104 protein-coding genes, 1 tRNA gene and 1 riboswitch (1 of these 106 only partly in view) are annotated in these 113250 nt (G+C 68.6%); of the genes, 61 read left to right on the top strand and 44 right to left on the bottom strand.

Annotated elements, in window-relative coordinates:
• The 3 genes from FDA38_RS26615 to FDA38_RS26605 form a co-directional block, all read left to right on the top strand.
• Positions 1 to 735, top strand: partial view of a tRNA (adenine-N1)-methyltransferase gene (locus FDA38_RS26615; RefSeq protein ID WP_137256874.1) — the 3' portion only. 234 nt of this gene lie to the left of the window's left edge; 735 of the gene's 969 nt are visible here — the last part of the coding sequence; the start codon falls outside the window, past its left edge; it ends in the stop codon at positions 733 to 735.
• A gap of 69 nt (positions 736 to 804) precedes the next feature.
• On the top strand, positions 805 to 2550 hold the full coding sequence (gene arc / locus FDA38_RS26610; protein WP_137256873.1) for a proteasome ATPase: 1746 nt from the start codon (positions 805 to 807) through the stop codon (positions 2548 to 2550).
• A gap of 143 nt (positions 2551 to 2693) precedes the next feature.
• A complete protein-coding gene (locus FDA38_RS26605; protein WP_137256872.1) occupies positions 2694 to 3035 on the top strand; it encodes a hypothetical protein in 342 nt (113 codons plus the stop codon).
• Here the strand turns inward: FDA38_RS26605 and FDA38_RS26600 are convergent.
• The 3 genes from FDA38_RS26600 to FDA38_RS42705 are packed head-to-tail and all read right to left on the bottom strand — an operon-like array spanning position 3032 to position 5754.
• Positions 3032 to 3898 carry a hypothetical protein gene (locus FDA38_RS26600; RefSeq protein WP_137256871.1) on the bottom strand — a complete coding sequence of 289 codons (867 nt, stop codon included), beginning with the start codon at positions 3896 to 3898 and terminating at the stop codon, positions 3032 to 3034. The genes FDA38_RS26605 and FDA38_RS26600 overlap by 4 nt on opposite strands.
• The gene (locus FDA38_RS26595; RefSeq protein ID WP_137256870.1) at positions 3895 to 4482 is read right to left on the bottom strand and encodes an RNA polymerase sigma factor; all 588 of its coding nucleotides are present in this window, start codon (positions 4480 to 4482) and stop codon (positions 3895 to 3897) included. The genes FDA38_RS26600 and FDA38_RS26595 overlap by 4 nt, the downstream gene beginning before the upstream one ends.
• A gap of 36 nt (positions 4483 to 4518) precedes the next feature.
• Positions 4519 to 5754: a phosphotransferase gene (locus tag FDA38_RS42705; protein ID WP_202877841.1), complete on the bottom strand. Its 1236-nt coding sequence runs from the start codon at positions 5752 to 5754 to the stop codon at positions 4519 to 4521.
• A gap of 73 nt (positions 5755 to 5827) precedes the next feature.
• On the opposite strand from FDA38_RS42705, the gene dop reads away from it, so the two are divergent.
• The 8 genes from dop (at position 5828) to FDA38_RS26550 (ending at position 13140) form a co-directional block, all read left to right on the top strand.
• Positions 5828 to 7348 carry a depupylase/deamidase Dop gene (gene dop / locus FDA38_RS26585; RefSeq protein ID WP_137256869.1) on the top strand — a complete coding sequence of 507 codons (1521 nt, stop codon included), beginning with the start codon at positions 5828 to 5830 and terminating at the stop codon, positions 7346 to 7348.
• A 59-nt stretch (positions 7349 to 7407) separates the two neighbouring features.
• Positions 7408 to 7617 carry a ubiquitin-like protein Pup gene (locus FDA38_RS26580; protein WP_130448384.1) on the top strand — a complete coding sequence of 70 codons (210 nt, stop codon included), beginning with the start codon at positions 7408 to 7410 and terminating at the stop codon, positions 7615 to 7617.
• Positions 7618 to 7625: 8 nt separating this feature from the next.
• A complete protein-coding gene (gene prcB / locus FDA38_RS26575; RefSeq protein ID WP_137256868.1) occupies positions 7626 to 8468 on the top strand; it encodes a proteasome subunit beta in 843 nt (280 codons plus the stop codon).
• A 37-nt stretch (positions 8469 to 8505) separates the two neighbouring features.
• The gene (gene prcA / locus FDA38_RS26570) at positions 8506 to 9363 is read left to right on the top strand and encodes a proteasome subunit alpha (protein ID WP_137256867.1); all 858 of its coding nucleotides are present in this window, start codon (positions 8506 to 8508) and stop codon (positions 9361 to 9363) included.
• Positions 9360 to 9968: an NUDIX hydrolase gene (locus FDA38_RS26565; RefSeq protein ID WP_137256866.1), complete on the top strand. Its 609-nt coding sequence runs from the start codon at positions 9360 to 9362 to the stop codon at positions 9966 to 9968. Before prcA ends, FDA38_RS26565 begins: the two co-directional genes overlap by 4 nt.
• 21 nt (positions 9969 to 9989) lie before the next feature.
• Complete coding sequence (locus FDA38_RS26560) at positions 9990 to 10412, top strand: nitroreductase family deazaflavin-dependent oxidoreductase (protein ID WP_137256865.1); 423 nt, start codon at positions 9990 to 9992, stop codon at positions 10410 to 10412.
• A 32-nt stretch (positions 10413 to 10444) separates the two neighbouring features.
• Positions 10445 to 12193, top strand: a complete 1749-nt coding sequence (locus FDA38_RS26555) for a beta-N-acetylhexosaminidase family protein (RefSeq protein ID WP_233714953.1) — start codon at positions 10445 to 10447, stop codon at positions 12191 to 12193.
• Positions 12193 to 12277, top strand: a riboswitch (ZMP/ZTP riboswitch). Its footprint overlaps the gene before it by 1 nt.
• A gap of 20 nt (positions 12278 to 12297) precedes the next feature.
• Positions 12298 to 13140, top strand: coding sequence for a bifunctional 5,10-methylenetetrahydrofolate dehydrogenase/5,10-methenyltetrahydrofolate cyclohydrolase (locus FDA38_RS26550; RefSeq protein WP_137256863.1), 843 nt, complete (start codon positions 12298 to 12300; stop codon positions 13138 to 13140).
• A gap of 7 nt (positions 13141 to 13147) precedes the next feature.
• Here FDA38_RS26550 and FDA38_RS26545 read toward each other — a convergent pair whose 3' ends face one another.
• Complete coding sequence (locus tag FDA38_RS26545; protein ID WP_137256862.1) at positions 13148 to 14002, bottom strand: phytanoyl-CoA dioxygenase family protein; 855 nt, start codon at positions 14000 to 14002, stop codon at positions 13148 to 13150.
• Between the two features lie 65 nt (positions 14003 to 14067).
• Between FDA38_RS26545 and FDA38_RS26540 the strand changes: the two genes are divergently transcribed.
• From FDA38_RS26540 to FDA38_RS26510, 7 genes are all read left to right on the top strand, one after another.
• Positions 14068 to 14955, top strand: a complete 888-nt coding sequence (locus FDA38_RS26540; RefSeq protein ID WP_137256861.1) for a helix-turn-helix domain-containing protein — start codon at positions 14068 to 14070, stop codon at positions 14953 to 14955.
• Between the two features lie 85 nt (positions 14956 to 15040).
• Positions 15041 to 15409, top strand: a complete 369-nt coding sequence (aroH, locus tag FDA38_RS26535; RefSeq protein ID WP_134100823.1) for a chorismate mutase — start codon at positions 15041 to 15043, stop codon at positions 15407 to 15409.
• Positions 15406 to 16470: a prephenate dehydrogenase gene (locus tag FDA38_RS26530; RefSeq protein ID WP_137256860.1), complete on the top strand. Its 1065-nt coding sequence runs from the start codon at positions 15406 to 15408 to the stop codon at positions 16468 to 16470. Before aroH ends, FDA38_RS26530 begins: the two co-directional genes overlap by 4 nt.
• 32 nt (positions 16471 to 16502) lie before the next feature.
• A complete protein-coding gene (gene cmk / locus FDA38_RS26525; RefSeq protein ID WP_137256859.1) occupies positions 16503 to 17177 on the top strand; it encodes a (d)CMP kinase in 675 nt (224 codons plus the stop codon).
• Positions 17174 to 17902 carry a lysophospholipid acyltransferase family protein gene (locus tag FDA38_RS26520; protein ID WP_137256858.1) on the top strand — a complete coding sequence of 243 codons (729 nt, stop codon included), beginning with the start codon at positions 17174 to 17176 and terminating at the stop codon, positions 17900 to 17902. The genes cmk and FDA38_RS26520 overlap by 4 nt, the downstream gene beginning before the upstream one ends.
• The gene (der, locus tag FDA38_RS26515) at positions 17895 to 19262 is read left to right on the top strand and encodes a ribosome biogenesis GTPase Der (protein WP_137256857.1); all 1368 of its coding nucleotides are present in this window, start codon (positions 17895 to 17897) and stop codon (positions 19260 to 19262) included. Before FDA38_RS26520 ends, der begins: the two co-directional genes overlap by 8 nt.
• A 68-nt stretch (positions 19263 to 19330) precedes the next feature.
• Positions 19331 to 19404: transfer RNA gene (locus tag FDA38_RS26510), tRNA-Pro, on the top strand.
• Positions 19405 to 19447: 43 nt separating this feature from the next.
• On the opposite strand, the gene FDA38_RS26505 is transcribed toward FDA38_RS26510, so the two are convergent.
• Positions 19448 to 21622: an MMPL family transporter gene (locus FDA38_RS26505; RefSeq protein WP_137256856.1), complete on the bottom strand. Its 2175-nt coding sequence runs from the start codon at positions 21620 to 21622 to the stop codon at positions 19448 to 19450.
• Positions 21623 to 21707: 85 nt separating this feature from the next.
• Complete coding sequence (locus FDA38_RS26500; RefSeq protein WP_137256855.1) at positions 21708 to 22256, bottom strand: TetR/AcrR family transcriptional regulator; 549 nt, start codon at positions 22254 to 22256, stop codon at positions 21708 to 21710.
• A gap of 119 nt (positions 22257 to 22375) precedes the next feature.
• Between FDA38_RS26500 and FDA38_RS26495 the strand changes: the two genes are divergently transcribed.
• Positions 22376 to 23320: a S1C family serine protease gene (locus FDA38_RS26495; RefSeq protein ID WP_137256854.1), complete on the top strand. Its 945-nt coding sequence runs from the start codon at positions 22376 to 22378 to the stop codon at positions 23318 to 23320.
• Here FDA38_RS26495 and FDA38_RS26490 read toward each other — a convergent pair.
• Both FDA38_RS26490 and FDA38_RS26485 read right to left on the bottom strand, forming a co-directional pair.
• The gene (locus FDA38_RS26490; protein ID WP_170989877.1) at positions 23307 to 23843 is read right to left on the bottom strand and encodes a GNAT family N-acetyltransferase; all 537 of its coding nucleotides are present in this window, start codon (positions 23841 to 23843) and stop codon (positions 23307 to 23309) included. The two genes, FDA38_RS26495 and FDA38_RS26490, sit on opposite strands and share 14 nt — an antisense overlap.
• Positions 23840 to 24499, bottom strand: coding sequence for an MBL fold metallo-hydrolase (locus tag FDA38_RS26485; protein ID WP_137256852.1), 660 nt, complete (start codon positions 24497 to 24499; stop codon positions 23840 to 23842). Before FDA38_RS26485 ends, FDA38_RS26490 begins: the two co-directional genes overlap by 4 nt.
• Positions 24500 to 24704: 205 nt before the next feature.
• On the opposite strand from FDA38_RS26485, the gene uvrA reads away from it, so the two are divergent.
• Entirely contained in the window at positions 24705 to 27710 is a 3006-nt protein-coding gene (gene uvrA, locus FDA38_RS26480; RefSeq protein WP_137256851.1) for an excinuclease ABC subunit UvrA, read from the top strand.
• A 4-nt stretch (positions 27711 to 27714) separates the two neighbouring features.
• Here uvrA and FDA38_RS26475 read toward each other — a convergent pair whose 3' ends face one another.
• Positions 27715 to 28611 (bottom strand): hypothetical protein, encoded by an 897-nt coding sequence (locus tag FDA38_RS26475; protein ID WP_137256850.1) that lies wholly within the window; start codon positions 28609 to 28611, stop codon positions 27715 to 27717.
• A 215-nt stretch (positions 28612 to 28826) separates the two neighbouring features.
• Here FDA38_RS26475 and FDA38_RS26470 point away from each other — a divergent pair, with 215 nt between their 5' ends.
• The gene (locus FDA38_RS26470) at positions 28827 to 29399 is read left to right on the top strand and encodes a Rieske (2Fe-2S) protein (protein WP_233714952.1); all 573 of its coding nucleotides are present in this window, start codon (positions 28827 to 28829) and stop codon (positions 29397 to 29399) included.
• A gap of 45 nt (positions 29400 to 29444) precedes the next feature.
• On the opposite strand, the gene FDA38_RS26465 is transcribed toward FDA38_RS26470, so the two are convergent.
• Together FDA38_RS26465 and FDA38_RS26460 are read right to left on the bottom strand one after the other, a co-directional pair.
• Positions 29445 to 30665, bottom strand: coding sequence for a S8 family peptidase (locus FDA38_RS26465; RefSeq protein WP_137256849.1), 1221 nt, complete (start codon positions 30663 to 30665; stop codon positions 29445 to 29447).
• Between the two features lie 149 nt (positions 30666 to 30814).
• Positions 30815 to 31270 (bottom strand): DUF6194 family protein, encoded by a 456-nt coding sequence (locus FDA38_RS26460; RefSeq protein WP_137256848.1) that lies wholly within the window; start codon positions 31268 to 31270, stop codon positions 30815 to 30817.
• 82 nt (positions 31271 to 31352) lie between these two features.
• Here FDA38_RS26460 and uvrC point away from each other — a divergent pair, with 82 nt between their 5' ends.
• Genes uvrC through FDA38_RS26445 form a run of 3 tightly spaced genes read left to right on the top strand, consistent with a single transcriptional unit; the run spans position 31353 to position 35187 of the window.
• Complete coding sequence (gene uvrC, locus FDA38_RS26455; RefSeq protein WP_137256847.1) at positions 31353 to 33383, top strand: excinuclease ABC subunit UvrC; 2031 nt, start codon at positions 31353 to 31355, stop codon at positions 33381 to 33383.
• A complete protein-coding gene (rapZ, locus tag FDA38_RS26450; RefSeq protein ID WP_134115870.1) occupies positions 33383 to 34249 on the top strand; it encodes an RNase adapter RapZ in 867 nt (288 codons plus the stop codon). The genes uvrC and rapZ overlap by 1 nt, the downstream gene beginning before the upstream one ends.
• Positions 34246 to 35187, top strand: coding sequence for a gluconeogenesis factor YvcK family protein (locus FDA38_RS26445; RefSeq protein WP_137256846.1), 942 nt, complete (start codon positions 34246 to 34248; stop codon positions 35185 to 35187). Before rapZ ends, FDA38_RS26445 begins: the two co-directional genes overlap by 4 nt.
• Before the next feature lie 2 nt (positions 35188 to 35189).
• On the opposite strand, the gene FDA38_RS26440 is transcribed toward FDA38_RS26445, so the two are convergent.
• Both FDA38_RS26440 and FDA38_RS26435 read right to left on the bottom strand, forming a co-directional pair.
• Positions 35190 to 36632 carry a putative sodium/potassium/calcium exchanger gene (locus FDA38_RS26440; protein WP_137256845.1) on the bottom strand — a complete coding sequence of 481 codons (1443 nt, stop codon included), beginning with the start codon at positions 36630 to 36632 and terminating at the stop codon, positions 35190 to 35192.
• Entirely contained in the window at positions 36629 to 37138 is a 510-nt protein-coding gene (locus FDA38_RS26435) for a SigE family RNA polymerase sigma factor (protein WP_137256844.1), read from the bottom strand. Before FDA38_RS26435 ends, FDA38_RS26440 begins: the two co-directional genes overlap by 4 nt.
• Before the next feature lie 129 nt (positions 37139 to 37267).
• Here FDA38_RS26435 and whiA point away from each other — a divergent pair, with 129 nt between their 5' ends.
• From whiA to FDA38_RS26395, 8 genes are all read left to right on the top strand, one after another.
• Complete coding sequence (gene whiA, locus FDA38_RS26430) at positions 37268 to 38251, top strand: DNA-binding protein WhiA (RefSeq protein WP_137256843.1); 984 nt, start codon at positions 37268 to 37270, stop codon at positions 38249 to 38251.
• Between the two features lie 210 nt (positions 38252 to 38461).
• Entirely contained in the window at positions 38462 to 39469 is a 1008-nt protein-coding gene (gap, locus tag FDA38_RS26425; RefSeq protein WP_137256842.1) for a type I glyceraldehyde-3-phosphate dehydrogenase, read from the top strand.
• A 94-nt stretch (positions 39470 to 39563) separates the two neighbouring features.
• Positions 39564 to 40757, top strand: a complete 1194-nt coding sequence (locus FDA38_RS26420) for a phosphoglycerate kinase (RefSeq protein ID WP_137256841.1) — start codon at positions 39564 to 39566, stop codon at positions 40755 to 40757.
• 5 nt (positions 40758 to 40762) lie between these two features.
• A complete protein-coding gene (gene tpiA, locus FDA38_RS26415) occupies positions 40763 to 41575 on the top strand; it encodes a triose-phosphate isomerase (RefSeq protein WP_137256840.1) in 813 nt (270 codons plus the stop codon).
• Entirely contained in the window at positions 41572 to 41805 is a 234-nt protein-coding gene (gene secG / locus FDA38_RS26410) for a preprotein translocase subunit SecG (RefSeq protein WP_130448352.1), read from the top strand. Before tpiA ends, secG begins: the two co-directional genes overlap by 4 nt.
• Before the next feature lie 13 nt (positions 41806 to 41818).
• Complete coding sequence (locus FDA38_RS26405) at positions 41819 to 42178, top strand: RNA polymerase-binding protein RbpA (RefSeq protein WP_130385522.1); 360 nt, start codon at positions 41819 to 41821, stop codon at positions 42176 to 42178.
• An 87-nt stretch (positions 42179 to 42265) separates the two neighbouring features.
• On the top strand, positions 42266 to 43237 hold the full coding sequence (locus FDA38_RS26400; RefSeq protein ID WP_137256839.1) for an SMP-30/gluconolactonase/LRE family protein: 972 nt from the start codon (positions 42266 to 42268) through the stop codon (positions 43235 to 43237).
• Positions 43238 to 43247: 10 nt separating this feature from the next.
• The gene (locus tag FDA38_RS26395) at positions 43248 to 44102 is read left to right on the top strand and encodes an LLM class flavin-dependent oxidoreductase (RefSeq protein WP_137256838.1); all 855 of its coding nucleotides are present in this window, start codon (positions 43248 to 43250) and stop codon (positions 44100 to 44102) included.
• Here the strand turns inward: FDA38_RS26395 and FDA38_RS26390 are convergent.
• Together FDA38_RS26390 and FDA38_RS26385 are read right to left on the bottom strand one after the other, a co-directional pair.
• Entirely contained in the window at positions 44083 to 44571 is a 489-nt protein-coding gene (locus tag FDA38_RS26390) for a DUF6328 family protein (protein ID WP_137256837.1), read from the bottom strand. The genes FDA38_RS26395 and FDA38_RS26390 overlap by 20 nt on opposite strands.
• A gap of 88 nt (positions 44572 to 44659) precedes the next feature.
• The gene (locus tag FDA38_RS26385) at positions 44660 to 44863 is read right to left on the bottom strand and encodes a cold-shock protein (protein ID WP_134100749.1); all 204 of its coding nucleotides are present in this window, start codon (positions 44861 to 44863) and stop codon (positions 44660 to 44662) included.
• A gap of 413 nt (positions 44864 to 45276) precedes the next feature.
• Between FDA38_RS26385 and FDA38_RS26380 the strand changes: the two genes are divergently transcribed.
• Positions 45277 to 45552, top strand: coding sequence for a protealysin inhibitor emfourin (locus FDA38_RS26380; protein WP_137256836.1), 276 nt, complete (start codon positions 45277 to 45279; stop codon positions 45550 to 45552).
• Here the strand turns inward: FDA38_RS26380 and FDA38_RS26375 are convergent.
• From FDA38_RS26375 to FDA38_RS26365, 3 genes are read right to left on the bottom strand one after another with little or no spacing between them, the layout of a single operon-like run.
• Positions 45549 to 47003 (bottom strand): beta-N-acetylhexosaminidase, encoded by a 1455-nt coding sequence (locus tag FDA38_RS26375; RefSeq protein WP_137256835.1) that lies wholly within the window; start codon positions 47001 to 47003, stop codon positions 45549 to 45551. The two genes, FDA38_RS26380 and FDA38_RS26375, sit on opposite strands and share 4 nt — an antisense overlap.
• A 42-nt stretch (positions 47004 to 47045) precedes the next feature.
• Entirely contained in the window at positions 47046 to 47786 is a 741-nt protein-coding gene (locus FDA38_RS26370) for a fructosamine kinase family protein (protein ID WP_137256834.1), read from the bottom strand.
• Entirely contained in the window at positions 47755 to 48963 is a 1209-nt protein-coding gene (locus tag FDA38_RS26365; protein ID WP_170989876.1) for an MFS transporter, read from the bottom strand. The genes FDA38_RS26370 and FDA38_RS26365 overlap by 32 nt, the downstream gene beginning before the upstream one ends.
• A gap of 49 nt (positions 48964 to 49012) precedes the next feature.
• Between FDA38_RS26365 and FDA38_RS26360 the strand changes: the two genes are divergently transcribed.
• Positions 49013 to 49687 carry a CGNR zinc finger domain-containing protein gene (locus FDA38_RS26360; protein ID WP_170989875.1) on the top strand — a complete coding sequence of 225 codons (675 nt, stop codon included), beginning with the start codon at positions 49013 to 49015 and terminating at the stop codon, positions 49685 to 49687.
• A 181-nt stretch (positions 49688 to 49868) separates the two neighbouring features.
• Positions 49869 to 50285: a VOC family protein gene (locus FDA38_RS26355; RefSeq protein WP_137256831.1), complete on the top strand. Its 417-nt coding sequence runs from the start codon at positions 49869 to 49871 to the stop codon at positions 50283 to 50285.
• A gap of 40 nt (positions 50286 to 50325) precedes the next feature.
• Here FDA38_RS26355 and FDA38_RS26350 read toward each other — a convergent pair whose 3' ends face one another.
• Positions 50326 to 51072, bottom strand: a complete 747-nt coding sequence (locus tag FDA38_RS26350; RefSeq protein ID WP_137256830.1) for a phytanoyl-CoA dioxygenase family protein — start codon at positions 51070 to 51072, stop codon at positions 50326 to 50328.
• Between the two features lie 70 nt (positions 51073 to 51142).
• On the opposite strand from FDA38_RS26350, the gene FDA38_RS26345 reads away from it, so the two are divergent.
• A complete protein-coding gene (locus tag FDA38_RS26345) occupies positions 51143 to 51961 on the top strand; it encodes a helix-turn-helix transcriptional regulator (RefSeq protein WP_137256829.1) in 819 nt (272 codons plus the stop codon).
• Here the strand turns inward: FDA38_RS26345 and FDA38_RS26340 are convergent.
• Positions 51958 to 52803, bottom strand: a complete 846-nt coding sequence (locus FDA38_RS26340) for a DinB family protein (RefSeq protein WP_137256828.1) — start codon at positions 52801 to 52803, stop codon at positions 51958 to 51960. The genes FDA38_RS26345 and FDA38_RS26340 overlap by 4 nt on opposite strands.
• 63 nt (positions 52804 to 52866) lie before the next feature.
• Here FDA38_RS26340 and FDA38_RS26335 point away from each other — a divergent pair, with 63 nt between their 5' ends.
• Positions 52867 to 53808: a helix-turn-helix transcriptional regulator gene (locus FDA38_RS26335; RefSeq protein ID WP_233714951.1), complete on the top strand. Its 942-nt coding sequence runs from the start codon at positions 52867 to 52869 to the stop codon at positions 53806 to 53808.
• Here the strand turns inward: FDA38_RS26335 and hrpA are convergent.
• The 3 genes from hrpA to FDA38_RS26320 form a co-directional block, all read right to left on the bottom strand.
• Positions 53805 to 57716 (bottom strand): ATP-dependent RNA helicase HrpA, encoded by a 3912-nt coding sequence (gene hrpA / locus FDA38_RS26330; protein WP_137256826.1) that lies wholly within the window; start codon positions 57714 to 57716, stop codon positions 53805 to 53807. The two genes, FDA38_RS26335 and hrpA, sit on opposite strands and share 4 nt — an antisense overlap.
• A gap of 256 nt (positions 57717 to 57972) precedes the next feature.
• Positions 57973 to 58839 carry a TIGR03619 family F420-dependent LLM class oxidoreductase gene (locus tag FDA38_RS26325; RefSeq protein WP_137256825.1) on the bottom strand — a complete coding sequence of 289 codons (867 nt, stop codon included), beginning with the start codon at positions 58837 to 58839 and terminating at the stop codon, positions 57973 to 57975.
• Positions 58840 to 58917: 78 nt separating this feature from the next.
• Complete coding sequence (locus FDA38_RS26320) at positions 58918 to 59322, bottom strand: universal stress protein (protein WP_137256824.1); 405 nt, start codon at positions 59320 to 59322, stop codon at positions 58918 to 58920.
• Positions 59323 to 59380: 58 nt separating this feature from the next.
• Here FDA38_RS26320 and FDA38_RS26315 point away from each other — a divergent pair, with 58 nt between their 5' ends.
• Positions 59381 to 60163 carry an LLM class flavin-dependent oxidoreductase gene (locus FDA38_RS26315; protein WP_137256823.1) on the top strand — a complete coding sequence of 261 codons (783 nt, stop codon included), beginning with the start codon at positions 59381 to 59383 and terminating at the stop codon, positions 60161 to 60163.
• Here the strand turns inward: FDA38_RS26315 and FDA38_RS26310 are convergent.
• From FDA38_RS26310 to FDA38_RS26300, 3 genes are read right to left on the bottom strand one after another with little or no spacing between them, the layout of a single operon-like run.
• Positions 60150 to 61778 (bottom strand): AMP-binding protein, encoded by a 1629-nt coding sequence (locus tag FDA38_RS26310; RefSeq protein ID WP_233714950.1) that lies wholly within the window; start codon positions 61776 to 61778, stop codon positions 60150 to 60152. The genes FDA38_RS26315 and FDA38_RS26310 overlap by 14 nt on opposite strands.
• Complete coding sequence (locus FDA38_RS26305) at positions 61775 to 62650, bottom strand: SDR family NAD(P)-dependent oxidoreductase (protein WP_137256822.1); 876 nt, start codon at positions 62648 to 62650, stop codon at positions 61775 to 61777. The genes FDA38_RS26310 and FDA38_RS26305 overlap by 4 nt, the downstream gene beginning before the upstream one ends.
• A gap of 40 nt (positions 62651 to 62690) precedes the next feature.
• Positions 62691 to 63467: an alpha/beta fold hydrolase gene (locus tag FDA38_RS26300; RefSeq protein WP_137256821.1), complete on the bottom strand. Its 777-nt coding sequence runs from the start codon at positions 63465 to 63467 to the stop codon at positions 62691 to 62693.
• A 45-nt stretch (positions 63468 to 63512) separates the two neighbouring features.
• On the opposite strand from FDA38_RS26300, the gene FDA38_RS26295 reads away from it, so the two are divergent.
• Positions 63513 to 64634, top strand: a complete 1122-nt coding sequence (locus FDA38_RS26295) for a M24 family metallopeptidase (RefSeq protein ID WP_137256820.1) — start codon at positions 63513 to 63515, stop codon at positions 64632 to 64634.
• A gap of 3 nt (positions 64635 to 64637) precedes the next feature.
• On the opposite strand, the gene FDA38_RS26290 is transcribed toward FDA38_RS26295, so the two are convergent.
• On the bottom strand, positions 64638 to 65621 hold the full coding sequence (locus FDA38_RS26290; RefSeq protein ID WP_137256819.1) for a GlxA family transcriptional regulator: 984 nt from the start codon (positions 65619 to 65621) through the stop codon (positions 64638 to 64640).
• A 71-nt stretch (positions 65622 to 65692) separates the two neighbouring features.
• Here FDA38_RS26290 and FDA38_RS26285 point away from each other — a divergent pair, with 71 nt between their 5' ends.
• The 3 genes from FDA38_RS26285 to FDA38_RS26275 all read left to right on the top strand — a co-directional run bounded on the left by FDA38_RS26285 (position 65693) and on the right by FDA38_RS26275 (position 69683).
• Positions 65693 to 66967 (top strand): MFS transporter, encoded by a 1275-nt coding sequence (locus tag FDA38_RS26285; protein ID WP_233714949.1) that lies wholly within the window; start codon positions 65693 to 65695, stop codon positions 66965 to 66967.
• A gap of 46 nt (positions 66968 to 67013) precedes the next feature.
• Positions 67014 to 67493 (top strand): redox-sensitive transcriptional activator SoxR, encoded by a 480-nt coding sequence (gene soxR, locus FDA38_RS26280; protein ID WP_137256818.1) that lies wholly within the window; start codon positions 67014 to 67016, stop codon positions 67491 to 67493.
• Positions 67494 to 67556: 63 nt separating this feature from the next.
• Positions 67557 to 69683: a RecQ family ATP-dependent DNA helicase gene (locus tag FDA38_RS26275; RefSeq protein ID WP_137256817.1), complete on the top strand. Its 2127-nt coding sequence runs from the start codon at positions 67557 to 67559 to the stop codon at positions 69681 to 69683.
• Here FDA38_RS26275 and FDA38_RS26270 read toward each other — a convergent pair whose 3' ends face one another.
• Complete coding sequence (locus tag FDA38_RS26270) at positions 69684 to 70466, bottom strand: ArsR/SmtB family transcription factor (RefSeq protein ID WP_137256816.1); 783 nt, start codon at positions 70464 to 70466, stop codon at positions 69684 to 69686.
• A gap of 107 nt (positions 70467 to 70573) precedes the next feature.
• On the opposite strand from FDA38_RS26270, the gene FDA38_RS26265 reads away from it, so the two are divergent.
• The 3 genes from FDA38_RS26265 to FDA38_RS26255 are packed head-to-tail and all read left to right on the top strand — an operon-like array spanning position 70574 to position 72889.
• A complete protein-coding gene (locus FDA38_RS26265) occupies positions 70574 to 71365 on the top strand; it encodes a GNAT family N-acetyltransferase (RefSeq protein WP_137256815.1) in 792 nt (263 codons plus the stop codon).
• A gap of 48 nt (positions 71366 to 71413) precedes the next feature.
• Positions 71414 to 72157, top strand: a complete 744-nt coding sequence (locus FDA38_RS26260) for an SDR family oxidoreductase (RefSeq protein ID WP_137256814.1) — start codon at positions 71414 to 71416, stop codon at positions 72155 to 72157.
• A 3-nt stretch (positions 72158 to 72160) separates the two neighbouring features.
• On the top strand, positions 72161 to 72889 hold the full coding sequence (locus FDA38_RS26255) for a TioE family transcriptional regulator (RefSeq protein ID WP_137256813.1): 729 nt from the start codon (positions 72161 to 72163) through the stop codon (positions 72887 to 72889).
• Here FDA38_RS26255 and FDA38_RS26250 read toward each other — a convergent pair.
• Positions 72840 to 74396 carry an adenylate/guanylate cyclase domain-containing protein gene (locus FDA38_RS26250; RefSeq protein WP_137256812.1) on the bottom strand — a complete coding sequence of 519 codons (1557 nt, stop codon included), beginning with the start codon at positions 74394 to 74396 and terminating at the stop codon, positions 72840 to 72842. The genes FDA38_RS26255 and FDA38_RS26250 overlap by 50 nt on opposite strands.
• A gap of 153 nt (positions 74397 to 74549) precedes the next feature.
• Here FDA38_RS26250 and FDA38_RS26245 point away from each other — a divergent pair, with 153 nt between their 5' ends.
• The gene (locus FDA38_RS26245) at positions 74550 to 76328 is read left to right on the top strand and encodes a M1 family metallopeptidase (protein WP_137256811.1); all 1779 of its coding nucleotides are present in this window, start codon (positions 74550 to 74552) and stop codon (positions 76326 to 76328) included.
• Here FDA38_RS26245 and FDA38_RS26240 read toward each other — a convergent pair whose 3' ends face one another.
• On the bottom strand, positions 76329 to 77189 hold the full coding sequence (locus FDA38_RS26240) for a GNAT family N-acetyltransferase (protein WP_137256810.1): 861 nt from the start codon (positions 77187 to 77189) through the stop codon (positions 76329 to 76331).
• Positions 77190 to 77296: 107 nt separating this feature from the next.
• On the opposite strand from FDA38_RS26240, the gene FDA38_RS26235 reads away from it, so the two are divergent.
• The gene (locus FDA38_RS26235; protein ID WP_170989873.1) at positions 77297 to 77989 is read left to right on the top strand and encodes a GntR family transcriptional regulator; all 693 of its coding nucleotides are present in this window, start codon (positions 77297 to 77299) and stop codon (positions 77987 to 77989) included.
• Here FDA38_RS26235 and FDA38_RS26230 read toward each other — a convergent pair.
• The 10 genes from FDA38_RS26230 to FDA38_RS26180 form a co-directional block, all read right to left on the bottom strand.
• On the bottom strand, positions 77971 to 79728 hold the full coding sequence (locus FDA38_RS26230; RefSeq protein WP_137256808.1) for a gamma-glutamyltransferase family protein: 1758 nt from the start codon (positions 79726 to 79728) through the stop codon (positions 77971 to 77973). The genes FDA38_RS26235 and FDA38_RS26230 overlap by 19 nt on opposite strands.
• Entirely contained in the window at positions 79725 to 80717 is a 993-nt protein-coding gene (locus tag FDA38_RS26225) for an ABC transporter ATP-binding protein (RefSeq protein WP_137256807.1), read from the bottom strand. The genes FDA38_RS26230 and FDA38_RS26225 overlap by 4 nt, the downstream gene beginning before the upstream one ends.
• On the bottom strand, positions 80717 to 81694 hold the full coding sequence (locus FDA38_RS26220; protein WP_137256806.1) for an ABC transporter ATP-binding protein: 978 nt from the start codon (positions 81692 to 81694) through the stop codon (positions 80717 to 80719). Before FDA38_RS26220 ends, FDA38_RS26225 begins: the two co-directional genes overlap by 1 nt.
• A complete protein-coding gene (locus FDA38_RS26215; protein ID WP_137256805.1) occupies positions 81691 to 82563 on the bottom strand; it encodes an ABC transporter permease in 873 nt (290 codons plus the stop codon). Before FDA38_RS26215 ends, FDA38_RS26220 begins: the two co-directional genes overlap by 4 nt.
• Positions 82563 to 83516: an ABC transporter permease gene (locus tag FDA38_RS26210; protein WP_137256804.1), complete on the bottom strand. Its 954-nt coding sequence runs from the start codon at positions 83514 to 83516 to the stop codon at positions 82563 to 82565. Before FDA38_RS26210 ends, FDA38_RS26215 begins: the two co-directional genes overlap by 1 nt.
• Positions 83513 to 85210 (bottom strand): ABC transporter substrate-binding protein, encoded by a 1698-nt coding sequence (locus tag FDA38_RS26205; RefSeq protein ID WP_137256803.1) that lies wholly within the window; start codon positions 85208 to 85210, stop codon positions 83513 to 83515. The genes FDA38_RS26210 and FDA38_RS26205 overlap by 4 nt, the downstream gene beginning before the upstream one ends.
• Positions 85211 to 85390: 180 nt before the next feature.
• Positions 85391 to 85891, bottom strand: coding sequence for a GNAT family N-acetyltransferase (locus FDA38_RS26200; RefSeq protein ID WP_137256802.1), 501 nt, complete (start codon positions 85889 to 85891; stop codon positions 85391 to 85393).
• A 165-nt stretch (positions 85892 to 86056) separates the two neighbouring features.
• A complete protein-coding gene (locus FDA38_RS43180; protein WP_233714948.1) occupies positions 86057 to 87451 on the bottom strand; it encodes an SWIM zinc finger family protein in 1395 nt (464 codons plus the stop codon).
• A complete protein-coding gene (locus FDA38_RS26185) occupies positions 87448 to 90348 on the bottom strand; it encodes a DEAD/DEAH box helicase (protein WP_137256801.1) in 2901 nt (966 codons plus the stop codon). The genes FDA38_RS43180 and FDA38_RS26185 overlap by 4 nt, the downstream gene beginning before the upstream one ends.
• A 33-nt stretch (positions 90349 to 90381) precedes the next feature.
• Entirely contained in the window at positions 90382 to 92250 is a 1869-nt protein-coding gene (locus FDA38_RS26180) for an ABC transporter ATP-binding protein (RefSeq protein ID WP_202877918.1), read from the bottom strand.
• A gap of 175 nt (positions 92251 to 92425) precedes the next feature.
• Between FDA38_RS26180 and FDA38_RS26175 the strand changes: the two genes are divergently transcribed.
• From FDA38_RS26175 to FDA38_RS26155, 5 genes are all read left to right on the top strand, one after another.
• On the top strand, positions 92426 to 93097 hold the full coding sequence (locus FDA38_RS26175) for a TetR/AcrR family transcriptional regulator (protein ID WP_233714947.1): 672 nt from the start codon (positions 92426 to 92428) through the stop codon (positions 93095 to 93097).
• The gene (locus FDA38_RS26170; protein ID WP_137256799.1) at positions 93097 to 94830 is read left to right on the top strand and encodes an ABC transporter ATP-binding protein; all 1734 of its coding nucleotides are present in this window, start codon (positions 93097 to 93099) and stop codon (positions 94828 to 94830) included. The genes FDA38_RS26175 and FDA38_RS26170 overlap by 1 nt, the downstream gene beginning before the upstream one ends.
• The gene (locus FDA38_RS26165; RefSeq protein ID WP_137256798.1) at positions 94827 to 96908 is read left to right on the top strand and encodes an ABC transporter ATP-binding protein; all 2082 of its coding nucleotides are present in this window, start codon (positions 94827 to 94829) and stop codon (positions 96906 to 96908) included. The genes FDA38_RS26170 and FDA38_RS26165 overlap by 4 nt, the downstream gene beginning before the upstream one ends.
• Positions 96909 to 97008: 100 nt before the next feature.
• Positions 97009 to 98331, top strand: a complete 1323-nt coding sequence (locus FDA38_RS26160; RefSeq protein WP_137256797.1) for an ABC transporter permease — start codon at positions 97009 to 97011, stop codon at positions 98329 to 98331.
• Positions 98264 to 99253 carry a nucleoside hydrolase gene (locus tag FDA38_RS26155; RefSeq protein ID WP_202877840.1) on the top strand — a complete coding sequence of 330 codons (990 nt, stop codon included), beginning with the start codon at positions 98264 to 98266 and terminating at the stop codon, positions 99251 to 99253. Before FDA38_RS26160 ends, FDA38_RS26155 begins: the two co-directional genes overlap by 68 nt.
• Here FDA38_RS26155 and FDA38_RS26150 read toward each other — a convergent pair.
• The 3 genes from FDA38_RS26150 to FDA38_RS26140 are packed head-to-tail and all read right to left on the bottom strand — an operon-like array spanning position 99246 to position 102205.
• On the bottom strand, positions 99246 to 100040 hold the full coding sequence (locus FDA38_RS26150; RefSeq protein WP_137256796.1) for an alpha/beta fold hydrolase: 795 nt from the start codon (positions 100038 to 100040) through the stop codon (positions 99246 to 99248). The two genes, FDA38_RS26155 and FDA38_RS26150, sit on opposite strands and share 8 nt — an antisense overlap.
• Positions 100041 to 100088: 48 nt before the next feature.
• Positions 100089 to 101288, bottom strand: coding sequence for a M20 metallopeptidase family protein (locus tag FDA38_RS26145; protein WP_137256795.1), 1200 nt, complete (start codon positions 101286 to 101288; stop codon positions 100089 to 100091).
• Complete coding sequence (locus FDA38_RS26140; RefSeq protein WP_137257815.1) at positions 101285 to 102205, bottom strand: 5'-3' exonuclease; 921 nt, start codon at positions 102203 to 102205, stop codon at positions 101285 to 101287. The genes FDA38_RS26145 and FDA38_RS26140 overlap by 4 nt, the downstream gene beginning before the upstream one ends.
• 71 nt (positions 102206 to 102276) lie before the next feature.
• On the opposite strand from FDA38_RS26140, the gene FDA38_RS26135 reads away from it, so the two are divergent.
• Both FDA38_RS26135 and FDA38_RS26130 read left to right on the top strand, forming a co-directional pair.
• A complete protein-coding gene (locus tag FDA38_RS26135; RefSeq protein ID WP_137256794.1) occupies positions 102277 to 102717 on the top strand; it encodes an Lrp/AsnC family transcriptional regulator in 441 nt (146 codons plus the stop codon).
• A complete protein-coding gene (locus FDA38_RS26130) occupies positions 102714 to 103379 on the top strand; it encodes an HAD family hydrolase (RefSeq protein ID WP_137256793.1) in 666 nt (221 codons plus the stop codon). Before FDA38_RS26135 ends, FDA38_RS26130 begins: the two co-directional genes overlap by 4 nt.
• 45 nt (positions 103380 to 103424) lie before the next feature.
• Here FDA38_RS26130 and FDA38_RS26125 read toward each other — a convergent pair whose 3' ends face one another.
• Positions 103425 to 104888: a KamA family radical SAM protein gene (locus tag FDA38_RS26125; RefSeq protein WP_137256792.1), complete on the bottom strand. Its 1464-nt coding sequence runs from the start codon at positions 104886 to 104888 to the stop codon at positions 103425 to 103427.
• Between the two features lie 144 nt (positions 104889 to 105032).
• On the opposite strand from FDA38_RS26125, the gene kdd reads away from it, so the two are divergent.
• The 7 genes from kdd to FDA38_RS26090 all read left to right on the top strand — a co-directional run bounded on the left by kdd (position 105033) and on the right by FDA38_RS26090 (position 113031).
• Complete coding sequence (kdd, locus tag FDA38_RS26120; protein WP_137256791.1) at positions 105033 to 106076, top strand: L-erythro-3,5-diaminohexanoate dehydrogenase; 1044 nt, start codon at positions 105033 to 105035, stop codon at positions 106074 to 106076.
• A 3-nt stretch (positions 106077 to 106079) separates the two neighbouring features.
• Positions 106080 to 107666, top strand: a complete 1587-nt coding sequence (locus tag FDA38_RS26115) for an amidohydrolase (RefSeq protein ID WP_137256790.1) — start codon at positions 106080 to 106082, stop codon at positions 107664 to 107666.
• Complete coding sequence (gene kamD, locus FDA38_RS26110) at positions 107651 to 109222, top strand: lysine 5,6-aminomutase subunit alpha (protein ID WP_137256789.1); 1572 nt, start codon at positions 107651 to 107653, stop codon at positions 109220 to 109222. Before FDA38_RS26115 ends, kamD begins: the two co-directional genes overlap by 16 nt.
• A complete protein-coding gene (gene kamE, locus FDA38_RS26105; RefSeq protein WP_137256788.1) occupies positions 109219 to 109971 on the top strand; it encodes a lysine 5,6-aminomutase subunit beta in 753 nt (250 codons plus the stop codon). Before kamD ends, kamE begins: the two co-directional genes overlap by 4 nt.
• Entirely contained in the window at positions 109972 to 110361 is a 390-nt protein-coding gene (gene kal, locus FDA38_RS26100) for a 3-aminobutyryl-CoA ammonia lyase (protein ID WP_137256787.1), read from the top strand. It abuts the gene before it with no gap.
• A 571-nt stretch (positions 110362 to 110932) separates the two neighbouring features.
• A complete protein-coding gene (gene lnt / locus FDA38_RS26095; protein WP_137256786.1) occupies positions 110933 to 112504 on the top strand; it encodes an apolipoprotein N-acyltransferase in 1572 nt (523 codons plus the stop codon).
• A gap of 38 nt (positions 112505 to 112542) precedes the next feature.
• Positions 112543 to 113031, top strand: a complete 489-nt coding sequence (locus tag FDA38_RS26090; protein ID WP_137256785.1) for an FxsA family protein — start codon at positions 112543 to 112545, stop codon at positions 113029 to 113031.
• The last annotated feature ends 219 nt before the right edge of the window (positions 113032 to 113250 follow it).

Raw genomic sequence — 113250 nt, 5'->3', positions numbered from 1 at the left:
CGCCCGCTGATGGCCGACTACTCGGTGTCGATGCCGCGCGGAGCGGCGGTGATCTACCCGAAGGACACCGCGCAGATCGTGACGATGGCCGACATCTTCCCGGGCGCCAAGGTGGTCGAGGCGGGCGCCGGCTCCGGCGCGCTGACCACGGCGCTGCTGCGGGCGGTCGGGATCCACGGCCAGGTGATCTCGTTCGAGCGCCGGGAGGACTTCGCCGAGGTCGCGCGGAAGAACGTCACCGGCTTCTTCGGCGGCGAGCACCCGGCCTGGCGGCTCGAGGTGGGCGACCTGGTCGAGAAGCTGAACGAGCAGAACGTGGACCGCGTCGTGCTCGACATGCTGGCGCCGTGGGAATGCGTTGACGCGGTTGCTGAGGCGCTTTCACCCGGTGGGGTGTTCTGTGCCTATGTGGCCACCACGACGCAGCTGAGCCGCTTTGTGGAGACGCTGAGGGCACACGGCGAGTTCACTGAGCCGCGCGCGTGGGAGTCACTCGTGCGAGACTGGCATGTAGAAGGCCTTGCCGTTCGACCGGGCCACCGGATGCAAGGTCACACCGCCTTCCTGGTCACAGCACGAAGGATGGCGCACGGGGTGCAGGCACCCCGGAAGAAGCGACGCCCCGCGCCTGGCGCGTACGGCGACGATTACCTCGGGCCTCGTCGCGAAGAGGCCCGGGCGGAATCAACCGACGACATGCCGAAGGCAACTGGTTCATCCGCAACCGACACGTGATGGGATTCAGCTTGCCCGGCGAGGTTTTCTGGGTAAGGTCCATAGGGTCGAGCCCCACATGGTGAGGTGATGATCGTGGCTGGAGACGAGAGTCCTACCGCGGCAGAACTGCGTAACCAGGTCCGGTACCTGGAAGCCGAAGTCGCGGCGTTGCGACGGCGGCTGCTCGAGCACCCGGCAGACAGCCGGTCGCTCGAGAGCAGGCTGTCCGAAACACAGGCCTCCTTGGCGAGTGTCACCGCTCAGAACGAGCGGCTGGCCGACACGCTGCGGGAGGCGCGAGAGAAGATCATCGCCCTGAAGGAGGAGGTCGACCGGCTGGCGCAACCGCCGTCCGGATTCGGCACCTTCCTCGGACGCAATGAAGACGACACGCTGGACGTGTTCACCGGTGGCCGGAAACTCCGGGTCGCGGCGAGCCCGTCGGTGGACCTGGACGCGCTCCGGCTCGGCCAGGAACTGATGCTGAACGAAGCACTCAACGTGGTCGAGGCCTGCGAGTTCGAGGTCGTCGGCGACGTGGTGATGCTGAAGGAGCTGCTCGCCGACGGCGAGCGGGCGCTGGTCATCGCGCAGGCGGACGAGGAGCGGGTGGTGCGGCTCGCGTCGCCGCTGCTCGACGTGCCGCTGCGGGCCGGCGACTCGCTGCTGCTCGAGGCGCGCTCCGGGTATGTGTACGAGAAGATCCCGAAGTCCGAGGTCGAGGAGCTGATCCTCGAAGAGGTCCCGGACATCGACTACACCCAGATCGGCGGCCTGACCGGCCAGATCGAGCAGATCCGGGACGCGGTCGAGCTGCCGTACCTGCACAAGGACCTGTTCCTCGAGCACGAGCTCAAGCCGCCGAAGGGCGTGCTGCTCTACGGCCCGCCCGGCTGCGGCAAGACGCTGATCGCCAAGGCGGTGGCGAACTCACTGGCCAAGAAGGTCGCCGAGCGGACCGGGACGGAAGGACAGAAGTCGTTCTTCCTGAACATCAAGGGTCCCGAGCTGCTGAACAAGTACGTCGGTGAGACCGAGCGGCACATCCGCCTGGTCTTCCAGCGGGCCCGGGAGAAGGCCTCCGAGGGTATGCCGGTGATCGTGTTCTTCGACGAGATGGACTCGCTGTTCCGCACCCGCGGATCCGGGGTTTCGTCCGACGTGGAGAACACCATCGTTCCGCAGCTGCTGAGCGAGATCGACGGTGTCGAGGGCCTGGAGAACGTCCTGGTCATCGGTGCCTCCAACCGCGAGGACATGATCGACCCCGCGATCCTGCGGCCCGGCCGGCTGGACGTGAAGATCAAGATCGAGCGCCCCGACGCGGAGGCGGCGCGGGACATCTTCTCGAAGTACCTGACCAGTGGGCTGCCGTTGCACGTCGACGACCTCGGCGAGTTCGGCGGCGACCGGCAGGCGTGCGTGGACGGCATGATCCAGCGCACGGTCGAGCGGATGTACACCGAGGCCGACGAGAACCGTTTCCTCGAGGTCACCTACGCCAACGGTGACAAGGAGGTCCTGTACTTCAAGGACTTCAACTCGGGCGCGATGATCCAGAACATCGTCGACCGGGCGAAGAAGATGGCGATCAAGGCATTCCTCGACGAGAACCAGAAGGGCCTGCGGGTGCAGCACCTGCTGCAGGCCTGCGTGGACGAGTTCAAGGAGAACGAGGACCTGCCGAACACCACCAACCCGGACGACTGGGCCCGCATCTCCGGCAAGAAGGGCGAGCGGATCGTCTACATCCGTACGCTCATCTCCGGCAAGCAGGGCACCGAGCCCGGACGGTCGATCGACACCGCGACCAACACCGGTCAGTACCTGTAAGGCAACCTGTAAGACACCGCGAACCGCCCCTGGACCATGTGTCCAGGGGCGGTTCGTTTGTCGCGGGGGGTAGGCATAACACCCGGTGCGATCGGGGGGTTTCCCTGATTGGTACGGCGGTCTTCCGGCCTTAGCTTGCTGTTATGGCGACGGATGAGGTGCGGAAGGACCTGCGGGCCGCGGTGGCGGCACGGCAGGAACTGGGGCCGGAGTACGAGAACGAGATCATCGACAGCTTCCTGGAGAAGCTCGATGCCCGGGATGTCCAGCGACGCGTCGGTTCGCTGCCCGAGCCGGCCCCGCGACGGCATCCCAGCCGCGAGACCGACCCCGGCGGCCTGGCGCTGGCGATCGTGTCGATCGTCGCGGCCATCCCGATCACCGCGATCGCGGCCGGCATGATCGGGCCTTTCGGCGTACTGATCGCCTGGATCGGACTGGTCAGCATCAACTTCGCCCGGACGATGTCCCGCCGTATGCGCTAGATCGGGAGCTGGTGCCCCTTCGCGTCGAAGGCGCGGACCTCGGTCTTGAGCTTCTGACCGACGGTGAACTTCCCGTTCGCCTGGACCTCGATGTAGGCGAAGCCGTCGCTCACGACACCGCTGGTCCACGGACCGGTCTTCCCGTTCAGTACGTACCGCGCCTCGACCTGGGCGACATCTGGGTGGGCCCGGTAGAGCCGCCACGATTGCAGCGTGGTGAGGTCGTTGGTGAAGTCGCCGTCCGTGGTGCCGAGCGCCACCAATGCGCGCTGCTGGGTGGGTTGGGTTCGCCAGGCTTTGTCGTCGACCCGCCCGACCGCTCCGATCGCGCCGAGCTTGCCGCTCGGCGGCGTCCGCGTCATGCAGTACCGGTACCCGAGCTTCGCGGTGGACGGAGCTCCTCCGCCCCCCGGCTTGCGATGGCCGTTGATCACCGGCGGCTGCGTAGTCGCCTTGTTCGTGTCCAGGGCCACTGCCACCAGCGCGGTGCTGTCTTTGGTGATACCCCGGACATGACGGCTCCAGACGAGCTGGGCCGGACCCGGCTCGTCCGGGAACTGGCAGTCGGCGACGATCTTGGCCACGTCGGCCTGCGGGACCGGGCCGAGATCGACGCCCACCTTTGCCTCGGGCGAGACGGTCGACGTACCGGCCGCTCCTGTGTCGTCGGGTGACTTCTGGGTGACGACCAGCGTTCCGGCCACGACAGCGGCGACGGCTCCGACGGCGACAGCCGGTGCGATCCACCGCCGGCCAGGGCGGTGGTCGCCGGGCCGGGTCCTGTCCATCACCTGATTGCGGAGTCGGGACCGCTCGGCGGCGCTCAACGGCGGAACCCGCGGTGGTTCGAGTTGGGTGTTCATGAGAGCTCCTCGTTGAGGGCGACCCGGGTCAACAGGTCGGGGAAGCGGCGGCGGGTGCGGTGGAGCCGGGCCTTGACGGTCCCGACCGGTACGCCGAGCGCGTCCGCGGCCTCGGCTGTAGTGAGTCCGGACCAGACGACGAGCTCGAGGGTCTCGCGCTCGTGCCGGGGGAGTTCGGCCACCGCGCGACGGATCGCCGACATCTGGCGTTCGTCGTCCAGACGGCGGGCGACGTCGGGTGCATGGTCGTCGTCGGGTGCAGGGTCAGGCAGGCGGGTGAGCACGTTGCGCAGCCTGGCCGCCGTACGAGCCAGCGCCCGGCATTCGTTGCCCGCCACGACGAGCAGCCAGCCGCGGGCGCTCGACGCCGTCAGCGGACCGGGTGGGTTTCGCTGGAAGCGTCTCCAGGTGCTGAGGAACGTCGACTGGACCACATCGTCGGCGGTGCTCCAGGACGCGGTACGCCGGAACGCGAACGCCCGTACGTCGTCCGCGTACCGGTCGAACAGCTCGCCGAGCGCGAAATGGTCCCCGACGCGCAATCGCTCCCACAGCTCCGTGTCGTCAGTCAGGGTGGTCTTCACACCCTCTAATGACCGGACAGCCGGCGGATGGTTGCATCAGAGCCGATTCAGGATGTCCTGCAGACCATTCGTCACGTCGTCCGGCAGGTCGAGGAGCAGGCCGCGGTGGACGCCGTACCAGGGGGAGAGGCGGGCCCAGTCCTCGGCGCGTTCTACCTGGTCAGAGGTGGGTTCGTACACCTCGATCAGACCGGTCCTGAGTGCTTCTGGAGCGCCGTTGAGGGGCCAGCAGAGGTCCAGCGCGGGGTCGCCGATGACGGCGTCCGTCCAGTCGATGATGCCGGTGATCTGACCGTCGGCCATGAGGACGTGGTCCGGACCCAGATCGCAATGGATCAAGGAGGTCCGGACGTTGGCCACGCGGTCGAGCAGGTCCAGGGCGCGGCCGCGCCTTTCAGAAGGCAGCAGCGGCACTACCTGGGTCTTGCACTCCTTCAGGAACACCGCCTTCTCGGCATCGGCCGTGGCCGCGTCCAGCGCACCACGCGCGACCGCTTCGACCGGATCCACAGCGTGCAGGGCCTTGAGGAAGGCGCCCAGCTCGCGGCCCGTCGCCGTACCGCCGTCGGTGAAAGGTGAGCCGGGCAGCATCAGGTGCCGTACGCCGTTGTCCGTCAGCTCAGGCACCGGGACGGGCAGGGGCAGCTGCGGGGCGAGCCAGGGGAGGAGCGTGGCTTCAGCGAGCAGCCTGGGGCGCACCTCGGGCCGCCGTGGGGAGCGGTGGATCCACCGACCGTCGATCCAGGCGTCGCTGTCCCAGCCCTGGTCGATGGTCGCCAGACTCCGGACGAAGTCCCCGAGCAGACCCACCGCGTCCGGCATGAACGACCACGACGGATCGTCGAGCTTGGCGACGAGCTCGGCGGGGGACATCCAGGCGCCCCACTCGACCTCTTCCGGCTGGTGCCGCACCGGGCCGTCCCAGACGCACGTGTACAGGTACGCGTGGTAGTGCGTGTGGTCGTCGGCGTAGTCGCCCTCCGGCAACCGCGTCAGCTCGACGCCCGAGATCCCGAGCTCCTCCTCCAGCTCCCGTACGACGGCGTGGAACGGGTCCTCACCGGCCGCGACGACCCCGCCGGCAGAGAAGTCGTACCGGCTCGGGTACAGGTCCTTGATCGGCGTACGGCGGTGCACGTAGATGTCACCGGCCGTATTCCGGACGACTACTCCGGTGGCGGAATGGCGCAGGTTGTCGCGCCGCATCACCGACCGTGGCGCGGAACCGGTGACATGGTTGTCCTGGTCCAGGATCGCCACCAATTCGTCCACGGGCGCAGTCTCACATGTAACCCTGTGGACACAGCAACCCCTTTAGTCGCCGGTACCGCGTAGGCTCGTTCGCATGAGTGTTCGGCGGATCATGGGTACCGAGACCGAGTTCGGGATCTCGGTGCCGGGCCAGCCCGGGGCCAACCCGATGCTGACCTCGAGCCAGGTGGTGAACGGCTACGCGCAGACGCAGCCGCTCGCGCGCAAGACGCGATGGGACTTCGACGAGGAGCACCCGTTACGCGACGCGCGAGGATTCGACCTCAGCCGGGAGGTGGCGGACTCCAGCCAGCTCACCGACGAGGAGACCGGCCTGGCGAACGTGATCCTCACCAACGGCGCCCGGCTGTACGTCGACCACGCCCACCCGGAGTACTCCGCTCCGGAGACCACCAACCCGCGGGACGCGGTGGTCTGGGACAAGGCCGGCGAGCTGGTGATCATGGAGGGCGCGCGGCAGGCCCGGCTGATCCCCGGCGCCCCGCAGCTGAACCTCTACAAGAACAACACCGACAACAAGGGCGCATCGTACGGCTCGCACGAGAACTACCTGATGCGCCGGTCCACGCCGTTCGCGTCGATCGTGCGGCACCTGACGCCGTTCTTCGTCAGCCGTCAGGTGGTCACCGGCGCCGGCCGGGTCGGCATCGGCCAGGACGGCGCGGCGCACGGGTTCCAGATCAGCCAGCGGGCCGACTACTTCGAGGTCGAGGTCGGCCTGGAAACGACGCTGAAGCGCCCGATCATCAACACCCGCGACGAGCCGCACGCGAATCCGGACCGGTACCGCCGGCTGCACGTGATCATCGGCGACGCGAACCTGTCCGAGATCTCGACGTACCTCAAGGTCGGTACGACGTCGCTCGTGCTCGCGATGATCGAGGACGGCTGGCTGACCGACGACCTCGGCGTCGACCGGCCGGTCTCCGCGCTGCACGAGGTCAGCCACGACCCGTCCTGCACGCATTTGCTGACGCTGAAGGACGGCCGCAAGATCACCGCCGTCCAGCTGCAGGCGGAGTACCTGGAGCAGGCCCGCAAGTACGTCGAGGACAAGTACGGCGACGACGCGGACCGGCAGACCAAGGACATCCTGCACCGCTGGGAGCAGATCCTCGACCAGCTCGCGATCGACCCGATGAAGCTGTCCGACCAGCTCGACTGGGTCGCGAAGTACAAACTGCTCCAGCAGTACCGCGACCGCGACGGTCTCGAGTGGGACGACCCGAAGCTGCACCTGATCGACCTGCAGTACGCCGATCTCCGTCCGGACAAGGGCCTGTATTACAGGTTGGTGAAATCGAACCGGATGCAGCGGATCGTCACCGACGAGGAGATCCGGATGGCGGTGGCGCACCCGCCGACCGACACCCGCGCGTACTTCCGCGGCCGCTGCATGCAGCAGTACGCGCCGCAGGTCGCGGCCGCCTCCTGGGACTCGGTGATCTTCGATCTGCCCGGTAAGGAGTCACTGCAACGGATCCCGACGCTGGACCCGCTGCGGGGTACGAAAGCGCACGTCGGCGCACTTCTTGACCAATGCGACACCGCCAGTGACCTGGTTCGCACCATTACTGGGGGCGCCGCCGGGTAGGGTCGCTATAGGAGGGTCGGTTGGGCGGCCTTCCCAGCGGTTCTAGGAGGTGTTTGGCCATGGCGAAAGACGGCGGGCAGCAGCACAAGCAGCCCAAGCGTTCGTCGACCGAGGAAGAGGTCGAGCAGGTCGAGGCGTCGGAGGACGTCCAGGAGCGCAAAGAGCGACTCGACGAGGATGTCGACTCGATCCTGGACGAGATCGACGAGGTCCTCGAGGAGAACGCCGAGGAGTTCGTCCGCGGATTCGTGCAAAAGGGTGGGGAGTGAACCGCTCGATGACTTCTGATGCCTCCGGCCGGTTGCCGGAAGCCTTCCTGACCCCAGGTGGCTCGTCGTTCATGGACTTCCTGGCCGGGCACGCGCCCGACCTGTTGCCGGGACGACGGGCCCTGGGTTCGGGTGACCTGTCCAGTGAGGTCCCGCACGGTACGACGATCGTCGCGGCCACCTTCCCCGGTGGCGTGATCATGGCCGGCGACCGGCGGGCCACGATGGGCAACATCATCGCCCAGCGTGACATCGAGAAGGTGTTCCCGGCCGACGAGTACTCGGCGGTCGCGTTCGCCGGTTCGGCCGGTTTCGGGATCGAGATGGTCCGGTTGTTCCAGGTCGAGCTGGAGCACTACGAGAAGCTCGAGGGCGCGACGCTCAGCCTCGACGGCAAGGCCAACCGGCTCAGCGCGCTGATCCGGGGCAACCTGCCGATGGCGATGCAGGGCCTGACCGTGGTGCCGCTGTTCGCGGGGTACGACCAGGACATCAAGGGCGGCCGGATCTTCTCCTACGACCCGACCGGCGGGCGGTACGAGGAGACCCACTTCTACAGCGTCGGCTCGGGCTCGTTGTTCGCCCGCGGCGCGCTGAAGAAGCTGTACCGCGAGGACCTGTCCGAGACCGACTGCGTGACGGTGATGATCCAGTCGCTGATCGACGCGGCCGACGACGACTCGGCGACCGGCGGCCCGGACATGCTCCGGCGGATCTTCCCGGTGGTCGGCGTGGTCACCGCGGACGGTTACCGGCGGCTGCCCGAGGACGAGGTGGCGGCGCTCGTCGACGCGGCCTGGAGCCAACGGCACCGGCGTCCTGACGGCCCGGCCGCGACGTCCCTGACCTGACCCCCGCCCTTCGACTGATAAGAGGACGACACCTTCGATGAGCGTTCCGTTCTACGTCTCGCCCGAGCAGCTGATGCGGGACCGGGCCGACTTCGCCCGGAAGGGCATCGCCAAGGGCCGCAGCGCGATCGCGCTGCAATATGCCGACGGCATCCTGTTCGTGGCCGAGAACCGCTCGCCCGCGCTGCACAAGGTGGCCGAGATCTACGACCGGATGGCGTTCGCCGCCGTCGGCCGGTACAACGAGTTCGAGAACCTGCGGATCGCCGGCGTGCGGCTGGCCGACATGCGCGGGTACTCCTACGACCGGCGCGACGTCACCGGCCGGGCGCTGGCCAACGCGTACGCGCAGACACTCGGCGCGATCTTCTCCTCCGGCGGTGAGAAGCCGCTCGAGGTCGAGATCCTGGTCGCCGAGATCGGCGCCGCTCCGTCCGACGACCAGGTCTACCGGCTCACGTACGACGGCTCCATCGCCGACGTGCAGGGGTACGCCGTGATGGGCGGCCCGGCCGACCAGGTCGCGGACTACATCGGCGAGCACTACTCCGAGGGCATCTCGCTCGCGGGCGCGCTCCGGCTCGCGGTCGACGCGCTCGGCCACGACGGCACCGAGGTCCGGCAGCTGACGCCGGACCAGCTCGAGGTCGCGGTCCTGGACCGGACCCGGACCCAGGTGCGCAAGTTCAAGCGGATCTCCGAGGAGACGCTGGCCCGGATCCTGTCCGAGTCGCGTCCTGCGGAGGAGCCCACCGCGCCGGCCGACACCGACGCCGCCGACAAGGACGACAGCGCGGAGACGACTGCGTCGGCCGATGACTCCCCGGTCGCCCCGCCGGCGGATGACGCACCGATCGCTCCGCCGGAAGATCCTGACGACAACCGTCCCCTGTGACGGACCAGCACGAGACCTCAGCCGTCACCGACAACGTGGCGGCTGAGTCGTCTCGGCCCGCCGATCCGGTTCCGTGGGAGCTGCTGGAGGAGGAGCCGGGTTTCCAGCGCTTCCTGACCGTGCGGCTGCGGCGGTACCGGATGCCCGACGGCCGTGAGGTCGAGTGGGACGTCCTCGGCCCCGAGGCCGGGATCGCGTCCGGGATCACCGTGCTGCCACTGACGCCGGAGGGCCGGATCGTGACGATCCGGATGTTCCGCGCCGGCCCCGACTCCGTGGTGACGAACCTGCCGGGCGGCCTGGTGGAGCCCGGCGAAGAGGTGGCCGTCGCCGGCGCGCGGGAGCTCGAGGAGGAGACCGGCTACACCTGCGAGACGCTCGACGTCGTCGGCTGGCAGTGGTCCGGGGCGTCCTCGACCTTCCGCAAGTACGTCGCGATCGCGCGCGGCTGCCGCCCGGACGGCAAACAACAGCTCGACGAGGCCGAGGACTGCGTCCCGGTCGAGCTGACCGTGGACGCGTTCCGTGCCGAGCTGCGCACTCCGGGTGCGATGACCGGAATTGATGCCGCCTATCTCGCGTTGGACCACGCAGGCTTGCTTTAGAAAATCTGCGGAGGAAACGATATGAGCGACTGGAACACGAACGTCATCACCGAGTTCCGGGAGAACGAAGGCAAGGTCGGCGGCAACTTCGAAGGCGCCCCGATGGTGCTTCTGCACCACATCGGCCGCCGGAGCGGACAGGAGTTCATCGCTCCGACGATGTACCTGGCCGACGAGACCGACCCGGCCGTCATCTACGTGTTCGCCAGCAAGGGCGGCGCGCCCACGAACCCGGACTGGTACCGCAACCTGGTCTCCGCCGGTGAGGGCGTCGTCGAGGTCGGCACCGAGACGTACAAGGTGTCCGTCGACGATGTGACCGGCGCGGACCGCGACCGCATCTACGCCGAGCAGGCGCGACGCTACCCAGGCTTCGCCGAGTACGAGGTTCGCACGGCGGGCATTCGTACGATCCCGGTCCTCAAGCTCACCCGGGTGTCTTGACGGGTAGGTCCGCGCGCTGAGTGGATAGGGCTGTGACCCCTGACCCTCAGCAGACCAGCACCCGTCCGGACGGATTCGACCTCGGTAACAGGGTCGGTCTGGTGCACGGACCGACCACCGATCCCGATGCCGAGCGGCTCGTCCGCGACACCCTGACCCGCGCCGGCGTGACCACGATCGTCGACGGCGAGGCCGCAGTGACCGTCCATCTCGGCGGCACCGGCCTCGACGTCGAACCGGCCGCCGGTCTGCCGGCCGAGGGGTACGTCGTTGCCGTCGGTGACCACCAGATCGTCCTCGACGGCGTCGACATCCGAGGCACGTACTACGCGGCCCTGACCCTCGACCAGCTTGTCGAGGGCAACCACGTCGACGGCGTCGAGATCCGCGACTGGCCGACCCTGCCGTACCGCGGCTCGATCGAGGGCTTCTACGGCACCCCGTGGTCGCACGCGGACCGCCTCGACCACCTGGACTACCTCGGCGCGCACAAGCTGAACACTTACCAGTACGCGCCGAAGGACGACGTGTACCACCGCGAGCAGTGGCGTGACCCGTACCCGGCCGACAAGCTGGCCGAGCTCGGCGAGCTGATCGAGCGGGCCCAGCGCAACAAGGTCGACTTCACCTTCGCGCTGTCGCCCGGCCTGTCGATCGCGTACACCTCCGACGACGACTTCCAGGCACTGATCGCGAAGTTCGAGGCGCTGTACGCGCTCGGCGTACGGGTGTTCAACGTGCCGCTCGACGACATCGAGTACGAGAAGTGGCACGCCGACGAGGACGCCTCGAAGTACGGCTCAGGTGGTGGCGCGGCCGGTGCGGCGCAGGCCGATCTGTGCAACCGCGTCCAGCGCGAGTGGATCGCGACCAAGCCGGACGTGGCTCCACTGCAGATGGTCCCGACCGAGTACTACGACGTCGAGGAGACTCCGTACAAGCAGGCCCTGCGCGAGCAGCTCGATCCCGCCGTGATCGTGCACTGGACGGGTACTGCGGTCGTTCCGGAGCAGATCACGAGCGCACAAGCGGCCGCGGCGAAGGCGGTGTTCGGGCACGACATCCTGATCTGGGACAACTACCCGGTCAACGACTACGCGCACGGCCGGATCCTGCTGGCGCCGTACACAGGTCGCGAGCCCGGCCTCGCCGAGCACGTCGTCGGCGTCATCTCGAACCCGATGAACCAGGCCGCGGCCAGCAAGCTCGCGCTGTACTCGTTCGCCGAGTTCGGCTGGAAGCCCGCGACGTACGACGCCGACGCCTCCTGGCACCGCGCGATCGCCGAGCGCGCCGGGGGAGACGCGGCCACGATCGCGGCGCTGGAGGTGTTCGCGGACCTGACGACGTACGACGGGAAGCTGCACCTGACCAATGCGCCGGTGCTGGCGTCGAAGCTCGCGGCCTTCAAGGCGACCTGGGACGGCGGCGACCTGGCCGGGGCGATCGCCGAGCTCGAGCCGTACCTCGAGGCCATCGAGAACGCGTCCGCCCAGATCCGCAGCGGGGTCAGCGACCCGGAGTTCGAGGCCGAGACCGACTCGTGGCTGGACGCGTCGTTCTACTGGGGTGGGGCGCTGCGGCAGGCGCTGCGCGTGTTCGAGGCGCAGGCGGAGGGCAACGAGTCGGACGTGGCGACCGCCCGCGACGAGATCGAGCACCTGATCACGCAGGCCAACGAGATCCGCGACGTCCGCCTTCCGCACAGCAAGGTCCCGCTCAGGATCGGTGACGGGGTGGCCGACGCATTCGTAGCCCAGGCCACGGGGTCGGTATCCTGAGGACGGACCGCGACTGGCGCTGAGGTGGACCACCACCGGGGAACGGTCTGCCATCCGGCTTCGCCGCGCGCCTGGGCACCTTCGACGTCAGAGGAGTGCGCCAGATGACAGCTGAGTTGATGATCGGGACCGACCTCGCCGCCGAGATGGTGGCCAAGGCGGCAGAGCGGGCCGCTGCCGTGCAGGAGAAGTACGGCGTGCAGCCGTGCCTGGCGACTGTGCTCGTAGGCGACGACCCGGCCTCGGCGACGTACGTCCGGATGAAGCAGAACCGGTCGAAGAAGGCCGGGATCGCCTCGCGGAGCGTCGTACTGCCGGCCGAGACCACGACCGAGGAGCTGGTCGCGGAGATCCGGAAGCTGTCCGAGGACCCGGAGGTGCACGGGATCCTGCTCCAGCACCCGGTGCCGGCGCAGATCGACGAGCGGGCCGCGTTCGAGGCGATCGACCCGGGTAAGGACGTCGACGGCGTGACGATGCTGTCGTTCGCGGCGATGGCGTTCGGCGATCCCGGGTTCCGCTCGGCGACGCCCGGCGGGATCATGCGGCTGCTCGCGGAGTACGACGTACCGCTCGAGGGCGCGCACGCCGTGGTGATCGGCCGCAGCCCGATCCTCGGCAAGCCGGCCGGGATGTTGCTGCTGGCATCGAACGCGACGGTGACCTACGCGCACTCGCGGACCCGGGACCTGCCCGAGCTGGTCCGGACCGCGGACGTCGTGATCGCCGCGGTCGGCAAGGCGAACTTCGTCCGCGGCGACTGGCTGAAGCCGGGCGCGGTCGTGGTCGACGCCGGCTACAACGAGGGCAACGTCGGCGACGTGCATTTCGAGGAGGCGGCCGAGGTGGCTCGCCTGATCACCCCGGTCCCGGGCGGCGTCGGGCCGATGACGATCGCGCTGCTGCTCGAGCAGACGGTCGACGCCGCCGAGGCACAGTTGGGTTAGCAGTCGGTTAGCGGTCGCACCCGCCGTCCTTGTCCGGCCGCGAGTGCGGCCGGGCCAGGTCGTCGATGCCCTTGTAGGCGTACGGATCGGTCCCGGCGACCATCACGATGTCGCGATAATCGTGCTTGCCGACATGTATGCCGTCCGGCACGGTCTGCCAGGGGAGCAGCGACTCGGCGCTCATGTAGTGGTTCGCGAGTGCTCGCCGGAGTCCGTGCCGGCCGGTGTTCGGCAGGGACCGGTGCAGCAGGTACCCGTTGAAGATCACTGCCGAGCCCGCCGGTACCTCGACCGGGATCGCGTCGTCGTCGGAGTACGGGAAGTCGAACGCCTCGACCGTGCAGTCGAAGCGGAGGTCGTCCTGCTCGCGATCGGGATAGAGCACGCCGCGCCGGTGCGAGCCCGGCAACACCCACAGGCAGCCGTTCTCGACGGTGGCGTCGTCGAGCGCGATCCAGGCCGCGGTCAGCGAGCGGTCCCTGGTCGGGATGAAGAACTCGTCCTGGTGCCACGCCTGGCCCGGCTTGCCTTCGGGCTTGATGAACAGCATCGACTGCATCGCCTTGACGTTAGGCCCGATGACGGCCGTGAGCGTCTCGACCACCCGCGGCGCGTGCAGCGCCGCACGAGCCGCGTCGGACACCTTGTGCGGGTGGTGGATGCAGAGGAACCGGCGCAGGACATCGTCGGTGGATTCCGGAGCCGGAGCGCCTTCGACGGCGCCGAGCTCGCCCCGGCACAGTTGCTCGGCGGTGAGATGGAGCTCGCTGACTTGTTCGGCGGGCAGGGCCTGGTCGAGTACGACGAAACCGTCTCGCCGGAAGGACTCGACCAACTCGTCGTTGACCTCGGTGAAATGCATCTAGTCACCGTGACAGAGCACGCTGAGCCGGCCAATGTCGTGGGCAAGCGCTTTACTATCTGTTCGTGACATCGCGAGCACCGGCGGTCAGCGTGAACTCCCTGGTGCAGATCGCCGACTACGCACCCGGCGCGACGTACGGACCGCGCCGGCTGCCGAACTTCGAGCTGCTCTGGATCCTCCATGGGTCGGCCATCTGGCGGACCGACGTGTACGACGCCGGCGTCCTGCAGGCGACTGTCGAGCACGAGTTGCGCCCGGGGACGGTCGCGCTTGCGAGGCGTGGGAATCGGGACGCCTATATCTGGGACTGCGATGGCCACTCGCGGCACGCGTACGTGCACTTCCAGATCGACGACTTCGGCGACCTCGGCGATCCGGCGAGGTGGCCTTGGGTGCGGTCCAGGTCCGATCCGGGCCTGCTCGACGAACTGTGCAGCTACTTGCTGGACAGCACGGCTGACCGGGGCCACAGCGATCGGCTGGTGGCGACGATGCTGGAGGTCTTCGTCAGCGCTCCGGTCGGCCGGCAACGTGCGGAGCTGCCGGATGCCGTCCAGCGCCTCGTCGACCATGTCGCCGCGGTATGGGCGACTGGTCCCCGGATCGTCTCCGTCCCGGAGTTGGCCGCCGCGGCGAACCTGTCCGCCGGCCACCTGCACCGGCTGTTCCGGGAGCGCTACGGCTGCGGACCGGCGTACGCCCTAGATCTGATCCGGCTCGCCCGCGCCGCCACCGCTCTCCAGCGCACCAACGCCACCATCGGGGAGATCGCCTCCGACTGCGGCTACAGCAACCCGTACCACTTCTCGCGTCGCTTCGCCCTCGCGTACGGCGACCCGCCGGGAAGCTTCCGCCGCCGTCGCCAGCTGTCCGATCCACTCGCCCCGGTACGCGAGGCGGGGCTGCTGCCGATCGCCCGCCGGCTCCTCGAGGCCGCCCGGAACGGCTGACCCACGTGCACGATCCGAGACGGCTGTCCACTCCTTGATTACTCTGGCCTAGGGTTGGGGAGACAAACACCGAGGAGGCAAGCACGTGGCGGTACGGGCGATCCGGGGTGCCACCCAGCTGGACGTGGACGAGCGCGAGCACTTGCTCGAGCGGTCCGCGGAGCTGGTGAAGGCGGTCCTGGAGGCGAACGATCTGGAGAACGAGGATCTGATCAGCATCCTGTTCACCGTCACGTCGGACCTGCGTTCGGAGTTCCCGGCGGTCGCGGGGCGGCAGATCGGGCTGACCGACGTACCGCTGATGTGCATGCAGGAGATCCCGGTGCCGCACGCGCTGCCGCGGGTGGTCCGGCTGATGGTCCACACCGAGACCTCACGCTCCCGCGACAAGATCCAGCACGTCTACCTCCACGGCGCCGTCGCGCTCCGCCCAGACCTGACCGGCGCCCAGTGACCGAACTACGGGGTCCTGTTCGCATCGTCGGCACCGGATTGATCGGTACGTCGATCGGCCTCGCGCTCGCCCGGCTAGGTGTCGTCGTGGAGCTCGTCGACGGGAACCCGGACAACGCGCTGATGGCCGAGCGGATCGGGGCCGGCTCGCGGCTGGTCCAGATCGAGCCGCAGCTGGTCGTGGTCGCCGTACCGCCTGACCATGTCGGCGCAGTAGTCGCGGAGCAGCTTCAGCAGACCGACGCGGTGGTGACGGACGCGGCCAGCGTGAAGTCCAAGCCGCTCGCCGACGCCCGCAGGCTGACCGGCGACCTCAGTCGGTACGTCGGCAGCCACCCGATGGCCGGCTCCGAGCGCAACGGGCCGCTCGCCGGCCGCGCCGACCTGTTCGACGGCGCCACCTGGGCAATCACGCCGCACGAGACCAGCAACCCCGAAGCAGTCGACCTCGTACGTCGGCTCGCCGAGGCCGCCGGCGCCCGTACCGTCGAGATGTCCGTCGAGGACCACGACCTCGGCGTCGCTCGCGTGTCCCACCTGCCGCACCTGATGTCGGCGCTCGCTGCCGGCACGCTGGCCGACGCACCGTCGTCCCACCTCGAGCTGTCCGGTCAGGGCGTCCGGGACGTCACCCGGATCGCGGCCGGCGACCCGACGCTGTGGACCCAGATCGTGTCCGCGAACTCGGGTGCGCTGACCGGCCTGCTGGAGCAGATCCGCGGCGAGCTCGACCGCCTCCTCGTTGCCCTGGGCAAGGAAGAGGCCGGCGACGAGCTGACCGCGATCCTCGGCCAGGGCGTCTCCGGCGCGGTCCGCGTACCGGGCAAGCACGGTACGCCGCACATCGACCTGGTCACGGTCCTGGTCACGATCCCGGACCGCCCCGGCCAGCTGGCCAAGTTGTTCGCCGATGCGGCCGAGTCCGGCGCCAACGTCGAGGACCTCCGCATCGACCACAGCCCCGGCCGCCCGGTCGGTGAGGTCGAGCTCGCCGTCAAACCGGCCTCCGTCGACCAGCTCGTCGACGTCCTGACCGACCGCGGCTGGGTGGTCCACCGCTAGTTCTGTCCCCGTCCGAAGGTAATCTTCGGGGCATGATCATCGCTGTGGACGGCCCGAGCGGCTCCGGTAAATCGAGCACCGCCCGCGGAGTGGCCACCCGGCTCGGACTGCGGTTCCTCGACACCGGGGCGACGTACCGGGCGGTGACCTGGTCGGCGGTCGAGCACGGGCTGGATCTGGACGACACCGCCGCGGTCGCGCAGCGCGCCCGGGACCTGCGGCTGGAGATCAGCACCGACCCCGGCCACCAGTTCGTCATCGCCGACGGGGCCGACGTCACCACCGCGATCCGGGAGCCGCGGATCAGCGAGGTGGTCTCGAAGATCGCCACCAACCTCGACGTTCGCAAGGAGCTGATCCGGCGGCAGCGGGCGATCATCGACAACGCCCAGCCGAGCGGCGGGATCGTGGTCGAGGGCCGCGACATCGCCACCGTGGTCGCCACCGACGCCGAGCTGAAGGTGCTGCTGACCGCCGACCAGGAGGCCCGGATGGCCCGCCGCGGCGCCGAGGTCAGCTCGTTGACCGCGGAGCAGCTGCGGGACCAGATCATCCGGCGCGACGCCGACGACTCGACCGTGTCGGAGTTCCAGGTCGCCTCGGACGGCGCCGTCACCATCGATTCGACGTACATGACCCTCGAGGAGGTCATCGACGTGATCAGCCGACTGGCAAAGGAGACTGTCCCTCAAGGCCAGGACAGATGACGGCGGAAGTCACCGGGCACAAGGACCTGCCCCGCACCGATGATCTGCCGCCGTTGCCGTACCGCTTGGCGTTGCCGATGCGGAAGATCGCGAAGCCGTACTTCCTGCGCAAGTACAACCTGACCATCCACCACGAGGACCGGTTCCCGCTGACCGGTCCGCTGCTGATGGCGCCGAACCACCTGAGCCTGCTGGACGCGCCGCTGCTCGGAGCCGTCGCGCCGCGGATGCTGCACCAGCTCGGCAAGATCGAGGTCTTCGGCGGTCTCCAGGGCACGTTCCTGCGCCGGATCGGCCAGATCCCGGTCGACAGGTCGTCGTACGACATGCTCGCGGTCCGGAAGTCGATCCAGGTACTGCGGGACGGCCGGGTACTGAACATCTACCCCGAAGGCACCCGCGGACCGGGCGATTTCAGCCGGATCAAGGTCGGCGTGGCCTATCTGGCGATGGTCACCGGCGCCCCGATCCTGCCCGTGGCGCTGATGGGGACGCGGCTGCCGTTGGGTAGCGTGGAGGGTCACCCACCAGCCGGGAGCCGGGTCGACGTCGTGTACGGCGAGCCGTTCACGATTGAGCGCGTACCCTTTCCTAGGAGACATTCCGACGTACAGGCGGTTGCCGACCACATCGGCGACGTGCTGCGCGCCCATGTGAAGGCGGCCGTCGAAGAAACCGGCCACCCTCTTCCGGGCTGGCGAGACGAGAAGGACCCTGATGACTGACCTGCCCACCGAAGTACCGACGCACGACCGTGAGGACACGGGGCCACTCCCGGTGCTTGCGATCGTCGGGCGGCCGAACGTGGGCAAGTCCACGCTGGTCAACCGCATCATCGGCCGCCGCGAGGCGGTCGTCGAGGACACCCCGGGCGTGACCCGGGACCGCGTGTCGTACGACGCCAACTGGGCCGGCCGTGAGTTCACGGTCGTCGACACCGGCGGCTGGGACCCGGACGCGGTCGGCATGGCCGCGCTGGTCGCGGCCCAGGCCGAGGTCGCGATCAACGCGGCCGACGCGGTGCTGTTCGTGGTCGACGCGGTCGTCGGCATCACCGACGCCGACGAGGCAGTCGTCCGGGTACTGCGGAAGTCCGGCAAGCCGGTCGTCCTCGCCGCGAACAAGGTCGACGACCAGCGCGTCGAGTCCGAGGCGATGAACCTGTGGAGCCTGGGCATCGGCGAGCCGTTCCCGGTCTCCGCGATGCACGGCCGTGGCACGGGCGACATGCTGGACGCCGTACTCGCGGCTCTGCCCGAGGCGCCGCCCGAGCGTGACGGCGAGCTGGCCGGGCCGCGACGGGTCGCGATCGTCGGCAAGCCGAACGTCGGCAAGTCCTCCCTGCTGAACAAGGTCGCCAAGGAGGACCGGGTCGTCGTCAGCGACGTCGCCGGGACGACGGTCGACCCGGTGGACGAGCTGATCACGCTCGGCGGCAAGGAGTGGCGGTTCATCGACACCGCCGGCATCCGGCGCAAGGTGAAGAACTCCCAGGGCCACGAGTACTACGCCTCGCTGCGGACCAACGCGGCGATCGAGCGGGCCGAGGTGGTCGTGGTCGTCATCGACGCCTCGCAGTCGATCACCGAGCAGGACCTGCGGATCATGAACGCGGTCGAGGAAGCCGGCAAGGCGCTGGTGATCGCGTACAACAAGTGGGACCTGATGGACGAGGAGCGCCGCTACTACCTGGAGCGCGAGATCGACCGGGACCTGGTGCAGTTCCGCTGGGCGCCGCGGGTGAACATCAGCGCGCTCACCGGCTGGCACATGGAGAAGCTCGTGCCGGCGATCGAGGCCGCGCTCGAGGGCTGGCAGACCCGCGTCCCGACCGGTCAGCTGAACGCGTTCCTGGGCCGGATGGTTGCCGCCCACCCGCACCCGGTCCGCTCCGGGAAGCAGCCGAAGATCCTGTTCGGCACGCAGGCCACGACCATGCCGCCGACGTTCGCGATCTTCACCTCCGGCCAGATCGAGGCGTCCTACCAGCGCTTCATCGAACGCCGCCTGCGCGAGGACTTCGGCTTCGTCGGCAGCCCGGTGCACGTGCAGATCCGGGCCCGCCAGAAGAACAAGAAGCGCTGACCCGCCCTGGTCAGGACCAGGGCGGCGAATGCTGTAAGGTAAAGCCCGCTCACCTCAACGGGGAGTATCGGGCTGTGGCGCAGTTTGGTAGCGCACCGGTCTGGGGGACCGGGGGTCGCAGGTTCAAGTCCTGTCAGCCCGACAGACGAAGAGGGGCACCGACACTGTCGGTGCCCTTCTTGTCGTCAGCGGACCTCTGCGAGTTCCTTCTCCTCGGGCTTGCCGGGGACGTTCAGCGACTCGCCCTCGATGTCGACCCTCGGGGTGATCCGGTCCAGCCACTTCGGGAACCACCAGGCGCGGTCGCCGAGCAGGCTGAGGATCGCGGGGACCAGCGTCATCCGGACCACGAAGGCGTCGATGAGTACGCCGATGGTGAGGCCGAAGCCGATCGCCTTGATGATCGGGTCCTCGACCAGGATGAACCCGGCGAAGACCGAGGCCATGATCAGGGCGGCGGCGGTGACGACCCGGGCGCCGTGGCCGAGGCCCTGGATCGTGGCGTCGTTCGCGTGCCGGCCGTGGACGAACTCCTCCCGGACCCGGGACACGATGAACACCTCGTAGTCCATCGCGAGCCCGAACAGGATGCCCATCATGATGATCGGCAGGAAGCTCACCAGCGGACCGGGGGAGTCGATCCCGACCAGCTTCGCCAGGTGCCCCTGCTGGAACACCGCGACCGTGATCCCGAACGTCGCCCCGATCGTCAGAACGAACCCGAGCGTCGCCTTCAACGGCACCAGGATCGACCGGAACGCCAGCAGCAACAGCAGGAACGACAACCCGATCACCACGAACAGGTACGTCGGCAGCGCGTCGGACAGCTTGTTCGACACGTCGACCCCGACCGCGGTGTTCCCGGTCACGGAGATATCGGCGCCACCGGTGGCGAGCGGCTTGATTGCCGAGCGCAGGTTCTTCACCAGGTCAGCGGTCTGCTCGCTCGCCGGTCCGCTCTTCGGGATCACCTGCAGCAACCGCGTCGTACCGTCCTGACTTGCCGCGGCCGGCTGTGCGGCGACGACGTCCGGAAGGCCCTGGGCTTTGCCCAACACCTGCTGTGCCAGCGCGTTCGAGGTCGCCGGGTCGTTGCTCTGCACAACAACCACCAGCGGCCCGTTCGCGCCCGGACCGAAGGCCGCCGCGGTCATGTCGTACGCGACCCGCTGGTTCGTACCGGCTGCCGCCGACGCGCCGTCCGGCAGCGCGAGCTGCATATCCTTCACCGGGATCGCCAGGAAGCCGAGCCCGATGATGCCGACAGCAACGATCGGCACCCGCAGCCGCGTCACCAGCCGGCCCCAGCGGAAACCGAACCCCTCCTTGTGCGCAGCCGCGGTCGGCGACTTCCGCAGCTTCCGCGGCAGCACCCGGTTCCCGACGAAGCCCAGCAATGCCGGCAGCAAAGTCAACGCGACCAGTACTGCGGTGAGCACCGTCGCCGCAGCGGCAAGACCCATGGCAGTCAGGAACGGCACCCCGACCACCGACAACCCGGCCAGCGCGATCACCACGGTCGCACCGGCGAACAACACCGCCGACCCGGCCGTCGCGGTCGCCCGCGCAACGGACTCCTCCGGATCCATTCCTTCGGCCAGCTGCGACCGGTGCCGCGAGCTGATGAACAGCGAGTAGTCGATCCCCACCGCGAGCCCGAGCATCAACGCCAGGATCGGCGCCGTGGACGACACATCGGTGAACGCCGTCACGATGAACAACCCGGCCATCCCGGCCAGTACGCCGAGCAACGCCGTCACCAGCGTCATACCCGCGGCAACCAGCGACCCGAACGTGACGACGAGTACGACGGCCGCGACCGCGACGCCGATCACCTCGGTCGCACCGATCTCCGGTACCCCGGCCTTGATCTGACCGCCCGGGACGACCTTGAGATCACCCGAGCTCAGTCCGCTCAGTCCGTCGTACCCGTCGACGCTCTCCTTCGACAGCTCGTCGGCCGGCTTGTCGAACTGGACGCTGATCAATCCCGTCGTACCGTCCGGGCTGATCGCCTTGCTGGTGAACGGGTCGACCGCACCGATCACCTCGGGCACCTTGGCGACCTTGGCAACCGTCACGCCGACCGCGGCCTTCACGGTCGGGTCGGCCAGCGTCTTGCCGTCCGGCGCCTTCACCACGACCGTGGACGACGCGCCGCTCGCGGCCGGCAGCTCCTGCTTGAGTGCATCGAGCGCGCGCTGCGACTCGGTGCCCGGGATCGAGAACGTGTTCGCGGTCTTGCCGCCCAGCGTCAGCGCGCCGACACCCAGCAGGACGAGGAACAGCGCCCACACGGCGGCCACGAGCCGCCTGCGCTGGTAGGAGAACCGGCCGAGCCGGTACAGCAGATTGGCCATCGGGAACAGCATCCGTTCGGGTCGGTACGGCGTACGGGCAGGGGTGATGGTCCGCCCGGCGGGCGGAGGGCGGCGGGTTCAGGTCTCAGGCGCGGCGGAGGAGTCTCCGCAGGGCGATGTCGCAGAGTCGTCGGAGGTCGTCGTCGGTGCGCTCGACGGAGTGCCGGCACTCGCCGAGCAGACCGTTGATCGCGAACTTCGCCAGGTCGTGCTCGATCGGGTCGTCGGACCCGGCCATGTACTCGGTCAGCTGCATGCCGTCGGTGACCAGCTGCCCGACCTCGGGCATCTCCTCGATCACCGGGAGGATGTCCTGCAACACGTCGACGACCCCGCGGTGGGTGACGGCGAGATCGATGAAGCTCTGGATGGCGAGTTCCTGGGCGTCGGCCCGGGACAGCTCGGCCGCGGCCTTCACGAGCTCGGCCACATCGGCGGCCGCGGGCTCGAGGACGGCCGCGAGCACAGCCGGCTTGCCGCTGAAGTGGTAGAGCACCGTCGCCTTCGAGCAGCCGGCCGCGGTCGCGATGTCCTGCAACGACGTCGCGTTGTAGCCGCGGGCCTGGAACAGGTGCATCGCCTGCCGGACGATCTCGCGCCTGGTCCGCTCCCGCGCCGGGGTGGTGACTGCCATGTCAGCATCTTGCCTGACCGATCGGCCAGTTTTCAACCGATCGGTCAGGTTTGTGGTCCGGTTCACGCGCTGGTCCGGATTTGATTGCGGTGTAATCCTGTAATCCAGGAGGCGTGACGATGGCTGAAGAGATTGCTGGGGACGATGTCCTGGACGCCTACTCCCGAGTGGTCTCGGGGGTGGCCGAACACCTGATCCCGCGGGTCGCGAGCCTGCGGATCCACAGCCGGCGCGGCGACTCGTCCGGCTCCGGGGTGGTGCTGACCGGCGACGGTCACCTGCTCACGAACGCGCACGTGGTCGGCGACGGCTCGGAGGCTTCCGCGGAGTTCGCCGACGGTACGACGGCACAGGCCCGCGTCGTCGGCGTCGACCGGCTGTCCGACCTCGCCGTACTGCGGGCCGACCGCGAGATCCCCGATCCGCCGGAGTACGGCGACGCGGACCATCTGAAGGTCGGGAACCTGGTGGTTGCCGTGGGCAACCCCCTCGGCCTGGCCGGGAGTGTGACCGCCGGCGTGGTGAGCGCGCTCGGCCGGTCGTTGCCGGTCAGTAGCGGCTCGGCGCAACGGATCATCGAGGACGTCATCCAGACCGATGCTGCCTTGAACCCGGGCAACTCCGGGGGAGCGCTGGCCGACGGCAACGGCCGCGTGATCGGCATCAACACCGCCGTCGCCGGGATCGGCCTCGGCCTCGCCGTCCCGATCAACCCGACGACCCGCCGGATCATCTACTCGCTACTGCACGACGGTCGCGTACGGCGCGCGTACCTCGGCCTGGTGACGACGCCCGCACCGCTTCGCCCGTCATTGGCGGAACGGTTCGACCAGCGGGCGGCGCTCCGGGTCGTCGAGGTCATCCCCGCGAGCCCGGCCGCCGCCGCGGGCCTCCGCCAGGGAGACCTGGTGCTCGCGGTGAACGGCGTACCGCTCCGGGACGCTCAGTCGCTGCAGCGGCAGCTGTTCGAGGACGCGATCGCCCGACGTACGGAGATCACCGCGATCCGCAACAACGCGCTGGTCGACGTGATCGCGTACCCGGCCGAGCTCACTGATCGGTGAGGTCGGCCCGGAGGAGTACGCAGGTGCCGGGTTTCAACGGGGCGCCCGGAAAGATGAAGTCCCGGGTGACCTCGGTGAACCTGAACCTCTTGTTGAGGTCGAGGATCGCGCCGTTCGCCTGATTGACGAACGAGTAGACGGCGTCGGCGCGCTCCGCGGTCCAGCGGATGCGATCCCGCATCAGCAGTTCGCCGATCCCGTGTCGTCGCCAGTCCGGCGAGACGATCAGGCCGATCAGGTAGTACCCGGTCGGAGCGGTCGTCGGCGGGTCGTCGGGCTTGAGCTCATGGCGGATCACCCCGCCGTACCCGACGACCTCGTCACCGACGACCGCGACGGAGATGTACTTGTCCGGGTCGGCGAGGTCGGCCACCAGCCGTTCGCGCCGCTCGGCCGCGGACCCGTGGGTCCGCGACACGATCAGCTCGGCACACGCGTCCAGGTCACGCAGCTCTCCTGGACGGACCTGTACGTCGACGGTCTGCCGGGCGACACCCGGCTGGTACTCGGCGAACCCACTCACCAGCCGCGCTCGCGCCACTCTGCGAGGTGCGGGCGCTCGGTCCCGAGGGTGGTGTCGGAGCCGTGGCCCGGGTAGACCCACGTCTCGTCGGGGAGCTCGTTGAACAGCTTGGTCTCGACGTCGTTGATCAGCGACGTGAACCGCTCCGCATCGCCCTGGGTGTTCCCGACACCTCCGGGGAACAGCGAGTCGCCGGTGAACAGGTGCGGCGCGCCGTCCGGGTCGTCGTACACCAGGGCGATCGAGCCGGGCGTGTGGCCGACGAGGTGGATCACGCGCAGGGTGCACTGGCCGACGGCGATGTGGTCGCCGTCGTCGACGAGCTGGTCGGTCGGGACCGGGATGCCCTCGGCGTCGTACCGGCCGGCGACTGTGGTGGCACCGGTGCGGGCGACGACCTCGGCCAGCGCCTCCCAGTGGTCCTTGTGCTGATGCGTGGTGATCACGCGCGCGAGGCCGCCGTCGCCGATCAGCTGCAGCAGCGTGTCCGCCTCGTTCGCGGCGTCGATCAGGACCTGCTCGTCGGTCTGGCGGCAACGCAGCAGGTAGGCGTTGTTGTCCATCGGCCCGACGGCGACCTTGGTGATCATCAACTGGGCCAGCTCGTGGGTCTGGGCCGGTCCGCCGACCTTGACGTTCCCGTGGTACTCGGGCATGCGACTTCTCCCTGGATGTCGGTGATAGAGCGATCCTTGCACTGTTCGCGGCCGGGTGCGCGAACCACCCTCGGCGATCGAATATACTTTCGAAACGCCCCGCGAACGGAGCACTGCATCCGGCGGCGGAAGTTTTTGTCGGTGGGCCTCGTTAGCATGACGGGGCATGCCCCGGATACCCTCGAGAACGGCTGAGAGTGAGCTTGTGTCTGACCGTCTGATCGTGCGCGGAGCGCGTGAGCACAACCTGAAGGACGTCTCGGTCGACCTGCCGCGGGACGCCATGATCGTCTTCACCGGACTGTCCGGGTCCGGCAAGTCCAGCCTGGCCTTCGACACGATCTTCGCCGAGGGCCAGCGACGCTACGTCGAGTCCCTCTCGGCGTATGCGCGCCAGTTCCTGGGGCAGATGGACAAACCCGACGTCGACTTCATCGAGGGGCTGTCGCCGGCCGTCTCGATCGACCAGAAGTCCACCTCGCGCAACCCGCGCTCGACCGTCGGCACGATCACCGAGGTCTACGACTACCTCCGGCTGCTGTTCGCCCGCGCCGGGCGGCCGCACTGCCCGGAGTGTGGCGAGCCGATCGCGCGGCAGACGCCGCAGCAGATCGTCGACCGGGTGCTCGAGCTCGACGAGGGCACCCGGTTCCAGGTGCTCGCCCCGGTCGTCCGCGGCCGCAAGGGGGAGTACCTCGATCTCTTCCGCCAGCTGAGCGGTCAGGGTCTGTCCCGGGCGCGGGTCGACGGTGAGACGATCCAGCTCACCGATCCGCCGAAGCTCGACAAGCAGAAGAAGCACGACATCGACGTGGTCGTCGACCGGCTCGCGGTGAAGAGGTCGGCCAAGCAGCGTCTCACCGACTCGGTCGAGACCGCGCTCGGGCTGGCCAGCGGCCTGCTGGTGCTCGACTTCGTCGACCTGCCGGAGGACGACCCGCACCGCGAGCGCCGCTTCTCCGAGAAGCTCGCCTGCCCGAACGATCACCCGCTCGCCATCGACGAGCTCGAGCCGCGGTCGTTCTCGTTCAACTCGCCGTACGGCGCCTGCCCGGTCTGCACCGGGCTGGGCACGCGGATGGAGGTCGACCCGGAGCTGCTGGTGCCGGATCCGTCCAAGTCGCTGGACGAGGGCGCGATCCAGCCGTGGGCCGGGCAGAACGTCTCGCAGTACTTCGAGCGGTTGCTCGACGCGCTGGCGAAGGACCTGAAGTTCAAGACCAGCACGCCGTTCGGCGAGCTGCCGGCGAAGGCGAAGAAGGCGCTGCTCACCGGCCACGACAAGCAGGTCCACGTCTCGTACCAGAACCGCTACGGCCGCGAGCGGTCGTACTACACCAGCTTCGAAGGCGTGATCCCGTACGTCGAGCGCCGGCACGCGGAGGCGTCCAGCGACACCGGCCGGGAGCGCTTCGAGGAGTACATGCGCGAGGTGCCGTGCCTGGCCTGCAACGGCGCGCGGCTGAAGCCGATCTCGCTGGCGGTCACCCTCGGCGGGAAGAACATCGCCGAGATCAGCGCGATGTCGATCGACGAGGTGCACGGCTTCCTGGCACAGATGGAGCTGTCGCCGCGGGAGAAGCAGATCGCCGAGCGGGTGGTCAAGGAGATCGGTGAGCGGCTGCGGTTCCTGCTCGACGTCGGCCTGGACTACCTCGCGCTGAGCCGGCCGGCGGGTTCGCTGTCCGGTGGTGAGGCGCAGCGGATCAGGCTCGCGACGCAGATCGGTTCGGGTCTGGTCGGCGTGCTGTACGTGCTCGACGAGCCGTCGATCGGTCTCCATCAGCGGGACAACCGGCGGTTGATCGAGACGCTGGTCCGGCTGAAGGAGCTGGGCAACACACTGATCGTCGTCGAGCACGACGAGGACACCATCGACCACGCCGACTGGGTCGTCGACATCGGCCCGGGCGCCGGTGAGCACGGCGGTCAGGTCGTCGTGTCCGGCACGGTCGAGGACCTGCGCAACCACCCGGACTCGATCACCGGTGCGTACGTGTCCGGTCGGCGGGAGATCCCGATCCCCGCCGTACGGCGACCGCTGACCGAGGGCCGTGAGCTGACGGTGTACGGCGCCCGCCAGAACAACCTGAAGGACATCGACGTCACGATCCCGCTCGGGGTGTTCGTCGCGGTCACGGGTGTGTCGGGGTCGGGCAAGTCGACGCTGGTCAACGACATCCTGTACACGTCGCTGGCGCGGCAGATCTACGGCGCTCGCGCGGTGCCGGGCCGGCACACGAAGATCTCCGGGATGGAGCTGGTCGACAAGGTCATCCACGTCGACCAGTCGCCGATCGGCCGGACGCCGCGGTCCAACCCGGCGACGTACACCGGCGTGTGGGACCACATCCGCAAGCTGTTCGCGGAGACACCGGAGGCGAAGGTCCGCGGGTACCAGCAGGGCCGGTTCTCGTTCAACGTCAAGGGCGGCCGGTGCGAGGCCTGCTCGGGTGACGGCACGCTGAAGATCGAGATGAACTTCCTGCCGGACGTCTACGTCCCGTGCGAGGTGTGCCACGGGGCGCGGTACAACCGCGAGACGCTCGAGGTCCACTACAAGAGCAAGACGGTCGCGGACGTGCTGGACATGCCGATCGAGGAGGCGGCGGAGTTCTTCGCCGCGATCCCGGCGATCTCCCGGCACCTGAAGACGCTGGTCGAGGTCGGCCTCGGGTATGTGCGGCTCGGTCAGCCGGCGCCGACGCTGTCCGGTGGTGAGGCGCAGCGGGTGAAGCTGGCGTCCGAGCTGCAGCGGCGTTCGACCGGCCGGACGGTCTACGTGCTGGACGAGCCGACGACCGGTCTCCACTTCGAGGACATCCGCAAGCTGCTCGGCGTACTGAGCGGCCTGGTCGACAAGGGCAACTCGGTGCTGGTCATCGAGCACAACCTCGACGTGATCAAGACCGCCGACTGGCTGATCGACCTCGGTCCGGACGGCGGTCGCCGCGGCGGCACGCTGATCGCGGAAGGTACGCCGGAGGAGGTCGCGGCGAACCCGGCGTCGTACACCGGGCAGTTCCTGGCCGAGATCCTCGAGGGCCGGGCGGCGAAGCCGAGTGCCCGGAAGCAGCCAGAGAAGACGGTCGCGGTGAAGAAGGCCACCGCGAAGAAGACGGTGGCCAAGAAGGCCGTCGCCAAGAAAGCAGCGGTGAAGAAGGCCGCGCCGGCCAAGAAGACGGCGACGAGGAAGCGGGTTGCCGGCTAACTCGTCAGCGGCGGAAGAGTTGCTGGACGAGGTGGCGAACCCAGGTACGGCGCGGGGACGGCAGTAGCGCCGCCGGCAGCATGACTGTCGGCGGCTCGGCCAGCGTGACCGGCACCTGGACCATCCGGTCGCCCTGCAGCCAGAACACGTCCGGACTGCACTGGTCGGGCGCGTCGCGGTAGGTGTCCGCGACGAACCTCGCCAGCTCGTCCGCCGTCTCCTGGCCGGCATCCGCGGGGCAGAACACGACCGTGCTCAACCGCGGTACGCCGAGCAGTACCCCCAGGCCGAGAGACGACTGCGGCAGCAGATTCTCCCGGTCGACGACTGCCATCGACACGAGCGGATCGTTCTCCCGGCTCAGCACCGAGAACCCGTTGTGCTCGACCGGCCGCAGGTCGGAGATCTGCTCCAGCGTGAGCTGCACCGGCGACGGCACGGCCGGATCACCGAGCCCGAGCATCGATCGCCGTACGACGGTCAGCCGCCGCAGCTCCGTGCCGGTGCCGATGAAGACCACGACCTCGAAGTGGTCCCCGAACGGGATCAGCGCGTCGGCCACCGGGCCCGCCGTACGGGCGGACCACCCGCGCTGGACGAGCAGCGCCCGCTGCCGTTCCGCGACGTCGCCGAAGCGGTGCTCCTCGGTGGCGAGCTCACCCTCGGCGACGACGGCCCGCAGCCAGGCCTCGATCTGCTCGGCCCAGCGGTGCTGGGGCAGCTGATTGCACCGATCGATGATCTCGCTCAGCCCGACCACCGCGGACATCTGTAGGGCACCGCGGCCCCAGCCGACCTCGACCGTGCGCTCGGCGGTGTCGACGACGCAGCCCGGCATCCACATCGGTGCGAGGTCCGCGATCGCCCTCAGCACGGTCGAGTCGTTCGTCGTTCCTGTCATCCCATGGCCTTCCCCACGCCCAAAGTCTGTCAGGCACCCGGTCGACCCGTGCCCGGGCGGGTGGCGGCGCCCATCGGATTGGCAGCTGATTCACAGCAAACCTTCAAACTGCAGTTCAATCCTGGAGGCGTTGAACCGTTCTGCTCATCCGGTCGTTTGACCCGGTATATAGCGTTCAACTACTTCGACCAGCAGGCTCTTGGAGGTCCAGATTCATGAGCGATGACACGATGGCACCAACCACCCCGCAGCAGACCGGACCCGTGCCCAACGCACCGGCGGACGGTCTGCGCGACCGGAGGACGGTGCTCCGCTGCGCGGCGATGGCCGCGCTGGTGGGTGCCAGCGCCCCGATCCTCGCGGCCTGCGGCAGCAGCGACGACACGTCCGGCAGCGGCGCCTCGACGCCGTCGGCCACCGGTTCCAGCTCCGCGCCCGCTCCTAGCTCGAGTGCGCCGTCATCGAGTGCGCCGTCGTCCAGCGCTCCGGCCAGCGGGGGGACGGTCCTTGGCCCGGTCTCCGACGTACCGGTCGGCGGCGGGAAGGTGTTCACCGACGCCAAGGTCGTGGTGACCCAGCCGACCGCGGGTCAGTACAAGGGCTTCTCGGCGGTCTGCACGCACCAGGGCAACATCGTCGGCTCGGTCGAGGGCGGGCAGATCGTCTGCCCGTTCCACAACAGTCACTTCAAGATCACCGACGGCAGCGTGGCCAGCGGGCCGGCGCAGTCGCCGCTGCCCGCGGTGAACGTCGCGGTCGAGGGCAGCAACATCGTTCAGTCCGCCTGACATGCGAAAGGGCCCGGCCGTGCGGCCGGGCCCTTCGTACGAGGGTCAGGACTGGGCCGGGTCGGCCTTCCCGACGTACAGCAGCTTGTTGGGGGAGGCGTCGCCCGGGTCGCCGACCTTGTCCGGCGTCGAGTTGCCGACCAGCGCCGTCGCGACGTCGGCCGGCGTGGCGTCGGGGTGGTCAGCCAGGTAGAGCGCGATTCCACCGGCAACGTGCGGCGTGGCCATCGACGTACCGCTCATCTTCGCGGTCGCGTCCGGGTCGGTGATGCCGACCGAGGTGATGTCGACCCCGGGCGCGAACAGATCCACGCACTTGCCGAAGTTCGAGAACGATGCGCGCTGGTCCTGGTCGTCGGTCGCGCCGACCGTGATCGCCGAGGGCTCCCGGGCCGGCGAGCTCTGGCAGGCGTCCGCGCTGTCGTTGCCGGCAGCAACTGCATAGGTGATACCGGCACCGACCGAGGCCTTCACCGCCGCGTCCAGCGCCTCGTCCGCGCCGCCGCCCAGGCTCATGTTCGCCACCGCGGGCTTCTTGGCGTTCTTGGTTACCCAGTCGATCCCGGCGACCACGGACTCGGTCGAGCCGGACCCCTTGCAGTCGAGAACCCGGACCGCGATCACCTTCGCGCCCTTGGCCAGGCCGTACGTCGTACCGGCGATGGTGCCGGCCACGTGGCTGCCGTGGCCCATGCAGTCGACGCCGTTCTGGCCGTCGCCCACGGTGTCGGTGCCGACCGACGCGCGGTCGCCGAAGTCCTTGTGCTTGGCGTAGATGCCGGTGTCGATCACGTAGACGTTCACGTTGTCGGCGGTGGTCGACGCGTCGTACTTCTTGTCCAGCGGCAGATCACGCTGGTCGGCCCGGTCCAAACCCCACGGCGGATTGTCCTGGCTGACGGTGATTTTCTGGTTCTGCTGGACGAACGCGACCCGCGAGTCACCGGCGAGCTTCTTCGCCTGGTCCTCACTCATACTCGCGGAGAAGCCCTTGATCGAGGCGTCGTACTGGTCCTTGACCTTGACGTCGTAGCTCGTCGCCAGGCTCTGTGTGGTGACCCGGGTCTGGGCCTGCGACCGCTGACCGTTGAGTACGACGATGTAGCTGCCGGGGATGGCACTCGAACTGCCGGCGCCGCGGATGGTCACCGGCGCCTGCTGGGATGCGTTGCTGCCGGCTGCTGTTGCGACGATGCCGGTGACCGCGAGCGCTGAAGCCGCGATCGCGCCGAGGACGGCGCGCGGCCTGCTCAGGGATGGGGACATGGGCGGAACTCCCTCGAGTCAGCGCAAGGCCTTGTTGCCTCACGCAAAGGTCCTGCACATCTACCCTGGGTCACACGCTAGAGACGACGCTCATCCCAACCGGGGGTCAAACCGGCCTTATGGGTGAACCCGCAACACGACCGCAACGTTCACTGCGTTTGCCGCGCCTGATGGTTGGCGTACTTGCGGGCTGCGAACACGTAGGCCTCGTCGAGCAATGGGATCAGGGGTTCGAGGTCGACCGGGTTCACGATCGCCGCCCAATACTGAGAGGCGTAGAACGGGTGCGGCATGAGGGTGTTCCGGGCTGTGTAGTCGTGGCCGGAGTCGAGCACCCAGTCGGCGTCCCGTTCCGTCGGCACGGGTCCGAAGAGCGAGGTGTACGTCGTCTTCGTCAGCCCGATGTTGACCCGCCACGCGCCGGGCTCGTCCAGCCGGGACACCTTCTCGTAGTGGTCGCCGGTGACAATGGTGGCGAAGGGCTGCTGCCGCTCCGGTGGCAGGTCGGCAGCCGGGTCGTAGAGGTAGAACAGATCGTCCTGGGCTTCGAGTACCCGGACACCGTCGTACGCGCGGATCGTCCGATCCAGTTCTTCGATCGTCATACCTTCAAGTCTGTCATTGAAGTCGCAGTAGAGACTTCGCTGGAATTCCGGATTTGTCGGCGTACCGAACTAGGGTGGTTGGGTGGCTGATCCGTCCTCGTACCGTCCCGCTCCGGGATCGATCCCCGACTCACCCGGCGTCTACCGTTTCAGCGACTCCGCCGGGCGGGTCATCTACGTCGGCAAGGCGAAGAACCTGCGGGCCCGGTTGTCGTCGTACTTCCAGGACCTGGTGACCCTGCACCCCCGGACGCAGGCGATGGTGACGACGGCCTCGAAGGTCGAGTGGACCGTGGTCGCCAGCGAGGTCGAATCGCTGCAGCTGGAGTACTCCTGGATCAAGGAGTACGACCCGCGTTTCAACGTGAAGTACCGCGACGACAAGTCGTACCCGTGGCTGGCCATCACCCTCAACGAGGACTACCCGCGGGTGATGGTCGGCCGCGGCCAGAAGAAGAAGGGCGTGAAGTACTTCGGTCCGTACAGCCACGCCTGGGCGATCCGCGAGACCGTCGACCTGCTGCTGCGGGTTTTTCCGATGCGTTCGTGCAGCAAGGGCGTCTTCAACCGGCACCGCCAGATCGGCCGGCCCTGCCTGCTCGGGTACATCGGCAAGTGCTCCGCACCCTGCACCGGTCAGGTGACGCAGGAGGAGCACCGCCAGATCGTCGACGACTTCGCCGCGTTCCTGTCCGGCCAGACCGCGACGTACGTGCGCCGGCTGGAGAAGGAGATGAAGGCCGCGGCGGCCGAGCTGGAGTACGAGCGGGCCGCGAAGATCCGCGACGACCTGGCCGCGCTGGAGAAGGCGCTGGCCAAGAACGCGGTCGTTCTCGGCGACGGCACCGACACCGACGTGATCGCGTTGAGCGAGGACCCGCTCGAGGTCGCCGTACAGATCTTCTACGTCCGCGGCGGCCGGATCCGCGGTGAGCGAGGCTGGATCGCCGACAAGGCGGACGGTACGGCGACGACGGGCGATCTCGTCTCGCGCTTCATCCAGCAGATGTACGCCGACGACTCGGTCGACGCGATCCCGCGCGAGATCCTGGTCCCGACGATGCCCGAGGACGCCGACGCGCTGACCGAGTGGCTCGAGGGGATCCGCGGCGCGCGGGTGTCGATCCGGGTCCCGCAGCGCGGCGACAAGAAGGCGCTGATGGAGACCGTCGAGCGGAACGCGCTGCAGACGCTGACCATGCACAAGACCAAGCGGGCCAGCGATCTGACCACCCGCAACCAGGCGCTCGAGGAGATCCAGGCCGGGCTCGACCTGCCCGAGGCGCCGCTGCGACTGGAGTGCTACGACGTCTCGAACCTGCAGGGCACCGAAGTAGTCGCCTCGATGGTCGTCTTCGAGGACGGACTGCCCCGCAAGAGCGAGTACCGGCGGTTCGTGATCAAGGGCGTCGACGGGCAGAACGACGTCGCCTCGATCGCCGAGGTCCTGACCCGCCGCTTCAAGCGCCTCCTCGACGAGCGCGCGGCCCTGGCAGAGGACGACGACCCGTCGGCGGCCCTCATCGATCCCGAGACCGGCCGAGCGAAGAAGTTCTCCTACGCGCCGGGGCTCGTCGTGGTCGACGGCGGTCCGCCTCAGGTCGCGGCAGCCCGCCAGGCGCTGGACGAGCTCGGCCTGGGCGACATCCCGATCTGCGGTCTGGCCAAGCGGCTCGAGGAGGTCTGGCTCCCCGACGAAGAGGACCCGGTCATCTTCTCCCGTACGTCGGAAGGCCTGTACCTGCTGCAGCGCCTGCGCGACGAGGCGCACCGGTTCGCGATCACGCACCACCGCAGCCGCCGGTCGAAGTCGATGGTCGAGAGCACGCTCGACGAGGTCCCGGGGCTGGGCGAGGTGCGGCGCAAGACCTTGCTCCGGCACTTCGGGTCGCTGAAGAAGCTGCGCGCGGCGACGATCGACGAGGTCGCGGATCTCCCCGGTTTCGGGCCGCGGCTCGCCGAGTCCGTCGTACTGGCGGTTAACGCTGCCGCAACGAAGGCGGAAACCGGCCGGGCACCGTCGGTCAACACGGCCACGGGCGAGATACTGGGCGACGACATCCCGGCGCCGGCCGGGGCGCCTGACGGGGACCCAGGGAGAACTGAGAACTGATGGACGATACGGGCGGCAACCTCATCATCGTGTCCGGCATGTCCGGCGCGGGACGAAGCTCCGTCGCCGACGTACTGGAAGACCTCGGCTGGTTCGTCGTCGACAACCTGCCGCCGATGTTCCTGACCACGCTCGTCGAGCAGGTCATCGGCACCGGCGCGGCGCCGCGGCTCGCCGTTGTGGTCGACGTCCGGACAGGCCTGTTCTTCGAGGAACTGAGCTCGGCCATCCACGACCTGCGGCTGAAGGGGTACCGCCCGCTGACGCTGTTCCTGGAGGCCTCTGACGACGTGATCGTGCGCCGGCAGGAGAGCGTCCGCCGGCCGCACCCGCTGCAGGGCGAGGGCCGGCTGCTGGACGGGATCCAACGTGAGCGCGAGCTGCTCGGCGACATCCGGGCCGGCGCGGATCTGGTCATCGACACCTCGAGCCTGAACATCCACCAGCTCGCCGCGAAGATCGTGAACGCGTTCGGCGACGAGGAGAACGCCGAGCTCCGGGCGACGGTGGTGTCGTTCGGGTTCAAGTACGGCATCCCGGTGGACGCCGACGTGGTCGCCGACATGCGCTTCATCCCGAATCCGTACTGGCAGCCGGATCTGCGCCCGATGACCGGGCAGGACAAGCCTGTGTCAGACTTCGTGCTCGGCCATCCGCTGGCCCAGCAGTTCCTGCAGAACTACGTGGACGTGCTGGACACCCTGCGGACCGGCTACCTGAACGAGGGCAAGCGCTTCGTCACCGTCGCGATCGGCTGCACCGGGGGAAAGCACCGCAGCGTCGCAATGGCCGAGGAGATCGCCCGCAGGCTGCGCGAGAAGGGGTCACCGACATTGGTCGTCCATCGGGATCTGGGGCGTGAGTGACGCGATCTCCTAAGGTCGTAGCACTGGGTGGGGGACACGGCTTGGCCGCCTCTCTTTCCGCACTTCGCCACGTCACCGACCAGTTGACCGCGGTCGTAACAGTTGCCGACAACGGCGGCTCGTCCGGGCGGTTGCGCCAGGAGCTCGGCGTACTGCCTCCGGGTGACCTGCGGATGGCGCTGGCCGCGTTGTGCCGCGACGACGAGTGGGGCCGCACGTGGGCCGACGTACTGCAGCACCGCTTCCGCAGCAACGGTGAGCTGCACGACCATGCCGTCGGCAACCTGTTGATCGTCGCGTTGTGGGAGCTGCTCGGCGAAGCGGTCGACGGGCTCGACTGGGTCGCGCGGTTGCTCGGTGCACAAGGTCGGGTTCTGCCGATGTCCGCCGTACCGCTGGACATCACAGCGCGGGTGCTCGGGCTCGATCCCGCGCATCCCGAGGCGATCACCGAGATCCGTGGTCAGGCCGAGGTGGCGACGACCGAGGGACACGTGGTCGACGTAGCGCTCGATCCGGCCGACCCGCCTGCCTGCCCCGAGGCGCTCGTCGCCATCGCCGAGGCCGACTGGGTCGTGGTCGGCCCGGGCTCGTGGTTCACGTCCGTCATCCCGAACCTGCTGGTCCCCGAGCTGTCCCGCGCCCTCGAGCAGACCGGCGCCCGCCGGCTCCTCACGCTCAACCTGGGGGAGCAGAAGGGCGAGACCGACGGCTTCTCACCCGAGACGCACCTCGAGGTCCTGGCCGCGCACGCGCCGGACCTGCGCATCGACGTCGTCCTCGCCGACACCGGTCACGTGCCCGACCCCGAGTCACTCCGCCGTACTGCGGAATCCCTCGGGGCCGAGCTGGTGATCGCCGATATCGCCGACGACGTCCGGGATCTTCACCACGCTCCGGACAAGCTGGCGAAGGTCTACCGGGAGATCTTCGCGTAGCTTCAGTCGAAATCGGCGTCGATGGACTTCTTCTGGGCATAGACCTGCTTGCCCTGCGCGTCGTACCCGCGGATCAGGACGGTCTTGATGCCGGAGTTCCCGCCGGTCAGGCCCCAGATGTAGTAGCCGTTCGAGATCAGCGCGCGGGTCGGGCCGGTCGGCAGATCGACGACAAGCTGGGCGACACCCTCCGGCACCATGCCGAACACACCTTTGTCCGCGAACTTCCCGTCGGCCTGCACCGCCGCCCGGGAGTAGTCGTACGGGCCCTTGGCGGTTGCCGTCAGCATGTGGCACCACGCGTAGACGCGCTTGTCCGGCGAGACCAGGACGGCCGTGAGCTTGTTCCCGGTCCCGGTCTTCAGCGCGACCTGCCAGTCCTTCGTGACCGGGCCGGCTGCCTTGATCACGCCGTCGTCGGTGTTCACCCCGCCCTGACCCAGGTCCTTGAAGTAGATGTCGTCGACGCCGCGGCACCGTGTGGTGATCTGGTCGTCGGTCAGCGGACTGACCGGTGGCGGGGGAGCGAGCGGCTTCCCGGTCTCCGGGTCCTTGGTGAGTACGACGACCGGCGTGATCGGCGTTGCGGTCTTCACTGTCACCGACGGGTCGACTGTCCGCGCCGGCGCCGTGAATGGCTTGGGCGTCTGGTCGTACACCTTCTTGCCGTTGGTGTCGAAGCCCCGGATCCGATTCAGGATGATGAGGTTGCTGTGCTTGCCTGGATGCCCGAGCGTCGCGTAGCCGTCCGCTCCGACCAGGGCCTCGCGAGGACTGCTCTCCCCGGCGATGTCCAGCAGCACGCGGGCCACGCCAGGCACCGGAACGCGGAATCCGTCCTGCGGGGTCAAGGGATTGCGGTACTGGTTCCGGGCCGCGAAGTTCGCCGGGCTGGTGCGCGAGATGCTGTCAGGCCTGGTCGGACTGGTCATGGTGCACGTCGACACGATCGATCGGTCCGGCGAGAGAAGCAGGGTGTTCAGCACGGACTGATCGCCGCTCTTCACGAGGACCGTCCACCGGTCGTTGATCGGACCTGCCGCGTCGGAGGTCCGGTGCTCGGCCTGGGCGCGGCGGGCGAAGGCCTGGTCGTACCGCCCGCAACGGGTCAGCACCTCGGCATCGGACAACGGGCTGACCGGCGGTGCCGGTACGACCGTCCTGCCGGTCTCGTTGTCGACGATGCGGCCGGTCTTCACGTCGACCGTGATGGTCTGGCCCATCGGCGTACCGGCCGGCCCCTGGCTCATCGGGCGGGTCGCGGACCAGGTGGCGATACCGCCGATGATCGCGGCCGTGGTGAGGACCGCGGTAGCCGCCGTCGCGATCCGGGTTCGGCGGACCGACCGCCGGGCGCGGACCAGCAGGCCGTCGACGTCGGTGTGCAGCGGCCGGTCGGTGTCGTCGGCGGCGGTCGCCAGCAGGTGTTCGATGTCGTTGTTCACCGGGCGCTCCTTTCGGTCTGGTCGAGAAGCTCGCGGAGGCGGGTGAGGGCACGGGAGGTCTGGCTCTTCACGCCGCCGACGCCGATACCGAGGACGGCGGCGGTCTGTTCGAGGCTGAGGTCGCCGTAATGCCGCAGTACGACGCAGGCCCGCTGGCTCGGCGGGAGCGCGGCCAGGGCCTCGACGACGAGCATCCGGTCGTCGACGGTGCGCACCGGATCGGCGAGTACGTCGGTGAGGTCCTCGTCGGTGTCGACGAACCGCTCGCGTCGCCACGGTTTGCGGGACTGGTCGAACACCGAGGTGACCAGGCACTGGTGGGCGTAGCTGTTGAGGCCCTGCGTGCGGTCGATCCGGTTCCAGCGGCGGTAGACCTTGACCAGTGCGTCCTGCGCGGCGTCCTCGGCGCGGTGCCAGTCGCCGCACATCAGGTACGCCGTACGTCGCAGCCGCCGGATCATCGCTGCGGCGAACTCGGTGAACTCGGCTTCATCCGATGCCTTCATGCGCCTCCTCTCACAATGTCGCCGAGGTAACGCGATCAGGCAGTCGGAAGGTTGCAGCGGCCGTAACCGCGCGGGCCGACAGGCGTTGGTGGTCCAAGGGTCTTTGACATGGGTGGGAGGATGGCCTTCATGGCGATGACAGCACAGGTGAAGTCCGAGCTGACCAGTATTCAGGTGACGAAACCGTGTTGCCGCAAGGCCGAGGTCTCGTCGATCCTGCGGTTCGCGGGCGGGCTGCACCTGGTGTCCGGACGGATCGTCGTGGAGGCCGAGCTGGACAGCGGCGCCGCGGCCCGGCGGCTGCGCAAGGACATCGCCGAGATCTTCGGGCACCCGTCGGACGTGGTGGTGATCTCCCCGTCCGGCATCCGCAAGCAGACGAAGTACGTCGTCCGCGTGGTCCGCGACGGTGACGCGCTGGCGCGGCAGACCGGGCTGGTCGACAACCGTGGCCGGCCGGTGCGCGGTCTTCCGCCGGCGGTCGTGTCGGGTGCTTCGTGTGACGCCGTTGCGGCTTGGCGCGGTGCGTTCCTCGCGCACGGCTCGCTGACCGAGCCCGGCCGTTCGTCGTCGCTCGAGGTGACCTGCCCCGGCCCGGAGGCGGCGCTGGCGCTGGTCGGTGCGGCCCGACGGCTCGGCATCGGTTCGAAGGCCCGCGAGGTGCGGAACGTCGACCGCGTGGTGATCCGCGACGGTGACGCGATCGGCGCACTGCTGACCCGGCTCGGCGCGCACGAGTCCGTGCTCGCGTGGGAGGAGCGCCGGATGCGGCGCGAGGTCCGCGCGACCGCGAACCGGCTGGCGAACTTCGACGACGCGAACCTGCGCCGGTCCGCCCGCGCTGCGGTGGCGGCGGGCGCGCGGGTCGAGCGCGCGCTGGAGATCCTCGGCGACGACGTACCGGACCATCTGCAGGTCGCGGGCAAGCTCCGCCTCGAGCACAAGCAGGCCAGCCTCGAAGAGCTCGGCCAGCTGCACGAGCCGGCCCTCACCAAGGACGCCGTAGCCGGCCGCATCCGCCGCCTGCTCGCGATGGCCGACAAGCGCGCCGCCGACCTGGGCGTCCCCAACACCGAGGCCAACCTGACCCCGGAGATGCTCGACCCGGCCTGATCTTTACGTCACCAGCTGGTCAACTGGTATTCAACACACTGCCCCGGAAGGTTTCCGGGGCAGTTGTGCGTCAGGGTGGTCTGCTCGGGAGGCTACCCGCGGGTCATGGTGGTCTGATGTGGACGCTACCAGTTGGCCAGGTGGGCTGTTGGGCTAATGTTCGGGCTGTAGGGCAGTGCTCGAACGCCAGATCTGAGGAGACGCAGTCCCGTGACCGTACGCGTAGGTATCAACGGCTTCGGCCGGATCGGCCGTAACTTCTTCCGCGCCGTGCAGGCGTCCGGTGCCGACATCGAGGTCGTCGCCGTCAACGACTTGACCGACAACCAGACCCTCGCTCACCTGCTGAAGTACGACTCGATCCTGGGCCGCTTCCCCGGCGAGGTCTCCGCGACCGACGACGACATCACCGTCAGCGGCAAGAGCTTCAAGGCGTTCGCCGAGCGCGACCCGGCCAACCTGAAGTGGTCCGACGTGGGCGCCGACGTGGTGATCGAGTCGACCGGCTTCTTCACCGACGCCACCAAGGCCAAGACCCACGCCGACAACGGCGCCAAGAAGGTCATCATCTCCGCCCCGGCGAAGAACGAGGACCTGACCGTCGTGATGGGCGTGAACCACGAGCTGTACGACGCCGAGAAGCACACCGTGATCTCGAACGCGTCCTGCACCACGAACTGCATCGCCCCGCTGGCCAAGGTTCTGAACGACGCGTTCACGATCGAGAAGGGTCTGATGACCACGATCCACGCGTACACCCAGGACCAGAACCTGCAGGACGGCCCGCACAAGGACCTGCGCCGCGCCCGCGCCGCCGCGCTGAACATCGTGCCGACCTCGACCGGCGCCGCGAAGGCGATCGGCCTGGTGCTGCCGGAGCTCAAGGGCAAGCTGGACGGTTACGCGCTGCGCGTCCCGGTGCCGACCGGCTCGGCCACCGACCTGACCGTCACCGTCGGCCGCGAGGTCACCGTCGACGAGGTCAAGGAGGCCTACAAGGCCGCCGCGGCCGAGGGCTCGCTGAAGGGGTACCTGACCTACACCGAGGACGAGATCGTCTCCACCGACATCGTCACCGACCCGGCCTCCTGCATCTTCGACGCCGGCCTGACCAAGGTGATCGGCAACCAGGTCAAGGTCGTCGGCTGGTACGACAACGAGTGGGGCTACTCCAACCGCCTCGTCGACCTGGTCAAGCACGTCGGCGCCTCGCTCTGACGCAGGCCTGAACCTTCACACATCGCAGCCTGCGTCCGGCCGACCTGGTGTCTCCCGGACGCGGGCTCATCCCTGATCTCGAGGAAGCTGAACCGTGAAGACCATCGAAGACCTCGGCGACCTGGCGGGCCAGCGGGTGCTGGTCCGGTCGGACCTGAACGTGCCGATCAAGGACGAGGTGATCGGCGACGACGGCCGCATCCGCGCCTCGCTGCCGACCCTGATCAAGCTGGCCAAGGCCGGCGCGAAGGTGATCGTCACCGCGCACCTCGGCCGTCCGAAGGGCGAGCCGAACCCGGCGTACACGTTGGGCCCGGTGGCCAAGCGGCTCGAGGAGCTGCTGCAGCCCGAGGGCATCACCGTGCACTTCGCGACCGACGTCACCGGCGAGAGCGCGCAGGAGGCCGTCCAGGAGCTGGACGAGGGCGAGGTCCTGCTGCTCGAGAACGTGCGCTGCGACCCGCGCGAGGAGAGCAAGGACGAGGCCCAGCGCGGCGAGCTGGCCGATGAGCTCGCAGCCCTGGCCGACGTTTTCGTCAGCGACGGCTTCGGCGTCGTCCACCGCAAGCAGGCCAGCGTGTACGACGTCGCCCGCAAGCTCCCGCACGCGGCCGGCGGGCTCGTGCTCGCCGAGGTCGAGGTGCTGAAGAAGCTGACCGAGGACCCGGCCCGTCCGTACGTCGTCGTACTCGGCGGCGCGAAGGTGTCGGACAAGCTCGCGGTGATCGACAACCTGCTGGCCAAGGCCGACAAGCTGCTGATCGGCGGCGGCATGGTCTTCACGTTCCTGAAGGCGCAGGGCCACGAGGTCGGCAAGAGCCTGCTCGAGGAAGACCAGCTGGACGTCGTCCGCGGGTACCTGAAGGAGGCCGGCGACAAGATCGTGCTGCCGACCGACATCGTGGTCGCGCCCGAGTTCAAGGCCGACTCGCCGGCCACCGTGGTCGCGGCCGACGCGATCCCGGCCGACCAGCTCGGCCTCGACATCGGCCCGGACTCCGGTAAGGCGTTCGCCGCCGAGATCGCCGGCGCGAGGACCGTGTTCTGGAACGGCCCGATGGGTGTCTTCGAGATGGCGCCGTTCGCCGGCGGAACGAAGGCCGTCGCGCAGGCGTTGACCGAGGTGGACGGGCTGAGCGTCGTCGGTGGCGGTGACTCCGCGGCCGCCGTACGGCAGCTAGGCTTCGCCGACGAGCAGTTCGGGCACATCTCCACCGGTGGTGGGGCGTCGCTCGAATACCTGGAGGGCAAGGAGCTCCCGGGGCTCGCCGTACTGGAAGAGGACTGACCCACATGGCTGACACCACAGCTGCCCGGACGCCGTTGATGGCGGGCAACTGGAAGATGAACCTCAACCACGTCGAGGCCGTGCACCTGCTGCAGAAGCTGTCGTGGACGCTGCAGGACAAGAAGCACGACTTCGAGCGGGTCGAGGTGGCCGTGCTACCGCCGTTCACCGACATCCGCAGCGTGCAGACGCTGGTCGACGGCGACCGGATGAAGATCAAGTACGGCGCCCAGGACGTGTCCACGCACGACGCCGGCGCGTACACCGGCGAGATCTCCGCCGCGATGCTGAGCAAGTTGGGCTGCACGTACGTGCTCACCGGCCACTCCGAGCGCCGGCAGTACCACCACGAGTCCGACGAGCTGGTCAACGCGAAGACCGCCAAGGCGCTCGAGGCCGGGCTGATCCCGATCGTGTGTGTCGGCGAGGGCCTGGAGGTCCGCAAGGCCGACGGGCACGTCGACCACTGCCTCGGCCAGGTCGACGCCGCACTCGCCGGGCTGAAGCAGGACGACGTCCGCAAGCTCGTCATCGCCTACGAGCCGGTCTGGGCGATCGGCACCGGCGAGGTGGCGACGCCGGAGGACGCGCAGGAGGTCATCGCCGCGATCCGTGGCCGGCTGGAGGAGTCGATCTCACCCTCGGTCGCCGACTCGGTACGGATTCTTTACGGTGGATCGGTGAAGATGGCCAGTGCAGGTGGCATCATGGCCCAACCGGATGTCGACGGCTGCCTGGTCGGAGGTGCGAGCCTTCAGGTGGACGAGTTCGCCGGCATCTGCCGTTACCTGGACCTTCAGTTAGGCTACTCCTCGTGATTCTCGCTTTCTCGATCGTTGTGATCGTCTGCAGCCTGTTCCTCACGCTGCTCGTACTGCTGCACAAAGGCCGCGGTGGCGGCCTCTCGGACCTGTTCGGTGGCGGTGTGTCGTCCAGCCTGGGCGGCTCGTCGGTCGCGGAGCGGAACCTGGACCGGATCACGATCGGTGTCGGTCTGATCTGGTTCGCCAGCATCGTCGCGGTCGGCCTGCTCTACAAGCTCGGCTGAGGGGTCGGTTCCCGTGGCTGGTGGTGGCAGTGCGATTCGTGGCAGCCGGGTCGGTGCCGGGCCGATGGGCGAGGCGGAGCGCGGCGACACCGCGCCCCGGCAGCGCATCGTCTTCTTCTGTGCGAACGGGCACGAGACCGCGACCTGGTTCGCGGTCGAGGCGTCGATCCCGGAGGAGTGGGACTGTCCGCGGTGCGGTCTTCCGACCAGCACCGATGTGAACAACCCGCCCCCGCCGCCGAAGATCGAGCCCTACAAGACGCACCTGGCCTATGTGAAGGAGCGCCGCTCCGAGCAGGAGGCCCAGGAGATCCTGGACGAGGCGCTCGAGAAGCTGCGCGCCCGTCGTGCTCGCGGCGAGGTCATCTTCTAGACGTACGTCGTTTCAGCCCGGACCGAGGATCGGTCCGGGCTGTGGCGTTGTGTGAGTGGATCGATGCACCGCGCTAAGGTCTGCGGCATGACGTCGATCGCGCCGCTGCGCTGGACCCCGCCGCCCGCTCCGCCGGTGCGGCACCCGAAGAACGTCGACGTGGACGTGGTCGCGCTGCCCGGCGCCGGTCCCGAGGACACGCTGATCGACGACGACGGCAGCGTGCTCACCGGCCTGTACGACGGCCGCATCCTGCGCGTCAGCGCGGACGGGAAGACCATCAGCACCCTCGCCGACACCGGCGGCCGGCCGCTCGGCCTCGAATGGCTGCCCGACGGCAAGGTGCTGATCTGCGACGCGAACCGCGGCCTGCTGACGCTCGACAAGGACAACCGGATCGCGACCCTGCTGGCCGAGATCGACGGCCGCCCGATGCGGTTCTGCAACAACGCGGACGTCACCGAGGACGGCACGATCTACTTCACCGACTCCTCGACCCGGTTCGGCATCGACGAGTGGATGGCCGACCTGCTGGAGCATTCCTCGACCGGCAGCGTGTACCGCCGTACCCCGGACGGTGAGCTGACCCGCCTGGCGACCGGCCGCGCCTTCCCGAACGGCGTGGCGCTCAGCAGCGATCGCCAGAGTCTCTTCTGGGCCGAGACGGCGACGTACGGCCTCTACAAGCTGGACCTGACGACCGAGGGCGCCGAGCCCGTGCAGATCGCGTCGGTCCCGGGCCTGCCGGACAACATCGCGCGCGGGTCGGACGGGCTGATCTGGGTCGCGGTCGGCTCGCCGCGCAACGCCGTACTCGACTTCCTGCTGCCGAAGCCGCCGGTCCTGCGCAAGATCGTCTGGGCGCTCCCGGATGCGTTGAAGCCGAAGGCCGCGGACATCATCGAGATCCAGGCGTACGACGAGACCGGCGCGCTGGTCCACGATCTGCGTGCGAAGCACCCCGGCTTCCACATGCCGACCGGGGTCCGCGAGCGCGACGGGAAGGTCTGGCTGGGCAGCATCGGCACCAGCTCGCTGGCCACGTTCCCGACGCCTTAGTGTGGCGGTCATGCGTTTCGGAATCGCGATCCTGCCGGAGTACCGCTGGCAGGACGCCGCGCGGCGGTGGCGGCAGGCGGAAGAGTACGGCTTCGACCACGCGTGGATCTACGACCACCTGACCTGGAGCGGTCTCCAGGACTCACCGTGGTACGGGACGACGCCGACCCTGACGGCGGCCGCGACGGTCACCTCGACGATCAAGCTCGGGACGTTCGTGACGTCGCCGAACTTCCGGCATCCGTTGGCGCTGACCCGCGACATCCTCGCGATCGACGACGTCTCCGACGGTCGCTTCATCTGCGGGATCGGCGCCGGCGGCAGCCTGGACGCGACCATCCAGGGCGGCCCGGACCTCACTCCGCGGCAGCGGCAGGACCGGTACGAGGAGTTCGTGAAACTCCTGGACACCCTGCTGACGACCGACGGCGTCGACTTCAAGGGCGAGTACTACGAGACACGCAACGGCCGCACGCTGCCCGGCTGCATCCAGCAACCGCGGGTCCCGTTCGTCCTGGCCGGCAACGGCCCGCGCTCGGTCCGCTTCGCCGCCCAGCACGGCGACGGCTGGATGACGACCGGCGGCGACAGGACGAGCCTCGACACCTGGTTCGCCTCCCTGGCCGACCTCAGCCACCGCCTCGACGACCACCTCGAAGGCCGCCACCTCGACCGCTACCTGTCGATGGACAGCGCGCAGTACGCCGTCTCGAGCCCGGCCGCCTTCGAGGAGATCGCGACCCGAGCAGCCGCTCTCGGCTTCACCGACCTCATCACCCACTGGCCGCGGGCAGAGGGCGTCTACGAAGGCTCCGAGGACGTGCTCGAGCAGATCGCGACCGAGGTCATTCCTCGTCTGCGTTAGTCCGGCGGACCCACGCGGGAACGACGTACCAGAAGACGGCGAACAGCAGCAGCACGACGGCGTCCACAATGATCGCGACCGGGCGGGAGAGGACGACGTCCGCGGCGAGCAGGACGCCGCCGGCGATGGCCACGACCAGGAAGAGCATGCCGGCGATGGTCATCCGGTTGGCGATCGGGAGCATCCGGTCGCGGAGCTTCTGCCGGTAGATGATGCGGTGGAACGACACCGGCGCGAGGAACAGGCCGACGGCCAGCGCGGACGCGATCAGCGTGACGGCGTACACGTCGTGGGTGAAGCTGTCGGCGTCCTGGAAACGGTTCTGGAAGGCAATGCTGAGCAGGAACGCGAACAGGATCTGCGTTCCGGTCTGCGCCAGGCGGAGTTCCTGGAGCAGTTCGTTCCATTGCCGGTCGAGCCGTTCACCGGGGTCCTCGTCCGGTCGGCTGTACGGCGGGCTGTCGGTCACAGTCCTATTAGACCGGGAAAGGCGGAAGGGCCGCACACCATTCGGTGTACGGCCCTTCTACTGGTTCAAGAAAGGGTGATCCGACTGCTCAGATCGCGCGGATGTTCTCCGCCTGCAGCCCCTTCTGGCCCTGGGTGATCTCGAACTCGACCCGCTGGTTCTCGTCCAGCGAGCGGAAGCCCGACATCTGGATGGCCGAGTAGTGCGCGAACACGTCCGCGCCACCGTCATCCGGGGTGATGAAGCCGAAGCCCTTGTCAGCGTTGAACCACTTGACAGTACCGACAGCCATTTGTCTATCTCCTCGATGGCTTATAACAATCCGTGAACCACACCTCATGGATCACGCGTCGCCGAAAGGCCCCAGACGACAGACCGGCCATGCAGCACAGCAAAGTCAGGGAGTCCAAAACTGCAACGCCATAACTGTAGCCGTTCTGCGGCCTGATGGTAGGGGTGACCACAAACACGTGTCGCTGATTGTCAGGGGCCGTTACGCTACGTGGTCGGTCCTGTGCGGGGTTCCAGGAGCCGCTCCGGAACCCCAAATCCCGCGCCGACCTGCTGGTTCGCAGCGGGCGGCGGGTGCGGGACGATGGCAACGAAGGACAATTGCCCGGCACGCCGGGTAGCGGGCGCATTTTTCTGATCGTTCGTCCCGGCGTGTCGCGCGGGCATGTGCAGTACTGCGAGGAGGAGGCGACCGTGATCGTGACAGTGACCCGCAGCGGGGGATTCGCCGGGCTGACCAAGCACGGCGAGTTGGACACCAGCGGTGAACCCGACGCTGCCGAGCTCGAGGACGCGGTCCGCGCGCTCGGCGCCAAGGACCTGGGTTCCGGCCGGCCGCAGCCGGACCGGTACGTGTACCGGCTGGCGGTGCGTGACGCCCAGGACCAGGACGCCACGCAGCACACCGTGGCCGAGCAGGATGTGGACGCCACCACTGCCTGGCTGCTCGACCGGATCCTCCGCAGTTAGCGCCAGTCGATCTCCGGCGCCCGGTAGAAGTTGACCCCGAGCACCTCCCAGCGCGGACCCTGCTCGGCCAGCCGGTCGCGGTACGCCGTCCAGTCGAGCGCGGACTCCTGCGACCAGCCGAGCTCGGCGATGCCCGGCAACCGTGGGAAGACCAGGTACTCGATCTTGCTCACGTCGTCGACGGTCTCGGTCCACAGTGGCGCCTCGACGCCGATGATCGCACTCGCCGGCACACCTGGGACCAGCGTGGCCGGGTTCCAGCTGTAGGACTGCTCCACGCTGACCAGTCCGGCCCAGTCGAGGCCCAGCTCCGTGCTGGCGTCGTACTTCATATCCAGGTAGGCCCGGTTGGCGGGGGAGAGCACCAGCGACGCGCCCTGCTCCACCGCCTTCTGCGCCAGCACCTGGGCCTTGGGGTCCTCGGTACCCCAGTACTGCACGACGGTGTCGGCCGGCAGCGGTCCGTCAGCGATCTCGTGCCACCCCATCACCCGCTTGCCGTTCTTGACGACCAGCTCGGTCGCCTTGGCCACGAACGTCAGGTAGTCGGTGTGCTCGGTCGAGTGCGCCTCGTCCCCGCCGAGGTGCAGGAGCTCGCCGGGTGTCTGCTCGGCCACCTCGCGGAACACGTCGTCCAGGAACGCGTACGTGACGTCCTTGTCGATCGCGAACGAGCTGAAGCCCACCTCGGTCTCGGTGTACAGCTCCGGCGCCTGGTCGCCCTTGTTCAGTTCGGCGTACGACGCCAGCGCGGCGTTCGTGTGGCCAGGTGTGTCGATCTCCGGGACGACGGTGATGTAGTGCTCCGCGGCGTACTGGACGAGGTCGGCGTACTCCGCCTTGCTGTACGAGCCGCCTTCGCCGCCGCCGACCTGCAGGCTGCCGCCGTGCGCGGTGAGGTTCGGCCAGGAGTCCACCTGGATCCGCCAGCCCTGGTCGTCGGACAGGTGCAGGTGCAGGCGGTTGATCTTGTAGAGCGAGAGCAGGTCGATGACGCGCTTGACCTGGTCGACGGTGAAGAAGTGCCGGGAGACGTCGAGCATCATCCCGCGGTACTCGTACCGCGGGGAGTCGGAGATCGTCGTACCGGCGATCTCCCACGGGCCGTCCTGCTGGCTGTCTGCCTCGGCCTTGGCGGGCAGGAGCTGGCGAAGCGTGGTGACGCCGCGGAACAGGCCCTCGGCGGTGGCTGCGGTGATCGTGACGCCGGACGCGTCCGCGCGGAGTTCGTAGCCTTCAGCCCCCAACGACTCCGGGCCGTTGACGGACAGCGTGATCGTGCCGGTCCCGTCCCGCACCGGCAGGTCGTACCCGGTGGAGCGCCGGAGCTGCGCCGCGAACCGGTCGGCGATCAGCTGGGCTGAGGGGTCGTCGAGGCCGATCGTGGCGTCGGCCGCCAGCAGGAACGTCTCATCGGCCAGCGCCTGCTGGGCCGTGGGCTGCGGAATCATGATCGAAAGTGTTGGCGTCCCCACATTATTCGTCAAGTCCCTTCAAAACTTCTTGGCAAGAGCCGTCGCCTGCGCCAGATAGCCCCCGCCGAACAGCACCACGTGGACCAGCAACGGATGCAGCTGATGCAGCCTGATCCGATCCCGCCAGCCGTCCGCGAGCGGGTGCACCTCGTCGTACGCCCGCAGCACCCGCTCGAGCTTCGGCAACCCGAAGAGGCCGAGCATCGCGAGGTCGGTCTCCCGGTGTCCGCCATGCGCGGCCGGGTCGATCAGATGTACTCCGGCCGCCGTCCACAGCACGTTGCCCGACCACAGGTCGCCGTGGATCCGCGACGGTCCGTCGGACACGTCGTCGTACACACCCGCTTCCAGCCGGCCGCAGAGCCGCTCGAAGACGTCCAGGTGGACGCCTGCAGCCCGCAGATACGGCCGCAGCCGCAGGTTGGCGTAGAACTCGCCCCACGACGTCATCGGCTCGGCTGCGTGCGGTAGCGCGATCGTGCCGATGTAGCCGTCGCCGTTCCACCGATCCGGCGGTACGCCGTAGTGCCGCGCGCCGGCGTCGTGGGTAACTGCCAGCCGTCGACCGAAGTCCTCGGCCAAGGCATCGGTCGGCGGGGTCGTCTGCAGCATTGTCGTCGTCAGCTGCGTGGGGGAGACGTCGAGCGGCTCGGCCACCGGCACGCCGCCCGGTACGGCGAGCCAGCGCAGGCCCGCTGCTTCGACGGCGAAGAAGCGTGGTGGCGCGTCAGGCCAGCTCTTCACAAACCCTGCGGTCATGGTCGGACTCTTCCATCAACGGCCGCCGGCGGGCCAGCCACGGCTCGCACAGCATCACGAGCGCTGCGATCGCGGTCAGCAGGCCACCGGCGAGCGCGACACTGCGGACCGTCGTGTGGTCGATCAGCGCGCCGCCGACGAACGCACCGGCGGCGATGCCGACGTTGAACGCCGAGCTGGCTCCGGCCGACGCGATGTCGGTGCTGCCGGGAGCGATCTGCAGCGTCCGGCTCTGCACCGCTACCGCGAGCCCGCTGAACGACAGCCCGATCAGCGCGATCAGCGCGACCGTCGCCACCTTCAGCTCTCCGAGAGCGAACACCCCGATCAACCCGACGGTCAGGACGCCGTACGGGATGACGACCGCACCCCACGGGTACCGATCGAGCACCCGGCCGGCGATGAGCGTGCCGGCGAATCCGCCCGCGCCGCTGGCCAGCAGCATCGGACCGAGCGCGTCGGACGAGAAGCCGGTGATGTCCAGCAGGAACGGCGTGACGTAGGTGTTGAACGTCAGGAAGCCGGTGACTCCGATCGAGGCGGCGACGAGCAGCACGACGTACCCGCGGAGGTCCGGGGCGCTGCCGCGACGCGACGGACTGTCCTGGACCTCGGTGCGCGGCAGCAGCGTCACGACCCCGATGCAGGCAACCGCGCCGAGCACGGCCATCACCACGAACGGGACCCGCCAGCCGGCCTGCTCGCCGAGCCACGTGCCGAACGGGATCCCGAGGATCGGCGCCAACGCCGTCCCGATCGCGAGTCGCGCGACCACCCGGCCGCGGAGCTCCGGCGGGAACAGGCTGGTCGCGATCGGCGGCGCGATCGACCAGAACAGCGCCTGCGAGATCGCGATCACCAGCCGCCCACCGAACAGCACCTCGTACGTCGGGGCCGCGGCCGAGAGCGCCGTGGCGACCGTGAGGACGGCGAGCGTGCCGCCGAGCACCAGCCGGCGGGGGAGATGGGTGGTCAGCCGGGCCAGCGGGATGGAGGCGAGCACGACGACGGCGGCGTACCCGGTGACGAGGAGGCCGATCTGGGAGCGCGACCGGCCGAGATCGTCGGCCATCACGGTCAGCAGCCCGATCGGCAGCACCTCGATGGTGACGAAGGAGAACGTCGAGACGCCGAGGAACACCAGTGCGGCGGTGGCTCGGCGGGACGAGAGGGGCATGAGGTCACCTGATCCCGGTAAAAGGTGTGATGCTGGTAGCTTCTCATCCATGACCGACAGTTCTCATGCGGAATTTCGCATCGTGGGCGGCCATCCTGCCCTCGATCTGGTGAACACGGTCACTCCGCGGCTGCGAGACGGCGCTGCGGAGCACGATTACCTCACCTCGCCGGCCGAATTGCTCGACTGGAGTCGCCGGATCGGGCTGATCGACCTGCGCGATCACAGCGCGATCGAGGGCACCTGGCGCTCGGCCCCGGAGCTGGCCGCGAAGGCACTCGGTGCGACGTTGGAGATCCGCGAGGCGACGTACGACGTGCTCGCGCCGCGTGCAGCTGGTGCCGTCGTCGCGATAGACGGAGTCAAGCGCAGCCAGGGATCCGCCTTCGAGCGCTTGATGTTGCGCTGGTCCGCGGCCGCTGCCCGCTCGATGCTGATCCCCGGCGCGGACCGGGAGCGCGGCGTCGCGGAGCTGGTCGTCGGTACGTCGCCGGCGCAGCTCATCCCGGACCGCCTGGTGGTCGCGGCGGTCGAGCTGGTGCGGACGGTCGAGCTGCGGCAGTTGCGCGCCTGTCCGGTCGACGACGGCGGCTGCGGCTGGCTGTTCCTGGACCGCAGCCGGAACGGTTCCCGCCGTTGGTGCGCGATGGAGGACTGCGGGACGCGGGCGAAGATCCGCAAGCTGGGGGAGCGCCGCCGCGCTACCGCCGTACCGCAGTCTTAGTGGTAGCGAGAGCGAACCTTCACTGTCAGCGATCGGCTCACTGGTCGAGAACGCGTGTCGAAAGGTGCGAATTGTCCCCTCGACCTGTCATCGTAGGCGGCCGGGCCTTCCGACCAGAGGGACCTGGCCGGGCCTGCCCCGTACCGGGAAGCAGGCTGACGCAACAGATTGTGGAGGACAGATGACGCAGGTGGCAGAGCAGCCGGGCAGTACTGCCGGGCGGCTCGGCTCGGTGGTGCTGGATTGCCCGGACCCGCTCGAGCTCGCCCAGTTCTACTCGGCGCTGCTGGGGCTGGACATCGACGAGAACGGTGACGACGACTGGCGGAGCCTGACCGGCCCCGGCTCGTCGCTCGGGTTCTCGACGCTGGCCTTCCGGCGCTCGGAGCAGTACGTGCCGGCCACCTGGCCCGGCACCGACGCGCAAGATCTCCATCTCGACCTCATCGTCGAGGACCTCTCGAGCGGTCACGCGACCGTGGTCGCCCTCGGCGCCGAGCCGCTCGACCCCCTGGACCCGCCGCCCGCGGAGAACGCGCGTGGCTGGCGGATCTACGCCGACCCGGCGGGCCACCCGTTCCGGATCTGCCTCGAATAACCCGTCGAAGGCCCGCCCCAGCCGGCGGGCCTTCGCATGTTCAGGACCAGGCGCTGCTACCCGTGAACGGGAAGTGGCGCCTCTCGTCGTACTTCGGCCGCGGCTGGTAGCTGTTCACCCCCGGCTCGCCGCGCAGATGGAAGGCGCTCGGGTACGGCGTCTCCGCGTCGGTGATCCGCGTCGACGTCGGGATGTAGCGGATCGTCAGCCCGCAGCGCCGGTTCGGCGACGTGTTCGCGTTGCTGCCGTGAACGATGTTCGGGTGGTGGACCTCGACGTCGCCGGGCGCCAGCACCATGTCGACCGCCTGGGCCTCGTCGACCTCGACCGCGATCTCCTTGCCGAGCACACTCTCGACGTCGGTGTTGTCGCGCATCCCCTCCACCCCGGACAGGTGGCTCCCCGGGATGACCCGTACGCATCCGTTCTCCGGCGTCGAGTGGTCGACGGCCAGCCAGAGCGTCACGACCTCCATCGGATCGAGCGGCCAGAACGCCGCGTCCTGGTGCCACAGCACGGGCTGTCCGGAGTACGGCGGCTTGGAGATGTAGTGGGAGGCGAACAGCGCGATGTCCGGCCCGACGAACTGCTGGGCGATGTCGACGAGCCGGTCGTCGCTGACCAACCGCACCCAGAACGGGTCGTCGCGCAGATACACATGCCCGAGTTGCTCGGGCCGTACGTCGGGATGCCGGGCCTGCAGCCATTCGACATGATCGTTCACTTCCTTGATCAGCTCTTGGTCGATGACGTCGCGGAAGATGACGTAGCCGTCTGTTTCGAACATGTCTCCAGCGTGCGGTCCGGGCGAACCGGCGTACTAGCAATGGTCTGACGAGAATTTGTACTGTGTTGACGTGAGTCAGGTACTGCGGTTCGAGGCGCACGCGTTCGGGCGGCCGTACCACGCGGCGCGGGTGCGGATCCCGGCCCGCTCCCGCGACACCGAACTGCACACCCACGCGGACTTCCACGAGTTCATGGGCGTCGTGTCGGGCAGCGGCGAACACCTGCTGACCACCGGCGTCGAGCAGCTCCGCCCGGGTGACGTGGTCCTGGTCCGGCCGAGCGACCGGCACGCGGTCCGCGGCTCGACGCCCGACGGACTCGAGTTCGTCAACGTCGCCTTCCCGAGCTCGATCTGGCAAGGCTTCCTCGACCTGACCCGGACCGTGACGTGGTCGTCCCGCGGCCCGATCACGTTCCACCAACCGGCCGCGATCGCCGTCTTCGAACAGGCTTTGACCCGCTTCCAGGACAACCCGAGCTCCTACGACCTGGTCCGCTTCTGGATCGACCTGATGGAACTCCTCGCACCGGTCGACACCGCAGCCCCCGGCGTGCCGGACTGGCTGGCGCGAGCATGTACTGCGATGCGCGCCGAGCAGAACCTCCGCGGCGGTGTACCCCGGCTGCTCGAACTCGCCGGCGTCAGCCCCGCCCACCTGTCCCGCTCGATGCGCACTTCGTACGGCGTGACGCCGACCGCCTTCGTCACCGACCTCCGCCTCGAACACGCCGCATCCTTGCTGGCGGCAACCAACACCTCGATCGCCGCGATCGCCACCCGCTGCGGCTTCACCAGCCAGTCGTACTTCACCCGCACGTTCACCGCGGCGCACGACCTCCCGCCCCGCGACTTCCGCCGCCGCTCGCAGCGCGCGTTCGTGCCCTAGAGCGATTCCAGGTACGCGACGACGTCCGCCTGCTGACCCCAGTTCGCCCAGCCGAGTACGTCGGCGCCGAACCGCGGATCGGTCAACGTCAGATCCGCGCCGTGCTCGACGAGGAATCGCAGCGAATCCAGCTCGCCGGTCCCGGCCGCCACATGCGCGGCGGTGGCCCCGCTCTTGGTTCGCTCGCTGATGCCGAAGCCCAGGCCGGCCAACTGAGGCACGACCTCCCACCGCCGCGCCGCCGCTGCCTCGGCGAGCAGCGCCGGGCGCTCGGCCGGTGTGACCTCGCCGGCGAGGGCGTCCGCGAACGGGTCCTCGGCACGTACTCCGCGGTAGAAGTCGCGGACCGTGCCGACCTCGGCGCCGTGGTGGATGAGCTCATCGAGGATGTGCAGGGCGAACGAGCTGCCCGCGTGCTCGGCGTACGGTCCCGCGACCTCGCCCATCGGCCGGGCGAGGTCCTCGGGGCTGAGTGCGGCGAGGCGTCCACGCCAGACGGCGTACGCGTGATCCAGGGCGGCCAGAGCGTCAGCCGCGGATGCCGGTACAGGCGGCTGGCCGTCCTCGGCAAGAGGCTGGTGACCGAACCAGGTGGCGGTGCGATCCTCCTGGAGGATGTCGACGATGTGGGTGATCCGCCACGCCAGCGTGGTGAACGGCGCCGGCTCCGGAGCGAACGGGCTCCCGTCGGCGACGTACCCGGTCTCGGTCTTCCGGATCGACCAGCAGCCCTCGAACGGCTCCCAGAGGTATTCGTCGTCGGTCAGGCCCTCCACCCGGTCCCGCAGCCGCTGCCAAGCGAAGTCGGACAGGTCGAGGAGATCTTGCGAAAGCGTCGTCATGTGGCCACCGTAGGACGACCTGCGGACAGGATCGGTCCGCAGGTCGGGTAAGAATAGAAATTGATGGATACCGCAGCCCGGCTACTCCGCCTGCTGTCCCTGCTCCAGTCGCGCCCGCAATGGGACGGCGCCGAGCTGGCGGACAGGCTCGCCGTCACGCCCCGGACCGTACGGCGGGATGTCACCCGGCTGAGGTCCCTCGGGTACCCGGTCGAGGCCGAGGCCGGGATCGGCGGCGGGTACCGACTCGGTCCGGGCGGCCGGCTTCCGCCGCTGCTGCTGGAGGACGAGGAGGCCGTCGCGATCGCGGTCGGCCTGCGCGTCGCGACGACCACCACCGTGTCGGGCGTCGAGGAGGCCGCGATCTCGGCACTGGCCAAACTCCATCAGGTCCTGCCCGCGCGGCTCCAGGAGCGGGTCGCGGCCATCGGCGCGCACACCACCCAACTGCCACAGGGCGAGCTGCCACAGGTCGACGGCGAGGTGCTGGTCACCCTGGCTGCGGGCTGCCGTCATATCGAAGGGATCCGGTTCCGCTACCGCACTCACGACGGCAGCGAGTCCGAGCGCAGTGTCGAGCCGCTGCAGATCGTGCACACCGGGCGCCGCTGGTACCTCGTCGCGCGCGACCGCGATCGCCAGGCCTGGCGTACCTTCCGCGTCGACCGCATCACCGAGCCTGTCCTGACCGGCTCCCGCTACCGGTTCGAGGACCCGCCGGACCCGGTCGCACTAGTTGCCGAAGGCACCGGAGTCGCGCCGTGGGACATCGTCGGCCGGGTCCGCGTCCACGCCGATGCCGCCACGGTCGCCCGGATGATTCCGCCGAGCCAGGGCGTGGTCGATCCCATCGACGCGAACACCTGCGAGGTCCGCTTCGCGGCCAACGAGCTAGGACCCCTCGTCTCCGGGGTCATCCGCCTCTACTGGCCGTTCGAGATCCTCGACCCACCCGAACTCCGCGCGGCCGTCCACCGCCACGCCCGCAGGTTGCTGGACTCCTAGCTATCCGCCAGCGCCTTCCGGATCCGCTTCTCCGAGATCGGGTACGGCGTACCGAGCGTCTGCGCGAACAGGCTGATCCGCAGCTCCTCGAGCATCCATCGCACCTCGAGCAGCTCCGGGCTCGGGTACTTGCCGGTCGGCACCGCGCGCAGGCGCTTCTCGTACTCGTCGGTGAGCGTCTGGACGATGGCCATCCCGGAGCGGTCGCGCGCAGCGTTGGCGCTGAGCTTGTCCAGGCGCTGCTCCATCCCGCGCAGGTACCGCACCAGGTCCGGGAGCCGCTTGGCGCCGGTCTCGGTGATGAAGCCCGGATGGACCAGCCGTTCGAGCTGACCACGAACGTCGGACAACGCCACGATCAGCGCGGGGCTCGACGCCCGGGAGATCTGCTTGTCCACGGTCCGCGCATGCCCGAGCACCTGCTCGACCTGCTGCAGGATCGTCAGCACGGTGTCCGCGAGGTCCGACCGTACGGCGTCACGCAGGATCGCGAACGCCGTGAGGTTCCACGCCGGACCGCCCGCGGCCGTCATCAGCTGATCGACCGCCGCGCCGATCGCATCGTCGAGCAACTCGCCGACGTTGCGATGCGGACCCGCCATCAGCGTCATCTTCTGCTGATTGCTCAGGTGGCGCTGTACGACGTCGATCACCGACGGCATCGTCAGCAGCAGGAGTCGACGGGTGCCGGCCCACATTGCGGCGGCCTGATCGCGCTCGGTCTCCTGCAGGCGAATCGCGACAGTCTTGCCCTCATCGACGAGCGCGGGGTAGCCGGCGACCGTCAGGCCGTTGCGGCGTTCGGAGAAGCTGCGCGGCAGGTCGCCGAAGGTCCAGTCCGTCAGGCCGGACTTCTCCAGTCCGCTGACCGCCTTCGACGCGACCTGCGAGATCGCAGCCGTCGTCTTCGGCTTCAGCTTCTCCTTCAGCTTGGCAAGGTCCTTGCTCTCAGCAACAGTCTTGCGCTTGTCGTCCTCGACCCGGAAGGTCATCCGCAGGTGCTCCGGCACGCGGCTCCAGTCCCAGTCGCTCGGCTCGATCACGACACCGCGCAGCTCCCGCAGCGCGCGAGCCATCGCATCGGTCAGCGGTCCGGACGCCGGGTCGAGCTCGGGAAGGATCTGCCGGGCGTGGTCCGGTGCCGGCACGATGTTGCGCCGGATCGCCTTCGGCAAGGACTTGATCAGGGTGGTGACCAGCTCCTCGCGGAAGCCGGGCACGCTCCACTCGAACCCGTCTGCCGTGACTTGGTTCAGCACGAGCAGCGGGATGTGGACTGTCACACCGTCGGCGTCCGTACCCGGCTCGAACGCGTAGGTCAGGTCGAAGGTCATCCCGTTCTGCATCCAGTGCAGCGGGAACTCCTCCTCCCGGACCTCGGCGCCCTCGCGGACGACGAGCGACCGCTCGAAGTCCAGCAGGTCGTGGTCGCGTTGCCGGGCGGTCTTCCACCAGGTGTCGAAGTGCCGTCCGGTGACAACCTCCGGGCCGATCCGCTCGTCGTAGAACGCGAACAGCGTCTCGTCGTCGACCAGCAGGTCGCGCCGCCGGGTCCGCTCCTCGAGCTCCTCGACTTCCTCGATCAGCTTGCGGTTCTCGTGGAAGAACTTGTGGTGCGTGTCCCAGTCGCCCTCGACCAGCGCGTGCCGGATGAACAGCTCGCGCGACACCTCCGGGTCGACCTTGCCGTAGTTCACCTTCCGGCGCGCGACGATCGGTACGCCGTACAGCGTGACCTTCTCGTACGCCATCACGGCGCCGGCTTTGCGTTCCCAGTGCGGCTCGGAGTACGACCGCTTGATCAGGTGCGGAGCGAGATCCTCGGCCCACTCGGGCTCGATCTTCGCGTTCACCCGGGCCCAGAGGCGCGAGGTCTCGACGAGCTCGGCGGCCATCACGAACTGCGGTGGCTTCTTGAACAGGCCGGAGCCGGGGAAGATCGCGAACTTGGTGCCGCGGGCACCGAGGTACTGGTGCTGGTTGGCCGGGTCCTTCATGCCGAGGTGGCTGAGCAGGCCGGACATCAGCGAGATGTGCACGCTCTGCGGGTCGGCCGGCTCACCGCTGTTGAGCTTGACGCCGATCTGGGACGCGACCTGGCGGAGCTGCGCGTAGATGTCCTGCCACTCGCGGACGCGGAGATAGTTCAGGTACTCGCTGCGGCACATCCGGCGGAACTGGTTGCCGGACAGCTCCTTCTGCTGCTTCTTCAGGTAGCCCCAGAGATTCAGGTACCCGAGGAAGTCGCTGTTCGGGTCGCGGAACCTGGCGTGGGACTGGGTGGCCTGCGCCTCGGCGTCGGTTGGACGCTCGCGCGGGTCCTGGATCGAGAGCGCGGCCGCGATGACCATCACCTCGCGGACGCAGGCGTGTTTGTCGGCCTCGACGATCATCCGGGCCAGCCGCGGGTCGAGCGGGATCTGCGCGAGCTGGCGGCCGATCGGGGTGAGCCGGCCGCCCTTCGGGGTGTCGATCGCGCCGAGCTCGGTGAGGAGCTGCAGGCCGTCGGCGATGCTGCGCTTGTCCGGCTCGTCGATGAACGGGAACGCGGCGATGTCGCCGAGGCCGATCGCGGTCATCTGCAGGATGACGGACGCGAGGTTGGTGCGGAGGATCTCGGGGTCGGTGAACTCCGGGCGGTTGGTGAAGTCCTCTTCGGAGTACAGGCGGATGGCGATGCCGTCACTGGTGCGGCCGCTGCGGCCCTTGCGCTGGTTGGCGCTGGCCTGCGAGACCGGTTCGATCGGCAGGTGCTGGACCTTGGTGCGGTGGCTGTAGCGCGAGATGCGCGCCGTACCGGGGTCGATGACGTACTTGATGCCGGGGACGGTCAGCGAGGTTTCGGCGACGTTGGTCGCGAGCACGATCCGGCGGTTCGAGTGGGACTGGAAGACGCGATGCTGCTCGGCGTTCGAGAGCCTGGCGTAGAGCGGCAGGATCTCCGTCGTACGCCGTTCGCCGCGGAACTTGTCGTTGAGCGCGTCGGCGGTGTCGCGGATCTCCCGCTCGCCGCTGAGGAACACCAGGATGTCGCCGTCCGCCTCGTACTCGAGCTCGTCGACGGCGTCGAGGATCGCCTGGGTCTGGTCGCGGTCGATCGTGCTCGGGTCCTCGGGGTCGTTGACCGGGCGGTACCGCACCTCGACCGGGTAGGTCCGGCCGGACACCTCGACGATCGGCGCCGGGTTGCCCTGCGCGTCGGCGAAATGCGCGGCGAACCGCTCCGGGTCGATGGTCGCCGACGTGATGATGACCTTGAGGTCGGGACGGCGGGGGAGGAGCCGCTTGAGGTAGCCGAGGATGAAGTCGATGTTGAGGCTGCGCTCGTGCGCCTCGTCGATGATGAGGGTGTCGTAGCGGGTGAGGTCGCGGTCGCGCTGGAGTTCGTTGAGCAGGATCCCGTCGGTCATCAGCTTGACCAGCGAGTGCTCGCTGACCTTGTCGGTGAACCGCACGGCAAAACCGATCGTCTCGCCGAGCTCGGTTCCGAGCTCCTCGGCAATCCGCTCGGCGACTGTGCGCGCGGCGAGCCGGCGGGGCTGGGTGTGACCGATCATGCCGTGGATGCCGCGACCCAGCTCGAGACAGATCTTCGGGATCTGGGTCGTCTTCCCCGACCCGGTCTCACCCGCGACCACCACGACCTGGTTGTCCCGGATCGCCGCCGCAATCTCATCCTTCAGCTGACTGACCGGCAACTCTTCCGGGTAGGTAATCTCCGGCACGGCATTTCGCCGCACCTCGACCCTGCGCTCAGCCTGCTCGATGGCGCCGATCACACCCTGCAGCGCCTGCTCCCGCTTACGGGCTTCCTTCGTGGTCCGAACCCGCTCCAACCGCTTCCCAAGATGCTCGCGGTCGTAAGCCGTGAGGTCATCCAGCCGCGCAACAACCTCCGCCAAACTCACCCCGTCTTCGGTGGAGGAGGCGCTGGACCCGCCGCCGCTGCGGCGGCGGGCGGAGGCGTCTGCGCCGGACGGGGCGGTGCCGGACGGCGACCCAGGAGTCGCGCCGGGGATGGGGCCTCTCCGGCCCTGGGCGCCGCGTCGGCGGCGGCGGTTGGGCTGGGGGTCGGAGGGGGCTGGGGATGGACTCGGGGACTCGGTCCGGGCATCAGGCATAACCAGTCCAGTTTAGGCGGCCGGGCCCAGCGCCTCATCCGGATTACGGGAGGTGGGTTGCGAGGGTCTTCAGGGCTGCTACCTGGTCGGGGATCGGGGTGTTGATCAGGTTGAGATCCCAGTCGACCCGGGTGATGCCTTCATCCGCAGCCCGCCGCAGGTCGTCGAGGATCGTGTCGGGGGTGAACCCGACCGGACCCTGCAGCATCGGATGCGGTTTCATCGGCCCGGCGCGGAGGATGATCGGCCCGGAACCACCCGCCTCGTGGTACCACCTGATCGCCGCGCACGTGGACTCCCAATCACGATGCGCCAGCGTGAGCCCGTCCGCGATCCGAGCAGCCCGCTCGATCGCCGGCCGCGCCACACCACCGCCGTACAGCGTCAACGGCACCACCGGCTTGGGCCCGAGCGTCGCCATCGGCACGGTGTAGTGCGCACCGCTGAACGACACCGGATCAGGCCCCCAGCAAGCCCGCAGTACGGCGACCGACTCCTCGAACGCCGCAACCCGCCCACGCTCCGGCACGCCCGCAGCGACGAACTCCTCAGACAACCAGCCAAGTGCGATCCCCAGATCCATCCGCCCGCCGGAGAGCTGATCGATCGTCGCCACCCGCCGCGCCAGCACCACCGGCTGCTGGAACAACGGCACGAGTACGGCGGTGTGCAACCGCACCCGCTCCGTCCGCGCCGCGACGTACGTCAGCGTCTCCAACGCGTCGTACGCCGACTGCCGCGGCAACCCGGCGTGGTTCACCCAATCCGGCGCCGCCGGCACCAGCAGCCGCTCGAAGACCGACACCGCCGCGAATCCGAGCTCGTCAGCGGCCGTCGCGATCTCGACCACCGCGTCCGGCCCGCGCAGCCCGACCACCGGCAGCCCGACGCCAACCTCCGGATATGACATCCACGGTTCCTTCCGCTCCAGGGCACCCCGAAGGCGCCCGTTCACCCGTGGGTCGGAGCGGGGACCGGAACCTTGCGGTCAGTCGTGCGGCGAAGGCACCTTGACCGCGAGAACCGGAACCGGCGACTCGAGCAGCACCCGCTGAGCGGTGCTGCCGAGGATCAGCTTGCCGACGGGGGAGCGGCGCCGCAGACCGAGCACGATCAGCCCGACGTCCTCAGCGGCGGCCGCTTTCAGCAGCGCGCCGGCCACGTCGCCTTCGGTGACGGCCTGCTGGATCGTCACCTCGACACCGTGCGCACGCAGCTTCGCCTCGGCGGCGGCCAACTCGTCGGCGTTGGCGTAGCGCGCGTCGATATAGGAGTCGCCGCGGCTGGTGTTCAGGAGCAGGACCGACGCGCCGCGCAGCTCGGCCTCGGTCGCCGCGGCGGTCAGCGCCGCCTCACCTTCGGGCGATGGTACGTATCCGACGAGAATCTTCACGGCACCCACTCTCCCATCAATCGCCGTCGCCGAAGGTCAGGCGGTTAAGGTCAAGCGCATGGTTGAACTGCAGGTGGTCCTCCCGGACGAGTCGGCAGCGATGCCGCCCGAGCGACTCGTCGAGCTGGCCGTGGCCGCCGAAGAGCTCGGCTACGGTACGGCGTGGTTGCCCGATCATCTGCTTCCGCCGCGCGAGTTCGGCTCGACGTACGGCGGTGTGTACGAGCCGCTCGTGACGATCGGGTACCTCGCGGCGCGCACGACCCGGATCCGGTTCGGTACGTCTGTGCTGGTGCTGCCGATGCGGAGCGCGTTCGTTGTCGCCAAGCAGGCCGCGACACTGCATCGGTTGTCGGGCGAACGCGTCGTACTCGGGCTCGGTGCGGGTTGGGCTCGCGAGGAGTTTGCCGCGGTCGGCGTCCCGTTCGAGGAGCGTGGACGGCGTACGGACTCGTCCCTCGAGATCATTCGCGACCTGTTCGAGGGGCGCGATCGCGGTGGCGTGTTCGAGCCGAGGCTGCGCGCGCCGTTGCCGATCATGGTCGGCGGTACGACAACGCCGGCGCTGCGGCGGGCGGCCCGGTTCGGCGATGAATGGCAGGGGCTCGGGCTGGACGGCGCCGGGTTCAGCGCGGCGGTCGCGCGGCTGCGGTCCTTCGGCGAGCGGACGGTGAAGGTCGGCACCCGGCTCGACTGGTCCGGCGGCGATCCGTCACCAGTCGTTGCAATGGCCCATGAGCTTGTCGAAGCCGGGGCCGAGACAGTCGCGGTGTCGTTCGGGGACGAGCGGGACGCGTTCGAGCGGATGACGCGGTTCTACGGCCTGTTCACGGCGGGCTGAGTTTGCTGCGGAGGACCTTGCCGGTGGCGTTGCGCGGGAACTCGTCGAGGATGACGATCTGGCGCGGGGTCTTGTAGCGCGCCAGGTTCGCCTTCACGTGCGCGATCAGCTCGTCCTCGGTCGCGGGCTCCCGCAGTACGACGTAGGCGACCAGCCGCTGACCGAAGTCGTCGTCGGGTACGCCGGCGACGACTGCCTCGGCGACCGCGGGATGTGCGGCGAGGCATCCCTCGACCTCGACCGGGTACACGTTCTCGCCGCCGGAGACGATCATGTCGTCCTCACGCCCGTCGACGAACAGCCGGCCGGCGCTGTCGAGATGACCGAGATCGCCGGTGCTCATCCGCCCGTCGACCACGGTCTTGCTCGAACCGTCGGAGTAGCCGCCGAACACCAGCCCGCCGCCCGCGAAGATCCGTCCGGTCGTGCCGGTCGGCACCACCTGGTCCTGCTCGTCGAGGATCCGGATCGAGCTGCCAAGACACGGACGACCGACAGTCCCGGGCGCGTCGAGCAGGTCGGCGGAGTTCGCGATCGTGGCGATACCGACCTCGCTCGACCCGTACGCGTCACACAGCACCGGCCCGAACCGCTCGATGAACCGCTCAGCCAGCGGCACACCAAGCTGCGACGCCCCGGAGATCACCGCCCGCAAAGAACGCAGGTCGTACTCCGCGATCGCCGTCGGCCCGAGCTCCAGCAACCGCCGCAACATCACCGGTACGGCGACCACCGCACCGGCCCGCGTCTTCTCAACATCCGCCAGCAACGTCGCCGCGTCGAACTTCGGCCGCAACACCAACGGCGCCCCGAGGAACAACGCCAGCATCGACGTCAGCAGCCCGAGCCCATGGAACAACGGCGGCCCGATGATCACAGGCTCACCAGACCGCACCCCGAACCGACTGAGCGCACTGGCCGTCAACCCAGCCAACCCCACCGCAGTAGGCACCCGGGGCGCCGCCTTTGGTGCCCCGGTAGTCCCTGAGGTGAGGATAGTGATGTGTCCCGCAGTTGAAGGCGCGGCGGCGCCCACCGCCCGGCTGTCAGCCAGCTCGTCCAGCGTCGCCACCCCACTCCCGCCCGAGGTCGAGAGGATCGCGGTGACGCCGGCCGGCGGCGTGAACTCTTCGTCGTGGACCAGCAGGTCTGGCCGGTGCCGCTCCAGGACCGCCTCCAGCTGAGGCGCAGCGAACTCCGTGTTCACGAACAGGACGTCCGCACCGATCCGGGACGCCGCCAGTGTCGCTTCGAGGAAGCCGATGTGATTCCGGCAGAGCACCGCGACCTTGCTACCGGCAACGATGTCGTACTGCGCGTGCATGCCCGCGGCAATCCGCTCACAGCGGCGATCCAGCTCGGCGTACGTCAGCTGACTGTCGCCCGAGATGACCGCCGCCCGATCCGGCCACCGGATCGCCGCGATCACCCCCAGCGCCGCCATCGACTGACCCCAGGTCCGCAGCGCACGCTCGATCCGCACCAACTGCGCCGGCCCCGCCGACCGCCACACGCCCGACCTGACGAGCGCCAGAGAGACCTCACCGACCTCGGCCGCACCCTGCATCAACCACTCGGGCGGCCGGATCGGACCGATCGGCCGGATCGTCCTCATCGCTTCTTCCCGCCTCCGGTACGCCGGAAATACTGCTCCAACAACCGGTCCGTCGGCACCCGCAACAAGTTGCCCACGGCATCAGCCGGCCGGACGAACGGCGGCGTGATGTTGTGCGGCCGCTCGGCCACCGCCGTACACACCTGATCGGCAGCCTGCTCCGGCGTCAGCCCCGGCATCTTGTTCAGCAGCGGCGTCGGTTCACTCATCCGCGTATGCACCAGCCCCATGTAGACGGTCGACGTAGTCACCCCGTCCCCACGAACCTCCTGCGCTACACACCGCAGCCACACATCAAACGCACTCTTCGACGCGAGGTACGCCGACCACCGCGCCATCGGCGGCGTCCGCACCCCGGCCGTCGACACGTTCACGATGTGCCCGGACCGACGCTCGCGCATCGACGGAAGCAGTTCGAGCACGAGTTTCGCCGGGCCGAGGTAGTTGATCGCGTTGGTCCGCTCGATGTCGTGGAACCGCTGGTACGTGTCGGCAACCGACCGCCGGATCGACTTGCCTGCGTTGCTCACCAGTACGTCGACCCGCCCGTGCTCGGCCAGCACCGTCCGCACGAGCACCTCGACCGCGCCCGGATCGGCAAGGTTCGCCGGATGCACGTACGCCGACCCGCCACCCGCCCGGATCTCGTCCGCGACAACCTGCAGCTGCTCCTCGGTCCGCGCCACCAGCAACACCGTCGCCCCGGCCGCCGCCAGCCGTCGCGCGGTCGCCTCGCCGATCCCGTAGGACGAACCGGTCACCAGGATTACCTTGTCGCGCACGGCCGCGGTCAACCGCTCGTCCGAGATCCGGGTCCGCCCGTTGGTCAGCGCAACAAGCAACGGCCAGCCGAACGGTCGCTTCCCAGTCATGCCGCCGACATTACCCGCTGGTAGCCATGCGCGGGAGCCCCTAGCTGACTCTTTGCAACCAGTCCCTGACCAGCACGCCGAGCAACTCCGGCTGCTCGATCTGCAGGTTGTGCCCGGCGATGTCGAGCACGGCGAACGTCGCGCGCGGGTAGTGGGGGAGCAGCTCGTACCAGTCCTCGTACCCGGTGACCGCGTCCTGCCGCCCACACAACACCAAGGTCGGTCGCGTGTAGATCGGACCGCTCTCCGGAGCCGTCGACAGCGCCCAGTTCTCCTGGATCCGATCCATCGCCGCCAGGTCCGCGACGGCCAGACCGGGCGCGACGTCGGCGCGATAGGCAGCCAGCGCGGCGGCGGTCTGCACGACCGCGAGCTCGGTGAAGTCCTCACCATCGCTCAGCGATTCGAGCACGCCCGGCTCGGTTCGCAGTACGACGTGCTCGGGCACCTTCCGGTCCTTGTGCCAGAGCGTGCCGGTCGGACAGATCAGGCCCATGCCCAGGATCTGCTCGGGGCGCTCGGCGACGAGACCGCGGGAGAGGTACCCGCCGTACGACTCGCCCATCAGCAGGAACGGCTCGTCGCCGATCTGCTCGTCGATGAACTCCCGCACCGCCGCCATGATTCCGTCGGAGCTGTCGATGTCACCGGCCGGGCTCTGCCCCATCGCGGGCAGGTCGGGATAGATCCGGCGGTATCCGGTCAGTTGGCTGAAGATCGGTTCGAGGCAGCCGGTCATCAGCCGGTGGTCCGGAGTCCAGCCGTGCAACGCCAGAACCGGAACGCCGTCGCCGAAGGCCACATGGTGCAGAGTCATGAAAGACGTTTTAGCAATCGCTGCCGACAGTTCTAGAGTCGCCCCATGGCCCGTCGCTCAGCACTGCCCCCGATTCCCGACTTCGCCGTACTCCGTTCCCGCCTCGACCGTGCCCGCGAGGCGGCGGCCGGCACCGGCCTGGTGATCGCGCCGGGCTCGGATCTGCGCTACCTGATCGGTCAGCCGGGCGGCTCGTTCGAGCGGCTCACCGCGCTGCTGATCCCCGCGGACGGCACCCCGGCACTCGTCGTACCGAAGCTCGAAGCACCCGGGTTCGTCGGCCTGGAGGACCTCGGAGTCGACGTCATCACGTGGGTGGACGGAGTTGATCCGTACAACCTCGCCGCCGAGCGCATGAGTGCCCCGGAGCGGGTTGCGGTCAGCGACTTCACGCCGGCGCTCCATGTGCTGGCGATCCGCGACGCGTTGCCGAAGGCCGAGCAGGTGCTGGCCGGGCCGATCGTCCGGGAGCTTCGGATGCGCAAGGACGCGGCCGAGATCGAGGCCCTGCGGAAGGCGGGCGCGGCGATCGATCGCGTGCACGCCCAAGTGGGCGAGTGGTTGCGTGCTGGGCGGACCGAGGCGGAGGTCGGCGCCGATATCGCCGCCGCGATCGTCGAGGAGGGCCACACCGAGGCGGACTTCGTGATCGTCGCGAGCGGTCCGAACGGCGCCAGCCCGCACCACGCGCTGTCCGAGCGAGTCATCGAGGCGGGCGACGTGGTGGTCGTCGACATCGGCGGACCCGTTGCCGAGGGCTACAACTCGGACTCGACCCGCACGTACGCCGTCGGCACGCCGCGGGACGCCGATGTCGCCGCGACGTACGCCGTACTGCAGGAAGCCCAGCAGGCTGCGGTCGATGCGGTTCGGCCGGGCGCGACAGCGGAGTCGATCGACGCGGCGGCGCGGGACGTGATCGCTGCTGCCGGATTCGGTGAGTACTTCATCCACCGGACCGGGCACGGGATCGGGCTGGATGTGCACGAGGAGCCGTACATCGTGGCGGGCAACGACCTGCCGCTCGAGGCGGGGATGGCGTTCAGCGTCGAGCCGGGTATCTACCAGCCGGGCCGGTGGGGTGCGCGGATCGAGGACATCGTCGTGGTCACCGCGGACGGTGGCGAGTCGATGAACAACCAGCCGCACGACCTCGTGGTGGTCTGAGGTTCAGCCTGCCCGGAAGGTCTTGCGGTAGGCCAGCGGCGAGACGCCGAGCTCGGAGCGAAGGTGGTGGCGCAGCGACGCGGCGGTCCCGAGACCTGCCTCGTGGGCGACACGGTCGACAGACAGATCGGTCGTCTCCAGCAGGTTGCAGGCGTGCCGCACGCGTTGCTGCAGCAGCCAGGTGCCGGGTGACTGGCCGGTTTCAGCCTTGAAGCGTCGGCTGAACGTACGCACGCTCATCTGCGCGTTGGCTGCCATCGCCCCCAGGCTGATGTCCTCGCTGAGTCGTGCGAGCGCCCACGCCCGCGTCGGCGACGTACCTTCGGTGCCTTCTGCCGGGATGGCGTGCTCGATGAACTGCGACTGCCCGCCGTCCCGCCACGGCGGTACGACGCAGTGCCGGGCGGCCCGGTTCGCGACCTCGCTGCCGAAGTCGCGGCGGATCAGGTGCAGGCAGAGGTCCACGCCCGCGGCGAGCCCGGCCGAGGTGAGGATGTCGCCGTCGTCGATGAACAGCTTGTCCTCGTCGAGCTGCACCCGCGGGTAGACGCTGCGGAACAACTCGGCCCGCTCCCAGTGCGTCGTCGCGGGCCGGCCGTCCAGGTAGCCCGCCGCGCCGAGCACGAAGGCGCCCGTACAGATCGAGGCGATCCGGGTGCCCGGGCGGATCGTCGCCAGCGCGGCGGCCAGGTCGTCGGGCAGTGTGCCGTCGTACCGCGGCTGGTGGATGTAGGTGCCGGGGACGATCACCGTGTCTGCTTCGGCCAGCGCCTCGGGTCCGTAGTCGGGGACGAGGTTGAACCCGGCTCCCGCGCGGACGGGGCCGCCGAGGCCGCAGATGCGGACGTCGTACAACTGGGTGCCATCGGCCTTGGTCGCAGCGCCCAGGACTGTCGGCGGGATGGTCAGGTCGAACCCGACCACCGGCTCCAGGGCGAGGACGGCGACCACGTGCGGACCTACCGAGGTCAGGTGACGAGGACTCATGGCCGTATCTTGACACATGTTGTCCATCTGGCCACTAGTTCGATGGCAGTCGAACCCGCACCCTTGATCGGGTGACGCAGATTCTCGAGACGAAGAAGACGCCGCGGGTGCATCTTGCCTGGGCAGTCGCCGTGGTGGGGTTCGTGACCTTGATCGGTGCGGCCGGGTTCCGCTCGGTGCCCAGCGTGCTGCTCGATCCGCTGCACGAGGAGTTCGGGTGGTCGCACGCGACCATCTCCTCGGCAGTGTCGATCAACCTGCTGCTGTACGGCGGCATCTCGCCGTTCGCCGCCGCGCTGATGGATCGACTCGGTCTGCGCAAGGTCGTCAGCGGCGCGCTGGTACTGATCGCGCTGGGCAGCGGTCTGACTGTCTTCATGACGTCGTCGTGGCAGCTGCTGCTCTGCTGGGGTCTGCTGGTCGGCGTAGGCACCGGATCGATGTCGATGACGTTCGTGGCGACGATCACCGGGCGCTGGTTTGTCCACCGCCGCGGACTGGTCACCGGGATCCTCACGGCGGCCGGTGCGACCGGCCAGCTCATCTTCCTGCCGCTGATCGCGACCCTGGCAGCGCACCACGGCTGGCGGGTGCCCGCGCTGGTGGCAGCCGGTGCTGCGTTGGCCGTCGTACCGCTGGTGCTGCTGTTCCTGCGCGACTACCCGAGCGACGTCGGGCTCAGGGCGTACGGCGCTCCGGAGGGCAGCACTGCAGGACAGCGGGTCGAGACGACTGGAAGCAGTGCCGTGCGAGCGGTACGTGCACTGGGGATGGCTGTACGGCGGCCCGCGTTCTGGCTGCTCGCCGGAGGGTTCGCGATCTGTGGCGCGTCGACGAACGGTCTGGTCGGCACGCACTTCGTGACGGCCGCGCACGACCACGGCATGCCTGCGACGACCGCTGCGTCGTTGCTGGCGCTGGTGGGCTTGTTCGACGTGGGCGGGACGATCTTCTCGGGCTATCTGACCGACCGCTGGGACCCGCGGTTCCTGCTGATCGCCTACTACTCGCTGCGTGGACTGTCGCTGCTGGTACTGCCGTCGCTGCTCGGGCCGACCGCCGCACCGAGCACCTGGGTCTTCATCATCTTCTACGGACTGGACTGGGTGGCGACGGTGCCGCCGACCGTGGCGCTGTGCCGGGAGTGGTTCGGACAGGACGGGCCGATCGTGTTCGGCTGGGTGTTCGCGTCGCACCAGGTCGGGGCTGCGCTGGCGGCGACCGGTGCCGGTTGGATCCGGGACGCGCAGGGAAGCTACAACCTCGCCTGGTACCTGGCCGGCGGACTGTGCGCGGCGGCCGCGCTGATGTCAGCGAGCATCGGACGGCGACTCGTTACTGCATGACCCTGTCCGCTAGCCTCGATTTAAGTTGAGGTTGGAGGGATGGGCGATGGACATCGAGCCTGGTGAGCTGACGGTCGGGCAGCTGTCGGAACGCAGCGGCGTTGCGATCTCTGCGCTGCACTTCTACGAGCGCCAGGGCTTGATCCTGAGCCGCCGTACGTCGGGGAACCAGCGCCGGTACAAGCGGGACACGTTGCGCCGGGTGGCGCTGGTCCGGATCGCCCAGCGGGTCGGCGTACCGCTCGCGGAGGTCGCCGCAATCCTCAAGCTGCTGCCGGAGAACCGGACGCCGACGCGGGCCGACTGGGAGCGCATCTCGGAGTGCTGGCAGGCGGAGCTCGATCGTCGGATCCTGCATCTCGAGCAGCTCCGGGACGACTTCAAGGACTGCGTCGGCTGCGGCTGCCTGTCGCTCGATCGCTGCGCCTTGGCCAACCCGTACGACGCGTTGGCCGCGAAGGGGCCGGGACCGCGCCGCCTGATGGACAACGAGGGCGAGCCGTGTCATCCGGGGAAGTGCGCCTGACGTTATCCACAGCTCCGGGGTCGGGCTCAGCGGGCTGGGGGTGGGGGCGTCTAGGGTTCGAGCATGGCTGAGACCGATGGACCGCTTGCTCTGACCGACGACCGCGCGAAGGTCGCCGGCGATGTGATTCGTGCGATCGCCGGTGATGACGCTCGGCTGCGCGCGGATCAGGAGACCGCGGTGGCGGCGCTGTGCGAGCCGGCTGCGCGGGTGCTCGTCGTGCAGGCGACCGGATGGGGCAAGTCAGCCGTGTATTGGGCGGCGACCGCGATCAGACGATCGGAGGGCGCCGGTCCGACGCTGGTGGTCTCGCCGCTGCTGTCGTTGATGCGTGATCAGGTCGCGGCCGCGAGCCGGGCAGGGTTGCGCGCGGCGACGCTGAACTCGAACAACATCGACGCATGGTCAGGTATCGAGCAGGACCTGCGGTCGGGCGCGATCGACGTGCTGCTGGTTTCGCCGGAGCGGCTGGCCAACCCGGGGTTCGGGCGGCGGGTGCTCGATGGGCTGGCTGGGCAGGTCGGCCTGCTGGTGATCGACGAGGCGCACGCGGTGTCGGACTGGGGGCACGACTTCCGGCCGGACTATCGGAGGGTGTCCGACGTACTGCAGCAGCTCAACCCGAAGACTCCCGTGCTTGCGACGACAGCCACGGCCAACTCGCGGGTGACTGACGACGTGGCGAAGCAGCTGGGGGAGTCGACCCTTGTACTGCGTGGGCCGCTGGCGCGGGCGAGTCTTCAACTCGCGGTGGTGGACAAGCTGTCGCCGCTGGATCGGTTTGCCTGGGTCGTGGATCAGCTGCCGAAGTTGCCGGGGTCCGGGATCGTGTACGCGTTGACCGTCGCGGATGCGCAGCGGCTGGCATCGGTGGTTCAAGAGGTGCACGGTCGAGATGTGCCGGTCGCGGCGTACACGGGTCAGTTGGAGGCGGGGGAGCGGGAGGGCCTCGAGGACGCGTTGCGGGCGAACCAGCTGAAGGCGTTGATCGCGACCTCGGCGTTGGGGATGGGGTACGACAAGCCGGACCTTGGGTTCGTGGTGCACGTGGGGTCACCGCCCTCGCCGGTGTCGTACTACCAGCAGGTCGGTCGTGCAGGGCGCGGGATCGACCATGCTGTGGTTGCCTTGCTGCCGTCCGATGCTGATTCGGGTGTGTGGGACTACTTCGCGACGGCGACGATTCCGGTGCCGGAGAACGTGCAGCGGCTGCTCCGGGCGTTGGAGGGGTACGGTCCGGACGAGCCGGCAACCGCGCCGGCGCTCGAGGCGGAGACCGGTCTGCGGCGTACTCGCGTCGAGTTGATGTTGAAGCAGCTGGCTGTGGACGGAGCGGTCGACCGAGTCGAGCGAGGCTGGGTGCGGACCGGGGCGGACTGGAGCTTCGACGCCGAGCACTACGACGGGATCGTGTCCGTACGGCGCCGCGAGGCGGACATCATGCGCGCCTACACGCGCGGTGATCGTTGCTTGATGCAACTTCTCCAGGAGTCGCTGGACGACCCGTCGGCGGAGCCGTGCGGGCGGTGCTCGGTGTGCCTGAGGGAGTTGCCGCCACCGCTGGAGTCGCGGCCCGATCCGGAGACGGTGGCGACAATCGTCCGGTTGCTGCGCGGCGAGGTCCACGTGCTGGAGCCGCGGAAGATGTGGCCGGGCGGTGCGTTCGGAGCCCGCGGGAAGATCCCGCCCGCGCTGTCGGCCGAGCCCGGCCGCATCATCGTGTACGCCGACGCACCGGAGTGGCGTGAAGTGGTTCAGGGTGCATTCGGCGGATCGCCGTTGCCTGACGCGGTGGAGACGCTGAAGTCCGGTGCGGTCGCGGCGCTGTCACGCTGGCGCGGGTCGTGGTCGGCGCGCCCGGATGTCGTCGTGCCGCTGGCCGCTGGAGGTTATGGCGAGCTCACGTCCGCGATCGCCGATCATGTGGCCGGCGTCGGCCGGCTGGACCGGGCCGAGCTGACGATCGACCGGACCGGCTACACCGACGACCTGTCCTCGGCGGAGGAAGCCAGAGTCTGGCGCGACGGTGTCCAGGTCGACCAGGCCACCGCTCAAGCCATCACAGCCCGGACGGTCCTCCTGCTGGTCGACTCCACCTCATCCCAGTGGCCGGTGACCGTAGCCGCGGCCAAACTTCGAGAGGCCGGCGCGGCCGCGGTCCTGCCTCTCGTCATCCACAAACGCCCTTGATCAACGGACGGGGGCGAGTTCCAAGAAGGACTTCAGGTCGGAGATGACTGCCGGCCAGCCGTCCTGAATCATGGTTCGCAGCACGCTGTCGGGCTCGAAGCCGCTGTGGACGACGGTCAGCTTCACCTTGTCGTCCACCGGCTCCAGCTCGAACGTCGCGGTCGACAGCGGCTCGCGGCTGATCTGCTCGTACACGTCGGCCGGCAGTTCGACGGCCTTGGCGAACTCCGGCGTGATGTGGTGCCAGGCATACGACAACCGGGTGTACGGCGTGTGCTCGAGCACGACCTGCCCCGGGCCGGTCATCGAGACGTCGCCCATGTGCCAGACCATCTCGGAGCCGGGCTTCCAGTCGGTCTCGTGGGACAGGTTCCAGTACTGCGCGGTGAACTTCGGCTCGGTCAGCGCCTGCCAGAGCCGCTCCGGCGTGGTCTTGATGTAGGTCGTGTAGACGAAGTCGTTGTCGCTCATGGGTTCGGCCTCCAAAGCCGTCTTGAGATCGGCGAACAGCTGCGCCCGCCGTCGGTCGTACTGGGTGATCCAGCGGTCGGCGATCGCGTTGATCGGCTCGGCGTTGAGGTAGTGGAGCTTCTCGCGCCCGCGCCACATCGTGGTGACGAGGTTCGCGGTCTCCAGGATCGCGAGGTGCTTGCTGACCGACTGCCGCGCCATCTCCAGTCCGGCGCAGAGCTCGCGCAGGGTCTGGCCGTTACGGGCGTTGAGCATGTCGAGCAGCTGCCGCCGGCTCGGGTCGGCCAGCGCACGGAACACCTCGTCGTCCATTCCGCCTCCCGATTGATCATGCAGCCGTCTGGCTGCGTGACAAAGATAGGCAGCCGAATGGCTGCATGTCAAGGGAACTCGATTGACGCAGCAGTGAGGATGGATGGGTGGACATCACGAGCCTGGGCTACCGCACCGACCTGTTGCTGCTGGAGCTGGGCGGAAGCATCTTCCGCGACACCGGCGAGTACGTCGTCGTGCGGACGCCGGCCAATCCCGGCTTCTGGTGGGGGAACTTCCTGCTGTACCGCACGCCGTTCGCGCCGGACGACGCCAAGATCCGCGTCGACGACTTCCGCCGTGAGTTCCCGGACGCGGAACATGTTGCCCTCGGCATCGACAGCGTGGACGGCGAGATCGGCGCCGAGGACGAGGTGAAGGCCGCCGGTCTCACGATCGACCGGAGCGTGGTGATGACCGCCGACCGGGTCGTCCCGCCGCCGCGGCCGAACACCGAGTCGACGTACCGGTTCCTGGACAGCGACGACGACTGGGCGCAGCTGTTCAACCTGAGCCTCGCCACCGCGGACATGACGGTCGACGCCGCGTACGAGGACTTCACCCGGCGCAAGCAGGCGACGCAGCGTGAGCTGGTCGCTGCCGGCCACGGGAAGTGGTTCGGTGCGTTCGAGGGTGATCGGCTGCAGAGCTCGATGGGGTTGATGTTCGACGGCAAGGGCGTTGCGCGGTTCCAGACCGTGCAGACGTCGCCCGAGGACCGCGGTCGTGGTCTGGCCGGAACGCTCGTCCACCACGTGTCGACGTACGGGCTGACCGAGGGCGGTGCGCGGACGCTGGTGATGGTCGCGGATCCGGACTACCTCGCGGTCCGCATCTATCGCTCGGTCGGATTCGAGGACACCGAGACCCAGCTCCAGTTCGCCCGGCCGCCTGCGTGACGGCGGCAGCTCCGTGACAGATGCCGGCTCCGTGACAGAGTAGGACGCATGACTGACGGACGTGGAGTCGTGCTGGTCACCGGTGGGAGTCGCGGAATCGGCGCGGCTGCGTCAGTTGCCCTCGCAGCCGACGGCTGGGACGTCGGCGTCAACTACCGAACGCAGGCCGACGAGGCCGCCCGGGTCGTGAAGGCGTGCGAGGAGCTCGGCCGGCGCGCGATGGCCGTACAGGCCGATGTCGTCGAGGCGGATCAGATCGAGCGACTCTTCGACACCGTGACCGCCGAGCTCGGTCCGATCGGTGCGGTGATCAACAACGCCGGCGTCGTGTCGCCCGGCGGCCGCGTCGCGGAGTACGACGCTGAGCGCCTCGACCGGGTGTTCCGGATCAACTCGATCAGCGCGTTCCTCGTCGCGGGCGCGGCGGTCCGTCGGATGTCCACGGCGTACGGCGGCGCCGGGGGAGTGATCGTCAACGTCTCGTCCCGCGCAGCGATGCTCGGATCGGCCGGCGAGTACGTCGACTACGCCGCGAGCAAGGCCGCGGTCGACGCTCTGACGACCGGCCTGGGCAACGAGGTCGCGAAGGAAGGCATTCGCGTGCTGGGCGTGCGTCCCGGCCTGATCGAGACCGACATCCATGAGGCGGGGCGGTTGGATCGACTCGGTGCGACACCTCCGCTGGCCCGTCCCGGCAAGGCGGAGGAGGTCGCGGAGGTGATCGCGTTCCTCGCCTCGGAGCGCTCGTCGTATATGACCGGAACGACGGTCGACGTCTCCGGCGGCCGGTGAGCCATGGGGCTCCGGCCGGTTGACTTGGCGCGCCGGGCCGGGGTGTCGACGCAGCTCGTCCGCAACTACGAGGCAGCCGGGATCCTGCCACCGGCGCCGCGGTCCGACACCGGGTACCGGCAGTACGGACCGGAGCATGTGTCGGCGCTGCTCACGTATCGCGCGCTCGCACCCGGCTTCGGTGCGGAGACCGCGACCGAGATCATGCGCGCAGTCCACGACGGCGACGAACCGCATGCCTACAGATTGGTCGACGCAGCCCACGCCGCGCTGCACGAGCAGCGACTCGCGACCGACGCCGCGAGTGAGGCCCTCGCCGCGCTGGCTGCCGAGAACGTGGACGAACTCACCGGTCCGTCCCTGCTCGTCGGAGAACTGGCGCACCGCCTCGGCATCCGTACCTCGGCGCTCCGGGTCTGGGAGGCGGCCGGTCTGCTGGCGCCCGCGCGAGAGCCTGGCACCAAGTACCGCAGATACGGCCCCGAGCAGGTTCGCGATGCACGGATCATCCACATGCTCCGCCAAGGCCGGTACTACTTCGAGCAGATCAAGCCGGTCCTCGACGGCTTACGGAGGACCGGCAGTACCGACGCCCTGCGGACCGCGATCGCCGAGCGCCGAGCAGCCCACGACCGCCAAACCAAGGCGATGCTGTCCGGCACTGCGCTGCTGCATCAACTGATCAATCAGGGACAGCCAGCCGGGTCGGCGCCGACCGTCCCCGCACCGTGATCTGCTCGGTGGTCCGCCACTGATCGGCCTCCGCCGGCGCTGACTGCTCGACCGCGGCCATCGAGGCGATCAACCGGCCCGGCGCAGCCTTCGCCAGCTCGCTCAGCCGCGCTGCCTCGTTCACCGGATCGCCGATCACGGTGTACTCGTGCCGCCGTACGTCGCCGACCGTGCCGGCGACCACGATCCCGGCCGTCACGCCGATCCCGGCGATTGCCTCCGGCAACTCCTCGTCCAGCCGACGGGCCAGCTCGCGCCCGGCGCACAACGCGCTGCCGGCCGGATCCGCCAGCTCGGCCGGCGCCCCGAAGATCGCCAGCGCCGCATCGCCGGCGAACTTGTTCACGAACCCGCCCTGCCGGTCCACCTCGTCGACCACGATCGCGAAGAACCGGTTGAGCAGCTGCACGACCTCGGTCGGCGCGCGGTTCATCGCCAGCTCGGTCGACCCGACCAGGTCGACGAACAGCACCGCGACGTACCGCTCCTCGCCGCCGAGCCGGTCGCTACTGAGCGCCTCCTGGACGACCCCGGGTCCGACGTACCGGCCGAAGACGTCGCGGATCCGCTCGCGATCCCGCAGGCCTTCGGCCATCCGGTTGAACCCGGCCTGCAGCGAACCCAGCTCGGTGCCGTCGAAGACCGGGATGCTCACGTCGAGCCGCCCTTCACCGATCAGACTCAACGCGTCCCGCACCGACCGGACCGGGGCCACGACCGACTTCGCCGACAGCATCGTCAGCAGCCAGCCGTTGCCGAGCGCCACGATGCCCAAGGCAAGGATCACGACCGACAACCGGGTCGAGGTGACATCGCCCTCGATCAGCGCGAGTACGGCGGCCAGCATCAGCCCGGCCACCGGTACGGCGGAGCCGACCGCCCAGAAGAACACCGTCCGCGCCTTCAAGCCAGCTGCGAGCAGCCGTCGCGGCGGCGACGAGTCGGCCAGCGCTCGCGCCGCGACCGGGCGGAGCGCGAACTCGGTCAGCAGGTACGACACCGAGCAGGTGATGATCGCACCGTCGATGACCGTGAGGGCGACGCGGAGCGCATTCTCCGGCTGCATGATCACTGTCATCACGGTGAAGATCACCGCGGCGACCAGCCAGAGCAGCACCTCGATGAGCGTGAGCCGCAGCGGCAGCTGCAACGTGGCGATCTGCTCCCGGCGCGTGGCCGGTCGCTCAAGCTCCACCCAGCGCGTCACTCGACGGGTCAGCCGCATGCTCCAGACGCATCCGACCGCGATCGCGAGGACGAAGTACGCCGGGATGATGATCGCGTCGGCGAGCTGGAGCCGATCGATCAGCGACGGGCCGGGCAGCACGTAGACCGCGAGGACGAACACGACCAGGGCCCCGATCAGGTTGGTGCCGATCGAGAACGTGGTCATCAGGATCTGCAGGCGGACCCGCAGCCGCCGCGTGCTCTGGTCGGCCGGGCCGAGCAGCCAGGATCCGAACGGGCGCCTTTTCAGCACCAGATCCGGACTTCCCTGGGTCATCATGGTCACAGTCTGCTAGGTGGCACCCCCATTCTTGCAACTGGTGTCAGGACCGAACCATGGTTTTGGCACGTTGGTGCGGCTGGCTCAGATCGGACGACCGATCGGGCCGGGACCTGGGTACTGTTCCCCGGACGCCTCACTCGGGGAGCTTCCGTGACGCACGATCGCCACTCCTACGCCGAGCCTGCCCTGGTTCGGACCACCCATCTCGAGCTCGACCTCGCGCTCGACTTCGACGAGAAGGTGCTGGCCGGTTCGGCCACGCACACTCTCGCCTGGACCGACACAGAGTCGCACAGCGGGGACCGCCTCGTCCTGGACACCCGAGACCTCACCGTCCTGGGGGTCGAGGGGCAGACGGCCGACGGCTGGGAGCCGCTCGAGTACAGCCTCGCCATGCCCGACAAGGAGCTCGGCGCCGCGCTGACGATCCGGACGTCGAAGCATCCGCGGGTCAAGGTGAGCTACCGGACCGCGCCGACCGCGACCGGACTGCAGTGGCTCGAGCCGGCGATGACGGCCGGCGGCGTCATGCCGTTCATGTTCAGCCAGTCGCAGGCGATCCACGCCCGCAGCTGGGTGCCGGTGCAGGACACCCCGAGCGTGCGGTTCAGCTACGCGGCGCACGTGACCGCGCCGCCGGAGCTGATGGTGCTGATGAGTGCCGACAACGGTACGACGTCACGCCGGACCGGCTCGTACGACGTGGTGATGCCCGAGCCGATCCCGTCGTACCTGCTGGCGATCGCGGCGGGTGACCTGGTGTTCGAGCCGCTCGGTGAGCGGTCCGGGGTGTGGGCGGAGCCGGCCACGGTGCGGCAGGCGGCGACCGAGTTCTCCGACACCGAAGAGATGATGCGGGTCACCGAGGAGCTGTTCGGCCCGTACCGCTGGGGCCGGTACGACCTGCTCGTGCTGCCGCCCTCGTTCCCGTACGGCGGGATGGAGAACCCGCGGATGACGTTCGCGACGCCGACCGTGGTGATCGGGGACAAGTCGCTGGTCAGCGTGATCGCACACGAGCTCGCGCACAGCTGGTCGGGCAACCTGGTCACGCAGGACAGCTGGGACGACATCTGGCTCAACGAGGGTTTCACGTCGTACGTCGAGAACCGGATCGTCGAGGCTGTCTACGGGACCGAGTTCGCGCTGATGGAGACCGCGATCAAGCAGCACGCGACCGTGGTGAAGCTGGACCCGCTGACGCCGGCCGAGCTCGCTGTCGAGCTGCCGGGTCTGCACCACCGCTCGGAGTACCACGGGAAGACGTCGACCGGGCCGCTCAAGGGCTCGTGGTTCCTTTCCTGGCTGGAGGAGCGGTTCTCGCGCGAGGTGTTCGATCCGTTCCTGCGCGGATACTTCGACCGGTTCGCGTTCCGCAGCATCAACACCGACAACTTCGTCGAGCACCTGCGGGAGCACCTGCTCTCGGAGCACCCGGATGTGGTGACGGACGACGAGCTCGCGGCCTGGCTGTACGAGCCGGGCATCCCGGCGTTCGCGGCGCGCGCGGTGTCGCCGCGGTTCCAGGTGGTGGACGAGGCCCGGGACCTGTGGCTGAAGACGGGTGAGCTGCCGCACGGCGCCGGGCAGTGGACGACGCAGGAGTGGCTGCGCTTCCTCGACGCGGCGCCCGACGTACTGAGCCCGTTGCTGTTGCAGCAGCTGGATCGTGCGTTCGGTCTGACCGGGACGGCGAACGGCGAGATCGCGCGTCGCTGGTACCAGATCGTCGCTGCGAGCAGCTACGAGGCGGCATACGCGGAGATGGCCGAGTTCCTCACCAAGGTCGGCCGCATGAAGCTTGTTCTCCCGGTCTACCAAGCCTTGGCCGGCACCGACCGGGCGTTCGCCGCTGAAGTCTTTGCGAAGGCCCGTCCGGGTTACCACCCGATCACAACCGCAGCCGTCCAGAGGATCCTCGGCCAGTAGTCAGAGGTCCAGCTTGCGGCGATTGACCTCGTACCCGGGTCGATAGCCGAGGTGGGTGTTGGTTCGGCGCATGGGCGTGTTGGTGTCGACGGTGTCGGTGAGCAGGCCGTCGAGGTCGGGGAAGTCGTGCCTGGTCTGGTGGATCTGCGCGGCCTTCATCCACAGGGCGAGGCCGCGGCCGCGGTGGGCTGGGAGTACTGCGGTGCCGTAGTGCTGCCCGTCGCCCTTCCCGTCGCCCGGTACGACGAGCTCGGTGAAGCCGACGATCTGGCCGGTCTCATCCAAGGCCGCGACGACGGAGAGACGGTCGCCGCGTTGGGCGATCACCTGCGCGGCGTGCCGCGTCCGCTCGACGTCCCACACATCCGCGCCGATCGAGATCGACCCGGTGGGCGCATCGTCCATCCCGGTGCGCGCGTCGGTGAACGTCTGCACCAGGTCATCCGGTACGACGCCCTCCCAGGAGATCAACCGGTACCCGGGAACCGCCGGTACGTCGGGAATCGACTCGGACAGGTCGAGCCGCGTATAGATCAGCGTGAGCCCGATCTCGAAGCCGTGATGCTGGAGGAACTGGTCACCGACCGACCCGACGTTCACATCGACGAGCAGCGTCCGTACGTCGTGGTCACGCGCCCCGGCGACGACCGCGTCGAGCAGCTGCGACCCGATCCCGCGGCGGCGCTCGGCCGGATGCACGGTCAGCTCGAGCTCACCCAGCTGCGAGTAGTTGTTCCGGCTGTCGAGCCGGAGGAACGCCGAACCGACCGGCGTACCGTCGTCCTCCGCGGCCAGCCAGGCGATCCGGCGGCTGGTCGGCCGATAGTCGGGATCCGTCAGGGGAATCAATCGAATGCTCAAGCCGCCAACCTAACCCGCTGCCGGGATCACGTGCCGCCGGTCGGTTGATCGGCTACCGTGGCGCGCAGGCTGAACGGGGAGAGGCGAACGGGGAGAGGAGCCCACGGGTGGAGCAACTGGACGGCGAGGCCGGGCGAGACAACGTCGTACGCACGATCGGTGCCGATCACATTGCTCTGCGCGAGCAAGTGCTGGCGGAACTGCGCCGGCGGATCATCGACGGCGACTACAGCCAGGGTGAGCGGCTGACCGAAACCCGCCTCGCGGACGACTTCGGTGTGTCGCGGAATCCGGTGCGTGAGGCGCTGCGCGTGGTCGAGGCCGAAGGCTTCGTCCACATCCTGCCGCGCCGCGGCGCCGTCGTCGCGACCCTGGACGAGACCGCGGTCCGCGACCTGTTCGCCGTACGGGAGCAGCTCGAAACGCTCGCCGCCGGCCTCGCGGCAGAACGCGCGACGGCCGAGGGGATCGCCACGTTGCGCCGGCTGATCGACGACGCGAGCAAGGCGACCGAGGCCGAGGACTTCGACCGGGTCGCCGAGCTCAACAGCGCGTTCCACCGGGCCGTGATCGAGGTCAGCGAGAACCGCTGGCTGCACTCGATCTCGTCCGCGATGTACTACCACGTCCACTGGGTGTTCCGCGTCGGCGCCGCCCAACGCGCACCGCACTCGTCCGAGGAGCACGTCCGCCTGGTCGACGCCATCGAGGCCGGCGATGCGGAAGCCGCCACCACGGCCGCCCGCCTGCACGTGGAGGCGGCCGCGAAGGCAGCGTTCGGTCAGCGCCCGACCGCGTAACCCTGCATCCCGCGCGGGTTCGCCGCTGCGGCGAGCACCCCGTCGGCTTCCTTCCGTACGGCGCAGAGCCGGCCGAGGCTCCACGCATCCGAGTCGGTGACGACGTGCCCACGCCGTACCAGCTCGTCACGGATGTCCTTGCCGACCCGCGTCTCCATCACCAGGCCGCCCGGCTCGGTGGCGCGCGGGTAGAACGACGACGGGAAGCCCGTGGTGTGCCAGGCCGGCGCGTCGATGGCCTCCTGCAGATCCATGCCGGCGCCGAGGTGCCGGAGCAGGAACAGCAACTGCCACTGGTCCTGCTGGTCACCACCCGGTGATCCACAGGCCATCAGCGGGTCGCCGTCGCGGAGTACGAGGGTCGGCGTAAGCGTGGTGCGCGGCCGCTTGCCCGGTGCGAGGGAGGCCGGCAGGCCCTCCTCCAGCCAGAACATCTGCGCCCGGCTGCCGAGGCAGAACCCGAGCTCCGGGATCGTCGGCGAGGACTGCAGCCAGCCACCGCTCGGCGTCGCGGAGATCATGTTGCCCCACTTGTCGATCACGTCGACGTGGCAGGTGTCACCGCGTGTCACGCCACCGGACGACACCGTCGGCTCGCCGGTGGTCGCATCACCAGTTTCGTTGCCCACGGCAAACGATGGGAGTCGCGGCTCGCGGCCGTCCGGGCGTCCGGGCCGCAGGTCGAGCGACGCGTCCGACCCGATCAGCTTCGCCCGCTCAGCGGCGTACTCCGGGGAGAGGAGCGTGTCGAGCGGTACGTCGGCGCCGTCGCCGTACCAGGCCTCGCGGTCTGCGTACGACAGCTTCATCACCTCGACCGTCGTGTGCACACCCTCGGCGCTGTCCAGGTCGACCTCGCCGAGGGCGGAGAGTACGGCCAGGGACTGCAACAGGCCCGGCCCCTGGCCCCACGGACCTGTCTTCGCGACCGTGTACCCGTTCCAGTCGTACGTCGCCGGGTCCTCCCACGTCGCCTCGAACGCGGCCAGGTCATCGCCCGTGATCAGCCCGGCGTGATCCTCACCGCTCGAGTCGCGGTGCGGCAGCCGGGAGAACTTGTCGATCGCCTCCGCGACGAATCCTTCCCGCCACGCCTTGCGGGCCTGCTCGATCTGCGCCTGCCGGTCCGCGCCGGCCGCCTCGCCTTCGACGACGAGCTTCTCGAGCGTCGCGGCGTACCCCTCGTTGCTGAACCGTCCGGTCACCGGCCGACCGTCCTTGAGCCAGAGCGCGGCCGACGTCTGCCAGTGGTTCTCGAACAAGTCCTGCACAGTGCTGATCGTGTCGGCGACCCGCGGCACCAGCGGATGACCGTTGCGCGCGTACTCGATGGCCGACTCCAGTACGACGCGCAGCGGCAGGGTGCCGTGATCGCGCAGGAGGAGCAGCCAGGCGTCGACCGCGCCGGGAACCGTGGCCGCCAGCGGACCTGAGCCGGGGACCAGTGTGAGGCCGAGCGAGCGGTAGTGCTCGATCGTCGCGCCGGCCGGAGCGACACCTTGGCCGCACAGCACGCGCGGGGCGGGGTCGTCGGCGGTCGCGATGATCGCCGGCACCTCACCACCGGGCCCGTTGAGGTGCGGCTCGACCACGTGCAACACGAACCCGGCCGCGGCGCCCGCGTCGAACGCGTTCCCGCCGAGCTCGAGGATCCGCATGGCCGACTGCGACGCCAGCCAGTGCGTGGACGAAACCATCCCGAACGTGCCGCGCAGCGTGGGCCGGGTGGTGAACGTCATCGGGCAACTCCTTCTGTTGGTCGTACGTCAGGTCGTACGTCGGGTCCGGTGCCGTCGTCGTTGACGAGGTGACAGGCCACTTGGTGTCCACCTTCTCCGATCGTGCGTGTCTCCGGCACGACTGTCCGGCATTTGTCCACGGCGACGGGGCATCTGGTGTGGAAGCGGCACCCGGGCGGCGGGTCGATCGCCGACGGCAGGTCGTCGCCGAGCAGAACGGGCTGTCGGGCCCGCTGCTCGGCCGGATCGGGTACGGGCGCCGCGGACAGCAGCGCCTGCGTGTACGGGTGGGCCGGCTTGCCGAAGATGCGGGCACGCGGCCCTTGTTCGACGAGTTGGCCTAGGTACATCACCGCGACCTCGTCCGCGAGGTACTCGACCGCGGACAGGTCGTGTGTGATGAACAGACAGGCGAACCCGAGGTCACGCTGCAGGTCGGCCAGCAGATTGAGTACTGCGGCCTGCACCGACACGTCCAACGCGCTCGTCGGCTCGTCTGCGACTAATAGTCGCGGCTCGGAGATCAGTGCGCGGGCAATGCTGACCCGCTGCCGCTGACCACCCGACAACTCGTGCGGTGCGCGCTGGGCGACCTCAGGCCGCAGTCCGACGCGGCGCAGTGCCTCGTGAACCTTGGTCGGGATCTCCTTGCGACGCATCAGCCGCAGCGGCTCACCCACGATGTCGCCGACGGTGAACCGAGGGTCGAGCGAGCCGGCCGGGTCCTGGAAGACGATCGAGACATCACGCCGATGCGGGCGGAGCTGACGGCGGGACAGATGCGTGATGTCGGCGCCTGCAAGCCTGACCGTCCCACCGGTCGGTTCGAGGAGCCTGACAATGCACCGGCCGACTGTGGACTTACCTGAGCCGCTCTCACCGACCAGTGCAACGACAGAGCCTTGCGGGATCCGCAGTGTGACTCCATCGACCGCACGGACCGGGCCGAAGTGCATGACGAGGTCCTCCACCTCCAGGGCGAGTTCCATCAGACCTCCACGGCTTCTCGGACCGGATGCCAGCACGCGACCCGATGTACGCCGGCGGTGAGCTCAGGCTGTGACGCCGTACAGGAATCGTCGGCCCGGGGACAGCGGTCGGCGAACGTACAGGCGTCGGGCTGCTCGGACAGGACCGGCACCAGACCGGGGATCTCGCTGAGCCGATGCGTCTCGGCATGACGTCCGGCGGCGGGCGACGCACCGAGCAAACCGACCGTGTACGGGTGCTGCGGCCTAGCGAAGATCTCGTGCACCTCCGCCGTCTCGACCACGCGTCCGGCGTACATCACCGCGACCCGGTCGGCGAGGTCCGCGACGACGCCGAGGTCGTGCGTGATGAGGACGATGCTGGTACCGAGGCGTTCGCGCAGTCCCCGCAGTACGTCGAGGATGCCGGCCTGGATGGTGACGTCGAGCGCGGTCGTGGGCTCGTCGGCGATCAGGACCTTCGGATCGCAGGCGACTGCCATCGCGATCATCACCCGCTGGCGCATCCCGCCGGAGAGCTGGTGCGGGTAGTCGCTGATACGGCGTTCCGCGGACGGGATGCCGACGAGCTTGAGCAGCTCGATGGCGCGGGCCTGGGCGGCTTGGCGGGTGACGCCGACGTGCGTGCGCAGCACCTCGCTGATCTGGTGGCCGACCGTGAAGACCGGGTTCAGCGAGGTCATCGGCTCCTGGAAGATGTATGCGACCTCGCGGCCGCGGATCGAGCGGAGCGTGCGCTTGTCGGCGCCGATCAACTCGGTGCCGTCGAGCTGGACCGAGCCGTTGACGGTCGCGGTGCGGGGGAGGAGGCCGGCGATGCTCATCGCGGTGACGCTCTTGCCGCAGCCGGATTCACCGACCACGGCGAGGACCTCACCGTCGCCGACCTCGAAGCTGACGTTGTCGACCGCGGACAGCCGGCCGTCCTCGGTCCGGAACGTGACGGAGAGATCTTTGACTGCGAGGACAGGTGTCATCGGCGGCTCGCCTTCGGGTCGAGGGCGTCGCGGAGGCTGTCGCCGACGATGTTGAACGCCAGCGTCAGCAGCATGATCGCGACGCCGGGCATCACCGCGGCCCAGGGCGCCCGGGACGCGAACTGTTGCGCGTCGGCCAGCATCGTGCCGAGGCTCGGTGCCGGCGGCTGGATGCCGAGGCCGAGGAACGACAGCACGGCCTCGCCGAGGATCGCGGCCGGGATGCCGACGGTCGCCTGGACGATGACCGCCGAGCCCGCGTTCGGCAGGATGTGTCGGCCGAGCACCCAGGCGTCGCTTGCGCCCTCGACGATCGCCGCGGCGACGAAGTCGAGCGACTTCAGCCGCAGCGTGTCCGAGCGGACGATCCGGATCATGCCGGGGATCTGCGCGATACCGATCGCGATCGCCGCGTTGCCGAGGCTCGCTCCGCGGATCGCGGCCAGGCCGACCGCGAGGATCAGGAACGGGAACGCCAGCACGAGGTCCGTGAGCCGCGAGATGAGTGCGTCGACCGCGCGGAAGTAGCCCGCGATCAGCCCGAGCGGTACGCCGATCACCAGCGAGAACGCGACCGCGAGGATCCCGACGTGCAACGACGCCCGCAGGCCGAACATGATCCGCGAGAGGACGTCCCGGCCGAGGTCGTCGGTGCCGAGCAGATACCCGGCCGTCCCCGGCGGGGCGAACGCGTTGCTCAGGTGCGTCTGGGTGGGGTCGTGCGGTGCGAGCACGTTCGCGAACACCGCAAGGACGACTCCGATCGCGAGTACTGCGAGGCCGGTCAGCGCGAGCGGGTTGCGGAAGACCCGGCGTACCACGCGGCGGCTGTTGCTGCGCGGCGGAGCGATCGCTTCGGCGACGGCCATCACGCTTCACCTCGCACACGGATCCGCGGATCGATGACGGAGTACAGAAGATCGACGAGCAGGTTGATCACGATGTACGCGGTCGCGGTGACGAGGACAACAGCCTGAATGACCGGGTAGTCGCGTTGGAAGACGGCGTCGACGGTCAGCTTGCCGAAGCCGGGAAGCGCGAAGATCCGCTCGGTCACGACGGCACCGGAGATCAGCGCGCCGAGTTGGAGGCCGACGATCGTGACGACGACGATGAGGCTGTTGCGTAGGGCATGCTTTCCGATCACTGCCTTGGGCGGGAGACCCTTGGCCTCCGCCGTACGGATGTAGTCGGCGCTCAGCGCGTCGAGCATCGATGATCTGGTCTGGCGCATGATGACCGCGGCCAGGCCGGTGCCGAGGATGACCGCGGGCAGGATCAGGTGATGCAGGTTGTCGATCGGGTTGGTGAAGAACGGGACGAAGCCGGAGGCGGGAAAGAGGCCGAGGGCAACGGACAGGTACAGGATCGCCATCAACCCGAGCCAGAAGTGCGGGACCGACAAGCCCAGCAACGCAAGGCCGTTCGCGGCCCACTCGGCCGGCCCACCGCGCCGTACGGCGGCCACAACGCCCGCGCCGACGCCGATGACGCCGGCGATCAGGATCGCGAGCACCGACAGCTCGATGGTCACCGGCAACGCACTGAAGATCATCGACCGCACCGGCGCACCCGTCCGGATCGATTGCCCCAGATCGCCGCGCGCGGCGTGGCTGACGAACTGCCAGAACTGCACCAGCCACGACTGATCCAGCCCGTACTGCTGCCGGATCGCCCGCAACGACTCCGGATCCCGATCCTCGCCGGCCAGGGCCAGCGCCGGGTCGCCCGGCAACGCCCGTACTCCGACGAACACCACGATCGTCGCGAGTACGAGCGTCACCACGCTCTGCCACAGCCGGTTGAGGAGATACCGCCTCACTTGGCGAACCCCGCGAAGGCTGTGCGGATCACGCCGTCCGGGTAGACCTGGATGCCGAGCAGCTTCTTGGAGACACCGGTCAGGTTGCGCTGGCGGTACATGTAGATGATCGGTTCGTCCTGCTGGAGCTTGGTGACGACATCGCCATACAGCTTGACGCGTTGCGCCTGGTCGGTGGACTGACGGGCGTCGGTGAGGAGCTTGTCGAGGTCCGGGCTGCTGTAGCCGGAGACGTTCTGGCTGCCGGTGGTGCCGACGAAGTTGAAGATGTTCGCGTCGGGGTCGACCCGGCCGGACCATCCGAGCTGCAGCAGCTCGAAGTCACCACGGTCCTGCTGGTCAAGCAGCGCGGCGTACTCGACCGGCTTGATCACCAGGTCGAATCCACCCTCCTTCACCATGCCCTGCAACGCCTGCGCGAGCCGCAGGCTGTCCGGGTTGTTCGACGTCACCATCTCGACCTTGTACGGCGTCTTGACGCCCGCGTCGGCCAGCAACTGCTTCGCCTTGGCCGGATCGTGCGCCGGGCAGACCTGCGCCGTGTCCGACGTGAACTCGCTCTTGGGTGAGATCGGCGAGCAGGCAACCGTGTTCAGACCGCCGAACAACGACTTCACCAGTGCCTCGCGGTCGATCGACAAGGCCAATGCCTGCCGCACTCGCGGGTCCTTGGCGAGCGGAGTACCGAGCGACTTGAGCGGATTGCCGACGCCGCTCGAGTTGCCGATGTTGATCGTCAGGCCCTGATACCCGAGCGACTGTGATTGCAGCACGCTCACGGTGTCGTCCTTCTGCAGCGACGGGGTGTCCTGCGTGGACAGCGAGTCCGCGACCTGCGCGTCGCCGGACTTCAGGTTCGCCGAGCGGATGCTGGAATCGGTGATGATCCGGTACTCGATCGCGTCGAGGTGCACCTTCGCGGCGTCGTAGTACTGCGGGTCCTTCACGACCTTGATCGAGTTCTGCGCGACGCGGCTGGCGAACTTGAACGGGCCGACGCAGACCGGCGCGTTGGAGAAGTTCGCGCCGAGCTTCGCGACGGCGGCGGGGCTGAGGACCATGCCGGCCCGGTCGGCGAGCGCGGCCGTCAGCGGGGCGAACGGCTTCGACAGCTTGATGACGACGGTCTTCGGGTCCGGCGTCTCGATCGAGGTGATCGGGCCGAGCTCACTCTTGCGCGCGGATCCGGCGAGCGTGAGGTCGCGGTTCAACGAGATCTTCACCGCGTTCGAGTCGAGCGTGCCGCCGTCGGCGAACTTGACGCCCTGCTTCAACGGGATCGTCAGGCTGAGACCGTCGGCCGAGATCGTCGGGAGCGCGGTCGCGAGCTGCGGCACGATCTTCGCGTCCGAGCCGAGGTCGTACAGCTTCTCGCACATCGTGTGGAAGACGTACCGCGAATAGAGGCTGCGGGACAGCGTCGGGTCGAGCTTGTCCGGGTCGGCGGACAGGGCAACGGTCAGCGTCCCGCCCTGCTTGACCTGCGCGGCGTCGGCCGGCTCACCGAAGACGTCCTGCCCGGCCGGCGCCTGGGTGCCGCTGCTGTCGCTGCTGCTGTTGCCGGCGGGTTCGACCGGGGAGCAGGCCGTGCCGACCAGGGCCAGCGCGATGACGGCAGCGCCGATCCCGGCCACTTTCCGGCGGCGGTTACTCAAGGTGAAGCGGTTCAGCGAGAGCGGAAGTCGACGAGTCATCGCGGGCTCCTGAGTAGGCGGTTCCGTCGACTGTTTCATGTATACAAGGTGGGTGCGCAAGTGATTCGGCGAGTTTGACTGAACCTTTTACGACCGCTCGCCGTACTCGCAGTGGAACGTTCAGCGCCGACGACCGCAGGGGTCGCCGGAGGCTGGAGCGCGGCCTCCGGCGACCCGATTTCAGACGGTGACGGGGTACGTGAGGTCCCCGGCGGGCACGGCGTGGCTCCCGAGTGCGAGTGCCATCAGATTCGGCCCGTCGTACTGCGGGTGATGGACGCCGAACTCGGTGGCCTGCCGGAATCCGAACCGCGGGTAGTACGTCTCGTGACCGAGAACGACGACGGTCTCCTCGCCGCGATCACGCGCTGTGGCCAGCGCGGCCCGCACGGCCGCACCGCCGGCACCTTGCTTCTGGTACTGCGTCAGCACGGCGACCGGTCCGAGCGAGAGGACCGGCTTGTCGCCGATGTGGCAGCGGGTGAGGAGCGCGTAGGCGACCGGCTCGTCGTCGGTCGTGGTCGCGACGATCATGAAGCCGGGGAGCCAGGCGACCGGGTCGGCGCGATGGGCGTCGAGGAAGTCGACCTCGTACTGGCGGCCGAACGCCTGCCGGGTGATGTCGCGGATCAGTTCGAGGTCGGACGGTGTCTCGACGCGGGTGTTCCAGGTGATGGACAACGGTGGTCCCTTTCGAAGGAGGTTGGGTGTGGTTGAGTGACCGGGCGCGCGGCAACCCGGAATCGCGCGGTCATCAACCCCACCTCCTTCGAAGTCGCGGTCACCTTAGCCGGAAGGGCCGCTGGATCGCACCGGATTTATCACTCGGCATTGACCTCTCGGCTCTTACCACTCGGCGAGGAGCGGATCCTTCGACGGCGGGGCGACCGGGGTCCAGTTGCCGTCGACCAGCCGGTACGGATGCCACCGGCCGACGCGGTCGAGGCGGAGCTGGGTGTCGCCGCCGAGCGTGAGTTGGTTGGCCGTGGCGGTGATGGTGAGCTCGTCGTCGGCGGCGAGTAGCTCCGCACGCGCCCGGTTGAGGTCGGCGGGGTTGGGTGTCCAGGTGTGTTCGAGCACTTCGAGGCCGGGCGCTCCGCCGTACTGCCAGGCTTGGATGCCGAGGGCAAGGTCTCTGCTCGTTGCCTCGGTCAACGGTGTGATCAGCTCCGGGAAGTCGGTCGCCAGGCGGATGGCGTCCTGCCACTCGTCCAAGGTTGCCGGGGTCGGGCGTCCGTGGAGGAGTGCGCTCAGAAGCGCTCGCGCCCGGCGGGCCGCGTCGAGGACCAGGAGTGGGAGGACGGCCGGTCCCAGACCGTCGGGTGGCTCGATCCCTGTCACCGCCAGGTCGTCGAGGCTGACCTTGTCCGGCAGATCCGGAGGCTCGGGCAGCTCGCCAGGCGCGGCACCGAAGACGTCTGCCACGAGGACGCCAGCACCAGCCTCAGCCCCATGCCCGGCCCCAGCACTAGCACCAGCACTAGCACCAGCCCCAGCCCCAGCACCGGCCCCAGCACTAGCACCAGCACTAGCACCAGCCCCAGCCCCAGCCCCAGCCCCAGCACCAGCCTCAGCACCATGCCCGGCCCCAGCACCAGCCCGATGCCCGGCCCCAGCACCGTGCCCGGCCGCAGCGCCGGCCCCACCGCCGGAGGCGCCGCTGGCCCCAGCTCCGGTTGGCCTCGCGGTCGACAGGTGGAGCTCGGCGAGGACGGACTCACGGGTGCGGCCGCGGAGGAGCAAGAGAACGAACGGGTCGGCGTCGAGCAGCCACGCGACCTGATAGCAAAGAGCGGCGCCGTGCTGGCACGGCAGCTCCCACGCGTCGCACGTACAACTCGGGTCGAGATCGCCGATGCCCGGCAAGAGCGTGACTCCCGCATCGGCCGCGGCCTCGACCAGATCGTGCGGCATCTCGCCGTCCAGCAATGCGGCGATGTGGCCGGACCGCGCCGCGACCTGCTCGCTGAACCGACGCCAGTCGTCGACGCTCAACTCGTCGACGTGGACGACGGACTCGTAGGTGTCCTCGGGCGAGTACACCGTGGCCGCGATCCGGCCCGGGCTGATCGTGATGGTCCCGACCTGCCCAGAGTTCGCGTACTGACGACCCTTGCGCAGCTGACCGGCGTCGAGCGACGTGTCCTCCATCGCCTGCACCCACGCCTGCGCCCACCACGACCGCCCGCGCGTACTCCGCCGCTGCCGTGCGAACGCCGGGAACCCTTGTACGTCGTTCATCGCAGGCCTCCCCGCAGCTCGACGAGATCGGCAAGCTCCGCATCGGACAGCTCCGTCAACGCGGCCTCGCCACCACTGAGGACGGCTTCGGCCAGCTCGCGTTTCGCGGCGAGCATCGCGGCGATCCGGTCCTCGATGGTGCCTTCGGCAATCAATCGGTGAACCTGCACCGGCCGGGTCTGCCCGATCCGGTACGCCCGGTCGGTCGCCTGATCCTCGACGGCCGGATTCCACCAACGGTCGTAGTGCACGACATGATCGGCGCGGGTCAGGTTCAGACCCGTGCCGGCGGCTTTCAGCGAGAGCAGGAAGACCGTGACCTCACCCGCCTGGAATCGATCCACCATCGCCTCGCGCTGCGCGACCGGCGTACCGCCGTGGAGAAGCTGGGTCTGGATGCCGCGTTCGTCGAGGTGTCGCTCGAGCAGCCGCGCCATGGCGACGTACTGCGTGAAGACGAGGACTGCGCCGTCCTCAGCGACGATGGTCTCGAGCAGCTCGTCGAGGAGCTCGAGCTTGCCGGAGCGGCCGCTGAGCCGGGCGGTGTCGCTTTCCTTCAGGTACTGCGCCGGGTGGTTGCAGATCTGCTTCAGGCCGGTCAGCAATTTGACAATCAGGCCGCGACGCGCCATCTGGTTGCTGGCGCGGACCTCGGTCATCTGCTCGCGGACAGTTGCCTCGTACAACACAACCTGCTCGCGGGTGAGCGAGACCGCCTGGTCGGTCTCGGTCTTCGGTGGGAGCTCGGGCGCGATGCCCGGGTCCGATTTCTTGCGTCTCAGCAGGAACGGCCGGACCAGCTTCGCGAGCCGGGCGGCGACCTCCTCGTCCTTGTCGGCCTCGATCGGGGCTGCCCATTGGTTGCGGAAGGTGCCGAGTCGTCCGAGCAGGCCGGGCGTGGTCCAGTCGAGGATTGCCCATAGCTCGGAGAGGTTGTTCTCGACGGGTGTGCCGGTCAGGGCGACTCGCGCTTGTCCCGGCACGGTGCGCAGCGCCTTCGCCGTACCGGAGGACGGGTTCTTCACGTGCTGCGCCTCGTCGGCAACCACCAGACCCCAGCGGTGGTCGGCGAGTCGTGCGGCGTCGCGGCGGAGTGTGCCGTACGTCGTCAGGACGAAGCCGTCCCGCGCGTCGTCGAGGGAACGTGAGGTGCCGTGGAATCGCCGTACCGGAGTGCCGGGGGCGAATCGCTGGACCTCGCGCTCCCAGTTGCCGAGGAGCGATGCCGGGCAGACGACGAGGGTCGGGCCGGCTGTGTCGGGGGACTGCTGGCGGTGGAGGTGGAGCGAGATGAGCGTGATCGTCTTGCCGAGGCCCATGTCGTCGGCGAGGCACCCGCCGAGGCCGAGCGCGGTCATCCTTGCTAGCCAGCGCAGGCCGCGCAGTTGGTAGTCGCGCAGTGTGGCTTGGAGTCCGGCCGGTGCCTCGATGGGCTCGTCGGCGCGGTCGGGGTCGGCGATGCGGGCGCGGAGGTCCTCCAGCCACTTGGTCGAGGTGACGGCGATCTGGCGGCCGTCGATCTCGGCGGTACCGGTGAGCGCGACACCGAGGGCGTCGATCGGGGTGACTGGTTTGAGGATGCGTTCGCGGGCTTTGCGGGCGAGCTCGGGATCGATCAGCATCCACTGGTCGCGCAGGCGAACCACCGGACGGGTGGCTTCGGCGAGCTGGTCGAGCTCGGCCTCGGTCAGCGGGTCGTCTCCGACCGCAACCTGCCAGCTGAAGTCGAGCGTCTTGTCACCGCCGAAGAACCCGGGGAGATCGCTCGGTGGTCCGTCCGCGGAGGTGATCGCCGCCCGGGCCGTGAGCTGGCGCCCTAGACTGCGCGGCCAGTGCAGATCCACTCCCGCCGCCGTCAACCGCTGCGCCGACCCGGCGAGCAGCTCGGCCACCTCTTCGTCCGACAGTTCCATACGGTTTGGTACGGCGGAGTCCAACAACCGCTGGAGCGCAGGCCAGACTCGCGCGGCGCGACGGATCGCGAGCGTCGCGTCAATCCGTGCCCGCGGACCGAAGCCGGCGACGTCCTCGGCCCAGACGTCGTCCGCATCCCGCACCAACGTCGGATCCTTCAGGCTGTGCAGCTGGACGACTGCGCTGAACGCGAGCGAATCAGCCAACTCGATCCGCAGCGAGATCCGCACCCCGCTGTCGAGCCCCGCAGAAACCTCATCCGCCCAACCCCGCAACCGATCCACCCGCTGCGGCGCGGCTGCGGTGAACAGGTTGTTCTGATGCGCCTTACCAGCAGCCGGCGACCGAGGCATCCCATCAGCAACCGCATCAAGAAACTCCCGCACCAACTCCTCCGCCACCGGCAACCGCACCCCACCGGCCGAGACCGGAGAAGCAGACGGGGTTGCGAGGGGGAGGGCTCGGGCTGAGGGTGGCATCGACTCGGCGAGGGTGAGGATTCGGGTGACGTCGGCGGTGTCGAGTGGGCCGACTCGCCAGGCGTCGTGGCCGGTGGGGGAGACGCCTGGGAGGAGCTTGCCGCGGGCAACCAGCTGGAGCGCGACCAGCGACGCCGCGCCCCAGAACGCCGCCGACGGATGAGCCCCCGCCGCCCGCCGCATCCGCCCGAGCACAGGAACCGCATCCGCAACCGAGAACTCGATCGCCCGCACCGACCGCAGCTCGGCGCTTGCCCCCGCCCGCAGCCCGGCGCTCGTACCCGCCGGCAGCCCGGAGCTCGTGCCCGACCGGGTCATCGTCTCGCCGTCGGCTGGCTGCGCGGCGGCGTCGGCGAGGAGCAGCTGCAGCTCGACCTGGTTGCCTACGCCTAGCGGGAGTTCACCCCCGGTGGGGTTCCAGAAGGCTATTCGGCTTGTGCGTGGGGGATCTGCTGGTTGGAAGACCACCGCGTATCCGGCCAGCTCTTGCCCCGTGTCCAGCAAACCGACAACCTCCTTGGCGACTCATCCAACAGATCAGACCGGGACAGTCTCTCCTGGCTGTTCAAACTGCGTGCGGTACAGCTCCTCGTACCGCCCGCCGGCCGCCAGCAACTCGGCATGCCGACCGCGCTCAACGATCCGCCCGGACTCGATCACAAGGATCTGGTCCGCCGCCCGGATCGTCGACAGCCGGTGCGCGATCACCACCGCCGTACGACCAGCGAGCGCCTCCGTCAGCGCGGCCTGCACCGCTGCCTCGTTCGTCGAGTCCAATGCCGCGGTCGCCTCGTCGAGGATCACGACCCGTGGCTGTGCGAGCAGCAGCCGCGCGATCGTCAACCGCTGCCGCTCGCCGCCCGACAACCGATACCCACGCTCACCGACAACCGTGTCGAGCTGATCAGGCAACGACCGGATCAGCTCACCCAACCGAGCCCGCTCCAGCGAATCCCAGAGATCCTGCTCCGACGCCTCGGGCCGCGCGAGCAGCAGGTTCTCCCGGATCGACTCGTGGAAGAGATGACCGTCCTGCGTCACCATCCCGAGCGTCGCCCGCAACGACTCCGCCGACACATCCCGTACGTCGGCGCCGGCAAGCTTCACCGAACCCGAATCCACGTCGTACAACCGCGGAATCAGCTGCGCGATCGTCGACTTCCCCGCACCGGACGACCCGACCAGCGCGACCATCTGCCCCGGCTCGGCCCGGAACGAGACGTCGTGCAGCACCTCGACCCCACCGCGCGTGTCGAGTTTCGCCACCTCTTCAAGCGACGCGAGCGAAACCTTGTCCGCCGACGGATACGCAAAACTCACACCGGCGAACTCCACCGCCACAGGCCCCTCAGGAACCCGGCCGGCGTCCGGCTTGTCCTTGATCAGCGGCTCGAGATCCAGTACTTCGAAGACCCGCTCGAAGCTCACCAGCGCCGTCATCACCTCGAGCCGCGCACTCGCCAGCGCGGTCAACGGCGCATACAACCGCGTCAGCAGCAACGCCATCGACACAACCGCACCCGCGTCGAGCTGATCCCGCAGCGCATAGAACCCACCCAGCCCATAGACAACAGCCAGCGCAAGCGCAGACACCAACGTCAACGCCGTCACGAAGATCCACTGCACCATCGCCGTCCGTACGCCGATGTCCCGCACGCGCCGCGCCCGGATCGCGAACTCCAGCGACTCCCGCGCCGGCCGCCCGAACAACTTCACCAACGTCGCACCCGGCGCCGAGAACCGCTCGGTCATCTGCGTGCTCATCGTTGCGTTGTAGTTCGCCGCCTCGCGCTCGAGCGACGCCAGCCGATGCCCGACCCGCCGCGCCGGAATGACGAAGACCGGTAGGATCACCAGCGCGAGCAGAGTGATCTGCCACGACTCGCGGAGCATCACGACAAGTGTGAGCACGAGCATCACCAGGTTGCCGACCACGCCGGACAACGTGTCGCTGAACGCACGCTGCGCCCCGATCACGTCGTTGTTCAGCCGGGAGACCAGCGCGCCCGTCCTGGTCCGGGTGAAGAACGCGATCGGCATCCGCTGGATGTGGTCGAACACCGCCGTCCGCAGATCGAGGATCAACCCCTCGCCGATCTGCGCCGACAACCACCGCGTCAGCATGCTCAGCCCGGCCTCCGCGATCGCGATCACCGCGATCAGCACCGCGAACCGCAGTACGACGCTGAACGCCTTCCCGCCGACGATCGCGTTGACCACCTCGCCGGCCAGCACCGGAGTCGCGACCGCGAGCACCGCCGATCCGACGCTCATCACGAGGAACCAGATCAGCTGGGTGCGGTGCGGCTGCGCGAACGCGAGGATCCGCCGCAGGGTCGCCTTGGAGAAGGGACGTTTCTCGTCCTGCGCGTGCATCGCGTGGTACAGCGAGTTCCACGCGGTCATTTCCATACTCACAGCGAGCTCCGCAGGTTCGATCGATCAGGGACCGTCGATGATGCCGTGCGCCACCGACAAAACCCGACGCTAGAACCTCGACAAAGGTCGAGGTCAACGGCCTACGCGGAACCGCGGGAGAAATGTAGTTGTGAGTGAGTACTCACTCAGTTACCTTGGTTCCGTGACACCACGAGCGACGCCACTGCCACCCGAGGAGCGACGCGCGGCCATCGTCAAGGCTGCGCTGCCGCTGCTGGAGGAGTTCGGGGCCGAGGTCAGCACCAAGCAGATCGCCGAGGCGGCCGGGATCGCCGAGGGGACGATCTTCCGGGCGTTCGGCAGCAAGGACGCATTGATCGAGGCCGCGATGGCGACCGTGTTCGACACGTCCGACATGGTCCGGGCACTCGAGCAGGTCGACCGTTCATTACCGCTGCGGGAGCGCACGATCGCGGCGGTCGAGATCGGCCAGAAGCGGTTGCGCGGCGTGTTCAAACTGCTGTTCGCGCTGCGGATCCGCCGGCCACCGGAGTTCAAACACGCCACGCCGATGGACGAGGCCCGGCGGCAGCGGCTGTCCGACCTGGCCAACGAGGCCTTCGCGGACCTGCTCCGGCCGGACGCGGACCAGTTGCGGGTCCCACCCGAAGAGGTGGTCCGGATGATCGGGCTGCTGACCTTCTCCGCCACCCACCCAATGATTTCCGCCGGCCACGTGCTGACCGCCGAAGAGATCGTCGACTTCGCCTTCGACGGTCTCCGCAAGCGCGGGACAGATCAGCCGCCGGCCGCGGACGGCATCGTCGAGTACGCGCTCGGCGGCGCCAACCATCACGACTCTGGGGATATTTGATGCTGATTCGCGTCTTGCGTACGCACCTGCGTCCGTACGCGGGGAACCTGTCCTTGGTGGTGGTCCTGCAGTTGGTCGGGACGATCGCCTCCCTCTACCTGCCCACTCTCAACGCCGACATCATCGACAACGGCGTGGCGAAGGGCGACACCGGCTACATCATGAGCACCGGCGGCTGGATGCTCGCGGTCAGCCTGGTGCAGATCCTCTGCACGATCACGGCGGTGTACTTCGGTGCGAAAACGGCCGCCCTGTTCGGTCGCGACGTACGGGCGGCCGTCTTCCACCGGGTCGGTGAGTTCTCCGCCCGCGAGGTGAACCAGTTCGGCGCGCCGACGCTGATCTCGCGGAGCACCAACGACGTACAGCAGATCCAGATGCTGGTCGTGATGACCACGACGATGCTGGTCGCGGCGCCGATCACGATGATCGGCGGCGTGATCATGGCGGTCCGCCAGGACGTCGGCCTGTCCTGGCTGGTGGCCGTCGCCGTACCGCTGCTGGCCGCCTGCGTCGGGTTCATCGCGAGCCGGATGGTCCCGCAGTTCCGGAAGATGCAGAAGAACATCGACGGGGTGAACCGGGTACTGCGCGAGCAGATCACCGGCATCCGGGTGGTCCGGGCGTTCGTCCGCGAACCGCACGAGGTCGAGCGCTTCGGCGAGGCCAACCAGAACCTGACCGACACCGCGATCAAGGCCGGCCGGCTGATGGCGCTGATCTTCCCGACCGTGATGCTGATCCTGAACCTGTCGAGCGTGGCGGTGCTGTGGTTCGGCGCCTCCCGGATCGAGGACGGGACGATGCAGGTCGGCGCGCTGACCGCGTTCCTGAGCTACCTGATCCAGATCCTGTTCTCGGTGATGATGGGCGTGTTCGTGATGATCATGGTGCCGCGCGCATCGGTCTGCGCGGACCGGATCCAGGAGGTACTCGAGACGGACTCGTCGGTGCGGCCGCCGGTCACGCCGATCAGGTCCTTCACGGGTCGCGGGCAGCTCGTGTTCGAGCATGCATCCTTCAAGTACCCGGGTGCGGCCGCGCCGGTGCTGCACGACATCAACCTCGTCGCCTCACCGGGGCAGACGACAGCGATCATCGGCAGTACGGGCGCAGGCAAGACGACGCTGCTCTCGCTGGTGCCGCGGTTGTTCGACGCCACCGAGGGGCGGGTGCTCGTCGACGGCATCGACGTACGGGAGATCGAGCCGGAGGCGCTGTGGGAGCGGATCGGCCTGGTGCCGCAGCGTCCGTACCTGTTCTCCGGGACGGTCGCCAGCAACCTGCGGTACGGCAATCCGGAAGCGACCGACGAGGAGCTCTGGGAGGCGCTGGAGATTGCCCAGGGCAAGGACTTCGTCGAGGCGATGGCCGAAGGGCTGGAAGCGCCGATCGCGCAGGGCGGCACGAACGTGTCCGGTGGTCAGCGGCAGCGGCTCGCGATCGCGCGGGCGCTGGTCCGCAAGCCGGAGATCTACCTGTTCGACGACTCGTTCTCGGCGCTTGACCTGTCGACCGACGCTCGATTACGGGCGGCGCTGCGGCCGGTCACCCGAGATGCCTGTGTGGTGGTCGTCGCGCAGCGCGTGTCGACGATCATCGACGCCGACCAGATCGTGGTGATCGAGGACGGCGCGATCGTCGGCCGAGGTACGCATAACGAGTTGCTCGAGACGTGTTCGACGTACGTCGAGATCGTCGAGTCGCAGCGTTCCGCGGAGGAGGCGGCATGAGCGAGGAACAGAAGCCGTCCCCGAACGGACAAGCTCCGGAGGGACAGTCCCCGAACGGACAAGCGCCGAAGGCTGTCAAGGCGACTGAACGGCCGACGACCGGTCGCGGGTTCGGTCCGCCCGGAGGTATTCCGGGCGACAAGTCCATGAACTTCCTGCCGTCGGCGAAGCGGTTGCTCGGGCGGCTGCGCCCGCACCGGATGCAGGTGTCCGGTGTGATCCTGCTGGCGATCTGCAGCGTGGGTCTGTCGGTGCTCGGCCCGAAGATCCTCGGCCGCGCGACCGACATCATCTTCGCCGGCGCCATCGGCAAGCAGTTGCCGAGCGGTCTGACCAAGGCGCAGGTGATCGAGCAGACCCGGGCCTCCGGCAACGGCCGGCTCGCGGACCTGCTGCAGGGGATCGACCTGGTCCCGGGTGTCGGCATCGACTTCGATGCCCTGCGCAACGTACTGCTGCTGGTCCTGGCGCTGTACGCCGGCGCGTTCTTCCTCTCCTGGGCCCAGGGCTACATCCTGAACGGCGTCGTCCAGCGGACGATCCTGTCGCTGCGCAAGGACGTCGAGGACAAGCTGAACAGGCTGCCGCTGAGCTACTTCGACGGTGCGCCGCGCGGTGAGCTGCTCAGCCGGGTGACGAACGACATCGACAACATCTCCACGAGCCTGCAGCAGACGCTGAGCCAGCTGCTCACCTCGCTGTTGACGGTGATCGGCGTGATCACGCTGATGTTCGTGATCTCTCCGGTGCTGGCGTTGATCGCGCTCGTGACGATCCCGATCACGATGGTCCTGACCGCGGCGATCGCGAAGCGCTCCCAGGTCCGGTTCATCGCCCAGTGGCGTCACACCGGTGCGCTGAACGGGCAGATCGAGGAGGCCTTCACCGGGCACGAGCTGGTCAAGGTCTTCGGCCGGCAGAAGGAGATCGAGACCGAGTTCGCGAAGAAGAACGACGAGCTGTACCAGGCGGCGTTCGGGGCGCAGTTCATCTCCGGGCTGATCATGCCGGTGATGATGTTCATCGGGAACCTGAACTACGTGGTGATCGCGGTCCTCGGCGGTCTGCGGGTCGCGTCCGGCACGATGTCGCTGGGCGACGTGCAGGCGTTCATCCAGTACTCGCGGCAGTTCACCCAGCCGCTGACCCAGGTCGCCTCGATGGCGAACCTGTTGCAGTCGGGTGTGGCGTCCGCGGAGCGGGTGTTCGAAGTACTGGACGCGCAGGAGCAGATCCCGGACGACGCGACGCCGGAGAAGGTCACCGATTCGCGTGGACGGGTCGAGTTCGAGCACGTGTCGTTCTCGTACGACCCGGACAAGCCGCTGATCACCGACCTGAGCCTGGTCGCGGAGCCCGGGCAGACGGTCGCGATCGTCGGCCCGACCGGCGCCGGCAAGACGACGCTGGTCAACCTGATCATGCGGTTCTACGAGCTGAACGGCGGCAAGATCACGCTCGACGGTGTCGACATCACCGAGCTGACCAGGCACGACCTGCGCTCGCGGATCGGGATGGTGCTGCAGGACACCTGGCTGTTCGGCGGCACGATCCGCGACAACCTCCTGTACGGCAACCTGGACGCGAGCGAGGAGGACATGCTCGCGGCTGCGAAGGCGACGTACGTCGACCGCTTCGTGCACAGCCTGCCGGACGGGTACGACACGGTGATCGACGAGGAAGGCAGCAACGTCAGCGCCGGTGAGAAGCAGTTGCTCACCATCGCCCGCGCGTTCCTGGCCGACCCGCAGTTGCTCATCCTGGACGAGGCCACCAGCTCGGTCGACACCCGCACGGAGGTCCTGGTCCAACGCGCCATGGCCGCCCTGCGCTCCGACCGGACCAGCTTCGTCATCGCCCACCGCCTCTCCACCATCCGCGACGCCGACCTGATCCTGGTCATGGAGAACGGCGCAATCGTCGAACAGGGCAACCACAACGAACTCCTCACCCTCGACGGCGCCTACGCCCGCCTCTACAACGCCCAGTTCAGCGGCGCCGTAGTAGACATCGACGAAGAGGCAGCAGCCCTGGCCGCCCCGGCCGCGGCCCCGGCAGGCCGCCCGATGGCCCGCTAACCCCCCAACAGGACGGGGACGCGAACCGGCGTCCCCGTCCTGCGTTCAGCCCTGTGGATAACTTCCGCGGCGCAACCGCGAACTATGCGGTACTTGAGTCATGCCCACGAGCGCCGACCACGCCCGAGAACGCAGCACCCGAGCTGCGGTACGAGTCGCGACAAAGCTGAAGATCTCTGAGGCCGCAGACAAGATGACGCTGCGAGACGCCTATCTCGTCGCGTACGAGTTTCCAGCGCCGCTGATGGTCAGAGTCGCCGACGACATGCTTGCCGACCTTCGGGCTGACGTCGCGGAGCGTCGTGCTGACCGGATCGTCGCCCTCGGTCGCGACGGACATCACCTTGCGCTGGCGATGGCGCGGCTGGACGGGCAGTTCTTCCGCCGGCACGCGTCGAATCTGGTGCTGTCACGCGCGCTCGTCGAGAACGCGTTGCAGGACCTGGAGCATCATCAGGGGCTCCGGTTTCCGCAGGTTGACGGCTTCCGCCGGGTGGCGCCCCGCGTGGATCCTGCTGACACGGTCGGTGGGTTTCGCCTGTTGACCGATTACCTACAGGCGAACCGCGTCCCTGTCGGCCGGCCGGACAGTCGAGTGACTGTGTTCGACACGAGCTTCAAGGGCACGGTGCAGGAGTTGCTTTCGGCGGTCTACCCGGAGACGACCTTCAGCGGGCGGTACGCGTTCCTCGGCGAATCGCCGTACGACCCGCATCCCGGGAGCAAGAAGGGATACGAGGTTCACCTCTCCGCCTCGGAGACTCGGCAGGGACGGCCGTTCTACGAGTTGCCGGCCGATGAGTCGAAGACGTTCGCACATCAGCTTGCGTTGAACAGTATCGAGGAGATGCTCGACGGGCCGATGTCGAGTCCGGTGCGGATCGGTGGTCGCAGGCCTGAGCAGTCCGGTCAGCGTCACCATCCGATACTCCTGGAGGGTTTGAGTGGAGGACGGGTGTCGCCGCGGTTGCGGGATCTGCGGGTCCGCGAGGGCGTCAAGGTGGTGAATCTGATGGCGGTGGCGGACCTGGCCCGGGATGTCGCCGTACTGCGTGATGCCGGGGGCAACTATCGGTCGTGGCTGGACGATTGGGCCACCCGGTTTCGGAGCGAGGTCCGCGCCTGGATCGGCGACCGGTCGCCGGATCCTCGGCTCGCGGAGTTCCTCGACTCGTTCGTGCACCGGGGCGACAAGCAGCAGGCTGACGCGCTGCAGAAGACGCTGGATCGCGGACAGGTGCCGGAGCGGGACCGGGAGGCGATCTGGGCTGCGTACGAGCGGTGCGGGAGCGACGGCGACAAACGGGTGTTCGTGGAGAATGTGTTCAATTCCATGCGGATCAGCGGAGGTGGCGATGGGTGGCGGGGACGTGGATCCCGAGGACGAGTGGACGGCGATCGCCGGGACGAGCGTGAGCTTTGAGGAGTTCGAGGAGCTTGCTGGTCCGCTGGTACAGGGTGGGCCGCCGCCGGCCGTCGGCGTGCCCGCGATTGCTCGGGCGCCGATGATCATCGATAGCGATATCGGTGGGGATCCTGATGACACCGTGGCGTTGGTTGTTGCTGCGCGCTTGGTGCCTGAGCTGCGGCTCGTGGTCACGAGCGACGAGTACGGCGGGGAGCGGGCTCGGTTTGCGCGGTATCTGCTGGATCTCGTGGGGCGGACGGATGTTCGGGTGGTGGCGGGATCCGATCTGGGGAACAGCCGGATGTGGGTGGTGGACGGGCTGTGTCCGGGAGAGGTGCCGCGGCAGGGGACTGACGTGGTGGGGGCGGTGAGTGAGCTTTGTGAGGCGACGGACGGGCGGATCCGGTGGGTGGGAATCGGGCCGTTGTCCAACCTCGCCACGCTTCAGGCAGAGCGGCCTGAGCTGGTCTCGCAGCTTGCCGTGACGCAGATGGGTGGGGCGATCAACTACCGGGATCCGTCGCGGGCGGAACACAACTTCCGGGTGGATCCGGACGCAGCGATCCGGATGGTGCCGGCCCTCGAGCCGTGGTTGCCGACGTTCGTGGTGTCCGACGTGACCTTCAACCCGGCAATGGAGATCACCAGGGATTCCCCGCTCTACAAGCGCTGGGCACAACCCGACGCCCGCCCGTTCGAGTGGGTGCTCCGGGAACACTGCGATCGCTGGATGGCGAAGTACCCGGGCACGATGCAGCACGACGCGTTGGCGTTGGCTGCCGCGATGCTCTGGCCCGGCGTCCGATTCGTCCGCGAGCGGGTCGCGCTCGACTCGATCGCGCGAATGACCCGAAGCGACGATGGAACCGAGATAGTCATGTCAGTGTCCGCCGACTACTCCGCGTTCATGTCCTGGCTGGACATCGCCTTCAGTTAACCGCGTCGGTGATCAATTGCCGGAACGTCTTAGGGGCCGAGAACATTGGCATGTGGTCGGCGGCGGGTAGGGCGGTCAGGGTGGTGTTGGGGGCTTGGGTGGCGAGGCGGTGGCCCCAGAGTTGGGTGCCTTTGAAGTCTTGGGCGCCGATGAGGACCGAGATCGGGATCGTGAGTTCGGGGAAGCGGTGCTTCACCGGGGGATCGAGTTCGACGCCGTGGTGGACGGGCATGGTGAGGACTCGGGAGTTGGCGATTGCCAGGCCGACCAGTAGGCGGTGGTCGGCTTCCGGGACGACCGGGCACCAGCCGTGGACGTCGTGGTCGGCGGCTGCGGGGATGCCGTCGGATTCGAGGAGCTCGGCCAGGCGGGCGAAATGGGCGCGCATCACCTCGCGGGCTGCTTCCTCCTCCGGTGTCGGGTCGGGGAACTCGCCGAAGGATCCGCCGGCGACGACTACCCGCGAGACCCGGTCCGGGTGGCGGTGCGCGAAGCCGAGGGCGCGGCGGCCGCCGTCGGAGACGCCGATCAGGACGGCCCGTCGTACGCCGGCCGCATCCATGACCGCGGCCAGGTCGGCGATCTCGTCGTACGGCGCATCCGTCGTCGACGACAGGCCGTTGTCGCGGTAGTCCCACGTCGTTACGCGGTGGGTCTCGGCGAGCCAATCGATCGTCGAGGACCACATGCGGACGTCGGCGAGTCCGCCGTTCAGGAGTACGACGTCGGGACCCTCACCGTGCTGCTCGAAGTACAGGTAACCGTCGGGGACGTTCACGAAGGACATGCGGGCAGTCTGCTGAATCGCGGACCGCCCGCATATCGGGAATTCTCCCTACCCCGCGCGGTTCAGCCGTCGTACGGCGAGTTCGGCCAGCAGGGCGGCGCCGTCGGGGAGGATCGAGTCGTCGAAGTCGGCCAAGGGGGAGTGGTTGTCGGCGGCGGCGTCCGGGTCGGCGGAGCGGCAGGCGCTGAGGTTGAGGTAGACGCCGGGGATCTCCTCGAGGATGTAGGAGAAGTCCTCCGCGCCGCAGCGTGGGTTGGCGCGTTCGCGGAAGCGGTCGGCGCCGAAGAGGTCGACGATCGTCTCGCGGGCGAACTCGTACTCCGCGGCGTTGTTGACCGTCACCGGATAGCCGACGACGTACTCGACCTCGGCCTTCAACCCGTGCGCAGCCGCCATCGACTCGACGAGTTGCGCCGACACCAGTTGCACCTTGGCGCGGCTCTCGGCGGAGAACGTCCGGACCGTCGCGTCGAAGAACGCATCATCCGGGATGATGTTCTCCTTCGTCCCGCCCGCGATCCGCCCGACCGTGAGCACGACCGGGTCGAACACGTCGAACTGCCGCGTGATCATCGTCTGCAGCGCCCCGACGATCTCGCACAGCACCGGGATCGGGTCCTTCCCGCGGTACGGCGTCGACCCGTGCGTACCCGCACCGACCACCCGCACATGCAGCTGATCCGCCGCCGCCATGAACGAGCCCGGCTTGCTGCTCCACATTCCCAACGGCTGCGACGCCGACCCGACGTGCAGCCCGTACGCCGCGTCCGCCCGCCGGCCGGCCGCGTCGAGCACCCCTTCGCGGATCATGATCGGCGCCCCGCCCGACGTCTCCTCACCGGGCTGGAACATGAACACCACATCGCCCGGCAGCTCAGCCTGCAAAGCAGACAACACCTTCGCGGCACCGACCAGCCCCGCGACGTGCAGGTCGTGGCCACAGGCATGCATCATCCCCGGATGCTGCGAGGCATAAGGCACGTCGGTCCGCTCGGTCACCGGCAACGCATCCATATCGCCCCGCAACAGCACGACCGGACCAGGCCCGCCACCGCCCCGCAGTACGGCGGTCACCGACGACAGCTCCTTGCCGAGCGTGATCTCCAACGGCAACCCGGCCAGCGCATCCAGGATCAGCTGCTGCGACTTCGGCAGCTCGAGGTCGAACTCCGGCACCTGATGCAACGCCCGCCGCAACGTGACGATCTCGTCCCGGAACGTCTCGGCAAGCTCACGCGTGCGGCTCATGCCTTCGGTCCCAGGTCGAGCGCAGACATCACCCGTTGCGCGCTACCACCGAGCTCGAGCAGCTCGACGAGATCGAGCCACCGCTCCGGATCCTTGATCTCCTGCGGGATCCGCGCGTCGTACGTCCCGACCGGCGCGTCCTTCGCGACCGCGACCACCTTCGGCGCGACGTCCAGATAGTCGCTGTCCGCGAGGATCTTCTTCTTCACCCCAGGCGCCATTGGCGTACCCGGGTCGGCTGCGGCAGCGCGGATCGCGTCGAGATCGCCGTACGCCGTGACCAGCGCGGCGGCCGTCTTCTCGCCGATCCCCTTCACGCCGGGCAGACCGTCGGACGCGTCCCCGCGCAGCGTGGCGAAGTCCGCGTACCGCTGAGCGGGGATCTCGTACTTCGCCAGCAGCGCCCTCTCGTCGTACACCTCGGCCCGGCCGACGCCGCGCGCAGCCGTGTACACGATCCGGATCCCGCGGCTGTCGTCGATCAGCTGGAACAGGTCACGGTCGCCGGTCACCACGTCGACGGGCATCGTCGCCTGGTGCGACAGCGTGCCGATCACATCGTCGGCCTCGTGGTCGGGCGCGCCGACGATCGCGATGCCGATGGCCTCGAGGCACTCGCGGATGTACGGCACCTGGACCTCGAGCCGGTCCGGCACGTCCTCGACCTGCTCGCCCTTCGGCGTCACGAACTCGACCCGCTGCGCCTTGTACGACGGAATCAGCGCGACCCGCCAGGACGGCCGCCAGTTGTCGTCCCAGCACGCGACCAGATGGGTCGGCCGGTGGTTCTCGGCGAGTCGGGCGATGAAGTCGAGCAGCCCGCGGATCGCGTTGGTCGGCGTGCCGTCGGCGGCCTTCATAGTGTCCGGCACGCCGAAGAACGCACGGAAGTAGAGCGACGCGGTGTCGAGCAGCATCAAGCGCTGGGGTGTCTCAGCCATAGGGCGATGCTTTCATGCCGGGGCGTCGCGGCAGTAGGGTCTCCAGGATGGAGGACCTGGACCGCAAGATCGTCGGGCTGCTCGCGTCCGACGGCAGGATGAGTTTCACCGACCTGGGCAAGGCGACCGGCCTGTCCACGTCGGCGGTGCATCAGCGGGTGAAACGCCTCGAGCAGCGCGGCATCATCCAGGGGTACGCCGCGACCGTCGACCACACCGCGCTCGACCTGCCGTTGACCGCGCTGATCTCGATCCGGCCGATCGATCCCTCCCAGCCGGACGACTCGCCCGAGCGGCTCCGTGAGGTCCGCGAGATCGAGTCCTGCTACTCGGTCGCCGGCGACTCCAGCTACATCCTCGTCGTCCGGGTCGCCTCGCCGGGTGCGCTGGAGAACCTGCTGGCCGTGATCCGTGCGCGGGCCAACGTCTCCACCACGACAACCATCGTCCTGAGCACGCCGTACGAGCGCCGGCCGCCCGCCCTGTGAGGGCGCTGCTGTCGGACCTGTTCAGCACGCTGATCCCCGGCGGCGAAGCGGAGCGGGCCCTGGTCAACGAACGGATGGGCGCTGCCCTCGGCGTCGACGCGCTCGCATTCCAGCAGGAGTTCGACGCGGCGTCGTACGAACGCTTCATCGGCGCGTACGGCGATCTGCCGAACACGCTCCGGGTGATCGCCGAACGCTGCGGCGGCAGCCCGACCGACGAACAGGTGCAGGAGGCAACGAGTCTCCGGCGCGCTCTCGCCCAGCGCCTGCTCAATGCGGCGCCTGCGACAACGCTGAGCACGCTGGCCAGGTTCAAGGCGGCCGGCTGGCGGATAGGTCTGGTCAGCAACATCACCGCCGAAACCCAGCTCCAATGGCTGGCCAGCCCACTTGCGCCGTACTTCGACGCAACCGCCTTCTCCGCCGAGGTCGGCGCGGCCAAGCCCGAGCCGGCCATCTACGTCACGGCCTGCAACGCGCTGGGCGTCGATCCGACCGAGTGCATCTATGTTGGCGACGGCAACGACAACGAACTCCCTGCCGCCGCCTCACTCGGGATGCACGCCGTCCGCACCCTCGAGCACGCCAACTCCGCGCCCCACTGGCCCGGCCCGACGATCAAGTCCTTCGCCGAGCTGAGCGAGCTGGCAGTCGCCCAGTAGACGCCTCCGGTGCCACCCCCTGCATTGGTGGCACCGAAGACGGGATCAGGTGAGGTCGAGGAACTTCTGCGCCTCGGCGGCCGCGCGTGACTCCGCGGCCCGCTGCTCGGCCTCGGCGAGCGTCGTGCCGGCGTGCTGGTTCCACCACTGCTGGCCCTCGGCGGGCAGCGTGTCGATCGGGTCGTAGTACTCGTAGGTGCGGTTCAGCGCCTCCGGGTCCTGCTGCTCGATGCCGGTGCGGTAGTTCTTCTTCCAGTACGAGATGCCGCGGACCTCGTCGTACTCCGACAACTGGTGCACCCACCGCTTGCCGACGTACGGGACGTCGCAGACGATGCGCGGGGTGGCGAAGCCGGGCAGGTACCCGAGGATGCCGTGCTGCAGGTGCTGTGCGTCGCGCACCGACACCCGCCAGTGCTCCGAGAACGGGATCATGTCGCACATGTAGAAGTAGTACGGCGTGATGTTCGCGCCGTCGAGCAGCGCGAAGCAGAGATCGAGCAGCTGGTGCACCGAGTCGTTGACCCCGCGCATCAGCACGCCCTGGTTGCGCACGTCGCGCAGGCCGGCCTCGAGCATCGCCTTCGACGCCTCGGCAACCAGCGGCGTCACGGACTGCGCCGCGTTCACGTGCGTGTGCATCGCGATCATCACGCCTCGGTTGCGCGCCACCGACGCAACGCGTTCTACGCCGGCCAGAACGTCGGACGACAGCCAGTGCTGCGGCATGCCCATCAGCGCCTTGGTCGCGAGCCGGATGTCGCGGATGTTCTCGATCTCCAGCAGGCTCATCAGGAACGCCTCGAGCCGCGGCCACGGCATGTTCGCCACATCGCCGCCGGACACGACGACGTCGCGGACGCCCGGCGTACGGCGCAGGTAGTCGAGCATGTTGTCGAGCCGGGTCTGCGGCTTCGCGACGAACTTGAGTTTGTCGATCACCGGCGTCGAGTTCCCGACCAGGTCCATGCGGGTGCAGTGACCGCAGTACTGCGGGCACGTCGGCAGGATCTCCGCAAGGACCTTGGTCGGGTACCGGTGGGTCAACCCCTCCGTGGCCCACATCTCGTGCTCGTGCAACGAGTCCCGGGTTGCGTGCGGGTGCGACGGCCAGTCGGCGCGACGGTCGCTGAACACCGGCAGCATGTAGCGGCGGACCGGGTCCGCGTAGAAGGCCTCCGTGTAGTCGGGCGCTCCGGAAGGCACGATCGTGTTGAGCATCTGCGGCGGGAGCAGCATCGACATCGTCGCGCGCTCGGCCTGGTCCCGGGTCAGGTCGTCGTAGAACCGGTCCTCGAGCAGGTCGCCCATCACGTCGCGCAACTGCTTCACGTTCTTCACACAGTGCGACCGCTGCCACTGCACCGAGCGCCACTCCTCGGCCGTGACGTCCTTCCAGCCGGGCAGCCGGGTCCAGTCCGGCTCCAAAAGCTCGGCCCGCCGGTACGCGTACGGCTGGCCGTCGCCGGGCTCGGGACGAGCCAGCTCCGGGGTGATCAGATCGGTCACGGGTGCCTCCGCGGCGGTTCAGGGTGATGCGGTCTCATGTGAGGATAGCGATAGAACTTCCCTCAGATCCAACAGTACGCCGCAAGAATTCTCGTCAAGGCGTGATCTGAGTAGTATTTTGCCTGACCGTTACGAGGAGGACCTGTGTCATCGAGCCCGGTAGGACTGCACCGTGTACTCGCGCCGTCGGGCGTGTTGCCGCAGGCGGCGGAGAGGCTCGACGCACGTGCTGAGATCTGGCCCGACGAGGTTCGGATCGCGGTCGAGCGGCTCAACCTGGACGCCGCGTCGTACCGCCAGCTGGCCGAGGCGCACGACGGTGACGGTACGGCGATCCGCCGGGCGGTCCTGGACATCGTCAAGGCCCGCGGCAAGATGCAGAACCCGGTCACCGGCTCCGGCGGGATGCTCGTCGGCGTGGTCGACGAGGCCGGCCCGGACTCGCCGCTCGGCGTACGGAAGGGTGACCGGGTCGCGACCCTGGTCTCGCTGACGCTGACCCCGCTGCAGATCACCGACGAGCTGAAGGACTGGGACGGGAAGAGCGAGCAGGTCCCGGCGCAGGGTCACGCGATCCTGTTCGCGCGGTCGATCGTCGCGAAGCTGCCCGACGACCTGAAGCCGGAGCTGTCGCTGGCCGTCATGGACGTCTGCGGGGCACCCGCGCTGACCGCTCGCGTGGTCCGTTCGTATGTCGACAAAGGCATAAAGCCTGTCGTGTCAGTAATTGGCGGCGCAGGTAAATCCGGGTCGCTGTCGCTGGCCGCGGCGCGCTCGGCCGGAGCCGCCCGGTCGATCGGGATCGTGCCGTTCCAGGCCGAGCAGGACAAGCTGACCGAGGCCGGGATCGCCGATGTTGTCGCGCTGGCCGACGCCCGCGATCCGGTGGCGCTCAGCAAGGCTGTCGAGGAGGCCGGGGGACCGGTGGACATCACCGTCGTCTGCGTCGACGTACCGGGCTGCGAGCACGGCGCCGTACTGTCGACCGCCGCCGGCGGCACGGTGATCTTCTTCTCGATGGCGACGTCGTTCTCGGCCGCTGCGCTCGGCGCGGAGGGGCTGGCTGCGGATGTGACGATGCTGGTCGGGAACGGGTACGTGCCGGGGCACGCGGACTTCGCGTTGGAGCTGTTGCGTGCCGAGCCGGGTGTCCGTGGTCTGTTCGAGAGCAGGCTGGCGGAGGATTAGTTCGTGCGCACACTTCTGACGAACGGCTCCGTCTACTCGCCCGCCGACCCCCACGCCACCGCGATCGCCTTCGACGACGGGATGGTGACGTGGCTGGGTGACGACACCGGCGCGAGCTCGTACGCCGATGGCGCGGACGAGGTGATCGACCTCGGCGGCAAGCTGGTCACACCCGCGTTCGTCGACGCTCACGTCCACACCGCACAGACTGGTGCCCTGCTCACCGGCCTCGATCTCGCCGGTACGACGTCGTTGACCGAGGCGCTGGATCGCCTGGCTGCCTTCGTCGCCGACCTGCCTGCGCATGCGGTGATCGACGGCGCCGGCTGGGACGAGACCAAGTGGCCGGAAGGCCGGCCGCCGACAGCCGAGGAGCTCGATCGCGCAGGTGGCGGACGGCGAATCTACCTGTCCCGCGTCGACGGTCACTCCGGAGTGATCTCGTCGGCCCTGTTCTCGGTCGCGACGGGTTCCGGTTTTGACAGCACTGGGCGAGTGGAGCGAGATGCTCACCACGCGGTGCGGGACGCGTTGAGCGCGCTGATCGGACCGGACCAGCGTCGGCTGGACATCCGGGCCGCCTTGCAGCACATGGCAAGCAAGGGCATCGGCGCGTTCCACGAGATGGCCGCCCCGCACATCGGTCCGCTCTGGGAGCTGCCGCTGGTGCGGGAGATTGCTGAGGAACTGGGGCTCTCGGCAACCCTCTACTGGGGTGAGCCCGGCGTCTTCGAGCACATCGGCACGTACGGCCTCGCCGGCCTGGCCGGTGACCTCAACGCGGACGGCGCTCTCGGCTCGCGGACGGCCGCGCTGAAGACGCCGTACGCCGATCGCGCCGACCACCGCGGTCACGCGTACCTGACGGCTGATCAGATCGCCGAGCACGTGATCGCGTGCACCGAGCGCAACGTCCAGGCCGGCTTCCACTGCATCGGCGACCAGGCGCTCGACAACATCGCCCGCGGCTTCGAGCTCGCGGCCGAGAAGGTCGGCATCCAGGCCCTCGTCGCAGCACGGCACCGGCTCGAGCACGTCGAAATGGTCGACGAGGCAACGATCGCCACGCTTGCCCGCTGCGGCGTCGTAGCCAGCGTGCAGCCTATGTTCGACGGACTGTGGGGCGGCCCGGACGGCATGTACGCCGAGCGCGTCGGCGACCGCTGGCAGGGCATGAACCCGTTCGGTTCGCTGGCCCGCGCAGGCGTCGTACTGGCGTTCGGATCGGATGCGCCGGTGACGGAGCTCGGCGGTTGGGAGGCCGTCCGTGCGGCCGCGTTCCACCACGAGAAGTCCGAGCGGATCACCGTGCGCGCCGCGTTCCAGGCGCACACGCGGGGCGGTTGGCGGGCCGCGGGGATCGACGATGCCGGCGTACTCGCGCCGAGCACGGCAGCGACGTACGCGATCTGGGAGACGGACGCGGACCTCGTCGTACAGACCCCGGACGAGCGGGTCGCCGCCTGGTCGACGGATCCGCGCGCCGGCGTGCCGGTGCTGCCGGATCTGAGTGAAGGTACGCCGAGTTGCTTGCGGACCGCTGTCGGCGGCCGCGTGATCTACGAAGCCGAGGGATGGTCGTCACAGTGAAGAAGCTCGACCTTGATCCGGTCACCGTCCGGAAGGCGCGCAGTCTGGCCCGCAAGGCCGGCAAGCCGATCGTCAACCTCGCCCAGCAGCACACCACCGTGTCGGTCGAGCGTGCGGTACTGCGGCTTGCCGGGCTGACCGGTGCCGACACAGAGGGCATCCCGTGGGTCAACCGCCTCGCCGACACCGTCCGCGCCGACGTCGGGCTCGAGCACGGGCTCGCGCTGCCGGTGTGGGATGCGCTGATCCGTGGCGAGGCCGAGGACCTGGCCGTGCTGGCGCAGAAGGCAGCGTCTGGCTCGGTGACGTTCCGGATGCCCGAGGGACGCGACGCCGTACGGGCCCGGACTGCAGCGCGGAAGGCGGCCGCCGCGGGGATGAAGCGGATCGACGGTAGGCGTCGGGAGCGGGACCGGCTGATCAAGCGGCACGGCGACCCGAAGCAGCGGCCGTGGATCTACCTGATCGTTGCCACCGGTGACATTTACGAGGACATCCCGCAGGCGCAGGCGGCCGCGCGGGAGGGTGCGGACATCATCGCGGTGATCCGGTCGACCGGCCAGTCGCTGCTCGACTACGTGCCCGAGGGCGCGACCCGCGAGGGCTTCGCCGGAACGTATGCCACCCAGGAGAACTTCCGGCTGATGCGGGCCGCGCTGGACGAGTCCTCGCGTGAGTTGGGCCGGTACGTCCGGCTGACCAACTACGCGTCCGGGCTGTGCATGCCGGAGATCGCGACGCTGGCCGGGCTCGAGCGGCTCGACATGATGCTGAACGACTCGATGTACGGGATCCTGTTCCGCGATATCAACCCGATCCGGACCTTCGTCGACCAGCGGTTCAGCCGGCAGATCCACGCCCGCGCCGGGATCATCATCAACACCGGCGAGGACAACTACCTGACCACGGCCGATGCGGTCGAGGCCGCGCACACGGTGACGGTCTCGCAGCTGCTGAACGAGTACTTCGCCAAGGAAGCGGGCCTGGAGGACTGGCAGCTGGGTCTCGGGCACGCGTTCGAGATCAACCCGGACCTGCCGGACTCGTTCCGGATGGAGCTGGCGCACGCGATGCTGGCGCGGCAGCTGTTCCCGAACGCGCCGCTCAAGTGGATGCCGCCGACCCGGCACATGACCGGCGATGTGTTCCGCGGGTACCTGCTGGACGGATTCTTCAATCTGGTCGGCGCGATGACCGGGCAAGGGATCCTGCTGGTCGGGATGATGACCGAGGCGGTCGTCACGCCGTGGATCTCCGACCGGGACCTGGCGCTGCAGAACGTCCGCTACGTGTTGGGTGCCGCGGGCAACCTTCACGAGGACTTCCGGCCGGAGCCGAACGGGTTCATCGCCCAGCGCGCGCGGCAGGTGCTGGGGGAGTCGGTGGAGCTGCTGGAGGAGATCGTCGACGACGGTCTGCTGAACGCGATCGGCGACGGCACATTCGGGTTGATGAAGCGTCCCCAGGATGCCGGTCGCGGTCTGGACGGGGTCGCGAAGAAGTCGGCGGAGTACTACAACCCGGCGATCGAGCTGCTCGAGGAGGGCTCCCGATGAGCATCATCCGGCCGTACGGCGACACCACCGGGGACGGGATGGTGCAGCTGTCGTTCACGCTCCCGGTCCCGCACGACAAGCGGGCCGAGGGTGCCGCGGTCCAGCTGGCCAACAAGATGGGCATGGATCCGGCCCTGGTCGTGCATTCGAAGCCGATCGGCCCGGACTTCACGTTCTTCGTGGTCTACGGCCCGGTGAACCACCTGGTCGACACCTCGAAGGTCGAGGTGATCGAGCGCGACTACCCGCTGCTGTCGCCGAAGGAGGTCAACCTCGCGATCCGCAAGGGCCTGCGCCGCCGGCTGACGGTGGTCGGCGCCTGTATCGGTACCGACGCGCACACGGTCGGTATCGACGCGATCCTCAACATCAAGGGGTTCGCCGGCGAGAAGGGCCTGGAGTACTACCGCGAGCTGAAGGTCGTGAACCTCGGCGCGCAGGTCGCCGTACCCGAGCTGGTACGCCGCGCGAAGGCCGACAAGGCCGACGCGATCCTCGTCTCCCAGGTGGTGACGCAGCGCGAGGCGCACGTGCTCAACACCAAGGAGATGTCCGCCGCCTTCCGGGAGGCGTACGCCGAGGACGCCCGTCCGGTATTAGTTGCTGGCGGCCCCCGTTTCACCGAGCAGATGGCCGGCGAGCTCGGGGTCGACCGGGTCTTCGGCCGCGGTACGACGCCGGGCGAAGTGGCCAGCTACCTGGTCGATGCCCTGGTGACGAAGAAGGTTCCAGCGAAGAGGAGCGCATAGGTGTCGAAGGCAACCATCGGGCTGACCGCCACGCATCGTCGGTATGTTCCCTACAGCCACGCCCACTACGCCGGGAACCTGGTCGACGGCGCGTACGTGCTGGCGCTGTTCGGTGACGTCGCGACCGAGGTGTGCATCCAGTCCGACGGCGACGAGGGCCTGTTCGCGTCGTACTCCGACGTGCAGTTCCTGCAGCCGCTGCGGGCCGGCGACGTTGTGGAGGTGAAGGCAACGATCACCCGGGTCGGGAACCGCAGCCGCGACCTCGAGTTCAGCGCGTACGTCGTCTGCCGCGGCCGGCCGGACAAGTCCGAATCGGCCGCCGAAGTACTGGCCGAACCGCTTGTGATCACACGCGCAAAGGGAACCGTCGTCGTACCGGTTGGGTGACGATTGGTTGCCCAGGGTAACGATCACGTGGAGTGCCGAGACCGCTCTGTAACGTGACCCGGATGAAGGTTCCTCGTTTTCCCTTGCAGGACAGGCGATAGTGTTACAACGGGCTCAAGGAGCCGGGGGAGAGGTTGACACCGTCGCCGCCAGCGAGCATCGTTTTGGGAGTCGTCATATCCCGTTTGTTCAACGGTCACAAGAAGTTCGGCCACCGATGATCCCGCGACGCTGACCAGGTCAGAGCCAGGCTTGAGTCGACGGGGGCTGAGATTGCCGGTGGTTAGCCCCCCGCGGGGCAGAGGTGGAAGAGGCTCGGCGGCCAGTAGACAACAGCCGGACGGTTCGCAGCCAGCGCATCGTCGGTTGGTCCGAAGGCACGCTGGGCCTCTTTCCTCTATTTACCGACCGTGAACCCGAGGCTTTCTCAGCTTCGTCGCACTCTGCTGACACCCCTTCACTTTCCGCATTCGGTGCCCAATGGCTACTGACCGGATACATTCGCGTGCCCCGAACGTTGTACGGTCGTGCGACCGGTATCGGCCGGGATGTGAGGACAAAGGGGTACGGCGTGGACCGATTGAAGGCTCTGGGGCGGGTCCTGCCGAGAGTGGTGGTGGCGGTCGCCGCCGGCGCACTGCTCGGCTTCGCGTTCGAACCGCATGATCACCCTTGGCTGACGATCGTCGCCGTACCGCTGCTGCTGGCCGCGCTGGACGGCATCTCGATGAAGGTCGGCTTCCTCGTCGGCGCCGGATTCGGCATCACCTACTACCTGGTCCTGGTGCCGTGGCTGAGCGTGATCGGCGGCGATGCGGCGATCGCCCTCGCCGTACTCGAGGGGCTGTTCTATGCGGTCTTCGGGTTGTTCGCGACGCAGGTGCTCAAGCTTCGGCTGTGGATGTTGTGGATCCCGGCCCTGTGGGTGGCGACCGAGTTCGCGACGGCGTCGGTGCCGTTCGGCGGCTTCCCGTGGGGGCGGCTCGCGTGGGCCTTCTCCGATGCGTCGCTGGGCAAGCTCGCGGCGTACGTCGGCATCCCGGGGCTGAGCTTCGTCGTCGCGTTCGTCGGTGTTCTCGTGTACGCCGTACTCCGTCGCGCCAGCGGGCTGCGGTTGCGGGCCGTGGCGCTGGTCGCAGGGCTGGCGATCGTGTTCGGGAGCTCGCTGATCCACCTGTCGATCGAGGGCGACGGCAAGACCGTCAAGGCCGCGATGGTGCAGGGGAACGTGCCCGGCAAGGGGCTGGAGTTCCTGGGGCGCGCTCGTACGGTCACGAAGAACCACATGAACGCGACGCTCGACCTGGAGAAGCGGGTCCAGGCCGGTACGGAGATGAAGCCGGATCTGGTGATCTGGCCGGAGAACTCGACCGACATCGACCCGTACAAGGACGACGAGACCCGGGCGGACATCGAGGAGGCCGTGCACGCGGTCGGCGTACCGATCCTTGTTGGTGCCGTGACCGAGGGGCCTGGTCCGAACGAGCGGCAGACGACGGGCATCGTGTGGGATCCGGTCACCGGGCCGGGGCAGCGGTACGCGAAGCGGCACCCGGTGCCGTTCGGTGAGTACATCCCGTTCCGCAACCAGCTGCTGCCGTACATCAAGCGGCTCGAGATGATCGGCGCGCAGACCGTGCCGGGCGTCGGGCCCGGGGTGATGCCGATCAACGGGGTCACGTACGGCGACGTGATCTGCTTCGAGCTCGCGTACGACAACGTGATCCAGGATGTGGTGAAGGGCGGCGCGCAGGTCCTGATCGTGCAGACCAACAACGCGACGTACGGCGGGACCGGTCAGCCCGAGCAGCAGTTCGCGATCACCCGCATGCGCGCGATCGAGACCGGCCGAACCGTGCTGATCGCGTCGACGAGCGGGATCTCCGGCGTGATCCGCCCGGACGGAACGGTCGAGCACAAGTCGGGTCAGTTCGTGTCGGACGTGTACGTCGCGACCGTGCCGATCCGGGACGGTCAGACGCTGGCGACCACGCTGGGTGGCTGGCCGCAGTGGATCATCACCGGCCTCGGTCTGCTCGGGCTGGTTCTGGCGCTGGTGAACCGTCGCCGCCGCCGTGGCGGCGACCAGGAACCCCCACCCGCCCCTGATTCCACCCGGACTCGCGAGAAGGTCCCGGCCTGACCTGTAACACTGGGGTGAGTCGCTCGGAGGGTTGAGACATGCCTTGGTTCATCGCGCTGGCACTGCTGGTGGTGCCGATCCTGGAGATCTACGTGATCATCCAGATCGGCCAGGTCATCGGCGGCTGGCCGACAGTCGCGCTCCTGCTGGTCGAGAGCGCCCTCGGGGCTTGGATCATCAAGCGTGAGGGGCGGCGCGCGTGGAACGCCCTGCAGTCGGCCTTCCAGACCGGGAAGATGCCCGGGCGGGAGCTGTCCGACGCGGCGCTGATCCTGGTCGGCGGCACGCTGCTGCTGACGCCTGGCTTCGTCACGGACATCTTCGGCTTCTTCTTCGTACTCCCGTTCACGCGACCGCTGGCCCGGCGAGCGATGTCGTCCTTCTTCAACCGCCGAATCACCACCCAACTCGGCGGCGCCGGCCTCGGCGGCTTCATCCCAGGCGCGGGCGGCGGGCCCACCCCGCCTCGACCGTCGTCCTCCGACGACGTCATCCAGGGCGAGGTCATCGACCCGGACAAGAAGTAGTCCGGCGCGGGGAATCCCCCGCGGGCTACGCAGGTGCTTCCTTCGTCGCTCCGCTCCTCAACGCGCCTGCTTCGCGCGCTCCCACCCACCCATGAGGTGTATCGAGGTTGTTGGACAGGTGCTCTGGAGCGAGGAGGATCTGTTTATGACCGAGAAGCGTCGGCGGTTTAGTGCGCAGTTTCGGGCAGAGGCTGTGCAGTTGGTGGTTCAGTCGGACCG

This window comes from Kribbella jiaozuonensis (assembly GCF_005233875.1).
GTDB classification, from domain to species: Bacteria; Actinomycetota; Actinomycetes; order Propionibacteriales; family Kribbellaceae; genus Kribbella; species Kribbella jiaozuonensis.
The sequence above is the reverse complement of the archived record's forward strand: the minus strand, read 5'-3'. Positions and strand labels throughout refer to the sequence as shown.

What these genes read in the sequence shown, in the direction of transcription:
- arc (WP_137256873.1), top strand. Translation starts at nt 805, where the DNA reads ATGATCGTGGCTGGAGACGAGAGTCCTACCGCGGCAGAACTGCGTAAC.
- FDA38_RS26605 (WP_137256872.1), top strand. Translation starts at nt 2,694, where the DNA reads ATGGCGACGGATGAGGTGCGGAAGGACCTGCGGGCCGCGGTGGCGGCA.
- FDA38_RS26600 (WP_137256871.1), bottom strand. Translation starts at nt 3,898, where the DNA reads ATGAACACCCAACTCGAACCACCGCGGGTTCCGCCGTTGAGCGCCGCC.
- dop (WP_137256869.1), top strand. Translation starts at nt 5,828, where the DNA reads ATGAGTGTTCGGCGGATCATGGGTACCGAGACCGAGTTCGGGATCTCG.
- FDA38_RS26580 (WP_130448384.1), top strand. Translation starts at nt 7,408, where the DNA reads ATGGCGAAAGACGGCGGGCAGCAGCACAAGCAGCCCAAGCGTTCGTCG.
- prcB (WP_137256868.1), top strand. Translation starts at nt 7,626, where the DNA reads ATGACTTCTGATGCCTCCGGCCGGTTGCCGGAAGCCTTCCTGACCCCA.
- prcA (WP_137256867.1), top strand. Translation starts at nt 8,506, where the DNA reads ATGAGCGTTCCGTTCTACGTCTCGCCCGAGCAGCTGATGCGGGACCGG.
- FDA38_RS26560 (WP_137256865.1), top strand. Translation starts at nt 9,990, where the DNA reads ATGAGCGACTGGAACACGAACGTCATCACCGAGTTCCGGGAGAACGAA.
- FDA38_RS26550 (WP_137256863.1), top strand. Translation starts at nt 12,298, where the DNA reads ATGACAGCTGAGTTGATGATCGGGACCGACCTCGCCGCCGAGATGGTG.
- FDA38_RS26545 (WP_137256862.1), bottom strand. Translation starts at nt 14,002, where the DNA reads ATGCATTTCACCGAGGTCAACGACGAGTTGGTCGAGTCCTTCCGGCGA.
- cmk (WP_137256859.1), top strand. Translation starts at nt 16,503, where the DNA reads ATGATCATCGCTGTGGACGGCCCGAGCGGCTCCGGTAAATCGAGCACC.
- FDA38_RS26520 (WP_137256858.1), top strand. Translation starts at nt 17,174, where the DNA reads ATGACGGCGGAAGTCACCGGGCACAAGGACCTGCCCCGCACCGATGAT.
- der (WP_137256857.1), top strand. Translation starts at nt 17,895, where the DNA reads ATGACTGACCTGCCCACCGAAGTACCGACGCACGACCGTGAGGACACG.
- FDA38_RS26505 (WP_137256856.1), bottom strand. Translation starts at nt 21,622, where the DNA reads ATGGCCAATCTGCTGTACCGGCTCGGCCGGTTCTCCTACCAGCGCAGG.
- FDA38_RS26500 (WP_137256855.1), bottom strand. Translation starts at nt 22,256, where the DNA reads ATGGCAGTCACCACCCCGGCGCGGGAGCGGACCAGGCGCGAGATCGTC.
- FDA38_RS26495 (WP_137256854.1), top strand. Translation starts at nt 22,376, where the DNA reads ATGGCTGAAGAGATTGCTGGGGACGATGTCCTGGACGCCTACTCCCGA.
- FDA38_RS26485 (WP_137256852.1), bottom strand. Translation starts at nt 24,499, where the DNA reads ATGCCCGAGTACCACGGGAACGTCAAGGTCGGCGGACCGGCCCAGACC.
- FDA38_RS26475 (WP_137256850.1), bottom strand. Translation starts at nt 28,611, where the DNA reads ATGACAGGAACGACGAACGACTCGACCGTGCTGAGGGCGATCGCGGAC.
- FDA38_RS26470 (WP_233714952.1), top strand. Translation starts at nt 28,827, where the DNA reads ATGAGCGATGACACGATGGCACCAACCACCCCGCAGCAGACCGGACCC.
- FDA38_RS26465 (WP_137256849.1), bottom strand. Translation starts at nt 30,665, where the DNA reads ATGTCCCCATCCCTGAGCAGGCCGCGCGCCGTCCTCGGCGCGATCGCG.
- FDA38_RS26460 (WP_137256848.1), bottom strand. Translation starts at nt 31,270, where the DNA reads ATGACGATCGAAGAACTGGATCGGACGATCCGCGCGTACGACGGTGTC.
- rapZ (WP_134115870.1), top strand. Translation starts at nt 33,383, where the DNA reads ATGGACGATACGGGCGGCAACCTCATCATCGTGTCCGGCATGTCCGGC.
- FDA38_RS26435 (WP_137256844.1), bottom strand. Translation starts at nt 37,138, where the DNA reads ATGAAGGCATCGGATGAAGCCGAGTTCACCGAGTTCGCCGCAGCGATG.
- whiA (WP_137256843.1), top strand. Translation starts at nt 37,268, where the DNA reads ATGGCGATGACAGCACAGGTGAAGTCCGAGCTGACCAGTATTCAGGTG.
- tpiA (WP_137256840.1), top strand. Translation starts at nt 40,763, where the DNA reads ATGGCTGACACCACAGCTGCCCGGACGCCGTTGATGGCGGGCAACTGG.
- FDA38_RS26400 (WP_137256839.1), top strand. Translation starts at nt 42,266, where the DNA reads ATGACGTCGATCGCGCCGCTGCGCTGGACCCCGCCGCCCGCTCCGCCG.
- FDA38_RS26395 (WP_137256838.1), top strand. Translation starts at nt 43,248, where the DNA reads ATGCGTTTCGGAATCGCGATCCTGCCGGAGTACCGCTGGCAGGACGCC.
- FDA38_RS26385 (WP_134100749.1), bottom strand. Translation starts at nt 44,863, where the DNA reads ATGGCTGTCGGTACTGTCAAGTGGTTCAACGCTGACAAGGGCTTCGGC.
- FDA38_RS26375 (WP_137256835.1), bottom strand. Translation starts at nt 47,003, where the DNA reads ATGATTCCGCAGCCCACGGCCCAGCAGGCGCTGGCCGATGAGACGTTC.
- FDA38_RS26370 (WP_137256834.1), bottom strand. Translation starts at nt 47,786, where the DNA reads ATGACCGCAGGGTTTGTGAAGAGCTGGCCTGACGCGCCACCACGCTTC.
- FDA38_RS26365 (WP_170989876.1), bottom strand. Translation starts at nt 48,963, where the DNA reads ATGCCCCTCTCGTCCCGCCGAGCCACCGCCGCACTGGTGTTCCTCGGC.
- FDA38_RS26360 (WP_170989875.1), top strand. Translation starts at nt 49,013, where the DNA reads ATGACCGACAGTTCTCATGCGGAATTTCGCATCGTGGGCGGCCATCCT.
- FDA38_RS26355 (WP_137256831.1), top strand. Translation starts at nt 49,869, where the DNA reads ATGACGCAGGTGGCAGAGCAGCCGGGCAGTACTGCCGGGCGGCTCGGC.
- FDA38_RS26350 (WP_137256830.1), bottom strand. Translation starts at nt 51,072, where the DNA reads ATGTTCGAAACAGACGGCTACGTCATCTTCCGCGACGTCATCGACCAA.
- FDA38_RS26340 (WP_137256828.1), bottom strand. Translation starts at nt 52,803, where the DNA reads ATGACGACGCTTTCGCAAGATCTCCTCGACCTGTCCGACTTCGCTTGG.
- FDA38_RS26335 (WP_233714951.1), top strand. Translation starts at nt 52,867, where the DNA reads ATGGATACCGCAGCCCGGCTACTCCGCCTGCTGTCCCTGCTCCAGTCG.
- FDA38_RS26325 (WP_137256825.1), bottom strand. Translation starts at nt 58,839, where the DNA reads ATGTCATATCCGGAGGTTGGCGTCGGGCTGCCGGTGGTCGGGCTGCGC.
- FDA38_RS26315 (WP_137256823.1), top strand. Translation starts at nt 59,381, where the DNA reads ATGGTTGAACTGCAGGTGGTCCTCCCGGACGAGTCGGCAGCGATGCCG.
- FDA38_RS26310 (WP_233714950.1), bottom strand. Translation starts at nt 61,778, where the DNA reads ATGAGGACGATCCGGCCGATCGGTCCGATCCGGCCGCCCGAGTGGTTG.
- FDA38_RS26305 (WP_137256822.1), bottom strand. Translation starts at nt 62,650, where the DNA reads ATGACTGGGAAGCGACCGTTCGGCTGGCCGTTGCTTGTTGCGCTGACC.
- FDA38_RS26300 (WP_137256821.1), bottom strand. Translation starts at nt 63,467, where the DNA reads ATGACTCTGCACCATGTGGCCTTCGGCGACGGCGTTCCGGTTCTGGCG.
- FDA38_RS26295 (WP_137256820.1), top strand. Translation starts at nt 63,513, where the DNA reads ATGGCCCGTCGCTCAGCACTGCCCCCGATTCCCGACTTCGCCGTACTC.
- FDA38_RS26290 (WP_137256819.1), bottom strand. Translation starts at nt 65,621, where the DNA reads ATGAGTCCTCGTCACCTGACCTCGGTAGGTCCGCACGTGGTCGCCGTC.
- soxR (WP_137256818.1), top strand. Translation starts at nt 67,014, where the DNA reads ATGGACATCGAGCCTGGTGAGCTGACGGTCGGGCAGCTGTCGGAACGC.
- FDA38_RS26275 (WP_137256817.1), top strand. Translation starts at nt 67,557, where the DNA reads ATGGCTGAGACCGATGGACCGCTTGCTCTGACCGACGACCGCGCGAAG.
- FDA38_RS26270 (WP_137256816.1), bottom strand. Translation starts at nt 70,466, where the DNA reads ATGGACGACGAGGTGTTCCGTGCGCTGGCCGACCCGAGCCGGCGGCAG.
- FDA38_RS26260 (WP_137256814.1), top strand. Translation starts at nt 71,414, where the DNA reads ATGACTGACGGACGTGGAGTCGTGCTGGTCACCGGTGGGAGTCGCGGA.
- FDA38_RS26255 (WP_137256813.1), top strand. Translation starts at nt 72,161, where the DNA reads ATGGGGCTCCGGCCGGTTGACTTGGCGCGCCGGGCCGGGGTGTCGACG.
- FDA38_RS26250 (WP_137256812.1), bottom strand. Translation starts at nt 74,396, where the DNA reads ATGATGACCCAGGGAAGTCCGGATCTGGTGCTGAAAAGGCGCCCGTTC.
- FDA38_RS26230 (WP_137256808.1), bottom strand. Translation starts at nt 79,728, where the DNA reads ATGACGTTCACCACCCGGCCCACGCTGCGCGGCACGTTCGGGATGGTT.
- FDA38_RS26225 (WP_137256807.1), bottom strand. Translation starts at nt 80,717, where the DNA reads ATGGAACTCGCCCTGGAGGTGGAGGACCTCGTCATGCACTTCGGCCCG.
- FDA38_RS26220 (WP_137256806.1), bottom strand. Translation starts at nt 81,694, where the DNA reads ATGACACCTGTCCTCGCAGTCAAAGATCTCTCCGTCACGTTCCGGACC.
- FDA38_RS26215 (WP_137256805.1), bottom strand. Translation starts at nt 82,563, where the DNA reads ATGGCCGTCGCCGAAGCGATCGCTCCGCCGCGCAGCAACAGCCGCCGC.
- FDA38_RS26205 (WP_137256803.1), bottom strand. Translation starts at nt 85,210, where the DNA reads ATGACTCGTCGACTTCCGCTCTCGCTGAACCGCTTCACCTTGAGTAAC.
- FDA38_RS43180 (WP_233714948.1), bottom strand. Translation starts at nt 87,451, where the DNA reads ATGAACGACGTACAAGGGTTCCCGGCGTTCGCACGGCAGCGGCGGAGT.
- FDA38_RS26180 (WP_202877918.1), bottom strand. Translation starts at nt 92,250, where the DNA reads ATGACCGCGTGGAACTCGCTGTACCACGCGATGCACGCGCAGGACGAG.
- FDA38_RS26170 (WP_137256799.1), top strand. Translation starts at nt 93,097, where the DNA reads ATGCTGATTCGCGTCTTGCGTACGCACCTGCGTCCGTACGCGGGGAAC.
- FDA38_RS26165 (WP_137256798.1), top strand. Translation starts at nt 94,827, where the DNA reads ATGAGCGAGGAACAGAAGCCGTCCCCGAACGGACAAGCTCCGGAGGGA.
- FDA38_RS26160 (WP_137256797.1), top strand. Translation starts at nt 97,009, where the DNA reads ATGCCCACGAGCGCCGACCACGCCCGAGAACGCAGCACCCGAGCTGCG.
- FDA38_RS26155 (WP_202877840.1), top strand. Translation starts at nt 98,264, where the DNA reads ATGGGTGGCGGGGACGTGGATCCCGAGGACGAGTGGACGGCGATCGCC.
- FDA38_RS26150 (WP_137256796.1), bottom strand. Translation starts at nt 100,040, where the DNA reads ATGTCCTTCGTGAACGTCCCCGACGGTTACCTGTACTTCGAGCAGCAC.
- FDA38_RS26145 (WP_137256795.1), bottom strand. Translation starts at nt 101,288, where the DNA reads ATGAGCCGCACGCGTGAGCTTGCCGAGACGTTCCGGGACGAGATCGTC.
- FDA38_RS26140 (WP_137257815.1), bottom strand. Translation starts at nt 102,205, where the DNA reads ATGCTGCTCGACACCGCGTCGCTCTACTTCCGTGCGTTCTTCGGCGTG.
- FDA38_RS26135 (WP_137256794.1), top strand. Translation starts at nt 102,277, where the DNA reads ATGGAGGACCTGGACCGCAAGATCGTCGGGCTGCTCGCGTCCGACGGC.
- kamD (WP_137256789.1), top strand. Translation starts at nt 107,651, where the DNA reads ATGGTCGTCACAGTGAAGAAGCTCGACCTTGATCCGGTCACCGTCCGG.
- kamE (WP_137256788.1), top strand. Translation starts at nt 109,219, where the DNA reads ATGAGCATCATCCGGCCGTACGGCGACACCACCGGGGACGGGATGGTG.
- FDA38_RS26090 (WP_137256785.1), top strand. Translation starts at nt 112,543, where the DNA reads ATGCCTTGGTTCATCGCGCTGGCACTGCTGGTGGTGCCGATCCTGGAG.